The sequence below is a fragment of the Chitinophaga nivalis genome, assembly GCF_025989125.1.
Classification (GTDB): domain Bacteria; phylum Bacteroidota; class Bacteroidia; order Chitinophagales; family Chitinophagaceae; genus Chitinophaga; species Chitinophaga nivalis.
Genome location: NZ_JAPDNR010000001.1, coordinates 974,301 through 1,089,643, shown reverse-complemented (window position 1 = coordinate 1,089,643; position 115,343 = coordinate 974,301). Strand labels below are relative to the sequence as shown.

Below are 115,343 nucleotides of genomic sequence, written 5' to 3'. Positions count from 1 at the left end.
ACCAAAGGTTTTGGATCATTATGGCATTGCCACTCGGTACCGCCCCATCATAAATTTCCTTCTTACGCACAATCACATCATCCTGCCCATCGATGGTATAATAAAAATATTGACCGCTGTCGTCTCCGAAATAATCATTGACAAACGCCGTAATATCGTGTGCCTTATACAGATAGGTCATATCACCGGTGATTTCCTGCAGGGCAATCAGCGCGCGGATCAAGTAGGCATAATCATCCAGGAAAGCGGGATACTTGGCGATGCCGTTTTTCCAGGTATGGTAAAACTCCTGCCCATGGGCATCCTCGCGGAATACAGCCAGGCAAAAATCCATATTGCGCACTGCCAGTTCCCGGTAGGTTTCGTCTCCCAATGCCGCAAATGCTTTGCAACAGGCATGTACCATGAGGGCATTCCATCCCAGCAGAATTTTATCGTCCAGACCAGGTCTGATTCTGCCTTCCCTTACTGCCAGTAGTTTCCCCCGGCATTGCTGCAGGGTAGTAGCCAGTTCCGCCGGATCATATCCTTTGGCTACTGCAAATTGCTGTAAGGGTTGCCGTACCCACAATATATTTTGTTCCTCCCAGTTGCCGTGTTCCTGTACATCATAAAAATCACAGAAAACAGGCGCCTGTTCTCCCAATATCTGGTCTATTTCTTCCCGGCTCCATACGTAGAACTTTCCTTCCACACCTTCAGAATCTGCATCCAGCGCTGCATAGAAGCCACCTTCCGGCGACGTCATTTCCCGGGTAATAAACGTCAGGGTATCCTTTACCGTTTGCGCATATACGTTGTTACCGGTTATTTGGTAGGCATCACACAACACATCAATGAGCAGTGCATTATCATACAGCATCTTCTCAAAATGTGGCGCCAGCCATTTCTCATCTGTAGAATACCGGGCGAAACCTCCGCCCAGCTGGTCATACAACCCACCCTGCAACATTTTATCCAGGGATAACACCGCCTGTTGCAAAGCTTCCGGATGCTGATAGAAATGATGATACCGTAACAGGTAAGCAATCGTAAATGTTTGCGGAAACTTGGGCGCACGGCCGAATCCACCCCAAACGGTATCTGCCTGTTTCAGTATATTCTCACAGATAGTATCACATTGGGCTTTGGTAAACAGTTCTTCCCGGGGAATATTTAAGTCAGCACCTGCCTGTATTCCAAACTGGCTGGACTGATGAATATGCTGTGTCAGATTATCTGCCTGGGTATTGATTTCTTCGCGCTTGTTATGGAAAGCGTCTGCCAGGGAAAGCAGCACATCTGTCCACGACGGACGGTTATATGCTTTCGTAGGTGGGAAATAGGTGCCACCATAAAAAGGCTTTTTATCCGGCGTCAGAAAAACATTGAGCGGCCATCCGCCGGCGCCCGTCATGGCCTGTAAGGCATCCATGTAAATATGATCCAGATCCGGCCGTTCTTCCCGGTCGATCTTGATATTGATGAAATGTTCGTTCATGATGGCGGCGGTAGCTTCGTTTTCAAAGCTCTCCCGTTCCATTACATGGCACCAGTGGCAGGCAGCGTAACCGATGCTGACCAGTATAGGCTTATCTTCCTGCAATGCCCGTTGCAGCGCCTCCTCACCCCAGGGGTACCAGTTAACAGGATTATGTGCATGCTGCAGTAAATAAGGGCTTGTTTCTCCGATCAGTTTATTCATGGACTCCGCTTTGCAAAAGTTTGACAGCTCAGTTGCGCAACACAAAGAAATTTATTTTTCAGGATTTAACAGCAATAATTTTTGTGTGATGTTGATCATACACTGCGCAAGGGATGCAGCAACAAAAACAGGGATGGCATAATGCCATCCCTGTCAACATTTTTATATGCGAAACAGATCGCTTATTTTTTGTTCAGTGTGGTCAGGTACTGCTCCAGGGCAGCTACCATAGAAGGCGCCTGAGGAGCAGGAGCTTTCACATCCAGTCTTAATCCTGCTTCTTCCACCGCAGCAGAAGTAGTAGGTCCGAATGCGCCGATACGGGTACCGTTTTGTTCAAACAAAGGCACATTTTCAAACAGAGATTTCACACCGGAAGGACTGAAAAACACAATCATATCATAATTGGTTGCAGCCAGTACTTCCTTGACATCTGTAGAAACGGTTTTGTAGAGGGTAGCGGTGGCGTATTCGCACTTGTTGGCCTTTAACCATTCTTCAATATCCTTTTTCTGACTATCCGAGCTGGGGAAAAGGAATTTTTCATTATCCCGGTGCTTGTTCATCACCTCCAGTACCCCTTTGGTTGAACCATCAGCTCCATAGAACACCTTCCGCTTGCGATAAAGAATAAATTTCTGCAGATACAATGCAACTGCTTCTGTAATACAAAAGTACTTGCAATCCTGAGACACTTTAATCTTCATTTCTTCACAGATACGGAAAAAGTGATCTACCGAATTACGGCTGGTAAAAATTACAGCCGTAAAACTCAGGATATCAATTTTCTGTTTCCTGAATTCCTTTGCCGGCAACCCTTCTACCCTAATAAACGGAAAAAAATCCAGTTTGATGTTGAACTTTTTTGCAAGATCAAAATAAGGAGACTTTTCTGTTTCTGGCTTAGGTTGAGAAATTAGGATTGACTGAATTTGTTTACCTTGCAAATCTTTTTTTGGCCCGCCTTTTATCATACTTTTTTATGCTCTTGTGTTAACAATAGGCGGTAATCAGGGATTACCAGTTAACCAGATATTCAGCAGCACCTTTGTCAATATTAAAACAGGCGCTACTTCGAATGCGCAAAGGTAAAGAAAAAAATGCAATTTACTGAAAGACAGGTACTGTTTAACCAGTGAATAAGACCTAATATACCTATATACAACTAATAATACTATAAAAAATATTGATATATAGAGGGCTCCAATCGCAATATTAGGCCTGCAGAATGCCATCACAATCAGAAAAGGCACCAATAATACCCCCAGAATCTTGTTGATCAGGTAAAGGATGAATATATAGGCATCTGCCAGCTCCACATTACCAAACAACCAGCCACAGAAACGCAGCATGACATATTTGGTACCATACACCACCGCTACCAGGGCCACCAGTCCGGGAATCAGCAACCAGGGTTCTGCCTGCGGAAACACCTGATTCCGGTACAATACCAGGTACAGATATACTCCCAGCGATAAGGCAAAGAAAATATTCAACAGCATATTCGGGAAAGGCGACTGCGACAACTGATCCTTTAACTGGCGCTGGCTGAGGGTAGGATTCAGGAAGGCCCGGAAGAGATCTGAAAAATATTTCAGGTAGGATAACCGGATCACACTCAATACCAACAGTACGCCACCTATCAGATAAGCCAGCCAGTCCATGTCGCGGCGTGTCCGAAGCGGATTATTATCATAAAAGGTTGGCCGGCCCGGCTTCAGGAACATATTTTCTGCCGCCAGTTTTTTCATGTATACATCGTAGGCAGACACCGGCTTTACCTTAGGCACCGCCACACTGTCTTTCCGAAGCAGACTGGTATCAGCACCTGCTACCGCTGCCGGCGTTGTGGCAACAGCCGCTTTCAGCGTATCCTTTTTCACCGGCTGCACCCGCACCTTCGGACGCAAAGAATCAGCCACCGTACGGGTTATCACGGGCTTTTTCTTCACTACCGGCGGTGGTACTGCCCCCGAATCCGGCGTTTGCGCCATCAACGGCAAATAACTTAATATAAACAGAAGCAACAACCAGTTTCGCACCAGGAAAATATTTTGCAATGACTTTATAATCGGCTTTTCAATGATTAACGTTTCCGGGAATCAACGCGGTAAACAAAGGCAATTAACACTGTCCTGTTCACATAACAAAACTGAAACGTAATTTTGACGATTGCAAAGATATTAAAATAGTCCATAGTTGACCGGTTAACGGCAACCACGACCACCATAAAAAGCATGTCCGGCATTTATATACATATTCCTTTTTGTAAACAAGCCTGCTATTATTGCAACTTTCACTTTTCCACCTCGCGGGCGCAGCAGGCCTCCCTGGTAAACGGTATCCTGCAGGAAATAACCCTGCAGCAGCATTACCTGGGCACCGATACGGTGCATACGATTTACTTTGGTGGCGGCACTCCCAGCTTGCTGGAACCGGCGGAGCTGACGGCCCTGCTGGAAAAAATACGGAGCGTATTCTCCGTGGCGCCAGATGCAGAAATCACCCTGGAAGCTAATCCGGATGACCTGAGCCGGCCTAAACTGGAAATGCTGAAAGCAGCGGGTATCAACCGGCTGAGCATTGGAGTACAGTCATTCCATGAAACAGACCTCACCTGGATGAACCGGGCGCACAACAGCGGACAGGCACTGGCATGTATACAACTGGCACAGGAACTGGGCTTTCAGAATATTACCATCGATCTGATCTACGGCGGTCCTACACTGAGTGATGAAGGCTGGGAAGAAAATGTAAAACAGGCGATTGCGCTGGGCATCCCCCATCTGTCGTGCTACGCCCTCACGGTAGAACCAGGTACCGCACTGGATCATTTCATCCGGAAAAAGAAAATGGCGCCGACTGATGCAGATAAAGCAGCCCGACATTTTGAACTGCTGATGCAGTGGCTCAAAGCTGCCGGATATGAACATTATGAGATTTCCAATTTTGCGTTGCCCGGCTGGCACTCCCGGCACAACAGCAGCTATTGGCAGGGGAAACCCTACCTGGGACTGGGACCATCGGCACATTCCTTCAACGGTCATTCCCGCCAGTGGAATATTGCCAACAACGCACAATACATCAAAAGCATTACGGCAGGTGCAGTACCTTTTGAAATAGAATCACTCACCAGCATCATGGTGTTCAACGAATATATCATGACTTCCCTGCGTACCGCTGCCGGCTGTAATCTGGAGTGGGTAGCTGAAAAGTTTGATACCGCACATGTAACGCATCTCCTGCAAAACAGTACGGCTTTTATCAACGACGGAAAAATGGAGCGGGTAGGAGAAACCCTGCGGTTGACCCCTGCAGGAAGATTATTTGCGGATGGTATTGCGGCAGCACTCTTTTTATAAACAGCCTGAAATATTTACGGCAGCTATTGGATACACCAACAGCTGCCGTAAAAAAAACAATGCGTTTATTACCAGCCCAGGATATACGCAAAAATCAGTGGCGCCACGATGGTCGCATCTGATTCTACGATGAACTTAGGCGTGTGGATGTCCAGTTTACCCCAGGTAATTTTTTCATTCGGTACGGCACCGGAATAGGAACCGTAAGAAGTAGTAGAGTCAGAGATCTGGCAGAAATAGCTCCAGAAAGGAACGTCTGTCCACTCCAGATCCTGGTACATCATCGGTACTACGCAAATCGGGAAGTCACCGGCAATACCACCACCGATCTGGAAGAAACCAACTCCCTTACCGGCAGAATTATTACGATACCACTCAGACAGGTAGATCATATACTCGATACCGCTCTTCATGGTGGATGTTTTCAATTCACCCTTGATGCAGTAGGAAGCAAAGATGTTACCCATGGTGCTGTCTTCCCATCCCGGAACGATGATAGGAATATTTCTTTCAGCCGCAGCGATCATCCAGCTGTTTTTCGGATCGATCTCGTAGTGTTCTTTCATTACACCACTCAGCAGCAGCTTGTACATATATTCATGCGGGAAATAACGCTCTCCTTTATCTTCTGCTTCTTTCCAGATTTTGTGGATATGTTGCTGGATACGGCGGAAAGCTTCTTCTTCCGGAATACAGGTATCTGTAACACGGTTAAAGCCTTGTTCCAGCAGATCCCATTCTTCCTGCGGGCTCAGATCACGGTAGTTAGGAACACGTTTGTAGTGTGTATGTGCTACCAGGTTCATGATATCCTCTTCGAGGTTAGCACCTGTACAGGAAATAATATCAACTTTACCCTGACGGATCATTTCTGCGAAAGAAATGCCCAGTTCAGCCGTACTCATCGCACCGGCCAATGTCACCATCATTTTGCCACCTTCCAGCAAATGTGTTTCATATCCTTTGGCAGCATCCACCAATGCAGCTGCATTAAAGTGGCGGTAATGGTGCTGGATAAATTGAGAAACGGGTCCCTTGTTCATGTCGTTTAATCGTTTATACATTAACAGTCTGGCTCATAAAGCCTTAACAGGTGGCAAAGTTAAGATAATTTTTTATGGGGTAACGGCCTGATAACAATAAAACAAAACGGCCCGTGGTGTTCCCACGGGCCGTGTACTTACAACACAACTAAAAACTAAGCTTTCTTCATGCGGTTCTGTAATTTCATCGTACCATCGGGAGCCGCTTTTACAGTGGTCCAATGATCTTTCCCTTCCAGGGTAATAATATATGCGGTATTGGCTTCTGCCGTATATTCCACCACACAGAAAATACTGTTGCCGGCATACTTCTTATTCAATTTATTGGTTACTTCCAACGGCAGCTGCTCTGGTTGCAGGTAACGGGAGGTAGCCAGTAAGTTACCATTGTCGTCAAAGAAAGCACTTACTTTCGTATTGCTCATGGTGAATTTGGCCGTGAACGTTTTATTATCTTCCGTATACCATTTCACTTCTTTAGCGCCGGTAAAAGACTCATTAAAAGTAGATGCAATTTTACTGTTTACAGCAGTTTCGTATGCATGGGCGAAAATTGTTTGTGCGCTCAGCAAAAAGGCGGCACTTAATAACAGGATAAGCTTTTTCATGATAAAAAATTTATTTGTGCTTGACAGTTTTAAATGTTGAATGGATTCATTTTCATTTCGATGAGACAAAGCTACATCCGGAATGGGTGAGTGGTCAAGCCATACTTTACCTGCGGGGCTACTTGATAATTTCAACTATCCGAAAACGGACGTTCGCCTGTACAGATGCGGACAAGAAGTGATTGAGACCAGCCACGGAAAGCGTGTTGGTGCCAACTTGCCAATGTTGCACGGGGCACAGTTAAGCTTTTGTTAAACTGGATAAAATTTTTCCGACCTTCAAGTATATTTTGTTTTCACCCTCAAGACCGCCTCTATGCATCGTATCTCTTTACTGGTAATGATTTCCTGTCTTTGCAGCTGTCTTCTTTTTACAAACCAGGGGTACGCCCAGCAGCTGGCCGGCGACTGGCATGGTAATGTGGCTTTCCTCCCTATCCAGCTGCACATTACCTGGGACAGTACCGCCCATCGTTACAAAACCACGATGGACAGCCCCAAACAACAGGCCTTCGGACTGCCTTTTAATAGCTTTCAGGTGACGGACGATAGTATTACCGCCGGTATATCAACGATTCAGGCCACCCTGAGTGCACGTATTATTTCACCGGATAGTATCAGCGGCAAATGGCAACAAGGTAATAACCGTGTACTACTCTCCCTTCGCAGGAGCACACTTTCCATTACGCTTCCGCCACGCCCCCAGGAACCATTACTGCCATTGCCTTACCGGTCTGAAGATGTTACCTACACCAATACCGATAAAAGCATCACCTATAGCGGTACCCTGACCACGCCATTAAAAGGAGGACCATTTCCGGCAGTTTTGCTGATCAGCGGTTCCGGTCCTCAAAACCGGAACAGTGAATTTTATGGACATAAACCTTTCCTCGTATTATCGGATTACCTGACCCGGCAAGGCATTGCAGTATTGCGGGTAGATGACCGCGGCACCGCTCAGACAACCGGCATATATGCTACCGCTACGGTGACCGATTTTGCCGTAGATGCGCGCACCAATATTGCTTATCTGCGATCCCGGAAGGACCTTATTAATCCTTCTTCCATTGGCATCATAGGCCACAGCGAAGGAGGGATCATTGGCCCCATGGTGGCTGCCGGTAATAAAGACATTGCCTTTCTGGTAATGCTGGCCGGGCCGGGGGCCAAAGGGAAAGACGTACTGATAGCACAGAACAAGGCATTGTTTCAGCAAAGCGGCGCAGATACCTCCGCACTTAAAACCTACCTGACCCTATATGGGAAGCTGGTGGATTTATGCCTGGAACAAGATACCACAGGGCTGTATGTAAAAGCCAACAAACTGGTACAGCAGTGGGAAACCGCACAATCATCTGCCGTGAAAGCACAATTTGGTATTACACCGGCAAACGTGGGCCAGCAAACACAAACCTTTATCAGATTTATGTGTAAACCGGAGTTCAAATCCATACTGGCCTATGATCCGCAACCTTTTCTCCGCAACATTCAATGCCCGGTGCTGGCCCTCAACGGGAGCAAGGATCTGCAGGTAGTTCCTGACTTTAACCTGGCGGGCATCGCAAAAATTTGCCGGGATAACGGCAATAAAAAGGTGACGACCCGGGAGTTGCCAGGCTTAAATCACCTGTTCCAGACAGCATCCACCGGCGCACCGGCGGAATACAGTCAGATCAGTGAAACGTTTTCTCCTATAGCTATGGAGCTGATTGGCAGCTGGATCAAACAACAGGTTAGCCGGTAACCCTTTGTATAGCAGGGGACTCCGGGGCATTCTGATGTAAATCCGTAACTTACAGCATGAATTATCTGGCCCATGCTTATCTTTCTTTCCGGCAACCGGAACTGATTACCGGTAACCTGATTGCTGATTTTGTGAAAGGCAGCGCAAAACTCATTACCTATTCACCGGGCATTCAACAAGGTATCCGTATACACAGAGCAATTGATAGTTATACCGATCAGCATCCGGTAACGAGTATGGCCAAACGTTTTTTCCTACCCTCCTGCGGGCACTACAGCGGCGTGTTTACCGACCTGGTCTATGATCATTTCCTGGCAACAGACACCGGTCGTTTTTCGCCCGATAGCCTGCTTTCGTTCTCCCGTTACGTTTATGATGAAATTACTTCCCGCGAAGCGCAGCTACCGGCCACCTTTTTACAGATGTTCCAGTATATGCAGCAGCACAACTGGTTATATAATTATCGAACCATAGACGGTATCTCCAGTTCTTTCCGGGGTATCTCCCGCAGAACAAAATACCTGCAAACAGACCCGGCCCTGATTATTGCCGTTTTTCTCGAACACTACCAGGAGTTGCAATCCTGCTACCATTCCTTTTTTCCTCAGCTGGAAACATATGTGGAAAATTTGTTACTAACTGAAAACCGCTAACAGCTTGTTAAATAGAGATACAGCCCTTTTCGGATTCCCTAAAATTGGGTAGGTTTGCCATCTATTCTATTTAACAGCAATAAAGCTTTCCAGGATGATGAGAAAAATGCTCTTATGGGCCTTCATATCAGGTATATTCAGTTTAACCGCAGGTGCCCAGGATAAAAAATTACCCCCATTGGATGCCAGCCCGATGGATATGGCTTACTACCCCGTTATGTATCCTTACATAGTAAAAGTAAAAGGTGAACCAGGCGCACTGGTAGCCAGAGTAGTATACAGCCGGCCACAAACAAAAGGCAGAAACATCTTTGGCAACCTGGAAGAGTATGGTAAAATATGGCGACTGGGAGCCAACGAAGCAACAGAAATAGAATTTTTCAGACCTGTAGTGATCGCCGGTAAAAACATTCCTAAGGGCCGTTATACCCTGTATGCGATTCCTACCGAGAAAATATGGACCCTGATCCTGAATAAGGAAACCGATATCTGGGGCTCCTTCAAATATGATCAGCGTAAAGATGTGGTAAGAACAGCCCTGCCGGTTGTACCGCTGTCTGCCCCGGTAGATGCCTTTACCATGGTATTTGAAAAAGGGGATCCGGGCGCCAACCTCGTGATTGCCTGGGACAAGGTAAGTGTGAGCCTGCCTATCAAATGGTCTGAAGCCATTACCAGCAATGTAAAAAGAAGTAAATAAACAAGTTATATAAAAGCATAAGGTCCGGCAATGCCGGACCTTATGCTTTTATATAAAGGGGTATATTATACCAAATGGAAAAGGCGGTAAGAATACCGCCTTAAGAATTTTAACCATATCCTATGAAAAACCTGAACGAATTTAATCCGATTATCCCTATCCGTTGGTGGTAAATTGGTGAACGATATAAAAATGTTCGTAAGCGTAATAAATAATACGATAATATCTTAATATTAGTTAAAACAGACAGGCAAGCTGTGTTCGCTAACAAATCCTTAACTTAAACTCCCTGACCGCTCAATCGCAAAATCTGGAGTATCTTTGGAAACCACCAGAAATTATTCATTATAAAATATTTAAGACATGAAGCTGGGTACTAAACTCATACACGCAGGTGTAGCTCCCGATCCATCCACAGGCGCCATTATGACGCCAATCTTTCAAACGTCCACCTATGTACAAAGTGCACCAGGTGAACACAAAGGCTACGAATATGCCCGGACCCAGAACCCAACCCGGGATGCCTTACAGAACGCCCTGGCAGCGATAGAAAATGGTACACATGGTATTTCTTTCGGCAGCGGCCTGGCTGCTACTGATGGCGTTATCAAGCTGCTGCAACCCGGAGACGAGGTAATTGCGACCAACGACTTGTATGGTGGCACCTATCGCATCTTCACCAAAGTATTTGAGCGTTACGGTATTAAGTTCACTTTTGTGGACATGCAGGACGCCGCCAACATCGAACCCCATATCACCGCTAAAACAAAGATGATCTGGGTAGAAACGCCAACCAATCCGCTGCTGAAGATTATAGACCTGGCTGCCTGTGCACAGATTGCCCGTAAACATGAGGTGCTGCTGTGTGTAGACAATACCTTTGCGTCTCCTTATCTCCAGAATCCCCTGGACCTGGGCGCCGACATCGTATTGCATTCTGCCACCAAATACCTGGGCGGCCACAGCGACGTGGTACATGGTGCTGTAATTGTGAAAAATGAAGCGCTGGCACAACAGCTCTATTTCATACAAAACAGCTGTGGTGCTGTTCCCGGCCCGCAGGACTGTTTCCTGGTATTGCGCGGTATCAAAACCCTGCATGTAAGAATGCAGCGTCATTGTGAGAATGGTGCGGCCATTGCCCATTTCCTGCGTAATCACAGTAAAGTGGCTAAAGTTTACTGGCCTGGCTTTACCGACCATCCTAATCATGAAGTGGCGAAGCAACAGATGCGTGGCTTCGGAGGAATGATTTCCTTTACCCTGAAAGATGACAATATCGAAGCTGCCAACCGGGTACTCAGCAATACCCACCTGTTTTCACTGGCAGAATCACTGGGTGGTGTGGAATCCCTGATCGGACATCCGGCCTCCATGACTCATGCCTCTATCCCACGGGAAGAAAGAATCAAAAACGGGCTGGCCGACTCCCTGATCCGCCTGAGTGTAGGTATTGAAGATGTAGACGATTTAATAGAAGATCTGAATAATGCCATAGGATAAGTATTTGATTTTAATTCTTCTCCGGTAAAAATTATCTTTACGAGGAGTAACCTTTTACCCATACCATATCCACAGCCTTTTTATACCAGCCTACCTGGTATAAAAAGGCTTGCGGTGATTATGTGATTAACTAATATGAAGATCCAACAATTAAAGGATTTCCTGGATGCAAAAGCCGCGTATTACAATCACCCGGACTTTATCACCAATGATCCTATCTGTATCCCACACCGGTTCAGCGTACTACAGGATATTGAAATTGCCGGCTTCTTTGCAGCCGTATTAGCCTGGGGTAACCGCACCAGTATTATTAAAAAGTGTACGGAGCTCATGAAGATGATGGATAATTCGCCCTACGACTATATCCGGCATCACCAGCCACGAGAGCGGATGAAACTGATGTCTTTCTGCCACCGTACCTTTAATGGACTGGACCTGCTCTATTTCGTAGAATTTCTCCAGCACTACTACACCAACGTTACTTCCCTGGAATTTGCCTTCAGCGGGCATCTGACGGAAAAGGATGAAAACGTGGAAAAGGCCCTGCTGGGATTTCACAAAGTATTCTTTGCACTGGAACATCCGGAAAGAACCCGTAAGCACATATCTACGCCTGCCAGGAATTCTGCCTGCAAACGATTGAACATGTATTTACGCTGGATGGTCAGAAAAGATGAAAATGGCGTGGATTTTGGGCTGTGGCAACACATCTCCCCCTCGCAGCTTATTTGTCCGGTAGATGTACATGTTAGCAGGGTAGCCGCCAGACTGGGGTTGATTCCGGAAGCCAAAGCCGACTGGAAAACAGCCACAGCACTCACGCACCAGTTAAAAAAACTGGATCCGGACGATCCTGCCAAATATGACTTTGCCTTATTCGGCCTGGGGGTGATCGAAAAATACGTTTGATCTAATAAACATAGTAATGAAAAAATTTCTGGGACTGATCACCATCGCCATCACCCTGACCTTTACGGCTATCGGGCAGGAATATGTAGGACTCAACTACAATTTCAGCAAAGGACAACTGTTTGAACTGGAGCAAAAGAGCCGCAGCGAAACCTACATGACTGTGAACGAAGTCACCCAACGTACCACCCGTGACTATAATAATATTATCAGCATAGATGTCACCGATATTATTCCGGGAAAATCAATTCTAACCTTCCGTTATAAAGAACTTAAATTCAATTTCAACGCCAAGAACCAGAACATTTTTGTGGATGCAAAAGTGGCCAACGATAAGGAACCTTTTCAGGCAGGCCTGAAAAACATGCTGGACAAACCTTTCACCGTTGAGATTCAGGTAACCGGTATTATCAATAAAATAGCAGGGCTGGACGAAATCCTGGAAGATGCCGCCAGCGCTTTCAGTCAACTGAAACCCAACGAACAGGAAGCGTACAAAAAACTGATGAAAGATCAGTTTGGCGCCGAAGCTTTCCGGAGCTGGCTCGAACAGCTGCTCATCATGTATCCGCCACATGGTATCAAAACCGGTACGCAGTGGGAAGAAAATGTACCAATGCGGGGCGGACTTGTAGGTCGCGTGGACTTATACTGGAACCTGCAAACCTGGGATACCCAGACGGCTAAAATAGGCGGTACCGCTAAAATAAAAACCGATAAGGTACAACTGCTGACACTGGAAGACGATATCAAAGCTACGGCAGAAATAAGCGGCACGACCTCTTCCAACTATCTCGTCAACCGCAGCAGCGGATTGCCCAGTATATGTGTACAGAATACAGAGATGAACGGTGATTACACCTATAAAGCCAATAAGGCCAAAAGGTTAAAACGGGACCTGAAAGTACCGGTGAAAATCGTCACCAACGCTTCCTATAAAATAAAACAAATGAAATAATGGCTGCTGTTCCTGCACTTTATCTACAGGAAGCTGCTGGCTGGACGCAGCAGGAGTTTTCGGTACGTGTACCTGACAACGTTAGTTATGAACAGTTGCAGGAACTGCTCGCGCAACGGCTGGCGACCTTAATTAACCAGGATTTCGGGCAATTTGTACAGCTGCTGTACCGGATAGATGTAGCCGAAAATAAAGTGCGGCTGATCCTGCAGGATGCCGCCATCTCCGGCGAAGAGCCCTATAAAGCGGTGGCCGCGCTGATCATTGACAGACAATTACAAAAAATAGCCTCCCGCGCAGCGTTCAAACAACAGGACCTGCCGGATGATGAGGAAAGATGGTAAAACAAAACGGCCGTAAAATCAGATTTTACGGCCGTTTTGTTTTGTATAGCTTTATTAAAACATCAGTTCCTTTACCTTCTCTTTATCCTCTTTTTCTTTATCCAGATCGAAGCCGGTTCCAAATACCCGGTCCCACACGGAAGAACTTACGCCAAAGCCTTTTTCGTCACTTTTGTAATGGTGCAGGTGATGATTGCGCCATACCGGTTTCATAAACCTAAAAGGAGGATTCCAGGCATGAATAGCGTAGTGCATACTACCGTAAATCAGGTAACCCAATATAAATCCGGGGAAAAACATAAATGTAATCTCCCGCAGGAAAATGTATTGTGAACCAAATATAGCAGACGCCAGTATCAGGCTTGGAACAGGCGGCATAAACAACCGTTGTTTATCCCGCGGATACTCATGGTGGTTACCATGCATTACATAAATAAATCGTTGAACTTTGGGCTTGTCACTGGTAAAGTGAAACATAAACCGGTGCATGATATACTCAAAAAATGACCAGAATAACATAGCACCAAAAAATATCAGTGCAACTGTACTTACTTTATACCCCAGTGTATCATGACTATAATACAACATGTAACTGATAATGGGTATATACATGCCCCAGATCACCAATGGATGCGTTTTAGTCAGCATCTCGAGGTATCTGCTTTCAAATAACCTTGCCTGCCCTTTGTTCTTAATCTTTTCAAACTTCATAGCTCCCAAATTTTTTTAACCAGTAGGGGAAATGAATAAAACCTTCCTTCTTATAACCCGATAGGACACATCAAAAATTGTGCATATTTATGGATACACCCTATCATGACAGCTGCAAAAATACAACCTTCAAATCGATTGCCCTTCGTTTACTCTCCTATAAGGCTATAAATAATTTTTATAGCCGGACGGTCATTTCCCGTAGTCGATTTTAAATGTGTTCAAATCAGGCTGGTGGGCCTTTTTACGCTGTTGTTCATACCGGTAAATAATATCTCCGATTTCCCGGAAATAAGGATACCCGGTTTCCTCATATTCGTATTTATTATCATTCAAAACACCGTCCCGGTTTACATACAGCGTACCGGTCAGCATAAACTCGATGCCCCGCTTAAAATCAACGATGTAGGCCGCGTCTGTCAGGAAGCCGTATGACCAGCCTGTTTTGTTAAACACCCGCATGTGCGGCGGTATATCGTGGCCGGCGCCCTTAAACAGAAAAAACTTCGTATAGCTGTTAAAGTATTCCGTTGTATCGTACTTCGGAGAGGATGTTTCTGATGGATACTGCGACATGTACTGATACAGGAACCGGTAATCTGCCGCCGTCAGATTAAACCGCTGTCCCGCCGGCACCGATGCCGGAAACAGCACCGATTGCAGGAGTTGCTGCAGGTCTTCCACGGGCAGGTTATTATGCCGGGTAAAGTCCATGGGTTGTAATACCAGTCGTTCGTTTTTGTCGAGATAGGCATTGCCGATGTAGTGTGGTTTACTGAAGTCAAACGTCAGGGTATCATAAGCCGCCGGCTGGCTGTAAATGACTTTACCACCTGTTGCGAATCTGATAGGATTGGTATGCCGGTTTTCCTCTTCTGTGAGGGGCATAAAACGTCTTACAATCCGGGTGCGACGATATCCTTTCTGCCATAGTTTTTCATGGATGGTCTGTTGTCCCACAAACTCATAGAGCCGGTTATAGGCATCGTTATCACTAACCAGGAATATTTTTTTGATATACTGATGAACAGAAGGCAGGTAATTCCGGGCACTGCTATCGGTATGTACGGTTACCTGCCCACTCCATGCACTGTCTGTAAACATAGGCGTATCGCCATTCAGACCGGGGATCTGTAACTCCCTGAGTTTTTCCAGCGCCAGTAATGCAACCGGCATTTTTACCGTGCTGGCCGGATTAAAATATTTATCGGCATCTACAGCCAGGTAATGGTTTTTAAAGTGCGGCGTATTGTCCGCATCGCGGTCTATTTGCGTGTAAATAAGCTGATAACGAAACGAATCGGGATGTTGCAGGATATGTTGCAGCGCCGGCGAAGCTGCGCGGTAAATCAGGCGTTTCAGGAGGCTGTCTGTACGTGGCTGTGCCTGTGCGATGCACAGATGGCTACACAGTAGGAATAACAACAAATTACGCATGGTGGTTGATAACATCTGATCCTAAATATAAAATATATTCATCTGCCAGACCGGATTTTCTATAGATCTATACAAAATTCTATCCCGCTGCAGAAAAAAAGTATCCCGGCTATCTGTACCCAAACGATCAAAACAGCTAGAGTGGCCAATAAGCGCAAAATGAGGCGGAACAAGGCATACAGGGAAAAATGTTTTATCTGAAAAATAAATACTGCATGCTTATATTTGATTATTCATACACCCAGAACAAGACCAAAACATGAAACTTGTAAGTTATTTAAGAGAAGAAACAGACCAGCTGGCAATCCTGGTTGACGGATTATTATACAATACCCAGGAGCTTCATCCTGATTTACCCAACAATATGGGCATGTTTCTGATGATGTGGGAAGATGTGATTACCATTGCCCAACAGGCAGATGCCCTGTTAAAATCCGGCAAAAACCCAGGATCTGCCCATGGCATCCCTGTAACCGATGTACAACTGTTATCCCCTGTACCATTCCCTACTTCCTGCCGTGATGGTTATGCTTTCCGCCAACATGTGGCCGCAGCACGCCGCAACCGGAAAGTAGACATGATTCCCGAATTCGATCAGTATCCCATTTTCTATTTCACCAACCACAATGCTATTCAGGGCCCTGGCGACATTCACTGCATGCCCGATCATTTTGATAAACTGGACTTCGAACTGGAGGTAGCCATCGTTATCTGTAAAGCCGGCAGAAATATTACGGCAGCAGCAGCAGATGATTATATCGGCGGCTACATGATCATGAACGACATGAGTGCCCGCACCCTGCAGATGGAAGAAATGAAATTAAACCTGGGACCTGCCAAAGGCAAGGATTTCAGCACGGTAATAGGCCCTATGCTGGTAACACCAGATGAACTGGAACCTTATAAAGTAGCAGCCAAACCAGGCCATACCGGCAACAACTATCAGTTGAAAATGACGTGTAAAGTAAATGGCATTCAGGTAAGTGAAGGCAACATGGGCGATATGGACTGGACATTCGCTGAAATTGTAGAACGCTGCGCCTATGGCGTCAATATACTTCCCGGCGATGTAATAGGCAGTGGTACGGTAGGTACCGGCTGTTTTCTGGAGCTGAACGGCACCGGTAAATTAAATGATCCCAACTATACGGAACAATGGCTGCAACCCGGCGACGTAGTGGAAATGGAAATAGCAGGACTGGGTGTTTTATCCAATACCATTGTGAAAGAAGATACTGATTTCTCCATCCTTGCCCTGAAAAAAAACGTATAACCATGCAGGTTGATCCATCTCAGGTAAAAACCAGCGAGCTGCATGCCTATCTGCTGGGAGCAGTATCTCCCCGGCCTATTTGTTTTGCCAGCACCCTGGATAAAGACGGCAGACCTAATCTGTCGCCCTTCAGCTTTTTCAACGTATTTGGCGCCAATCCGCCCACCCTCATCTTTTCACCGGCCCGCCGGGTACGCGACAATACGGTCAAGCATACACTGGAAAACATTTATGCCACCCAGGAAGTAGTCATCAATGTTGTCAGCTATGCCATGGTACAACAAACCTCACTGGCCAGCTGCGAATATCCGGAAGGAGTGAATGAATTTGAAAAGGCCGGATTTACGGCTTTACCATCTGAAAAGATCAAACCTTTCCGGGTAAAGGAAAGTCCGGTGCAAATAGAATGTGTGGTGAAACAGGTGATTGAAACAGGCCCCAATGGCGGTGCCGGCAATCTCGTGATATGTGAAGCCGTTATGCTGCACGTTAACGACGAAGTACTGGATGCCAAAGGAAAAATAGACCCACATAAAATAGACCTGGTAGCCCGCATGGGTGGAGACTATTACTGCCGGGCTTCCGGCAGTGCGGTATTTGAAGTACCCAAACCCAACACGCAGCTGGGTATTGGCGTAGATGCCTTACCGTTAGCCATCCGAACCAGTTCCATACTCACCGGCAACAACCTGGGGCTACTGGGCAATGTGCATGAAGTACCTTTTGTAGATGCCACTTTCAGTGATGATCATCTTAAAAATATTATTCAGTATTACAGCATCACGCCGGAAGAAATGGAGAAAGAGTTGCACCGGTATGCCCAGCAACTGCTGGACAGGGGAGAAGTAGGCGCTGCGTGGCAGATATTGCTGGCAGGCACCGTGTAGATAAACATCCGGGCAACGATATTTTCAGGATTAAAAAAAGAGCGCGAAGATCAACTCTTCGCGCTCTTTTTTATATAGCAAAGTCAGGCAACAACATTACCTGACTGTATGCTGCTTGTGATTACTTTGAACCAAATACTTTCTTCAGCAAATCGGTTGTTCTGGCTGCGGGATTAGCGCGGATAGCCGCTTCTTCTTTCCCGATCTGATCAAACAGGGCATTTACCGCCATGGTGGTTACATAGTCCTGTAAATCCGGATTTACTTTATTGAAGGTAGTAGGCAGCTTGTTGTAAGTGGTTACAATATCTGTATAATACCGGGTGGCGCTGGTGCTATCCAGCGAGCCTTTTACTACCGGCGAAAAAGCCGCTTTCAGGTCGTTGGAGGTTTTGCTTTTGAAAAATTCCGTGGCAGAATTATTACCACCTCTCACCAGGTTCAAGGCATCGGTAAGTGTCATTTGTTTAATGGCATTCACGAAGATCGGCGCAGCATAACCTACTGCTTTTTCCGCAGCGCGGTTAATCTGCAGAATCGCCTGATCCACCTGACTGCCCAGTCCTACGGCGCGCAGGGTATTACCTATTTTCACGGCATCTGGTGGCAGCAATACTTTGTATACTTCACTTCCAAAAAATCCATCTGTTTTATTGAGTTTGGCGATACCGGCAGCTAATCCTTTAGCCAATGCTTCCTTAATACCGGAACCAGCTTCGGATTCCGTCAGGCTACCAGCGGAAACGGTGCCTTTATTTTTGGTGCCGGTAGCACTGGTATCACCGGTAGTGATACCCGCTTTTTTCAGTTCTTTACTAAGCTTGTTCAGGAATTGCGCCTGACTGGCCTGCAGGCAAAAAAAGCCCAGCAGTACTAAAAGTGATCTTTTCAACATGTTGTGTAGATAAAATTGATGTATTTCAAATGTAAAAATTATTCATGTATCGTCAGCAAAGGTAGATGCGTTTTATAAGCCAGCCGGGAAGTACTGCTGCGTTTGAAAATACTTTCAAACAATCCGTGTTTTTTGGGGATTGTAAGAATCAGATCGGCATTATTTTCCTCGGCAAATTCCACAATTCCCTGTACCACATTTGGATTATCAATAAAATGATATACGGGTTGATAATCTTCCAGTAATGTTTCCAGCATGAGGGTTTCAAAAGGTGTATCTGTGGTAAAATGCCTGCTTTCGTGATCGATATTGATCACATGCAGTTCTGCCTTAAATACATTCAGGAGTTTTTTCAGCGGCCCTATAGGAGTGGAATCCACCACTTTACGCAGGTCGCAGGCAAAAACAATCTTTTGAATAGGCGCATATTTTGCCTCAGCAGGAATCACCATCACGGGGCAGACTGTATGTTTCACCACATCAATGGTATTGGAACCCACGAGGATTTCCTCCATTTTACTGCCTCCGGTAATCCCCATTACAATCAGATCGGCGCCTTCCGCTTTGCACACCTCGTCAATGGTAGCAGCCAGCAGGGTATTATCGGCTCTTATCAACAGGGTAGTATTCAGTGGCAACAAGGCTTCCAGTTCTTTTTTCATTTTCTCCAGGCCTTCCAGGCTGGCGCTCCTCAGATCATCCGGATTCACCATGGGTACGGAAGTAGGGATATCCGGAATGGGTACAATCAGCTCATATGCATGATACAATATGATACGGGTAGTACCCAGTTGAGCAGCCAGTTCCAATGCGTAGGTAGCGGCATTATAGGCAGTATCAGAAAAATCAGTAGGAACTAAAATTGTTTTCATGTGGCTAATTTTAAGATACGAGGTGAACATTCTAAAGTTAAGAATGTGGCACCGTAAATGAACGCTTCCATCGCGATTAAAGAAAATTTAATGCCATTTTCCTGTTTTCAGGCTGCAGGACTGTATAAAAAAGAATTACGGATTAAACATTACTGCTTTAACTGTAATGCCTAATCCGTAATTCTTATTATTTATCAGCAGTTGCTTATTGTTTCTCCTGTTTCATCTGCGGGAAAAACAGTACATCCTGGATAGATGGCTGATTGGTCATCAGCATGGTTAAACGATCTATACCAATACCGATACCAGAGGTAGGCGGCATACCGTATTCCAGCGCACGCAGAAAATCATAGTCAATATACATCGCCTCATCATCTCCACGCTCCATCAGCTGTACCTGTTCTTCAAAACGGGCGCGCTGATCCAGCGGGTCGTTCAGCTCACTGTAGGCATTGGCAATTTCCTTACCGTTGGCCATCAGTTCAAAACGCTCTACCAGTCCGGGTTTGCTGCGGTGTTTTTTAGTCAGCGGGCTCATTTCCACCGGATAATCGGTAATGAAAGTAGGCTGAATGTAGTGTCCTTCGCATTTCTCACCAAAGATCTCATCAATCAGTTTGCCTTTACCAAATTTCGGATCTACGTGGATATTCAGCTGTTTGCACACGTCGCGCAGCTGGGCTTCATCCATGGCGCTGATATCGAAGCCGGTATGTTCCTGAATAGCTTCAAACATGGTTACACGACGGAAAGGTGCTTTAAAGTCGATCACTTTATCACCTACCGGCACGGCAGTAGTGCCATGCAGGGTGATGGCAATCTTTTCCAGCAGGGTTTCTGTCGTATGCATCATCCACTCATAATCCTTGTAGGCAGCATACATTTCCATTACGGTAAACTCCGGATTGTGGGTACGGTCCATCCCTTCATTCCGGAAATCCTTTGCAAACTCATATACCCCTTCAAAACCGCCTACGATCAGGCGTTTGAGGTATAATTCGTTGGCAATACGCATATACAGCGGCATATCCAGCGCGTTGTGATGTGTCACAAACGGGCGGGCAGTAGCGCCACCGGGAATAGGCTGCAGGATGGGCGTTTCCACTTCCAGGTAACCCAGGTTATTATAGAAATCACGGATGGTTTGCATAATGCGGGTGCGTTTTACAAACACTTCCTTTACTTCCGGATTAATCACGAGGTCAACGTAACGCTGACGGTATTTGAACTCAGGGTCTGTTACTTCGTCAAACACCTGGCCTTCCACAGATTTTACCACGGGCAGCGGGCGCAGCGCCTTGGCCAGCATGGTAACGGAAGTGGCATGTATTGAGGTTTCGCCGGTTTTGGTAATAAAGGCATATCCTTTTATACCGATGAAGTCACCGATGTCTACCAGTTTCTTGAACACGGTATCATAACCGGTTTTATCTTCACCAGGGCAAATATCATCTCTGCGGATATATACCTGGATACGTCCGGCCTTATCCTGGATAACAGCAAACGCAGCCTTTCCCATATCGCGAATGCTCATGATACGGCCAGCCAGGCAAACATCCTGGAATTGTTCCTTTGTTGCTTCCGAATAATTGGTTTTTATATTCACGGAAGTATCATTAACCGGATACTCAGCCGCAGGGTAGGGGTCTATGCCCAGGTTATGCAGCTCCTGTAATTTTTCCCGGCGTATAATCTCTTGCTCAGATAATTGTGTCATGTAATAAGTTGTAATTGCCAATTGGAGTGCAAAAATAGGAAATTGGCGTGCAAACGTGGGAAATTGATATGCAAAAAAAGGAAAAAGGGCTGTAAGACTACAGCCCTCTCATTTTTTGACCATATCCTATGAAAACCGTTTTAAAATTAACGGCTTCCACTGCTATTTCCGGCCTTAATTGCCAAATGCACGAAATTCCTGCATAAGTGGAGGGTTTCTGCGTGTCTTTGGTAATATTCCCGCCGGGCTATCTCCATTCGTCAGTTATGCTTATTTTCGCCCGCCAACATCTTCTAAACCAAACCATCTGATACACGACAGATTATGAGAAGTATACCATGGTTAAAGCCAACCGGCATCAGTAGCGCTGCTTTGCTGCTGATGATGATTCCACGCCTGCAGGCGCAACAAAAACAGGACCTGACCTTCGATCAGGCCTTCAACAACCAGCCCGCCGATATCAGCAAACCGCTGCCCGCTATCCGGGAGTGGGCAGATGCCGACCATTACCTGGAAATGCGTACCGACGCGGCCAATGGTAAAAACCAGGCCTGGAAAGTAGACGCCCGCACCGGCGCCGCTGTTATTTATACGGCTCCGGTAGACGGCCCCAGTGTGGAAGTAAAGGAGAAGGATGTTTTTTACCGCACCGCGGAAGGTAACAGCATCCGGCTGACCAACGATGCTGCAGAAGAAAAAAATCCCACCCTTTCGCCTGATGGAAAATATGTGGCCTTCACCCGCGGCAATGACCTGTACAGTGTGGAAATAGCCACTAAAAAAGAGATACGCTATACACAGGACGGCTCCGACGTTATTTATAATGGCTGGTCTTCCTGGGTGTATTTTGAAGAAATCCTGGGCCGTGCTACCCGCTACCGGGCTTTCTGGTGGAGTCCTGACAGCCGGAAAATAGCCTACATGCACTTCAACGATACCAAAGTACCGGTGTTTCCGATCTATAGTGAAAAAGGCCAACATGGCTACCTGGAAAACACCCGTTATCCGAAAGCCGGTGACCCTAACCCGTCCGTAAAGGTAGGCGTAGTACCGGTTACCGGTGGTAATACCGTGTGGGCAGACTTCAACGAAAATGATGACCAGTATTTCGGAACGCCTTTCTGGACTGCAGATAGCCGTCAATTGTGGATGCAATGGATGAACCGCGGCCAGGACAACCTGAAGATATTCAGCATCAGTCCTGAGAACGGCACCAAAAAAGAAATTTATCATGAACAGCAGGCTACCTGGATCGATTGGTTCCGTGCCGTACCTTTCCTCCGCAATAATGAAGGCTTCCTGTTACAAAGCGATAAAACCGGCTGGTCGCACCTTTACCTGTACAACATGGATGGTTCGCTGAAAAAACAGCTCACTTCCGGCAACTGGACCGTGAAGGAAGTACTGGAAATGGATGAAAAGAATCAGCTGATCTATTTTACCGCCCGTAAGGAAGCATCTTCCCGCTTTGACCTGTACAAGGTAAGTATGAAATCCGGCGCCATTACCCGTTTAACCAATGGCAACTACAACAACATCATTAAAATGGCTCCTGGCGGTAAATATTTCATTACCACCTATTCCAACCTGCAAACACCATCCAGAATGGCGTTGATAGACAACAATGGGAAGGTGGTACGGGAACTGGGAGATAGTAAAGGACAGCAATTCGACCAGTACAATGTGGCCAAAGCGGAATTAAAAACCTATAAAACCCGCGATGGGCTGGAGTTACCGATGACGATTATTATGCCGCTGCATATGGAAGCCGGTAAAAAATATCCGATACTGATCAGTGTCTATGGCGGCCCTAATTCCGGTACCGTGTACGATACCTGGAAATTCACCCCTGTACAGCAGTGGTGGGCGCAGGAAGGCGTAATACAGGTAGCTATAGACAACCGCAGCAGCGGCCATCTGGGTAAAAAAGGGATGAACTACATCCACCGTCAGATGGGTAAATATGAAATTGAAGATTATATGGATGCAGCCAGCTGGCTCCGTTCTCAGCCATGGGCAGACAGTAACAAAATAAGCATCACAGGAGGCAGTTTTGGCGGCTATATGACCTGTATGGCACTTACCTATGGCGCATCTGTATTTAACTACGGTATCGCCAATTTTGCGGTTACTGACTGGCAATTGTATGATAGCCACTATACAGAAAGATACATGGATACCCCGGCAGAAAATCCGGAAGGCTACAAAGCCACTTCCGTTATGACGTATGCCGATCAGTATAAAGGTTTAATCCGTATTGTACATGGTACCATGGATGATAATGTGCACCTGCAGAACAGCATTCAGCTGATCGATAAACTGGAGAACCTGAATAAACATTTTGAGTTCATGCTCTATCCGGGCGAGCGTCATGGATGGGGAGGATCGAAAAACGTACATTCTTCCGGTGAAATCTACCGTTTCATTTACAATCACCTGCTGGACAAGCCTTATCCGACAGCTTTTACCAAATAAGGTAGCAAGACATGATATTTCCGGCGGCCCGCTTTTACATAAAAGCGGGCCGCTTTATGTTTATATCATTTATATCAGTAAGGTGATTTGTTATCAGTAGTAAGCAGAGTGAGCAGATACAGTTGGGAGGTATAAAAAAAGAAACAGGGCTGCAAGACTACAGCCCCGAAAAATTTTAACCATATCTTTATTGAAAAACCTATACCAAAGGTGATTGTTTTTAGTTAACCGCGGTTGTCCATTTTAGTGAACGATGCATTTTATTCGGGGAACGTAGCGATTAGGAGGGTAAACGCATATCAGTGAAATACCCCTCTCATCGCAGTCTGCACCGCGAATTCCAACTTAAGTAATTGATTGTAAGCGAGTAACCACTGAAACGTGGACAACAGGCAATAATAGCGGACACATGAGGATATATAAATAAAAAAGGGTGGTAAGAATACCGCCCTTGTAATAATTTTAACCATATCCTATGAAAAACCTAGAACAAAGATATATCGCTAAATTTTGTTCCGGCTTCCATTTCCGTGAACGATGTATTATTGTTCGTGAAAACAGGATAATAGATAATATCTTATTATATTAAATAAAATATAATATTATTAATATAAAGAATCTAAATAATTATCTATTTATATTAAAATGATAAACAGATAATTACAAGCCTCTCTTTTCCGTTAAAATAAAATTATCATGCTATACGCCAACCATTCTCTACCGGCTTATCGGGTTTGAGCAACACTATATCCTTGTTTTCTCCTACCACACCGAGTACCAGGCACTCTGACATGAAAGTGGCGATTTGTTTTTTAGGGAAGTTGACCACCGCTACGACCTGTTTTCCAATTAATTCATCCGGTTGGTATAAACGGGTAATCTGTGCGGAAGATTTTTTAATGCCTAATTCCGGTCCGAAATCGATCTGCAGTTGATAGGCCGGATTACGTGCTCCTGGAAAATCATTGGCCTGAATGATTGTTCCTACTCTCATTTCTACTTTTTCGAAATCCTGCCAGGTAATTTGCTCCATCTGCGCCTCTCTTTTTTTAAATATAAAAAAATTTATCAATAATGAAAATATCATTTTGATCAAGACAAAAAAATATCCGTTGATCGGGAACAGGCATATCATCCTCCGCCCCGGATTACCGGTAACGGGTATACGTAAGTTGATAACCTCTTTCTAACCAGGCACTTTTCAAGTATACATCCATAAAGGATCAGCGCCGTTCATACCTGATTTTATCCAGCTTTAAATAACCCAGGCAAATCCGGTCATATGTGAACAAACTGGCATAGTTATTGGTTTTATCTGTACAAATTTTAGGTTAAAAAATAGGTTAAAGCGAAAGAACCCCACCTGCATAAGGTGGGGTTCTTTCGTTTATACATAAACGTTAAGTTATCAGTTCATCACAGCGGTGCTGTCTTCCACAGTAATAGGACCGCTTACCTTGAGAATTTTCTTCTCACTGAAGTCTTCATTGGCTTCCAGTCCCCAGCCATGCAGCGAGTCGGTAGGTGTTTTGATAAATACTTCCTTGGTGGAATAGAAGATTTTTCTTTTTGGGTCCCAGTTCAGTTCATTACAATCGAGGCGTTCGCCTTTTTTATTAATGACAATCACACTGTCAGATAAATACACATTGCCTTCATCTTCCAGGTATCTGCCTTTTTTGGCAGATAAGGTACTTTCCAGCCCCAGGGTATCGTTGTACATGAAAACTTTCAGCCCGTTCTTGAAAGCCACATAAGAGGGCTTATCCAGGCTCCGTTCCATGGTAGGCGCAGTCAGCTTAGCATTCACCTTCCCGTTCTGGCTGAAGATGGTCACAATATCCACTCCGTTTTCTGTAGCAGCTTTCTTTGAATCAAACTCCATGACGGCGTTGATATCATTTTCGCAGCTACAAACGGCTACAGTCATCAGCGTATATAAGAGTGCTCTTTTAATCATCAGTTATACTCCCGGAGGAGCGCTATTAAAATATTTTTCAAATATACGATGGCGGACTAAAACGTAAAAGTGGAATGCTTTTTTTATCGCATTCCACTTTCACTACTATTTTCCGTATGTCGAAAACATTAATCGTATTTGCGCTTGATAAACCATTTGTCGCTGAGGGTAAAGCCGAGGGATACCCGGTAAAGATTTTCCTTCAACGCTGTCTGGTTGGTACCACGGCGGGAAACTTCAAACGCCAGGTTTACCATGCTATACTGGTTGGAGTAAGCCATACGGCGTACCGGTAATCCGGCGCCTATAGTGAATCCCATAATAGGCATATCCTTTCCGCCCAGTTTCAGGTAATCCATACCGTAATAGCCACCCAGGCGATAGGTAACCCGGTTCCAATAACCGCTCAAAGCAGCGGCGTTAGGTACAAACTGTCCGCCGATAGCCAGTTTCCAGGCATTCTGGAAGGAAGAGTCCTTAGCGCCGAAATTGGAGTACTCGCTCCATTTACTGGTATTAAAATCCACACCTACCAGCCATTTATCGTATTTACGCAGCATAATACCACCGGCAAACTCCTGTGGATATACAATCGTTCCTTTTGTTCCGGTAGAGTAGTGGGTAGTATCTACTGCAGTAAAGTCATTGCTGCCGGCATTGTAGGTCAATGTTTCCTGCAACTTCTCTACTTTGGCATTCATATCCTGTTTCAGGCTTCCGGAAGCACCCAATGTGAGGTCCATATCCTTATTCAGTTTAGCTCTGTATTGCAACCCAAGTTTATAGAAGAAACTGTTGTAGCTGGTACGGGTCATGTTCCGGGAAGAGAAGATGTCGCCTGCCGGATAAATAACACGGGTGTTATTTTCCAGACTACCGAACAAATAACCTACGTTTACCCCAATGCTGAAGTTACCAATCCCCACACCGGTACCGGCATAGAGCTGATAAAGTCCGCCGCTGCCCTGGTATCTGTTGGCCAGTGGCAAGGTGGTGGTATCTCCCCAGAAGTTTTTATTTACTCCTTCCTGGATATTGTAGGATACCCGGGTAACCGGGCGTAAGCCCAGGTTCAGCCCCCATTTTTTCCGGAGCGGAATACCGATCTGCAGGTAAGAGAGGGTACCAAATCCGGAACTGAAACGGTTCCCTTTATCTGTAATTGTTCTGGCACCGGCTTCAACGCCGATATCCAGCGTTGTGAGTAATAAGCTGGAATAGCTGGCCGGATTAATAAAATTGACAGATTGCGGATCACTATACCCCTGAGAAACACCTCCCATTCCACGGTTTACCGTGTTTTGGTTGTTGTTCAGATCTCCTAATCCATAGCGAGAATACGGTGAGTTGTCCTGTGCCCTAGCTTTATTTGCCAGCAGGAAAGAACCTCCCAACAAGCAAAGAATACTGACTTTTGTCCAATGCATTTAGAATCAGATATTGAGTTTAAGCCCTTATCCAGTGAAAATATGGGTCTGCAAATATCTATTTTTTACGGCGGGAAGCAAAAAAAACCAAATTACGCCCTGTTAAAAGCGCGTTAAAGTTCCTGTATTTATTCGCTAAAACTATTGCCTGTCAAGCATTTGCATAGATTACAGGTCATCTGCAGAAAGATTTCTGAAATGGCCATTCAGTTTCACTCTTTCTTTCAGTTTTTCCATTTCTGCCATCATGGGAATCACCTTGTGCAGATGGCGTTTCAGGTATTCCAGCCGTTGAGATTCGAAAAACAGGTGCAACAGCTCATACTCTTCTTCCAGCGACAGTCCTGCGTGATGGGCCAGATCGTAGGCAGTGAGCCGGGTATCTTCTTTTTTAAATGTTTTGTGCACCTGCAGAATGGCATGCAGTTCCCGTACCCCATGCAGCACCTCTTTCAACAGCCTGGCATTACCCGATTCATTATTTTCCGGGTAGTTGACAATAGCTCCGCCATACAACTTATCAGGTATGTCGCCTACATACTCCAGAACCCTGAAAACACTGAGGCCACGCGTCACTATATCCATTTCTTTATTGTCATAAATTTTTTCTACTTTTTCAATCTGTACCAGGGTGCCATATTCCATTAATTTTTTTTCTACCACGGCGGGAATGCCAAAAGGCTTATTTTCCGCGATGCATTCCATAATTAACTGCTTGTATCGTGGTTCAAAAACGTGTAGATTCAGCTGCTCTCCGGGATAAACAACTACGCTGAGCGGAAATATGGAAATGAAATTGGTCATCTTAATGAGTACTATTTTGCTAAAGTTAAAAAATCGCCCGTCATATAGGCCGCTTAATCTGCTTATTGGGGCAATCATACCTATATATTAAATAAAAGAAATACCTTTATAGATAACATTACTACTTACTCGCGAACATGCTAACAGCCACATCTACAATATCGTTGTTGATTTCTACATACAATTGGCCTGCAGCCTTAGCTTTATGTCTTAACAGTATTAGAACACAAACTATCCTGCCGGATGAAGTAATTATAGCGGATGATGGTTCCAAAGATGAAACCAGGGAATTAATTCTTAATATGAAGAAGAATTTCCCCGTACCCATTATTCATGTTTGGCAGGAAGATAACGGTTTCCGGCTGGCAAAGATCAGGAATAAGGGCATTGCCCGGTCGTCTTCGGATTATATTATCCAGATCGACGGGGATCTTATTCTTGATAAACATTTTATTGAAGATCATATGTCTATAGCGGAAGAAGGTTATTTCATCACCGGTAGCCGGGCCCTGCTTTCGTCTAATACCACCTCCAAATTATTCCGCGATCCAAATATTCCTATCAGTTATACTTCTACTCCTTTCAGTCATTTTTTCAATGCGGTCCGCTTTGCACCGCTCACCCGTTATTTATCAACGCGGTATAAAGTAGGCGGCAAATACAAATATTATGTAAAAGGCTGCAATATGTCTTTCTGGAAAAAAGACCTGATCACTGTCAACGGATATGATGAGAACTTTATTGGCTGGGGCATGGAAGACAATGATATTGCGGTACGGCTGCTGAATGCAGGCGTTCGCAAAAAATTTATCAAAATGGGCGGCGTAGCTTTCCATTTGTACCACCGGGAAAATTCCAGGGGTAAACATCAGGCCAACAGTATATTGGTGAAGGCCGCTGTGAGCAGCAAAAAAATAAAAGCAGAAAAAGGAATATTGGAATACTTGGTTCATTAAAGTGAGCATACATGTACCAGCCATTAGCAGCAGGATTGTTGAAAGGAGATATTAAATCACTGGCACGGTGTATTTCTCTGGTTGAAAATGAAGCAGCCGGCTATGAGCAGCTGCTGGAACAGTTACCCGCTACCAGCCATACCAAGGTGGTAGGCATCACGGGCCCTCCCGGCGCTGGCAAAAGCACCCTGGTAAATGCGCTGATTACCCATCTGCTGGAGCAACAGAAAAAAATTGCCATCATTGCCGTAGATCCTTCTTCTCCTTTTAATTTCGGCGCCCTGCTGGGCGACCGCATCCGGATGTCGCAACACTTCAACCACCCACAGGTATTTATCCGCTCTATGGCCAGCAGAGGCGCATTGGGCGGGTTAAGCCCGAAAATCATTGAAGTCAGCGATATCATCAAAGCTGCCGGCTTTGACTATCTTTTCATTGAAACAGTAGGCGTAGGACAAAGTGAAGTGGAAATTGCCGGTATTGCCGATACCACCATTGTAGTGGTAGTACCCGAAGCCGGCGATGAAATACAAACCATGAAAGCCGGACTGATGGAGATTGCAGACATCTTTGTTGTCAACAAATCTGACCGGGATCATGCGGACATTTTTGTTAAAAACCTGCGGTTACTGGCCCACAGCAAGCATAACGGCGGCTGGGAAATTCCGGTTATCAAATCTATTGCTACACAACGGGAAGGGATACACGAAATCACTACTGCCATACAGCAACATCACCAGGAAACCATACATCAACACCAGCGACATACGCTACTGCTCACCGAAAAAGCATACCAGCTTATTCAGTACCGTCGTATGAAAGACCTCAGCAAACAGCAACTGCAGTCAGAAATTCAAGCCCTGCTGGAGGAAAAATCGTTTAACCTTTATCGTTATATCAATACTAAAAGCTGAATGGTATGGATTACCTCCGGTACATCAGGGAAGCCTACACCAACGCGGCCAATCCTGACCAGGCTGTCGCCATGAAACAATACATGCGGAATCAGTTTGAGCATCTCGGCATTGCTACTCCCGTACGCCGTCAGCTGAATAAGGAACTAAAAGCCCTGCATGGCCTGCCGCCCATTGAACAGATGCCGGCACTCATCAAAGCATTGTGGGCACTTCCCGAAAGAGAATATCATCACGCAGCGATCGACTTCATGCAGCTATCGCATAAACAGTGGACGGACGCACATATTCATCTCTTTGAGTACATGATTACCCATCAGTCGTGGTGGGATACAGTAGACGGTATCGTTTCCTGTCTGGCCGGCCCGTGGCTCAAAAGATTTGCCAGCCACCAACCTGGCATTACCGACCGTTGGATCAACAGTGAAAATATCTGGCTACAGCGGTCGGCCCTCATTTTCCAGCATGGTTATAAGCAGGATACCGACGAACAGTTATTATATCGTTACATTCTGCAATGCGCCGGATCAAAGGAATTTTTCCTTCAGAAAGCGATCGGGTGGTCATTGCGGGAATATGGTAAAGTAAATCCGGCCAGTGTCATTCGTTTTGTCAACAGTCATGACCTGGCGCCACTCAGCAGGAGAGAGGCATTGCGGCGCATTACCTGACAGCTTCCACGTTTCTTTTTCTTCCCACCAGTACTGCCAAACTATATGCAGCCACACATGCCACCACTAACGGCAGCGATGCCTGCCACTGGTGCGTCGTTTCCAGGCCCAGCGCTATCGCCGCCAGCAACGCCCGGGAAGTACCGGCAAACAAAGCGAACATACCGATCAATGCTGCCATGACCGGGTTAATGATAATAGCCGGAAATATCAATTGTATTACCACAGCCAGTAACAGTCCTACTGCCCCGCCAGTAATCAGTACCGGGGTAATGCTGCTGCCGGTTTTTGCCACACCTGCAAAAAACAACCAGGCCACCAGTTTCAGGACACTCCATACAAACAATAATTGCAAGGTGACACGTGCCCTTAAGAGGTTGCTGATATAATCATCTCCTGCTCCCAATGTTTCCGGCGCCAGATAGCCTATCAGGCCTGTCAGCAAGGCCGCTGCCAATATCCACCCTTTATTGCGGGAGCTGCTGCCGGCTGTCAGCCGTTGTATAACATGATATAACCGGGTAATACCTCCCGCCAATAACCCGGCGAGCAATCCTATAAAAAAATATACACCGAGTGCCGGCAGGTTGAATGCGGGACCATCCCCGAAATGAAATACGGGATTCCCATGGTGTATTACATAATTCCCAGCGCCTCCCACTGCGGCCCCTATCACTGCCGGTAACACCTGTTGCCATTTCCACTGAGGCAACCATATCTCCAGCGCCAGCAGCAAAGCGGCTACTGGTGCTCCAAACAACATCGCCAGCCCACTGCAGGCGCCGGCTACAAATAACGTATACTGTTCCGTTTCCAGGAAGTGGTCTTTTTTTCCGGACAGGATGCCAAACATCCCGCCCATCAGCATGGCCGGGGCTTCTTTTCCCAACGAGCCACCCGTAGCCGTAGCCAGGATCATACCCGGTATTTTCAGCCAGTTACTGTTGCGTACAGCCGCCCAAAGCAATAGCAGGGAACCAGCCACCGGCAACAGGATCACGGCTGCCCCCAGGTTATGATAAGCGGGGCTCTCTGCCCCCGTTTCCCACTGGCCGTAGAAGGCAAACCTCATCAACCTGTCTGTCAGTCCGCTGATACCTATCGCTATGATGGCCGTTAAGATCGCTGTCAGCAAAGCCCGCAGATATAACTGCAGCAAGCGGCCTATGCCCATCTTTGTATTGGTGACTGTGGCCGCAGGTACTGGTGCAGCTGGTATCAGGGGTAAACCTTGTTGATTAACAGGGTAGATAATATTCTTCATGCAGGATTGTTAAGTTGCTATAAACCAAAGCTATAGTGTTCCTATCATAATCTCAAATGAAATTTAAATAATATGTAGCAGGCCTACGCATAATCGTATACGTTATCTCACACTTTTTTTAGTTAGGAAGCCTCATTATATTTGCATAATACCAGATCCTGCAACATGAAAACCAAAATAAGTATGTATGAGTAACCCTGGGCCAAAAACTGTGTTACCGGATACTTCCTCTGCTGTCATTGATGCGCTTACGTTGGTAAAACTTAAACGCATGCTGCTTTTTACCCAGGAGGATGAGCAATACCTGGTTATGGCCGGTAATATATTGGCAGACCATACGGATGACATCCTGCATAAATGGTATGAGCAGATACTGCACAACAATTACCTGGCGCATTATTTCACCAGAAACGGAGAACCGGATCTGGAATATCTCCAGCGTTTAAGACCGCGTTTCCAGGAATGGCTGCACAGTCTTTGCACGAGAACAGAAAACCAGCAATGGTGGCAGTTTGAAGAAAGAATAGCGGCGCAGCTACAGTTAAAAAATGTGCCCGACAATATGGAGCCATTGCCATTGGTATACCTGCGTTATCTGTCTACTTTTATTTATCCGGTTGCCGAGGCCGGACGTTTTTTTCTGCAGCACCATAGCGGATATGCGCCGCATGAAACAGAACGGATGCATCAGGCATGGTTTAAAGCAGTCAGTTTCAGCGTATTGTTGTGGATCTACCCCGAGGGGAAATCTTTGCCATTTTAATATAACCGTTTCCGTTAGCATCCAAAATGTATCCTTTATGGAAGTTGCCGTTTTTGACACTTATGTAAAGAAAAGAGCCGGAGGCTATATGCATTTTGATATCATTGTAACAAAAGAGACTTCTTTTGAAAAGGTGTTGTTTTTTGGTAACGCCTGGCTGCAGTCTAAATGGCCCGGAGCACCGGCAGTACTGCCGAAGGATTGTCGTTTTTGTCATCTTACAGCAGTCATTCCCCGCTGGGAAAAACAAATACAACAACTTGGATACTTTATTCATGAACTGGAAGGTTGTCATTAATTATTTTACGCGGAAACAACAGGATATTACTAATATGCTATTTACACGCCCATAATTATATTGTACCTTGCCGTCCTAATTTATAAGGACAGCAAGAAAAATATGGGGAAAGTTTCCACATTCAGCCCCGCGCAGCAGGCAGAAAACACAACAAGTAAAGTAGTGGCAGCGCTGGAACGCTTATCTGAAGCGTTTCGCGTATTATTATGGCAAGAAGCCACGAGGTATGGGTTAAGTCCCATCCAAATTCAGGTACTTACATTTTTACTACACTACCCGGAAGAAAAACGTACAGTCACCTCTTTGGCATCGTATTTCAACATGACCAAAGCGACGATCAGCGACGCGGTAAAATCGTTGGAACAAAAAAATTATCTGACCCGTAAACCAAGTGCTACAGACACCCGCAGTCACACCTTACATCTCGTAAAAGAGGGCAAGGCAATCGCGAGGAAGGTAGAGAAATTTGCTCAACCTTTAGAGGAAACATTAGCCACTGTATCTGAAAAAGAACAGGGCGGATTACTGGAGCAGCTGATGCAACTGATTTATCAGCTCAACCAACAGGAGGTAATTAACACACAGCCCATGTGTTTTAATTGTCAATTCTACACTGTTAAAAGAGGTCACTATTGCAACCTGATAAAAACGTCGCTCAAACCGGCAGATTTACGGGTGGATTGTTCTCAGTTTGAATTGAGAGAAGAAGAAGCATAATTTTTTATACAATGCTTGTATAACGGTCACGTTATGTTTCGTTCCGAAGCATAACGTGGTTGTATGTCTGTATGTGAAGAACTGATTATATCTGTGTCAGTCTGAAAGTCATTTCATTATCTCCGGCTACAAAGCCAAATTGTTCGTATAGGGCTCTTCCGTCTTCGCTGGCATGTAAACTTACTTTTCCGGTGTTACGTTCGCGGGCTTCTTCCAGTATTTTACCGAATAATACTTTTGCAATGCCTTTGCGGCGATAGTCGGGCAGGGTGTATACATTGAGGATGTAGCCAACTTTACCTTCCAGGTTGTGGTATAGCGGGGGTTGATTATAAAACACAATACCTGCACTGGCTACCGGTTTACCTTCATATTCAGCAAACCAGTTTACGAAATTGCCTTTGGGCAGATGTTCCTGCAGGTACACTGTTAACTGATCAAATAACACGGGGTCCTGGGATAGATCAGCTTTGGGGTATACCTCTTTCAGAAATTGCAGCCTTAAATGAGTCAGCTGCGTGATATCACCGATATCCGCTTTTCTGTAGGTAATCATTGTTATTAAGGGTTATGCCGGATCAGGCTTCCTGATTACTTTTCCACCAGCGAAAAGCCAGAAAGCCTATAATTGCAAGCGGCGTTAATGCCAACATTAAAATACCATTGTTCAATCCTTTAGCAGGGCCTTCACCTAATTGTTGTGCTGTTTTGGTACACAGGGAACACTGCGCCATTAAAGGCCCGCTGATCACCGTTAAAATTCCTGCCAGCAATAACAAATACCACTTCTTCATAGCATCGTAATTTGATCCAACAAAATTAGTTCATCTACCTTAAAAAATCTCCCTAATTATATCAATGGTAGTAGGGAGAAATCATAATATAAACAATCACACCCGTCACTGCCACATAGAACCAGATCGGCCAGGTAATACGGGCTATTTTACGATGACGGGGAATATCATTCTGGAAACCACGCAACAGGGTGAATAATACCAGTGGCACGATAACGGCCGCCAGTACAATGTGTGTGAGCAACAGGAAATAATACAGATAACGAATACCACCCAGGGTTGCTTTTTCTGCCGCATCCAATACACCATTGTGATCCAGATCGCCAAAACGCGTTTCCGGCGCCAGGGAATGATAAGTCACATAGGAGAGGAGGAATACTACGGATAAGGCCACTGCGATGAGGTTAGCTATTTTATGGGCTTTCACCTGACCGTTTTTAACAAAGTACAGGCTGGCCGCCAGCAACACTGCTGTAGCTGAATTCAGAATCGCATGAAACAAGGGAAGTATTCTGATATCAAATCCAGGATGGAAATCTGGTTTGGGCAAAATAAACAACAACGCTACCAGTACCGGAATAACAATGGATACGATGGTAATAGGCGTGTTGAGATTTTTATTCTTCAATTCCATGATGCACTAAATGCTGAAAGGTGAATAAAGAAAGGTGAACACCCTTTCCTTATTCACCTTTCACTATAAATATTTTATCAGTTTCCGGAGAACAGTTTTTTCAGGAACTGCACAAATCCGGGCCGGTGTCTGTCTTTCGCCAGGTGCAGGGTAGCGATATCTCTGGCGCATCTTACCACTGCATTGGAATCAAGTCCATCATAATAACCTCTGATGTTCTTGTTTTTATCGATCAGTACCAGTTTTTCGGTATGTACAAAATCATCCGGTCCACCATCTCCTTCTGTTACAGAAACGAAAAATTCGTGTCTGGCCAGATCATAAATCTCTTTCTTATCGCCGGTCAGCAACCACCAGTTGTCGGGATTTATCTGGTAGTCGTATGCGTATTTGCGCAACTTATCTACCGAATCCCTTACCGGGTCTACTGAAAAGGAGAGTATCTGTAATAAAGAATCATTCTTTACGTAGGCACTCTGTATTTTCCGCAGGTTTTTTGTCAGCGTAGGACAGATACTGGGACAGGAGGTGAAAAAGAAATCAACGAGGAGTACTTTTCCTTCCATGTCTTTCAGACTTACCTTCTGACCAAGCTGGTTGGTCATTTCGAAGTCTTTGATCTGATGGAAAACCGTATCGTAGGTTACCTGGCCATTTTTCGTAATGGTGTCTACCCTTTCCGGAATGAAGTAGGCGGGTACAGGTACTACGTTTTTACCATAGTAATCTACAATCAGATAACCAGCCAGCGGCACCAGTATTGCCAATAAAACTCCTAATAAAGCCCTGCGAGAAATGATCCTGATAATTTAAAAATGAGATAAAATTAGTGTCCGTGTCCAGCTTCTTTCGGAGTGGCTTTAGGTGTTTCAATCGGCGTACCTGGTCTCAGGTCGTTTCTCATGTTTTTCCAGGAATCACCTTCGTAGAGGAAAGCGATGATAAACCATACGAACAGGAGGAGCGGCATTAATATCGTCATGATCAGGTTCTTGATTTCATGCCCGAGGTGCATAAACTCCGCCACGATAAAGAAGGCTTTGAAAATGGTGAGGATGATAAAGATACCATTCAGCACCAGTCTGCTCGGGAAACCTGTTTCCAGGTGTAAGAATGCCAAACCAACTTCCACTACTGTGATACCCAGGAGGATCCAGAACGTTTTCCAGATACCTTTGGTAGATGAATCAGCATGCGCATTTTCGTGACCTGCTGCAGTATGTGTATGCTCCATTACTATTTAAATTAAATAAATTCCAAAAATCAGATTCCAAATAATCAATAACAAACCTTGTGTTTGATCAAAGCAGGTAGAAGCAGGTGAATACGAATACCCATACCAGGTCTACAAAGTGCCAGTACAGTCCTACTTTTTCTACCATTTCGTAGTGACCTCTCTGCTCGTAGGTACCTTTCAGTACGTTGGCAAGGATCACGATATTCAGTACCACGCCGGAAGTTACGTGTAAACCGTGGAAACCGGTGATGGTAAAGAAGAAGTTGGTGAAGTTAGTAGAAGCCTGTGTACCATCCACATTCAGGAATGGATTACGACCCCACCAGGCGCCTTCATGGAACAGGTGTGTCCATTCCCATGCCTGACAGGCGAGGAACGCAGCACCACCAACGATGGTCCATGTTAACCATTTAACCACAGCCTTTTTATCTCTCATGTGACCGGCATGTACTGCCAGTACCATGGTTACAGAACTCATGATGAGGATGAAGGTCATTAAGCTCACAAATACCAGCGGTAAGTTGGCATGTCCCATACCAGGGAAAGAGCGGAACACTTCATTCGGATCAGGCCAGGATGTGCTGGAAAACCGGATGGTACCATATGCTATCAATAATGCGCCGAAAGTGAACGCATCTGACATCAGAAAGTACCACATCATCAACTTGCCATAGCTCACATTAAAGGGAGAATATCCTCCGGCCCACCATTTTTTCTTCGCTGTAACTGCTGTATCCATTGTTAGTTTTATAAAATTTTACAAAGTTTATCTGGCGATACTTAAAAAAATTAACAGGTAAATCCACAATATGTCCACGAAATGCCAGTATGTGGCGGCCACTTCGATGGGTACTGCGCTGTAGGTACGTACGCGGGTTCTGTAAGCCCTGCCAAACATAATGAGTAGTGCTACTACACCACCCAACACGTGTAACATATGTACACCTACGATTACATAAATAAAGGAAGCCGAAACCGGTCCACTCAACGGTAATCCGCTGTTTTTCAACTGCACAAAGCCGATCCATTGACAGGCTGCAAAAACTACTCCCAGTATAGCCGTAATGGTTATTAACTGTTTATAGCGCTGCATATTCCTTTCTTTAAACTGTTTTAAAGCCAGGTGAACGGTTAAGCTACTCAATAAAATAATAGCGGTAGATAACCAGAAAATATGCGGCAGTTCAAATGCCAGCCAGTTTGCCTGAGATCTTTTTACAATGTATGCACTGGTAAACCCGATGAACATCATGGTAATGCTACCCATAGCAATCCATAGGGAATATTTGTGCGGATGTATTTTTTTTCGTTCTATGCCCATTGTATGCATCACTCCTCCGATTTCAATTTAAGCTTTGTCCAACAATTGCGAGAGCTGAATCACTGTCAGATAAATATAAGATCCGAACATCAGCTTCCGCGCTGCAGGAACATCGTTCTTTCTATACAGGTTAATAGCTCTGTAAAGGAAAAAAACACCACCCAGAATAGCAATAATGGCAGAAATGCCACCTGTGATCTTCAGCAGGTAAGGTGCTACACCAGCCGGGATCAGCAATAAAGTATATAAAGCCGCCTGAATAGCGGTAAGCTTATTAGGCTCGCCGTTAGCTGGCAATAATTTAAAGCCTGCTGTTGTATAATCCTTGTGTGCAATCCAGGCGATAGCCCAGAAATGCGGGAACTGCCACAGGAATTGAATAGCAAATAAAGACCAGCCGCCTTCATCCAGGTTATTGGCGCCGGCTACCCATCCGATCAACGGTGGCAGTGCGCCAGGAATAGCACCTACCAGTACGGCCAGTGAATTCCATTTTTTCCAGGGGGTGTATACGAAACCGTACATCACCAATGAAAACAGGCTAAGTGCTGCAGCCAACCAGTTGAAGCAATATCCCATAATCAGGATACCTGCCACACCGGTAATTACTGCTACCACGATCGCTTCTCCTTCTGTCATACGACCGGAAGGTAAAGGGCGTGGCGCGGTACGTGCCATCAGCTTATCTGTATTTTTTTCCCATATCTGGTTGATGGTATTAGCTGATCCGGAAACCAGTAAACCACCAGCAAATAATAAAAGAACTTTGATCAGATTAAACTCCACCCCCGGCACCAGCAAATAACCCACAACAGAGGAAAACACGACCATGAAAGTGAGATTAAATTTCATTAGCTGAGAATAATCCTTCACTTTGCTGGCTACTGCATACGATGACGACAACTTTATGGAGTTTTCTTGCAACATATTTTTTCTATCCACATCCTGGTTTTAAATCCAGGACAAATTTACAAACATCACAGGGAAGAAGATCCCGGAAGGCAGATTTTTCGGATAAACATCCTCGGTACTACCTGCCGGAATCTTTTACCAATATGCTAGTGTACTACTTCATTAGGTCCTATTGGCTCAGTCTGCGGAATGAAATCTCTTCCATCCTTGCTGTAGTCATAAGCCCAGCGGTGTACTACCGGAATTTCACCAGGCCAGTTACCGTGACCAGCGTGAATCGGAGTAGTCCATTCCAGGGAAGTTGCCTTCCATGGGTTCTCGGTAGTCATTTTTCTACCTTTGAAAATGCTATAGAAGAAGTTGAAAACGAACAACAATTGTACAGCAAATACCAGGATTACCACGATCGTGATGAATTCGTTCAGACCACCAAACTGTTTGAAGGAAGCCCATTGAGATACATCATAATATCTTCTTGGCATACCGGCCATACCTTCATAGTGCATAGGCCAGAAAATCAGGTAAGCGCCTACCATTGTTACCCAGAAGTGGATGTAACCGATCGTGTTGTTCATGAAACGGCCATACATTTTAGGGAACCAGTGGTAGATACCGGCAAACATACCGAAGAATGCAGATACACCCATTACAATGTGGAAGTGGGCAATCACAAACATGGTATCATGCAGGTGAATATCGATAGAAGAGTTACCTAACCAGATACCTGTTAAACCACCGGAGATGAAAGTACTTACGAAACCGATAGAGAACAGGGCAGCCGGAGAGAAGTTGATATTACCCTTCCAGATAGTAGTGAGCCAGTTGAACACCTTGATGGCAGATGGTACCGCGATCAATAATGTTAACAGTACGAAGAATGCACCGAGGAATGGATTCAGACCAGTTACGAACATGTGGTGTGCCCAAACCAGGAAGGCCAGGATACAGATCGCAAACAGGGAACCGATCATCGCCAGGTAACCGAAGATAGGCTTGCGGGAACTTACCGCCAGTACTTCAGAAACCATACCCATTGCAGGGAGGATGATGATATATACTTCCGGGTGACCTAAGAACCAGAATAAGTGCTGATACAGGATAGCGCTACCACCTTCGTTAGCCAGTGCTTTACCGGCGATGAAGATATCGGAGAGGTAGAAGCTGGTACCTGCGTGGCGATCCATGAGTAACAGGATGAAGCCGGACAGCAATACAGGGAAAGACAATACGCCCAGTACAGCGGTAAAGAAGAATGACCAGATGGTTAAAGGCATTTTGGTCATTGCCATACCCTGGGTACGCATGTTCAGGATAGTGGAAATATAGTTCAGACCACCCAGCAGCTGAGAAACAACAAACAGCGCCATGCTGGTCAACCAAAGATCCACACCTATTTTAGAACCGATAGAAGCGTCTCCCAGTGCACTCAGTGGCGGATACATTGTCCAACCTCCGGAAGCAGGACCTGTTTGTACAAACAGGGAAGCCATCATTACCAGACTGGCCAGGAAAAAGAACCAGTAGCTGAGGCAGTTCATGAAAGGGGAGGCCATATCACGCGCACCTACCTGCAGTGGAATCAGCAGGTTTGAGAAGGTACCGCTTAAACCGGCAGTTAATACAAAGAATACGAGAATAGTTCCGTGCATAGTAACCAATGCATAATAAGCTTCGGCAGTAATGCGGCCACCTTTAGCCCAATGGCCCAGGATACTTTCCAGCCAAGGGAATGTAGCATCGGGAAAACCCAGTTGCAAACGGAACAGTACAGAGAAGAAAGCACCTATGATGGCCCAAACGATACCAGTGATCAGGAATTGTTTGGCAATCATTTTGTGATCCATGGAGAACACATATTTCGAAATGAAACTGTCTTCATGGTGGTGATCATGATCATGATGATCATGCGCGCCGTGCATAACCTCCTGTTGACTGTGCAATGTTGCTTCGTTACTCATAATCGGTTCGGTTTATTATTAAACTAACAGTCGGGAAGTATTGTCGTTTGTCAGTTTATCTTTATTGTTTTTAATTGTACTCCGTCAATAAAATCTTCTAACACAAAAATACGGCTTACTTGGTATTGGCAGCAATCGCTTTTTGAGTGCTGTCAGCCTTCGGTGCATCAGCCGGAGCTGCTGCAGGGTGAGCCAAAGAATACTGGGTAGGTTGTTTGGCAATCCACGCATCGTATTCTGCCTGTGTTTCTACCACAATCACACCTCTCATAGAGTAGTGACCGCTACCGCACATCTGATCGCAGGAGATTTCATAAGTGAAATCGGGGTCGCCGGTTTTTTCCTTCATTTGTTTAGTGGTAAACTTAGGCGTAAACCAGAGGGTAGTAGGGATACCAGGTACCGCATCCATTTTCATACGGAAGTGAGGTAAACCAACATCATGGATAACGTCGCGGGAACCGATAACGAATTTCACGGGTTTGCCCACCACCAGGTGAACTTCCGTTGCCATGAAGTCATCTTTGCTCAGCTGATCATCCCAATCCATACCCAGTGGGTTGCTGGCAGCTTCGTCGATTCTTTTGAAATCGCGGCGGCCCAGCTGACCATCTTTACCCGGGTAGCGGATCAACCAGTTAAACTGTTTACCGGTGATTTCTACTACTGCAGCATCTTTAGGTGCGTCAGAAGTGAGTTGGAACCAGTGTTTCAGACCAAATGCTACCAGCACTGTCAGTGCAATAGCAGGGATAACGGTCCAGATAACTTCCAGTTTATTATTATGCGGGAAATAAAATGCTTTACGGCCTTCTTTTTCCTGGTATTTAAATGCGAACCAGAAGAGGAGGATCTGTGTAATGACAAATACGATACCGGTGATAGCCAGTGTTACATAGATCAGGGTATCTACACCTTCACCTTGTACAGAAGCAGACTCGCCCAGGATCTTGCCTTTCAGCAGATCGTTACAGTAGTACACTCCTATAAGCCCCAGCACCAGGAATGCAATCAGCAGGAAACCATTTATGCGGTTACTTTGCTGGCGCGCTTTCTTTTCTCCCTTCAATATGGACACATATTCGCTCGCCTTCGCAATCTGGAAGATGACTATGAATATGAGAACAACAACTAAGACTGCTAAAAATCCTGACATTGCTATATGAAATAATTAAGTTATCTAATGCTTTTCTATTGCCTAATCTCCGTACTCACCCTACTATTAGGTGTGGTGAACGATACTTTCTTTCAGATAAGGATGATTTTTCGGAACCAGCGCAGCTTTAGTAAGTTGGTTGGTAACCAGGAAAATGATCAGTCCCACAAAACCAAGTCCGAGTCCAAGTTCATACCAAGGGAAAACCAGGTGCTTTGAAGTGCCTGGAGCTACCATCTGCCAGAAATCCAGCCAGTGACCACAGATGATCACGATAGCGATGAAAACAACAGCAGTATAATTACGTTTAGTGTCCCGTTTCATCAGGAACAATAACGGAGTAACAAAGTTAATGAGGAGGTTCAGGAAGAAGATTGGTCTCCATTCGCCCCAAACACGTGGCTGGAAGTAAACGGTTTCTTCCGGCATGTTGGCGTACCAGATCAGCATATACTGAGAGAACCACAGGTAAGTCCAGAAGATGCTGAAAGCAAACATGAATTTACCTAAGTCGTGCAGGTGTTCTTCTGTTACGTAAGAGAGGTAACCGTGTTTTTTCAGGTATACTACAAACAGGGCGATCAGGGATAAGCCGGAAACCCAGGTGCTTGCGAATGTATACCAGCTGTACATGGTAGAGAACCAGTGAGCATCTATGCTCATCAGCCAGATCCAAGGGGTGGTAGAACCAACGCTCAGGGTAAATACTACCAGGAATCCACCGCACCAAACGGTGTTTCTCCAGATCAGTTTTTTACCGGTTTCAGGACGCAGATCCCATCCATCTTCTTCGATAGACATTTTACGGAGTCTCAGGGTAAAGAATATCCAGAGCGCCAGTGTGATGATAGTAGCAGTGGTGAAGAATCCTTTGTTCAGGAAAGCAGATTTCCAGGTCAGGATTTTGTCTTCCGCAACATGATGTGCGTTGATCCAGTGGTAGATGTGTTCCTGGCCACCGAAAACAATTAACATCACTACTACAAATAAAATGGCTGCCAATACCGGCACGGCCATGGAAATAGCTTCAGGAACGCGACGGAAGGCAATCTGCCAACCACCATGAGCCAGGGTAGTAGCTGCGATAAAGAACGTGCTGGCCAATGTAATCAGCAAAAAGAAGCTGCTGTTTTGCAACAGACCGGCCCAAAACCGTGTAGCGTTTTCACCTTTAAACGCAATTAATCCGATCAATAAAGTCAGCAAGCCCACGCCCATTAACACGAAGCTGGTCTTTTTTAATCTTGCCGGTACTACAAATTGGTCTTTCATTACTGTATATTAAAATACTTGTTTGAAATTCAGTTTAACTCTCTCTTATTTAGCTGCAACGCTGTCTTTAGCAGGAGCGGCTTCAGTTGCAACAGCTAATGCTTTTGCACCCGGTTGTTTGCTTCTGATATAAGCAGCCACTTCCCAGCGTTGTTCTCTGTTCAGCTGGCTGGCATAGCTACCCATCATGTTAAAACCGTAGGTCATTACATGGAACAGGCGGCCTTCTGTATAACCAGCTTTTGCGCCGGCTACCAGATCAGCAGGTTTTGCAGGGTAAGGACCATTACCGTCTTTGTACAGCGGACCATTACCATCCAGTGAGGTACCATGGCAGATACCGCAGTAGATATTAAATAAACGCTCACCCTCTTTCAATCTTGCAGGAGTAATGTCCAACGGATTTTTTACCAGATTAGCCAAAGCCGTATCTGATTCTTTCAGATGGTATGGCAGCAGTTCACCTCTTTTTACTGTTCCTTCCACTGGTTTCAGGCCTGACAAACGAGCACTATAGAATTCATACGCACGGGATTCATACATGTCTGGCATATAAATCCTGCCGGGCTTTCTGTTATGCTCCCCTCTGTTACAGGCTGCCAGGAAAGCTCCAGTTGCCAATGCGGCTACAATCAATATGTTGGAAGTCCTTTTCATCAGAAATTATTTATCTAGCTTTCATTAGTTCTTGCTTGCTCAAATCCTAATGTTGCAACTGTATATTTTAGCTGTTATTATAATTAAGCGTTTGCGGTTTGAATCTGACGGGTATAAAACTCGTCTTCTTTATCATACCTACCGAACCACCAACCTGCTTCAGCTTTTTGTTCATTGATATCCTTTGCACCGGCTGCAGCCAGGAAGTTTTTCACTTCTTCTGCATTGGTTTTTTCTGTCAGCTCTATTACCATTACAAACTTATCATCTGTCTGTCTGGGGTGGAAGATGTGTTTCTTCACACCTGGCATGAGCTGGCACAGGTAACAGAAAGTCATCACCATTCCTACCGCTGCGAACAGTACTGTCAGCTCAAACGTGATAGGAATAAATGCTGGTAAAGGAAAATGTGGTTTACCACCAATGTTCAGCGGCCAGTCTACATTAAATACCCAACTCATGAAGGATAATGCTGTAGTGGTACCGGTGATACCATATATGAAACCGGCTGTGTGGAGGCTGGTTTCTCTTAAACCCATTGCATGATCGAGGCCGTGAACAGGAAAAGGAGTGTATACATCGTGCAACTTGTAGCCTGCAGTACGAACTTTCTTTACTGCCGGAAACAATACTGCCTCATCGTCAAACAAGCCTACAACAAAATTTTTAACAGCCATATATTTAAAAATTCAAATTCCAAGTAATTAATTCTGTCAATTCGTCTATTAGTGTGCGTGTGCAACGTCGTGAGCAAATTTCTCAGCGCTTTCTTCTTCGTACACTTCCATTTTCTCTTTATAGTTCTGACCGGAAGTTTTCAGGATAGACTTGATCTCAGCTACCGCGATTACCGGGAAGTATTTAGCGAACAGGAAGAAGCAGGTAAAGAACAGTCCGAAAGTACCCATGTAGAAACCTACTTCAGGCCAGGACGGACGGTAGTAAGACCAGCTGGATGGCAGGTAATCACGATACAGGGAAGTACAGATGATTACGAAACGCTCAAACCACATACCGATGTTTACGATGATAGACATTACGAAAGTCACCATTACATTTCTTCTCATTTTGCGGAACCAGAACACCTGCGGAGTGATTACGTTACAGGTCATCATGATCCAGTAAGACCAACCCAGCGGACCGGCAGCACGGTATTTGAAGAAGGTATCGAACTCGTAAGGGTTAGCACCGTACCATGCCATGAATAACTCAGTCAGGTAAGCGCAACCTACTACGGAACCGGTTAATACAATTACCTTGTTCATGGCTTCCATGTGACCCAGGGTAATGTATTCTTCGAGGTGTAATATTTTACGTGTAATGATCAGCAGGGTTTGTACCATCGCAAATCCGGAGAAGATCGCACCCGCTACGAAGTAGGGAGGGAAGATGGTAGTGTGCCAACCAGGAATAACAGAAGTCGCAAAGTCAAAAGATACGATGGTGTGTACAGACAATACCAGCGGAGTGGATAAACCTGCCAGTACCAGTGACAATGCTTCGTGACGTTGCCAGTGTTTGGTGGAACCTGTCCAACCGAAAGCAGCTACACCATATAACAGCTTACGCAGTTTGGTTTTAGCTCTGTCGCGGATAGTTGCGAAATCCGGTAACAGACCGGAATACCAGAACAACAGGGAAACGGTAAAGTAAGTAGAGATCGCGAATACGTCCCACAGCAGGGGAGAGTTAAAGTTAACCCATACCGGACCGCGGGTGTTAGGATAAGGCAGGATAAAGAATGCCATCCATACACGACCCATGTGAATAATCGGGAACTGACCGGCGCACATTACCGCGAAGATGGTCATCGCTTCTGCCGCACGGTTTACCCCTGTACGCCAACCCTGGCGGAACAGGAGGAGGATCGCGGAGATCAGGGTACCGGCGTGACCGATACCTACCCACCATACGAAGTTGGTAATATCCCAACCCCAACCGATGGTCTTATTCAGATTCCACACCCCAACACCGAAGTAGATCTGCCAAAACACTGAAAATGCGCCGAAGCCCAACAGTGCCAGGGATATAAAAAAGCCTACATACCACAATTTACCAGGCTTCCCTTCGATGGGACTAATGATATCTTCCGTTACCTGGTGATAATCCTTAACCCCGTCTACTAAAGGTTCTCTCAGTGTGGATTCGTATTTTAAATGCATATTCTATAAGCTTTTAGCTGCTAGCTTCTAGCTACTAGCCCTTGTCTTTTGTTATGATCTCAGATTCTGTAACTCTTTCTGTCTTTTTCCTTTAACGATTACCGGTTAAAGATCTTATGCGTGATGTCCTTCTTCCTTGTGAGCAGGAGCTTTCTCTGCTTTAGGAGCGGCATCTTTGTTTCTGATCTTAGCCAGGTAGCTGATAGAAGGCAGTACGTGGGTTTCTTCCAGTACATAGTACATTCTATCTGTTTGTGCTTCGTTGCGGACCTTATAGATTTCGCTGTTCTTATCGTTGATGTTACCAAATACGATCGCATCAGCTCCACATGCTTGCTGGCAGGCAGTTTTAGCAGCTCCATCTTTCAACGGATGACCAGCTTTCTTCGCATCCAGTTTCGCTTCCTGCAGACGTTGTACGCAGAAGGAACATTTTTCCATCACACCACGGCTACGAACCACTACATCCGGGTTCAGTACCATACGGGTCAGGTTATCGTTCATATCTGCCACATCGTACAGGTTGTTTTCGAAACTATCTGCTCCGTTCCAGTCTCTCCAGTTCAGGCGACGTACTTTATAAGGGCAGTTGTTTGCGCAGTAACGGGTACCGATACAACGGTTGTAAGCCATCTGGTTGATACCTTCAGAGCTGTGGTTGGTAGCACCAACCGGACAAACGTTTTCGCATGGTGCGTTATCGCAATGCTGACACAGCATTGGTTGGAACACTACTTCCGGATTGTTTTCATCACCGCTGAAATAACGGTCGATACGAATCCAGTGCATTTCGTGTGCTTTCGCTACTTCTTCTTTACCTACAACGGATACGTTGTTTTCTGCCTGACAGGCAATGGTACATGCACCACAACCGAAACAGGTGTTCAGGTCGATAGACATACCCCATTTGATACCTGGGTAGCTGAAGTTAGGATAGAGGGTAGCGTCTTTACGGAAGTCAGCACCGAACTTCTTCAGTTCGTGTCTGTCTTCGTTTACTTCTCTGGGGTTCTTGATGAACTCTTCCAGGGTAGTTTCTTTTACGATAGGACGACCTTCGTAGCTATTGTGCGTTTGTGTTAAAGCAACAGGATATTTCTCACCGGTAGCTTCTACTGTAGCGTCTACAGCGAAGTAATCGAAAGTCTGACCATTGTTGCTAACGAAAGGATAAACATTCTGACCGACACCGGCAGCAGCTCTACCTACGTTTTTACCACGGCCGTAACCTACTGCGATAGCGATTACATCCGGGTGCATACCTGGAACAATCAGCAAAGGCAGAATTACTTCTTTACCGTTGGCTTTAATTTTCAGTACTTTCTTTTCGGTGTTGATTTCGTAGTCATCGCCCAGCTGGGTAGCGAATGTCTTAGCCAGGGTATTGGATACACAGGCGTAGTTATCCCAGGTAGCGCGGGTGATTGGATCCGGCATTTCCTGCAACCATGGGTTGTTGGAGAGTTTACCGTTACCGATAGCTACTTTTTCGTACAGTACCAGTTCGTATTTACCACCTTTCTTCGCGCTGTTGATTTTAGCAGCAGCACCGGCGATGTCACCGGAGAAAGCAGCACCACCTAAAGCTGGTGCAGTAGCTGGTTCAACCACACCATCCTGCAGTGCTTTATCCCATGCTTCCAGTCCACCCAGTTTGCTTACCCATTCGTTTTTCAGGTAATCAGCCCAGATAGTGGTATTGCCAGCCCAGGACAGTAAAGTATCCTGTACTGCACGGGTTTTGAACAGCGGGGTGATAGTTGGCTGTGCGAAGCTGTAGTAGCCAGGCTTACCTTCAGCATCATTCCAGTTTTCCAGGAAGTGATGATCAGGCGCCACATATTTACATAATTCAGTAGTCTCGTCGTTTCTGTCGTTGAAGGATACTGCCAGTTTTACTTTCTTCAGTACTTCTGCAAATTTCGCTGCTTCGAAGTAATCGTAAGCAGGGTTAGCACCGTATACCAGTACTGCACCAACACTACCAGCGTTCATATCTGCTACCAGTTTAGCGATATCGCTATCGATACCCTGACGGTAGTTAGAAGGAGCAGCCAGGTCAATCGTAGTACCGTTGGCACCTACGATATTGTTGATGGCATTTACGATCAGTTGAATGTTCACATCGTTGGAACCGCTTACTACCAGTGCTTTACCAGCGTTGGCTTTCAGTTCTTTCGCGGCTTTGGCGATACCTTCTTTTACGCGGGCATCAGCGATAGCAGGAGCAGTAACGCTACCACCAACAGCTGCCAGCAGGGCCAGTGCAATCGCACCGGTTTCAGAAGGCTTGTGGGTATATCTTTCGTCAGCGTTGGCACCGGTAAGGCTCATGTGGCTTTCGAACTGGAAGTGTTTGGACATTTCCGGTTTCTTAGCGTCGATCTTACGGGTTTGCGCAAACTGGCGGGAGTATTCAACCGGGTTTAACCAGGTTCCCAGGAAATCAGCACCCAGACTCACGATTGCTTTCGCATTTTCGAAGTGGTAGGATGGGATGATTCTTTTACCGTAGGAAGCTTCGTTTGCCAGCAGCATACCGGAGAAAGATACCGGATCGTATACTACGTGGCGGGAGTTTGGATATTTAGCCAGGAACTCGCCGATCACTTTTTTAGTGGATGGGCTGAGTAAAGTGGTACTTACTAAAACAACAGGAGCACCGCCTAATCCGGCCAGTGCTGCAGTTACTTGTTTATCCAGTTCGGCCCAGGTAGTTTCCGTACCGCCGATAGACGGGAAACGGAGGCGGGCTACATCATACAGGCTCAATACAGCGCCTTGTACTTTTGCCGAGGTAGCACCCTGGGTGATCGATGATAAGGTATTTCCTTCTATTTTAATAGGACGACCTTCGCGGTTTTTCACCACTAAAGGCACATATTCACCATCAATTGAGTAGGAAGAAGCATAATAGTTGGCTACACCCGGAGTAATATCTTCCGGTTTGTTTACGTAGGGAATTGCTTTCTTGATAGGTGTTTCACAGCTGGCAGCGATTGTAGCAGCAGCCGTAGTGAAACCCAGGTATTTCAGAAAATCCCTGCGCGGGGTAGTAGCATTCAACAGACCTTCACTCTCAAACGGTAATTCTTCACTGAATTCGTTCTTCACAATTTCCTGATGCGCAGCTGTATTGTGCAACTCCTCCAAGCCTTTCCAATACTTTTTTTGCTCCATGTTATATTAACGAGTTACGTTTATAAATTTTGATATCTTCTGAGAGATACAGGAAATGTCCGGTCATTGATCCGGTCAGTTCCTGTAGTCCTAAATCCTTCCTAGTAGTGGCATTTTTGACATTCAGTACCACCTACCATTTCAACAGTTACGCTATCGATCTTCTTATCTTTAATATCCTGATGAAGTTTCTCGAAGATGCTGTAATAGTTGTTGTCAGCGAACTGCACTTTAGTAGTACGGTGACAGTTGATACACCAGCCCATAGACAGGTCTGAGAACTGATGCACTTCGTCCATTTCAGTGATAGCACCGTGGCAGGTCTGACATTGTACCTGACCGGCAACTACGTGCTGGGAGTGGTTGAAGTATACGTGGTCAGGCAGGTTGTGGATTTTTGTCCATTCGATCGGGCGTCCTGGTTTGGTATATTTACCAGCTTCAGGATCCCATCCTACGTAATCGTATAATTTTGCGATCTCTGCAGTACCGTCAATTTTCTTTCCTTCTGCGTTGAACAGTTCAGGGCCGGAGTAATCCTTAATGGCCTTGTGACAGTTCATACAGATGTTTTCGGAAGGAATCATGGCAGTCTTGCTCTTCTCTGCACCAGCGTGGCAATACAAACAGTTGATCTGGTTGATGCCGGCGTGTACTTTATGGCTGTAGAAGATAGGCTGCTCAGGCATGTAGTCTTTCTGACGACCCAGCCCGATGGCACCATTGATAGTGAAGTAACCGCCTACCATGAACAACACCAGGATACCCAGTGCGATGTAAGCTTTGTTTTTGTAGAAAGGAACTGGTTCGGGAGTAGCAACGCCTTCTTTGTCACCTGCAAGTTTGTTCAGGTTACTGTTGATCTGCATGAGGATCAGTGCCACCACTGCCAGTATCAGGGTTACGATACCAAACAGTAAACTGTTGTCACTGCCTTTGTCTGCTCCTTCAGCAGCTGCACCGGCAGCTGGCGAAGCAGGACCAGTAGGTCCTTTCTGAGTTTCCACTTTAACATACTCCAGGATGTCGTCGATTTCCTCATTGGTTAATGCAGGAAACGCGGTCATCGCGGTTTTGTTGTACTGGTTAAAGAGGTCGTTGGCATACTTGTCCCCTGAGGCGAGTACAGATGCGGAGTTATGAATCCACTGGTGCAATAATTTCTTATCGGGCCACCTGTCTTCAACTCCGGCAAGTGCAGGACCTGTCAGTTTTTTATGGACACTATGACATGAAGCGCAATTTTGTTGAAATATTGCCTTCCCTTTCGCAGGATCCGCTGCCTTAACAGAAGAAAACGGAATTACTATACTAGCGCATAGAATAAGCACACTCACAAAATGCTTGCGCAAAAGAATGGAAACACGACGATACACAGCCTATATAGTTTAGATTTGACCTAAAGTTTCTTAAATCTTAAAAGTGCCAGCAAAAATAAGACAGAATGTTGACAATTTACCAACAATTGAAAAAAATTATTGGCGTATAACATGCCCTTTTTCTCCTTCTGCTGGAATATAATTTGAGTTGTAATTCTTTCTGGTGGCCGTTTTTCAGCGATAGTGACTAAATCCTTTCAGAACTTATTATTTTGATTGAAAGTTTAACTCTACCTCTATATATAATATGGCGTGCTGTTTCAGAGGATATAATAATATTATATGAAGATAAAAATCAGATAGCGCTCCCCTATATCCTTCCTTATACTATCTGTTCTGCTCACCTATATTATATTATATATGGGCACGATTAATTTCGGTGAGAGTGTTATTTTTACATAATAACCTGCTACCGGTCCAGAATGTTCACTCTAATACTAAAAAACATTCCCATGCGAAATTTATTATATTTATCTAGTTTACTGCTGGCTACCCTGGCAGCCTGCAACAATAATACGCCTGATAATACCAGCGGCACCGACAGTACCACCCAGGTGACCCACCCGGTTCCGACCCTCGCCATCAACGGTACCTATCAGGGCACACTGCCCTGTGCCGACTGCCCGGGTATGGACTACCAGGTAAGCCTGTACGACGATCACACCTTTAGTGAACTCACCGCCTACCAGGGCAGGGGAAAAGGGGGGGCCAGTGTGGAAAAAGGCACCTGGAAGCAGCTGAACGACTCCACGGTCGTGCTGATAAAATCTACCGACAGCAGCACTACCTTCCTGGCATCGGAAGGCAACCTGTTGTTGCTGGACGCCAAAGGCCACCGGGTAGAAGGGGTGCTGGCCAGTAACTATGTACTGAAACCTGTGGAAGGGGGTGACCTCCGGACCCAGCAGGCAGAAAAACTGCAGGCGGGTATCCGCTTCACTGCCCATGGCAACGAACCCGGCTGGAGCCTGGACCTCGAACAGCAGCAACTCTTTTTCAGCACCATCAACGGCGACAGTATCCGTACCCGTTTGCCGGCACCCAATCCCAATACCGATAGCTTAAAAGTATATACCACGCCGGAAATCACCATCAGCATCCGCAATACCGTATGTGCCGATGATATGAGCGGTTTTATGCAACCCAACAGTGTAGAACTGAAAACCAGGCAACAAACCTACCACGGCTGCGGACAATACCTGAAATAATTAATTACCGGAACAGCCTTTCCCGTAAACAACTCCGGAGAAGGGCTGTTTCCTAATGGGTAATTCTCTATTTTTGCATCCCACAATACATTAAATAAACGCAAGCTTTGAAAAATATTGCCATATTCGCATCCGGAGCAGGTAGCAACGCACAGAAGATTATAGATCATTTCAGGAATTCAGATCAAGCACGGGTAGCGCTGATTATATGTAACAAACCCGGTGCGGGCGTTTTTCAGATTGCTGAACGGGAAGGTATTCCAGGCATCTTACTGGAAAAGGAGCAATTTCTGCACACCGACACCTACATTCAATTATTACAGGAATACAAAACCGACCTCGTTGTACTCGCCGGCTTTTTGTGGAAAGTACCAGCCAATCTGGTACAGGCTTTTCCTGAACGTATCATTAACATACATCCGGCACTGTTACCTAAATTTGGAGGTAAAGGCATGTATGGTCACTTTGTACATGAAGCAGTCATTGCTGCCGGTGAAAAGGAGAGTGGTATCACCATTCATTATGTGAATGAAAAATATGATGACGGTGCGCCTATATTGCAGGAGCGCTGTGCTATCACTTCAGACGATACGCCCGAATCAGTAGCAAAGAAAGTGCAGGCGTTGGAACATCAATGGTTCCCAATAATTGTGGAACGATTATTGTCAAAAATTTAGTAATCTGCAATTACTTTCAGGATTGCGCTATTGCCAGTTTTAACTAACCACTGAAAGCTGCACTAACCCTTACAACTGTATGAAAAAGACATTGCTGCTCACATGGCTGTTTTGTGCTGTTACCTTCGCATCCTTTGCACAGGACCCTCCTAAATCAAAGGGTAGAAATACGTATCTCAAAGTAAATCCTACTACCCTGATTAATGAACTGGATATATACCTGGAACAGGAGATCACGGATAAGATCAGTATTGAACTGGGAGTAAGCGGCATCTATACAGATTACCCTGATTATGTGCTGGCAAAAAAAATAGACATCGGTCAGAAAAAACCGGATATCAGTACAGAACAATTTGTAAATGCCCGCGGCCTGGGATTTCGTGCAGGTCTCCGCTGGTATCTGATATCCAGGGAAACGGGGCCCTCCAGTGCCGCAGGTACTTACTTTGAACCGGTGCTGTTTTACAAGCGGGTTTTCTATCCCAATGAAGATATTGTTAACAACAACACTACCTACACCAGCAGCGCCGATAAAAATGTATTCGGCTTTCAGCTGTTACTGGGACGACAATTCCGGAAAGATAAATTCATTCTGGATCCCTTCATCGGTCTTGGTTTGCGTAGTAAAATCTATCAATACAAAACATACCATCAGGAAGTCAATGGCGTAAGCGTCAACGACGGCCGGATGGTAAGTGTATTGCCCAGCCTGCACATTGGTATCAAGCTGGGACTTAAACTCCGCTGATGGTTAAAAAGGTACGATTACCTTGGCACTGAAATTCCTTCCCATGTTATAGATACCGAAACGCCCGTTGGGTGAAGCGCTGTAATATTCAAAATATTTCAGCCGGTTCATATTAGCCTGATAGGCGACATCAAATACATTGTCCAGCTGCAGGAAGATTTCACAAATGGTTTTACCACGTTTGCTGCGGATGCCTGATCCGGCGCCCAGGTTAATCAATGTATAGCCCGGGGTATAGGTTTCCGTATCATCTACACCATAGAACCGGGATTGTGCACCATATATATCTGCCTCCGCACGTACATAGGCTTTGGTAAATATTCCATAATCCCTGCGTGCAGTAGCTTTCAGCTCAGACCGTACATGCATGGGCGGTATAAACGGCAGGTACCGGGCTGCATCTCCATGTTTACTGATCAGTTCCTCATTTCTGTTTAAGCCCTGCGTATAGGCGGCACTGTTATAAAACGTCAGCCAGGGAATGATACGCGGATGTAAATTCACACTTACCTCTGCTCCAAACAACCGCGCGCTGGATTGCTGATATTTGTAAGTGGCATTACCGGGTACAATTACCACCGGATTACCTTCATTGTCGTATAGCCGTGACTGATAGATATAGTTGTCGATATTATTATTAAACAATTCTACGCTGATATCCACATCCGGCAGATAGGCGAGGAATCCGATATCTTCCTGCAAACTAAATTCCGGTTTGAAGCCACGATTACCCAGGTATACAATGTGTGCGCCGGGATCCAGACCATTGGAACCTATTTCCGTAATATTCGGCGCACGGTATCCTCTGGCAATATTGGCTTTCAGTAATACACGCTCACTCAGGTTATAGGTGGCGCCCACACTACCGGATATACCGGTATAATTATGGCTGAATGCCGGGAATTGTAAATGACCACCAGCGGTATCCGGTAATTCCATGTGCTTTTCAAATCCGTTGGCTTTGTTGGGTCCTACATAAAAATCGTTCCAGCGGATTTTCCTGCTGTCATAACGAAGCCCTCCGGATATATCCAGTTTGCCGAAAGATTTTTTAGCGAAGAAAAAACCGCCGATGTCGAACAGGTTATAATTAGGTATAGGGAAATCGGTACCGTTTTTACTTTTGTTTACCTGGTACATTCCATTCACTCCTACGGTGGTTTCCACGCCATTCCAGGTGGGCAGGTTATAGCGGACATCGTAGTTCAGGGTATTCAGCACTACATATAATCCGGGCTGGGCTACCATTTCCGGGTGGTTGTATTCCCGCCGGATGCTTTGCTGTAATCCGATAGTTGTATTCAGATCACCGTTGCCGATTTTCCATTTAGTGGTATTGTATAACCGGTAATGTTGAATGCGCTGGTGGAGTGGATTTAACCGGTAGGTACGCAGTTCGTTATCCGGTACTATCGGCCGGTTTCTGATATCATCGTCTTCATCTTTTACCTGACGGGTAAACTTACGGGTCAGTGAATCCCTGCTGCCATCGGGTATTTCCTGGGTATTATCATACAAGGTAGCGCCCCACTGAGAGCTGCCCCATACTTTATCCACCCGGGCAATAGCAGAAAGGTTGTACTCCCGGAAAGCAGTACCATATACAAATCCATCTATTTTATTCTGATAATTATGTGCTGCCTTAGCGGTACCTCTGATGGTGTACTTCCAGTCGTTTTTCCGGAAAGCCAGTCCCAGGGAAGATCCTATCATCCCGTTGTTGCTGTGGTAGTCTGCCAGAAAGCTACCTTTCAGTTTTCCTTCTTCCACTTCCGGGATGTCGGGAATCATGTTAATCACACCTGCCAGCGCATCGGAGCCATAGGTAAGACTGGCGGGGCCTTTTACCACTTCTGCCCGGGAAACACCGTATTGATCTATCTCTATACCATGTTCATCTCCCCATTGCTGGCCTTCCTGCCGGATGCCATCATACAAGGTGAGCACCCTGTTATAGCCCAGGCCACGGATGAAGGGTTTGGAAATATTGGGACCGGTGGTCACTGCACTTACACCAGGTACTCCTTTAATAATAGCATCGATGATGTTATTATTCACGTTCATGTTCATTTCCCTTTTACCGATTACAGCAATGGGAATAGGATTCTTGCGTACTGCCGTAGCGCGGGATACCCCGGTAACCACTACCTCATTCAGCTTCGACAGGTCTTCTTCCAGTTTGATGTCCAGTGTAATGGTTTGACCGGCGCCTATATTTTTCTTCAGTTTCACAGACTGATAACCCAACATGGTAATCAGGATTTCATGTGTACCGGGCGTAATATTTTTTATCTGGAAAAGACCTTGCTGGTCGGCAGTTGCGCCGGTATGCATGGCAGGAATCGCTACGTTGGCAAATTGTACAGGTTTCCCTTCGGCATTCACCACTTTACCCTTTACCGCGCATTGCTGCGCGTGTACGGATAACGCAAGGGACAGTGAAAATAGTAGTGTAAAGAAATGTTTCATCAGCATTGATAGATATAAATATGAACAGTCGGGTATTCAGGATAGTAACAAGCGGCATACTTCCGATCTGTGCCAAAAAATATTTTTACAAAACTATATTCATTTTTTATACATGCCTTAATTATTTTTTAGACAAGGCTAAATATCAGGAAAGAGATCCTTAAACGGATAGCCCTGCTGGTACAGCTTTATTTCCGGCTCCGTACACAGGCAGCTGTCCAGTTGCTGCCGTATTTCCGGTTCATTCATGGCTTGTCCGATGATAACCAGTTCATTATACCTGTCTGCAAAGCGCTCGTCCCAACGTTGGCTGATGAGGTCGTGGGTTTCTTCATCCATCTGCCATTGGTGGCGGGGTATGGCACACCACCAGTAGCCCGCCCTTTCGGCCCGCAATGAACCACCGGCCTGGCTCCAGTTGACCGCCAGTTTGGGCCGGGAAGCCAGCCAGAAAAGACCTTTGCTGCGGATAACTCCAGCCGGCCACCGGTCGTTGATATATTGCCAGAAACGTTCCGGATGAAAGGGTTTACGGCTACGGTATACAAAAGAAGAGATCCCGTATGCTTCCGTTTCCGGCGTGTGTTCCTGCTCCAGCTCCGCCTGCCAGCCAGCACTTTGTGCGGTTGTTTCAAAATCAAACAAGCCGGTGTGCAGTATTTCCCGGAGCGGTACGCGGCCATTGGTTGTTGCTATAATCCTGGCGGTGGCATTGAGTTTTTTCAATATTGCTTTCAGGACACCGATCTCCTCCGGGGTTACCAGGTCGCATTTATTCAGCAGAATTACATTGGCAAATTCTATCTGGTCTGTCAGCAGATTTACAATGGTACGCTGATCCTGATAGTCTGCTGTAAGGTCCCGGTCCAGCAGGCGGGCATCACTCCCATAGTCCTGCAGGAAGTTAAAGGCATCTACCACGGTGACCATCGTATCCAGGCGGCTCACCGCACTCAGGTCGATGCCGTTGTCTTCATCCTGGTAACAAAAGGTCTGTGCCACCGGCACTGGTTCCGAAATACCGGAAGACTCGATCAACAGATAATCAAAACGGCGGGCTGCTGCCAGTTCTGCGACTTCTTTCAACAGGTCTTCCCGCAATGTGCAACAAATACAACCGTTGCTCATTTCTACCAGTTTCTCCTCCGTTTTGTGCAGGGTATTTTCATTTCGTACCAACTGTGCATCAATGTTCACTTCACTCATGTCATTCACGATAACGGCTACACGTAAATTTTCGCGGTTATGCAGTACATGATTGAGCAAAGAAGTCTTACCCGCGCCGAGAAAGCCACTCAGCACCGTAACAGGCAATTTTTCCATATGTAATTTTTTATTTTGCGACAGGCGCTCCCTTATGCACAGCGCATTGCTTGCAGCCGCGCAGGTTGAGCAGGTGTGCTGCGATGATCATAAGGGCCCCAATGGCAATGGGCAATGGTTCCCAGCCATCTGCGGGCGCTATAAAATGACCGCATACCAATAAAACAAATCCTGCCGAAAACAGGAGTAATGGTCGTATACGCCGGTGATGGCGAAAGTATCCTCTTCCCAGTGCCAGGCAACCTATTACAAAAGACCCTGATAACAAGGCATACTCCAGCCATTCATTTTCCGGCAGCGCTGCCCCCAGTAAGGGCAACATCGTTAGTACCAAGGGCAATAAAGCACAGTGTACCGCACACAACAATGATGCACCAATCCCTAATGTGTCGAGATTCATCTTCCGTAAAAAATTCTCCTCCATATCCTTTGATTCAATCTTCACAAAAATAAAATAATTTGCAACAATGTTGCAAATTATTTTATCCATAACAGGCATAGTTTATTTCATCACTTATAATATGTTGTGAACGTGTTAAAAATGAAGAAGGAAGGGTACACCGATGGGCATCTGTCAACTAAGTGCTACCTTTGTATATTATAGTATCAAAACAGCGGGGATCTAACCTATGTCTAAGAAAGCGATCATATTGATTTCATTTTTTGCGGTGCTGAGCGCAGGGTTTCTGGGCTATGCAGGCTATGTTATAAAAGGCGAAAGAGGTACTTTCCTGGGGAAAGAGAAGTTACCGATACTGGGGGCACCGGGCCATACTGTACCGGGTTTTTCCTTTACCGACCAGGATGGTAATACCAAAGCCAAAGCAGATGTAAACAATAAGATCTATGTAGCGGAGTTTTTCTTTACCACCTGCACGGGTATTTGTCCGAAGATGAATGCCAATCTGGATAAAGTGTATGCGAAATACAAAAACAAACCGGATTTTCTCATCCTGTCGCACACGGTAGATCCGGAGCACGACAGCGTACCAGTATTGAAAGCTTATGCCGCAAAGCATCAGGCAGATCCTAAAAACTGGTGGTTCCTCACCGGCGATAAAAAGCAGCTCTATCGCCTGGCCCGTCAGGGATATATGGTAGATGACGGCACCTATACAGGAGATGAAGATTTTGTGCACACCCAATGGTTTGCACTGGTAGATAAAACAGGACAGATTCGTGGCCTGTATGAAGGTACCAAACAAAAAGACATAGATAAACTGATCGAAGATATTGACCGTTTAATGGAAGAATAAAGTTTTTCATCATGGGTATCAAACAACAAGTAGCAGAACGGATAGCCAATTTATTACGTGATAGCAAGTTAAGCGTAACGGACACCAGGATCAAGATTTTGGAGCTGTTCATGAAAAGTAATGGTGCGCTGGAGCACAGTGACTTTGAAAAACTGGCGGGAAAATCCTTTGACCGTGTAACGGTATACCGCACCCTGCAAACATTCATGGATAAAGGCATTATCCATAAAATACCAACTACAGATACGTCTGTACGTTATGCCTTATGCAAATCGGATTGCTCAGAACACCATCACCACGACCACCATATTCATTTCAAATGTGAGGCATGTGGCAATACGATCTGTCTGGACGAAACCGATGTACCACAAATCCAGTTACCCAAAGGTTATGCTGCGCATAACGTAGAGGTAGTTGTAAGTGGTGTATGCAAAACCTGTAAGTAATCACTACGTTTAAAACGAGGCCGCCGGCGGGTTATACAAAACCTGCCGGCGGCCTTTTCTTTTCTGTTAAATATTATAATGCAGAGATAGCTGCTTTCACAAAATCAGCCAGTTCTTTTACGTAAGCCGGTGAGAAATCAAACCGGATACCGGCAGCTTTGTACAGTTCCGGCAACGTTTTGGTATTACCTAAACTCAATGCCTGTACGTAGTTGTCCAGGGCCTGTGTTTTGTTTTCCCGGTATTGTTTCCACATGGCAATAGCGCCCAGTTGTGCAATACCATATTCTATATAGTAGAAAGGTACTTCAAACAGGTGCAGTTGCTTCTGCCAGCCAATTGCTTTATAATCTTCGTGGCCAGACCAGTCCAGCACACCCGGAGAAAATTCGTTGAGGATTTCTACCCATTTTTCGGTGCGGGCTGCTGCAGTATGCTGCGGATTTTCATATATCCAGTGCTGGAATTTATCGATGGTGGCAATCCAGGGGAAAATCACAATGGCACGTTCCAGCTGTTGCAATCGGGCGCGGCGCAGCTGCTCTGCATCGTCAAAGAAAATATCCCAGTGGTCCATGGTAAACAGCTCCATACTCATACTGGCAACTTCTGCAATCTCCATCGGATATTCCTTGAATGCACTGAGTGCCAGGTGATGGCTCAGGAAAGAGTGTACCGCATGGCCTCCTTCATGTACCATGGTAGTGAGGTCTTTCATCTGACCGGCAGCATTCATGAAAATAAAGGGCACGCCGGTTTCCGGCAGCGGGCAATTATAACCACCCGGCGCTTTGCCTTTGCGGCTTTCCAGATCGAGGTGTCCCATTTGTTTCATTACCCGCAGGCAGTTGCCAAAGAAGGGGCCCAGCTCATCAAAAGTAGCAATGGCTTTAGTTACCAGTTCTTCTCCGGTGTGGAAAGGTTCCAGGGGTTTTATCCCTGCTGGTTCTGCATCGGTATCCCATGGTTTCAGGGTATCCAGCTGCAGTTTATTTTTTTGTTTTTCGTAGATCTCTTTTACCAGTGGCAGGATATGTTCCTTGATGGCATCATGGAACTGGAAGCTGTCTTCTTTGGTGTAATCGAAGCGGCCCAGTTCTTCAAATTTATAATCCCGGTAGTTGGCAAATCCTGCGTTCTTCGCTATCTGATCACGTTTCACAATGAGGTTGCTGTACAATTCATCCAGGGCAGTGCGGTCTTCCAAACGACGGGCAGCGGTTTTGGCAAACACTTCTTCCCGCAGGGCGCGGTCGCTGTTCTCCAGAAACTTCGCCGCCTGTTGCAGGGTATATTCCTGATCCTTTACCGTAATGGTCATTTTACCGGCAATAGCGCCATATTGCTGCGCCATTACACTCAGTTCTGCCTGGATCGGAATGTTTTCTTCGCGGAACAGTTTTACCTGTTTCTCTACATTGCGGAGATAGGTTTTATACAGCTCCTGGTCCAGCTCTTTCAGGTATGGACTTTCCAGCAGTTTTTTATTAAGGGCATCTGCATATGGCTGTAACTGCGGCTGTATTTCCATACAGTAGTAGGCAAATGCTTCCTCCAGTTTTTTATCGGTTGTATCGCAGGTCATGCGGATCTGGCGCCAGCAGGCATCTTCATTAGTTACTGCTTCCAGTTCACTCATATCTTTCAGCCATTGCTCCAGGTCTGCCACACTATGAAGAGGTCTTTGCTGTAATGCTTCGAAATAAGGCTGTAACGCCTCCCAGGTAGTCACTGAAAAATCTTCCGGAAGAAAATGGCGGGGAAGTTTTTTTATATCTGCATTAAGTTGGGTCATAAAACTATTTTGAGATTTTCTGATTTTTGAATTTAGGGAATTTTTGATGTAATCAGCAGATTCTTTTCTGCTGTATCCGATATCCCTGAAATTACTCAGGCTTCTGCATTACCGGAGATATCGGGTAATACAGAAGCCTGAGCATATTTAACATTGCAGAATGTAACCGGTGTGATACCGTTACCTGTTTCTACAACTACTCTTCGGTTTTCTTCTTGCGTGGCTTAGCTACTTTCTTTGGTTCTTCACCTTCAGCGGCAGGAGCGTCTTCTTTTTTAGCTCTTGCTTTTTTAGGTGCCTTCTCTTCTGTGCCTTCTTCACCTGCTGCTTTTTTAGCACGTGCTTTCTTAGGTTTTTCTTCACCTGCTTCAGCAGCTACTGCTGGTTCAGCGGGTTCAGCTTTTTTCTTTTTTTCAGGAGCAGCTGTTTCAGCTACTACTTCTTCTACGGTTTCTTCTTCACCTTCGGCCAGGATTTCGTCAAACTTCAACAGATCGTTTGCTTTGAGGATACCAAACCATTTCACCATCTTCTTCATATCACTCACATATACCCTTTCTTCGTCGAATTCAGGGAATACGTTTTTGAAATAAGCTTTGATCGCATTGTTATCAGCTTTACCCTCGGCAACAGGAAAAGCAGCTGCTTTTTCGTCCATAGCTTTGAATACCTCAGCCAGGTTTACGTTTTCGCCGGTAGTGAATACTTCGATACTTTCCAGTGGAGTAAAATTATGCACGCGGGAAGACACAAACCTTGTGCTCTTATCTTCCAGTGACCTTACGATAGCGCCATCTTGTTTACTGGCCATTAACTGAAACAAACCGCCCAATCCGGTTACTGCAACAATTTCTCTGTACTGCATGTTCAAATTTTTAGGAAGCGCAAATATAAATAATTATAATAGATTGCCCGCTGACAAATTTTCATCCAAAGTTTGTCAGAAGCCGGGGCTGCTTCAACTCAACTTTCGTGCCACTACCACTGTGTGTTTCCAGCGTCTGACCTCACCCTGCCGGTTAAATATCTCTATAAAAAATATGTAAATACCTGATGGTAAAACTACTGCATTTTCACCTGTTCCATCCCAAGGTAAAAAAGCCGTATTTCCCAGCAATATATTGCGGGCCAGAAAACGCACCGGCACTCCCTTCGCGTCATAAACTGTCACATTGCCAACCCAACCAGGGCCCGGCAACCGGAAAGAAAGCACCGTCTGATCCGCAATTCCGTCGGCATCTGGTGAAAACACTTCCGGTGTTAGCACAGTGGTAGCGGCTATTGCCTCATCAGCCCGCTGTTGCGAATTTATGGCACCCGGTGTGGCATAACCGGCAGTAGCTGCGGCCGTGTGCCAGTTACCTGCTGCCAATGAAGGAGCTTCCGCATCTATCCGCTCCAGGGATGCACCCTGCCAGCTGTTCCCTAACTGAAAATGCTGCTTATCCGTATAATGCACTTCATCCAGGATCAGACTATCGGCAGTCAGCAATACCACCTGACCAGCTGCCATCGGCATCACCGGCAGGCTGCCGACTTCCTCTACCTGCCCCCGTGCGCGGCAATGATAATAGCGACACAGTAAAGTAGCATCTGTGGTAATGGCCAGCCATTGCCCTGGCATCAGCAAACGCGCACCGGCACTGATCCTTTTCAATGGTTCCAACCGGCCCGCTGCCTTTCTGGCGCAAATACGCAGCGAATCCAGGGCAATGACTTTTGTACTGCGGTTATACAGCTCAATGAATTCCGGCCGGCCCGGGAGTGGATAAAACAACAGTTCATTGATAATAACATCTGCCGCCACCGGCGCCTGCGGCCTTCCCAGGGTAGCAGTAGTCATCCATCCGCTCACGGCACCGGCACAGTCAGCGATACCATTTACCGTTACGGTATACAGCAGCTGTTGCTGCAGTGGTTGCGATAACTGCAGCGATACCGCATTAAACAAGGGTGGCAATACGGTAGCAGACAATATCCGGATATCACCCGTCAACTGATACCTGCCCACATTGCCCGCCAGTGCACTATCCAGCGTTTTGCTGAACTGTAAGGTAATATGCAGACTATCTGTGATACCTGCATATAACAGATCCGGGCGCGATTCATCCTGCACGGGAGCCGCCGTTGCATTGTATTTACCGGGTGTACCGCCGGCAGACGCACTGCTGGCCTGCCAGTTTATTTTACCGCTGCAGGGGAGCGCTGCATTCCCCATCTCCAGGCTATAGCCTCCTTTGGCCAAACGCGTGTTACCATACCAGCTATCGTCGTACGCCACTGCATGAACAACCTGCTTATGCCGGTTATACAATACCACTAGCCCGCTATCATCTGCCAATGCAGGCATACGGTCTACTCCCGCAATATTGGCAATACTAAAACTATTTACCGCGGCAGGGGAGCATAATACCAACATGCTATCCGGCTGCAGCCAATATGCAGGTAGTCTTGTTTCCCGTTTATTGACGGCCAGCCACCAGTCTTTTAGTTGTATGGCAGTATCACTGATGTTGCGCAACTCAACGTATTCAAAGGGAGGCAAACCAGCGACGGGTGAGGGTTTACACATGATTTCATGAATAACGGCACTATACCTGAGAGGTGTTTGTGCACAAATGGTATACACCTGTATTAATAACAGGCAGGTACAAACAATGGGGATCCGCATAAAACAGGCTTTTAATATACACAAACATACCCGTAATCCTTTTTTCAAATGTTAATTCTATATAAACAGAATAAATACCGCCCACTGCTATGAAAACCGCACCCGAAATATTAATTTTGTGCATCGAAATTTTAACATGTAAAACAATAGCAAAATGAAAGTCGCCGTAGTAGGAGCTACCGGACTGGTAGGCTCAAAAATGTTACAGGTATTAACGGAGAGGAATTTTCCGGTTACTGAACTGATACCAGTCGCTTCTGAGAAGTCCGTAGGTAAGGAAGTAACATTTAAGGGCAAGACCTGGAAGGTGGTAAGTGCTACAACTGCCATAGAAATGAAGCCTAATGTGGCTATTTTTTCTGCCGGTGGCAGTACTTCCCTGGAATGGGCGCCTAAATTTGCGGCAGCCGGTATTACAGTTATCGACAACTCCAGCGCCTGGAGAATGGACCCGTCTAAAAAACTGGTTGTTCCGGAAGTAAACGGAGATGCCCTCCGCGTGGAAGATAAAATCATTGCCAATCCTAACTGTTCCACGATACAGATGGTGTTGGTAATGAAACCATTACACGACAAATACAAAATTAAAAGAGTAGTAGTATCCACTTATCAGTCTGTAACCGGTACCGGTGTGAAAGCGGTTACGCAGCTGATGAATGAAAGACAAGGTATCAGCGGCGAAATGGCTTATGCTTACCCGATTGATATGAATGCTATTCCGCAGATCGATGTATTTCTCGACAACGGCTATACGAAGGAAGAGATGAAGATGGTGAATGAAACCAAAAAAATTATGCAGGATGACCAGATCCGGGTAACGGCTACGACTGTACGTATTCCGGTAATGGGTGGTCATAGTGAGTCTGTAAACATCGAGTTTGAAAATGACTTTGATGTACAGGAACTCCGCGACCTGTTGGCTCAAACACCGGGTGTGATTGTAGTAGATGATCCTTCCAAGGCACAATACCCGATGCCGAAAGATGCGCATGATAAAGATGAAGTATTTGTAGGTCGTATCCGCAGAGATGAAACACAGCCTAACACTGTGAATATGTGGATTGTAGCAGACAATCTCCGCAAAGGAGCCGCAACAAATGCGGTGCAGATTGCAGAATATTTGCAAGAAAAAAACTGGTTATAATCATACTGTTGTGCTATGTAATTTGACCGCATTTTACCCGGTAAACGTAGCTCTCGCATATGACTATACGAAAATATATCTATAACTCATTAAAAGCAAGCGTTTTATCGCTTGCTTTTTTTTGTGCTTTTCATATAAGGATAACATTGGAAGTGCAAAAATTACACGGAAGTAGTATTGATTTGTGGTGGATAAAATTCAATTTTGGTAATAATAATCCTATGCCAACTAATCTCTTTTGCAAAAAAGAGGAGTCCAATTTTAGAGAGATGCCGGTATTTTTCGTTATTTTCTAATCAGAAAACACCCATAAGTCCTATGAAAACCAACACCAATCGCGAGCTTCTGTTAATGCACAAGTTTACCGAAGAGTGGAGCACCAATTTCTCCTCCCAGGTATCCCGTATTATGAACATCGTTGATCAGCAGGATACGCTGGATGGAATTATTCCGATTATTGAAGTAGCAAACGTCTATAATCAACGTTTTGCACATGCGCGCACTGACAAAGAGAATCTGTTGAAGAACCGTAAGGCGCGTCCGTTCGAGTTTTTAATTCATAAGAATTAATCCGGCAGGCCGGATGTGGTTTATTAGTTTATATGGTGAAGCGGAGCTATTTCACCCATAAACTAATAAACCATCATAACTCAATCCATAGCCCGGTTAATAAATTTCACCAGTGGCTGCAGGAGCGCAAATGTTTTTAAAATCTCCCTGACCAGTTCTGGTTGTGTACAGGTAGCATCAGACACGGGGTGAGATACGACCAGGCTTTTCAATTTCAGATAAGCGATAGCCGGGTTATCGGGCTGATAACCTTGCGGTGCAGTCTTTAAAGATTCGCCTTCTATCTTTCCGAAGTGTTTAATAAATTCCTTGTTCGCAATCAGCTGTTCGAATTCTTCGAAATTATAATCAATTTCCTGTCGTACTTTTTTCAGATCAGGGGCAGCAGGCATCCATATTCCACCACCGGCATAACTATTACCGCCGGGCTCCAGGTGAAAATAATATCCTGCAAGCGTAGACTTTTTACCGCCTGCCTGGAAAGAAGCCGCCAGGTTTACCTTATAAGGTGTTTTATCTTTCGAGAACCTAACATCCTTATATATACGAAAAACACAGTCTTTCAACTGTAATCCTTCCAACGTGGTATCCAAACGAACGATACCATCTATCAGTTGCTGCACCATACTCTCAAAATCGGCTTTGGCAGCCTGATAGGCATCCCTGTTTTCATCGAACCAAACTTTATTGTTATGCTGCTTCAGCAGTTTCAGGAATTTTAGCGTGGATGGTTGCAACATAGCTCTTTTTTTATGCCAAGATAATACACTGTTATTGATTGAGGACATATTACACATTAAAAAATGCCATCTCCGGAGAGATGGCTTTGCGGGGTTATTGCCTGTATTCCCGTTTACAACATGCCTTCACCTTAAAAATGATAAGTAGCACCCAGCAGCACATTGGCGGTAAGATTCACCGGCTCCCCGTCTGCCTTACTGAATGCCGTTGCAGATGCTTTATCCATTCTGAATTCCGGTACAATAGTGAGGTTACCTACCTTATAGTTAAAGGAGAGGGTACCCGCCAGCACATTTCCTCCTTCCGGTAACGTACTGAACATCTTCAACCCATCCTTATCATCAAAATATTCTCCCCGTAAGGTCATTCCCAGCTGATCGGAGAAATCAAGATTTACATACAGTACATTACCCCACCATTTCACATTTTTAACACCCGGTTCTTTTTCTCCCTTTTTTGCATACGTGCTGTAGGTAGCGTTGTATCCCAGGCCCAGCACTTTATTCACCTGATAAGTGGCGACAAAATCTACTTGGTGATTTTGTACGTTGAAGGTATCTTTTCCTTCCAGGTAATTCAGATAGAGCTTCAGTGGCGTGCCGGCAGGCGTAAAGCCCAGCTGCGCGCCTATATATTTATGACTGTTTATGGTGACTGATTTAAGATCGGTAGGATTAAACACGCCTACCATCGCGCTCAGATAAGGGGCCAGCACAATATCCGCCTTGATACCAGTATTAAAAAAGGGGCCATAGCTAAACAGGTAACTCATGCTGTAATTTCTGTTCAGGTAAGCATCTACCAGCTCGTAGCCTACATGTGTTGCAAAACTTCCCAAGCTGAGTTTTACTTTCTCTACCAGCTGATAGGAAACATACAATTGTTTGATGGCAATAGACAAATCATTGGTTTTGGCAGGGATGTCGTTATAGGAAAACTCTCCTGCTCTTTTTCCAAATCCCAGATCTGCCACAATACTACCTTTTTTGAATCCATGCTCCACTTTCAGTGATACCATACCCAATTCAAATGAATTATGCGTATTGGTAAAGCTGGTTTTATTATCCGTGTAGCTGCCGTTCAGATTATATTTATAATACACATCGGCGGAACCGGATAGTTTAAATGCAGGGGCCGGCAAGGTGTCTGCTGACTGGGAAAACGCGGCCATAGCGTTCCCTACAACGAATAAGGTCGTTAACATTCGTTTCATGTACAATATAGTTTGGTTGATAAAATGGTACGTAACGATGCGTCTTATTCTTGCGTAATTGTTGTGCGGTGCGTGCTTACAGGTAAGATAGAAGGAATGGATAATTAATAACCGGTGAATAAAGTGCGTTTCATCTATTTACAGCAGGTAAATAAATTATTATTAATTATCCATTCCAGGCTTTTCTAACGTTATTGTATATACGTTTTAATACAATTGATAAAGATCGGTATCCGGCAATGCCCTATTGTATACTTTTCAGTGTACCAGTTCATCTTCTTCTTTCAGTGCACCGTTGTCGGCCACACTTAATAAAGCAGGGTGGTAGTTTTCATTATGCTGGGTCAGATCCAGGCCGAGTGATTCTTCATCTTCGGAGACCCGCAACGGATGGATCAGGTTAATCAGTTTGAAGATGCCATAGGATACGCTGAAACTATAACCTACCACCAGTAATAATCCCAGTACCTGATTTTTAAACAGTTCAAAGTTGCCATAGAACCAACCATTATTACCGGCTTCATTAACGGCCTTGGTTGCAAAAATGCCGGTGAGCAGCATGCCTACCATTCCACCCAAACCATGACAGGGGAATACATCCAGCGTATCATCGATACTTGTTTTGGATTTCCAGTGTACGGCCAGGTTAGAAACAATTGCTGCTATAAAGCCAATGAATATACTTTGCGGAATGGCTACATATCCGGCGGCGGGTGTAATAGCCACCAGGCCTACAACGGCGCCTATACAGAAACCCAGTGCAGATGGTTTCCTGCCGCGTACCACATCAAAAAATACCCAGGAGAGGCCGGCAGCCGCGGTGGCCGTATTGGTGGTAGCAAAAGCGGTAGCCGCCAGCGCATTGGCGCCCAGGGCAGAACCGGCATTAAATCCGAACCAGCCAAACCATAACAGCCCGGTACCTAACAGTACAAAAGGAATATTGGCGGGTTGCAGTTCTTTTTTCTCAATATGATCTTTCCGGCGTTTCAGTACCAGTGCGCCTGCCAGCGCTGCGCAGCCGGCAGAAATATGCACCACCGTACCACCGGCAAAGTCCAATACCCCCAGTTTAAAAAGGATGCCGTCGGGATGCCAGGTCCAGTGGGCAATAGGTGCATACACCAATATGCTGAACAGCACCATGAACAATACATAGGAAGTAAAACGGATTCTTTCCGCTACGGCCCCAACTACCAGGGCAGGGGTGATGATGGCAAACTTCATCTGGAAGAGCGCAAACAACAGCAACGGAATAGTGGGGGCCAGGCTCCACGGGGCTCCTGACCCTACTTGTTGAAACATAAAAAAGGTGGTGGGATTACCTATAATACCATGGAAAGAGGTACCAAACGCCAGGCTGAAACCAACTACTACCCATACTACACTGATCAACCCTGTAGCAATAAAGCTTTGCATCATGGTAGAAATCACATTTTTCCGGTTGACCATGCCGCCGTAAAAGAACGACAAACCAGGGGTCATTAAAAATACCAGGGAAGATGCTACCAGTATCCAGCCAATATCTGCCGCACTATATTTTCCGGTGTCGGAAAAACCGGGGAGTGCAGGAATAAAAACTCCTATAATAGCAACTACCGCCAAAAATAAAAAGGGGAGATAGTCCTGAAAAGCGTTTTTCTTCATAGCGTTTGAATTTTAAATTTCTTAAATAAAAGTAGTTTTGAAATTTAAAACATCAAACAGAAGGCGTTAAAAATAGAAATATTTGAATTTACTGGCGTATTTCAGGGGTTAAAATCAAACAAATAATAATTAATAATAATATTAATTATTATTTCTGCTTCTTATGGAGAATTAATTGGCGTAATTATATGATCTAATCATATAGAAATCAATATATTATATACAATTTTATAGCAGGCTTAACTTTTTTCAAAACTATCAAGTAAAACCGTTACTATACTTGGGAAAAATACCGGACAAATACCTGATAGTTATCTATTTACATATATACTATAAAAAATAGTGTGGTCAGAAAATCAATAAACAAATTATAAATAATTCTATATGATGTTATTTTCCAACGCGGCTGATTTATTGTTTCATTTCCTGCAACTCGCGTTCCATGGCAAACATCTGATCACGTAAACGGGCCGCTTCCATAAAGTCGAGGTCGCGGGCTGCCTTTTCCATATCTTTCTTCACTTTGGCAATGGCTTTTTCCATCTGCGGGATCGTTTTTACTGCTACAGCAGAGCTCTTCGCCAACGCCATGGCATCTTCTGCAACCAACGATACTTCATCATGTACCGCATAAGGCGATGATTCATCAAAATGCTTGATTTCCAATACCGAAGTTTGCCCCAGGATCTGCTCCTTGCTCTTCCGCACGGTCTTAGGCGTAATATGATGCGCAATATTATAAGACGCCTGCTTTTCCCTGCGACGGTCCGTTTCATCAATCGTTCGCTGCATACTGTCGGTCATCTTATCTGCATAAAAGATCACCAGCCCATCTACGTTACGTGCCGCACGGCCGGCTGTCTGGGTCAAAGAACGCTCATCCCGCAGGAAGCCTTCCTTATCAGCATCCAGGATAGCCACCAAAGACACCTCCGGTAAATCCAGCCCTTCTCTCAGCAGGTTTACGCCCACCAATACATCAATATTACCTAACCGCAGGTCGCGTAATATTTCAATACGTTCCAGGGTATCTACTTCGGAGTGGATATAACGTGATTTAATATTAATACGTCCCAGGTACTTATCCATTTCTTCGGCCATCCGTTTGGTCAAAGTAGTTACCAGCACCCGATCGCCTTTTTGTACACGCTTGTCAATTTCTTCCAGCAGGTCATCTACCTGATTAATACTGGGCCTTACTTCAATAGGTGGTTCCAGCAAACCGGTAGGACGTACTACCTGCTCTACTACCACTCCCTCTGTTTTCTTTAACTCATATTCCCCCGGTGTAGCACTCACAAAAATCACCTGGTTGATCATATTCTCAAACTCGTAAAAGTTCAGTGGCCGGTTGTCCAGGGCCGACGGCAGCCGGAAACCAAATTCCACCAGGTTCAGCTTACGGGAACGGTCGCCACCATACATACCGCCGATCTGCGGAATGGTTACGTGGCTCTCATCCACTACCAGCAGAAAGTCTTCCGGGAAGAAATCCAGCAAACAGAAAGGACGATCCCCCGGATTACGCCGGTCCAGGAAGCGGGAATAGTTCTCAATACCGCTGCAGTAGCCCAACTCCCGGATCATCTCCACATCATAGTTTACTCTTTCCGCTACGCGCTGTGCCTCAATCAGTTTACCGTTTGCCTTGAAATAATCCACCTGTGCCTTCAGCTCATCCTGGATTTCATAGATGATCTGTTGCATCATATCCTTGGGCGCCAGGTAAATATTGGCCGGGAAGATAGCCGCGCTTTCCATCGTCATGATACGTTTACCATTCTGCACATCAAAACTTTCTATCTCCTCTATTTCATCTCCCATAAAAGTGATCCGGTAACCATAGTCTACATAAGGCAGGTTAATATCGACGGTATCTCCTTTAACCCGGAAGTTACCCCGGTTAAAATCGCCGGTAGTACGGCTATACAGGGAATTTACCAGGCCATGCAACAACGCATTGCGGCTCATGGTTTGTCCCTGCTGAATACGGATAATCCCATTCTGGTAATCCTTGGGGTTACCAATACCATAAATACAGGATACGCTGGCCACCACAATAATGTCCCTACGGCCAGACAGCAGGTTGGCCGTGGCTTTCAGGCGCAGCTTATCCAACTCCTCATTGATGGCGAGGTCTTTTTCTATATAGGTGTCACTCACCGGCATATACGCTTCCGGCTGATAATAATCGTAGTACGATACAAAATATTCCACGGCATTATCCGGGAAAAACTGGCGTAACTCGCCATACAGCTGGGCCACCAACGTTTTATTATGGGTGAGTACCAGGGTAGGGCGTTGTACTTTTTCGATCACATTGGCTACGGTAAATGTTTTACCGGAACCGGTTACTCCCAGTAGGGTCTGAAAGGGTTCTCCTCTTTCCAGGCCCTGGGTCAATTGTTTAATCGCTTCCGGCTGGTCGCCGGCTGGCGCATATGGCGCTTGTATCTTAAAAGGCATATTGGTCAGGTATATGTGAGCAGTACATGTAAAAATACTAAAGAACCGGGAAGTATAAGTGTTAAAAAAGAAGCTTTAATTTCGTGCCCGTAATCAAGGACACACTTATGAGAAAGACAATCTTTTTGGGCCTCCTGCTGGCCTTCTTTATGCCCCTTGCCAGCTTTGCCTGGGGGCCCACCGGACATCGCGTAGTAGCTGAAATTGCCTACCAGCATCTCACACCACAGGCGCGTAAAGCCATTGGTGGTATACTGGGCCGGCAAAGCCTGGCCATGATTGCCAACTGGCCTGATTTCATCAAATCAGATACCACCAAACAGTACAATCATACCAGCACCTGGCATTACCTGGATTTCCCGGGTCATATCAACCGGCAGGTGTTCGATAGTCTTCTGCAGGCCGCTACCGGCGAAAACCTGTATACAGAAATCCATGCCATGATGAAAGACCTGAAAAACCGTTCGCTTGCAAAAGATAAACAACGTTTTGCGCTTTCCTTTCTGGTACATATGGTCGGCGACCTGCATATGCCATTACATGCCGGCAGAGACGAAGATATGGGTGGCAACAAAATCAATGTCATGTGGTTCGATAAGGCCAGCAACCTGCACCGGGTATGGGACGAACACCTCATCGATTTCCAGCAGCTGAGCTATACCGAATATACCAAAGCAATCGACATTGCCTCTCCGGCAGAAGTGAAAACACTCCAAAGCGGCACCATTGCCGATTGGTTATTCGACGCACACCAGTTATCCGATAAAATATATGATTATACCAAACCGGATGCAAAGCTGAGCTATCGTTATAACTATGTTTTCGTAGATGACCTGAATCAACAACTGCTCAAAGGAGGCCTCCGCCTGGCTGCCTTACTGAATAGCATCTATAAATAAAAAAAGCTGACCAGTAAGCGTAATCCGGTATATCCGGCTTTACCCTTACTGGTCAGCTTTCTGTTAGTATTGCTTTACCTATACCAGGTCTATATCAAAATTCACCAGCTGTACAAACTGGTCCAGCCGCGCAGTAATATCTTCATGCGTAATCTCTCTCAGCTTTTCAGTACCAAACTTCTCCACGCAGAAAGAAGCCATTGCAGAACCTACAATAATGGCTGTTTTCATGTTCTCGAAAGAAATATCCTTTGTTTTAGCCAGATGTCCGATAAAACCACCGGCAAAGGTATCACCGGCACCGGTTGGATCATATACATCATCCAGTGGCATAGCAGGCGCAAAGAACACATGGTTTTCATGGAACAACAGGGCGCCATGCTCTCCTTTCTTGATGATCAGGTAGCGAGGTCCCATGGTCAGGATCTTACGGGCTGCTTTTACCAGTGAGTATTCACCACTCAGCTGACGTGCTTCACCATCATTCACCATCAATACATCTACTCTTTTCAGCACTTTCAACAGATCGTCCAATGCTACTTCCATCCAGAAGTTCATGGTGTCCATTACAATCAGCTTAGGACGTTCCTTCAACTGATCGAGTACGCTCATCTGTACCTGCGGTGTGAGGTTACCCAGAATCAGGAATTCACTACCCTGGTAGCTCTCTGGTATTGCAGGCTGAAAATCGGCCAGTACATTCAGATCTGTAACCAGTGAATCACGGGTATTCATATCCATATGATACTTTCCGGACCAATAGAATGATTTCTCTCCCTTCTTTATCTGTACTCCCTCTAAAGCAACGCCTTTGGCAGACAATGCATCCAGTTCAGACTGCGGGAAATCTTCACCAATAACAGATACCTGATTAATAGGCTTTACAAAATTGGCGGCAGCCCAGGCAATGTAAGTGGCAGAACCACCAATAATCCGTCCTGATTTCCCGAAGGGCGTTTCAATTTCATCGAACGCCATAGTACCTACAACAGTGAGTGACATATTGCTTAGTTAAGAGTTTATTAGGTTAAAGTTTAATGCAAAACCTGGCAAAGTTAATCTAAGAATCAAGATTTTCAAATTAAGAATTCAATGGCCCACAGCGGCTATTTAACCTGTATTTATACTTGTAGTCTCACTGCATGCTGTTGTTTACTTTTTATCCTGTAAATCTTCCCGGGAAAAAGATAATAAACTAAAAATCTATTATGTCCTGTAACATTTGATTTTACACTGCGTTTAATATCACAGTAAGCGCGCCGAAAAACTTTAGAGAATCAAGAACACAAACATCAACAACTGGTACACTCAACCTTAAACTTTTCATAACAATCATTTATGCTTATGTTCAACAAACATGCTCTCAAAACGGGAGTAGTGGCTGCTATTGCTGTAGGTATCACTTTCACTGCCTGTAAAAAAGACGATAACAACACACCAGAGCCCACTCCTGCACGCAGTACCTCCTTCGACTTACTGGGTACCGGCGCAGATGCAGCGAAGAAAGTAGGAGCTATCACGGTTACCGAAAACAAAGACAGTTCCGTAAACGTAGTACTCAAGCTTACCAAAAATGTAAAAGACACCGTACATCATGTATTCTTTATTGGTGGCACTTTCACGGCTCCTACAAAAGATACATTACTTTCCACTACTGTAAAAGGTACGGGGTCGGAATTAACCACCAACCTGTTTAAAGATATCAAGAAAATCACTTTACGTCGTGCAAACGGTGCTACCAAAGACACTTCCTTTAAATACGACGACGCCGTGAAATTCAGTGCCAACCTGAAAGTATTACACAGCGCTTTCAAAGCGGATAAAGATACCATTGCCATTGGCAACTTCGGTAAAAGCAAATAATTCATCCCGGATATTTCATTAAAACTGTAGAACGGCGTTCTTTCCATTCAGTTTTGCATGGAAAGAAGCCGTTGAAATAACCTATTGCTGTAAAATATTTTTTTACAACAGGGGAGAGGTATGTGCTGTTGTCACCGGCTGATCAGGGGTTTTCATGCCTGCCGGCCCGGATATCCATAGCTGACAGCCGGTGATTTTTCACATATCATACTATATAACAGTAAAGCATATACGAATATAATAAACCACCTGCACCGTTTTTATTACGGGCGCTTGTATTGTTATGCAAAGACGATATCCGTATATCATTTTATAACAGTAACGGATATACGATTAAATAATATCCGTTGTAAAAATATATTTCCAATAAGATTAACGGGCATAAGAATAATACATAAGACAACACCCGGGCGGCATCTCTTATATATAAGCCGTGTATGATCACCTTGGCTGTTACAGGCAAAAAAATAGCCGGTACAGGACCGGCTACTCAATCGTAATTATAGGATATGGAGGCTTCCGGATTGGATACCGGATACTGAAAATCATTGTCAACTACCGGAGTCATTATCTCCATGGTTGGTCACCTGCACTTGCTTCTTCAACACTTTGAACTCTGTTCTTCTGTTGAGCTGACGGCCTTCCGGATTATCACTATGGTCTGGCAGGGAGTTAGGTGCAATAGGCCTTGACTTACCATATCCTCTTGCACTGAGCCTTTCAGGAGATACTCCTTTACTGATCAGGTAATCCACGCAGGACTGCGCACGCGCCTGTGATAACCTGTCATTGAATTTCACGGAGCCTACACTATCCGTATGCGCGCTCATCTCAATGGTGAGTCTTGGATTATCATTCAATATACCCACCACCGTATCCAATACTACTTTAGACTCTTCCCGCAGAGTAGCTTTACCGAAATCATAATAGATGTTATTCAATACGATCGGCTTCTCGATTTCATAATGTTTCAGACAAAGGGTAGGATTATCCATGGAATCAATTCTCTCCAGGGAATCTGTACGGAAATAGAGACTTTTGGTAAAGTAGGTAGCTTTTTCCGCCACAATCTTATAATACCGCTGAATATCCACATCAAAGGTATATCTGCCGGTAGCGTCGAGCGTTACTTTCTGGATGGTTTTCTGCCGGATCGTATCCAATAGAGTTACCGTAGCTCCCTGCAGCGGCAGGCGGGTATCGCAATCGATAATCAGCCCGCTGGCGATTTTACGGATACGTTTACTGCCAAATACTTCCAGACAGCAGATAGACTCCCGGTCGGAGCTGATAAATCCAGCTGCCAGCGGATGTGCATTATCTAAAGCCGCATAATAGATATCATCTTTGGGAGAGTTCAAAGGTTTACCCATATTCACGGGCTGCGACCAGGTACCGAAATCGCCTTCACTCTGGAAGAAATCCATACCGCCCAGGCCTACACGACCATCTGAGCTGAATACCAACAGGTTCTTTTCTGCATCATAAAAAGGAGCCTGGTCTTCATCTTTGGTATTGATAGCCGTTCCCATATTGCGGGCGCCTCCGGGCGTACCATTACTCATGATACAATACCAAAGGTCATTCTTCCCCATTCCACCGGGTCTGTCGGAAGCAAACAGCAGGTATTTCCCATCTGTTGTAATATATGGCTGCATGGAACTATACCCGGCTACGTTCACGTTTGCGCCCAGTATCTTTGGTTCAGACCAACCCGCATTCTCACGGGCACTCACATAAATAGCCGATTGTTTTGTTCCTTCTTTGATGGTCCAGCGGGTCAGGAATAACAGCTTCCCGTCTGGCGTAAGCGCAGCAACACCTTGTTCTATACCTTTGGAAAGAGGGACTTTAATTTTCTGGCTGTTATCATATGAATTATTTCCACCAGTAGCGGTGTAGAGGTCATTTACATAAGGACTCCCTTTTCTGGATGGTTTCTTTCTATCCCCTTTTTTTTCGTTAACAGGTAAAGGAGGTGTTTCGGACCGGGAAGAAGTAAACAACAGGGTTTGCGGATTCAATACGATGGGGGCATAGTTGGCGCCGCCTTCATTTACATTACCAGCAGTTTTCACCAGCGTAAATCTTGGCTGGCGGGTAGCTTCCGCAATAGCAAATTCACAGCAGGCAATTTCCAGTGGTGCCCTGGCTGAGATTTCATCGGTAGCTGTATAGTTTTGTTTGAACTGGTTAAACTGTTCCAGCGCCTGGTCATATTTACCATTCGCCCTTAAACAGATAGCGTACCAGTAACGGGCCTGTGGATAAGCCACATTATTGAAACCCACCAGCTGAGAGTACCAGGTTTCTGCATTCCCATAGTCGGCATACAGCCGGTATGATTCTGCCAAACGGGCTACTATCTGCTGATAGTCTTTGAATTTACCGGTAGGAGGAGCGGCGTTTCCTACAGAATAGGGGCGAATGTGTTCCGGTTTAATCTTAAAGGTACCGAGCGCCTTATTATAATACTGTGCAGCAGAATAATAATCTCTCGCATTATAATACGTATCACCGGTATGTTTATAGTCATAAACATATTGCGCGTGTACGGTACTAAGTATTCCCAGTAAAATTATCAGGTAACAGCATGCAGTTTTTTTCATGAGGGTTCCATTTCTTTTTTCTGTGTATATTTTGCCTCCATTCTGATCTGCTTCTTTCATATTATTATAATCGCGGACAGATAAAATATTCTTCATTCAGTACTCTTCTTTTACGACTGATAAAGGAGAGGGAGATTTCAAAGCTCTGACTACCATTCACCAAACGACGCATGTTCGACGTGCTGGCATCATAGCTCAGCCCCAGCACAAAGCTTTTGAAGTGAAACCCGGCGAAAGGAATCACGGCATCATTAAAGCGGTAATTGCTACCCAGCAACAAATCAAATTCGGGATTCACCAATAGTTTGGCATACATACCCACTACTATTTCATGCGCATTTCCCTGATGCAGATAGAGCCCTGTTGGCGTTAAACTCAATGATTCATTCAGTTTAATTCTGCTACCTCCATGTACCAGGTAACGAATGGGTAATTTTCTTTCTATTCCATCTGCTGAAAACGGATCTTTTGGTTGTGTAAGATGCGCCGCTGAAAATCCAATAAAAGGATTGAGTGTGTGGTTAGGATTGCCATCGAAGAAAACAGCACCGGCGCCGGCATCAAAAGCAGTAGAAGAAGTGGTATTCACATTTTCGCCACTGGCAATACTGGGATCATACCCGATAACCGGCTGATATTGGCTACCAGTTTGAAATTTGGCAGGATCTACTCTTCTGTTGATCAATCCGGCCTGGATACCAAATACCAGCTGACTGGTTTTGGTACGGCCAAATTTCACCCCACTATAGGATACACTGGCCATAGCATTGAAGTAGTTATATCCGGCATCACCAGCCGACATATTCAGTACATTCAATCCTACGCCGATATTCTTATCTGTAGCTGCATCCAGTGATACACCTGCGGTAGAAAAGGGTTTTCCATAATTTGCCCACTGGTTACGATAGTTACCACTGATGCGGTAGTCCCCGTCGATCACACCTGTTAAGGCCGGATTAAGCCATAACGGATAGGCGTAATACTGTGAGAAGTGAGGGTCTACCTGTGCAAAAGACATTCGGGGCAACAAACTGCTCCCTAAAAGTATTGCAATTATAAAGATCCTTTTCATAGGAACATTTTTTACTTGTTCAAGATTAACCGGGATGCCGTGGCATCCCGGTTATTATTACCAATGATTGCTAAATTTTGTGGTGGCTTCCTAACGCAGGAGCGTTACGTTACCTTTCTTCGTGACTACAGTACCATCTTGCATAGTAGCCTTCACGATGTATACATATACACCTACCGGCTGTTTCTGGCCTCCCATTGTACCATCCCAGCCCTGACGGATGTCTTTGGAAGTAAATACCAGCTGACCCCACTGATTGTAAATCCTGAATTCGAGTTGTGCGATAGCAGTGCTGTATACATAGTGGATATCATTCACCCCATCACCATTCGGACTGAAGAGGTTTGGCACGAAGACATTGTTACCCTGCGGATTTGCGGAGGTGCCGGTTACGGCGTTAGACAATCCACTGGTAGCACAATCTGCGGTACCGATAGCTCTTACCCTGATAGATACCTGCTGATTTGGTTGTAAGCCGGTTATCGTATGTGTGGTACCGTTAGGTCCGGAACTTGGCGGAATGAAGGATACACCGTTGTTGAGGGTAACTTCATAACGTATTGCTCCGGCTACCGGCGCCCAGCGGAAGGTAACAGAAGTAGCGGTGGTATTGTCTACCGTTACTACCGGTGTAGCCAGTATCTGCTGCAGGTTCACCTGTACTGCTGTTCTGGCAGTACTGATACAACCGCCCGTTGTAGCTGCTTCCACATAGAAAGTAGTATTGAGATTTATTGGCGGTGTTACAAACACGGCCCCGGTGAACAATGGTGTGGTAGCCGTAGCACTGCTGTACCAGCGGAATATTACACCAGCTGTTGAAGAAGACGCTGTGAGTGTAGCTGTTTTACCAGGGCATACACCCGCATCATTACCGGTTACAACAGGTGCTTCTGGTGCCGGCGTAACCCTTACACTCACTGCCGTACGGGTATTGCTGGAGCAGCCATTGTTATTGGACGCTTCTACATAATACATCTGATTGGCAGTAATAGCGCCTGTTGTATAGGTAGCACCGGTAGCGATAGCCGTACCACCCTGTGGTGAAGTATACCATTTATACGTTAAGGTAGCATCCGGATTCTGTACCTGGAGGGTAGCAGTTTGGCCAGGACATACATCGAGTGTAGCGGCGGCTACTGCCGGTGCAGTTGGTGCAGGATTAACTGTTACGTTCACCTGCGTTCTGCTGGCGCTTACACAACCACCACTGGTAGATGCTTCTACATAGTAAACAGCACTTGTTGTCGGAGTGATGGTGAAGTCTGCACCTTTGAATACCGCGGTACCACCCTGTGGAGTTGTGTACCAGCTGTAGATCACACCTGTTTGTCTGTTCTTCACAGACAATACGCCTGTTTTACCACTGCATATCGTCAGCGGATCGGCCAACGGTGCGTCGATGGTAGTTACCACAGTTGCTTTGATGCCTTTGCGGGCGCTGCTGCAACCTGCGCTGTTAACAGCTTCCAGGTAATAAGTCGTAGTTTTCGCCAGTACTGCAGTCGTGTATGCGGTACCGGTAGCCAGCAATGTACCATTGGATGGTGCATCATACCAGCGATAAGTAAATGTCGGATCCGGATTCTGTATCGTAAAGGTAGCAGTACCACCGATACAGGTCACCACATCGTCTGCCACTACAGCCGGGATTGGCGGAGCCGGATCTACAGTTACACTCACGCCGGTTCTGGTAGCGCTGGTACAACCTGCACCTACCGTAGCCTGCACATAATAAGTAGTATTGCGGGTTACCACCGGTACATTGTATACCGCACCGGTAAACAGCAGATTACCTCCGGTTGCCTGATCGTACCATTCGTAGGTAATACCAGCCTGCGGTGCTTTCACCGCTACCGTGATACCTGTGCCTGCACATGTTTTCAGTGCTGTTGCCACCACCTGTGGTGCAGCCGGAGCTGATACTACGGTAGCAGATGCTTTCACTCTTGCAGACGGATCACCACACTGACCGCTGTTACCCACTGCTTCTACATAGAAGTCGGTGCTGGCTGTAAGCGGATCAGAAGTAAATACAGGTCCGGTGAATATTGGTGTACCGCCTGTTGGGGTATTATACCATTTATAGGTAACGCCATTCGTAGCAGATGTTACCCGGAAGGTAGCTTTTGTACCGTTACAGATAGTCAGTGCATTGGCTTCCAGTGTTGGCGTAGGCGCCTGACCTACTCCGATGGATACTTTCGCTCTGGCTGTACTGCTACAGTTACCATTGCTGGCTTCTGCATAGAAGTCGGTGCTGGTGTTCAGCGGTCCGGTTGTGTAGCTCGCGCCGGTAGCCAGTAAGGTGCCACCGGTAGCTGCATTGTACCAGCGATAAGTGGTACCTGGTACCGGATTTACAATATTGAGCGTTACGGTACCGCCCTGGCAAACAAATGCAGCAGATGCAGCCACCACCGGTGTTGCCGGTATACTGATCACATTAACGGTTGCTTTCGTCCTGCTGGCGCTTGGGCAACCACCATTAATCAGGGCCTGTACATAGTAGCTTACGGTGCTATCCGGAGCTACCACTTCATAAACAGGACCGGTGAATAACAAGGTGCCGCCTGTTGCAGTATTGTACCATTGGTAAGTAGCACCTGCCTGTGGACTACTGACAGCCAATGTCGCATTCTGGCCTTTACAAACCTGTACGGTTGCACTCACCAGTACCGGTGCCGGTGGAACCGGTACTACATTTACTTTGGCTGCAGCGCGGGCAGATGGTTTACCACAATTGGCACTATCACCTGTTGCATCTACATAATAAGTAGTATTTGCATTCAGTGCCGGCGTAGTAAAGATTGGTCCGGTGAAAATAGGCGTACCACCTGTTGGGGTAGTATACCATCTGTAGGTGATACCATTAGTACTGGAGATAACTTTCAGTACTGCAGTTCCGCCCTGACAAACGGTTACATTATTAGCTTCCAGGATTGGAACCGGTGCGGTGCCAACGCCGATGGACACTTTCGCTCTGGTAGCACTGCTGCAGTTAGCGGCCGTTGCTTCTACATAGAAGTCTGCGGAAGCCGTGAGGCCTTTCACTACATAGGTAGTACCGGTGAAGATCGGTGTACCACCTGTTGGTACATTGTACCAGCGGTAAGTATACTGGTTATCTGCATTCTGCACGGTTAATACCGCAGAATCACCTACGCAGATACTGATGGCAGATGCTTTGATAATCGGTACCGGTACATTGAGTACGGTTACAGTTACCACTTTCGCATTACCAGCTATATTGGCGCATCTGTTATCGCCTTCTACAGTTACATAGTAGGAAGTTTTTGCCGTGATAACCGGAGTAGTATAAGTGGCGCCGGTAAACAGCAGGGTTTGCAGGCTAGCCTCTTTATACCATTTGAATACCGGATTGGTAACAGTGGTACTGGTGGCGGTCAGCTTCACGGTACCCTGCGCACAGATAGTAGTATCTGCGAGCACAATATCAGGCGCCGTAGCCGGATTATTCACCGTTACTTTCACTGCTTTCAGTGAGCCGGCCGCATTTTCACATCTGCCGCTGTTGCTTACGCTTACATAGTAAGTATAAGTACCGGCAGCCAATCCAGGAATGGTCAATACGCCTGTTGCGCTCACGCCTTTCGTGATAGGTCCTGTTCTGTCAGGATTAGCATACCACTTGAATACCGGGTTCGGTATGGTTGTAGTGGTTGGTGTCAACACTACCGTGCCGCCCACACATACTGACTGATCTGCTGCGTTGATATCTGCTGCAGTAGCTGCACTATCTACTCTCAGGCCAACCTTCGTACGTGCGCTGTCGCTTGCGCAGTTATTAGCATTTACGGCTTCTACATAGAATGTGTAGGAACCTACCGGCAGGTTGGCCGGCGTGGTATAACTATTTGTATTGCCTGCCAGCAATGCACCACCGGTAGCTGTGGTATACCAGTTGAAGGTTACACCTGGTACCGCGTTTACGCTGAGGGTTACTGGTGTATTCAGACAAGTGGAGGTACTGTTGCCACTGGCTGGTATCGGTGCTTTTGGTAAGCCCAGAACGGTAACCTGTGCTGCAGCGGATGCCGCGCCTACGCAATTGTTTCTGCTGGCTCTTACAGTATAGTTGTAAATACCTGAATCGAGGGTTGCCGGTGTCTGGTAAGCGATGCTATCCAGCAAGTGAATGCCTTTGCTGTCGTACCAGCTGTAAACAACGCCTGCAACAGGGTTTGTTACACTGAGGGTGGCACGTTTGCCTTTACATACAGACACATTGCTGGTTTGTACTTTCGGCTGTGCAATCACACGTTGTGCATAATTGAAGTCTACTTCATTGAGGGCACCCAGTACACCTGATTTCAGTTTCAGTTCTACCGCATTAAACTGTTTGGTTGGAACGAAAGAGAGCAGGGCACGTCTGCTACCCGGGAACAGGCTCAGATGCAGCAACGGATTAGATACCAGGATAGAATCGCCCGGTGTGTTGCCGTTGTACGTAGTCAGCTGGATGCTGGCCAGTACTGCTGCAGAAAGTACCTGTGCAGGAGCAGAGAGTAATACCCTTACGGTATCACCTGGTGTGGATATACCATTGAAGGTTACTTTTTGCCATACACTGGCATTTAATACACCCAGGTTGATCACCAGGGAAGATGCCGTGTTGACGTTATTATCTACCGCCAGCTGTGGATTAAACACATTACCCAGTATCAGCAGGCCTGATCCACCGATCGTTTGTCCGGTAGCGCCTTCACAAGGAACAGGATCCTGACCAGGGATGATGGTAATAGCGGTAGCAGGTACTCTCGGTGATTTACAGATAGTAGCACCTGGCAGTACTGCTTCCACCCAGTAGGTAACGGTACCCGGAGCCGGGGAAGCCGGAGCGGCAAACAATGCTCCTTTGAATAAAGTATCTGTACTTGTCTGAGAAGCAAACCAGTAGAATACCGCATTGGCAGAAGCAGCAGTGGCTTTGAACACCGGTTGCTGATTCACGGCTACGGTATCTACAGCCGGTGTAACGGTTGGCGGCGCCAGTGCGGCGGCCGGTTTCACGGTTACGGCTGTTCTGGTAGCAGAAATAGTATTACAGCTGTCGTTCACGGCTTCTACATAGTAGATCGCCTGTGCGGTCACATTCACTACTTTGAATGTAAATCCACTGTCGGTATTCAGTTTGGTACCACCTGTAGCTACGTTGTACCAGTTATAGCTGTATCCTTTTACAGGATTTGCTACGGCCAGTACGGCATCCGAGCCGGTACAAACTTCCACACTTGCTGCCTGTACGGTTGGTGCTGCAGGTTTGGCAGCTACTTTCACATCTACTTTTGTTCTGCCTTTGCTTGCACAACCATTTCTGAATGCTTCTACAAAGAAGCTGGTATCACTATTCAGTGCACCTGTTGTAAAGCTGCTGCCATCTTTACCTGCGAGGTAAATACCATTAGCGGTATACCAGCGGTAAGTAACACCAGCCACCGGATCCTGTACGTTGAGCGTAGCAGTACCACCGGCACATGCAGTCACCTGCGCGGCCTGTACTTTAGGTTGTACGAGGGCACGCTGCGCATAGTTGAAGTCGATTTCTGTCAATGCACCCAGTATACCTGATTTCAGTTTCAGTTCTACGGCATCAAATGCTTTGGTAGGTACAAATTCCAGTAATGCTTGTTTCTGACTGCTCAGCAAGGTGATTTTGAGCAGCGGGTTATTGATCAATACGGAGTCACCCGGTGTATTACCATTATAGGTAGTTAACTGAATACCTCCCAGTACGCCTACAGACAGTACCTGACTTGGGTTAGATACCAGTACTCTCACGGTGTCGCCCGGTAAGGATACGCCATTGAATTTAGCACGTTGCCATACCTGTGCATTCAGGGCTCCCAGGTTAATCACCAGGGAAGAGGCTGTGCTGGCGTCATTATCTACTGCCAGGGCAGGGTTGTAAACATTGCCCAGTATCAGCAGGCCACCACCACCAATCGTTTGTGAAGAAGCGCCTTCACATGGTACCGCCTGCGGACCGCCAAATGGAATGTATACCACTGTTGCAGGTACCCGGATGGATTTACAGGTTCCTCCGCTTGCCAGGGTAGCTTCCACCCAATAGGTAGCGGTACCTGGGGTATTGCTGGTTGGCGGAATGAAGGTTGGTCCGGTAAACAGACTATCAGTTCCGTTCTGGCTGCCAAACCATTTGAAGGTCACATTGGCAACCGGAGAAGTGGCTGTCAGTCTGGCCTGCACGCCTATATATACCGTATCCGGATTAGGTGTTACGGTAGGTGCGGTGAGGGCCGCAGACATTACAAGACGGAAGGATTGTCTTGGTGAAACGGCACCACAACTGCTGACAGCTTCCACATAGAAAGTAGTATCCTTACTTACGGCAGGTACTTTGTAAGTGAAGCCACTGTCGGAATTCAGTTTGGTACCACCTGTAGCCACATTGTACCAGTTGTAGCGATAGCCTTTTACAGGATTAGCTACGGCCAGTACCGCATCGGTGCCCGGACATACATTCACTGTCTGCGGTGCACCCGGTACAGCAGGAGCAGGCGTTACAGTAACGCTTACCGGTACACGTGCAGGGTTCGGACAATTAGCCGGACCACCTACAGCAGCTACATAGTAAGTTACTTTACCCGCTGTTTTCAGGGTATCGGTTACATAAGTTGTTTGTGTGCTTAATACAATGTTGCTGGTAGAATCTGCGTACCAGCGAACGGTTGTACCAGGCGCCGGTGTTACGCGCAGCGTAGCCCTGTTATTGATACATACTGTGGTATCTTTTGTATTGATCGCAGGGTGTGCGTAGAACACTCTTGCACCATAAATATCTATTGAATTGAGCAGGTTCAATACACCTGTGAGTCTCACTTCCACCCGGTCATAAGCAGCGGTGGCAGGGATCGTAGCTGCAAACTGCTGACCGCTCAATAAGCGGAGTGTCAGTAAGGAAGCCAGCGTATCTACTTTTACGAGCGTATTATTGTTGTATACAGATAACAATACCCCACCCAGTAAACTTACATCTGCCAAACCACCTGGTGCTGCAAAACTGATACGGATGCTATCACCCGCTGCGCCACGGTTCGGGAAGATCAGTCTTTGGTATACGGAACCTCCGAGTATACCTACCGGGATGTTTAACCGGGTAAAGTTTGTTTTGATACTGTCGATACTATTATTCGGATTGGTTACACTACACAGGATACAACCCAGTGTGGTACCGGATTCCTGGCTGGTAGGCACGTTACATTCCTGAGACGGAATTACCGGCCCATTCACCACTACCCGTACAGCTACCCGCGGAGATTCGCAGGCGCCTGCAATACTGGCGGCAGCATAGTAAGTATAGGTACCCGGATTGTTGAACGGACCTACTACATATGGACTACCAGTAGCCAGCGGCGTAGTTGCATTGATATCATTATACCAAACGATGGTGGCACCTGGAACCGTCGTAGCCGTTAAGGTTGCCTGCTGACCTGTATTTACAATCACATCGCCTGTTACAATTGGTGCAGCCGGAGTGGTGACTACCTTTACATGCGCCGCTTTCAGGGCGCCGGCAGCATTTTCACAACGGTTGGTACCGGATACGCTTACATAATATGTATAATTACCTGCTGTTAATCCGGTAACGGTGAGTACACCGGTACTATCCAGTGTATATTTCACATTACCTTCTGTCAGGCCATTGGTAATCGCCACTGTTTTGCTGGCATCTTTATACCATTTGAATACCGGAGCGGTTACGCCGGTTGCTTTTGGCGCCAGTACTGCGTCTTTGCTTGCACAGGCAACAGTGGTATCCGCCAGGTTAATATCCGCTGCGGTAGCAGTAGGTGTTACAAACACCGTGAATGGTATACGATCAGGGTTGGCGCAACCATTGGCTGCTACCACCTGTGCGTAATATTTATAGGTACCTGCAATTTTCAGGGTATCTGTCGTGTAGGTACTGTTTGTACTCAGGATCACTGTCGTAGTGGAATCGGCATACCAGCGGATGGAAGTACCAGCGGCAGGTGTGGTGGTTAATACCGCACGCTGACCAGCACATATGGTTACTTCTTTACTGGCTATAGCCGGATTCGGTCCTACGGCTCTTACACCATAGATATCCAGAGAAGTGAGCAGGTTGGCCAAACCGGTCATTCTTACTTCCACGCGGTCGTAAGGTGCACCGGTAGGTACCGTTGCCGTGAAGCGGTTGCCGGTTAATAAGCGTAAGGTCAGCAGATCGGCAATCGTATCTCTGCTTACCAGAATGCTATCATTATATACAGATATCACAGCACCACCCAGCAGGCTTACATCTGCCAATCCTACCGGAGAAGCCAGATCCAGCCGGATACTGTCGGTAGCCGCGCCTTTTACAGGGAAAATCAACTGCTGATAAACAGAACCTCCCAGTAAACCTACCGGAATATTCAGGCGGGTGAAGTTGGTTGGATCATTATCGATGTCGTTGGTTGGGTTGGTAACACTACATAAGATACAACCCAGGGTAGTACCGGTTAACTGGCTGGTAGGCACATTACAGTTGGTAGGTATTACCGGACCGGTAACAGTGATCACCACTGGTACGCGGGTAGATACACAACCGCCTGCACCTCTCACACCTGCGTAATAAGTATATACACCAGGACTGTTGAAAGGAGGCAGGGTAATGGAATTACCGGTAGCTATCGGTGCCAGCAGGGTATCGGTATACCATTCGATGGTAGCACCCGGTACTGGTGTAGCCAGTAACGTCAACGGCTGACCGGTAGTAACAGCGTAGGTTTGGGTCAGTACCGGCGGATTTGGTGCTGCCGTTACTTTTACATGAGCCGCTTTCAGAGCGCCAGGTCCGTTTTCACAACGGTTGGTACCGGATACGCTCACATAATAGGTGTAGTTACCTGCAGACAATCCGGTAATGGTAAGATTACCTGTGCTGTCCAGCGCATATTTTACATTGCCTTCTGTCAGGCCATTTGTGATCGGAATTGTTTTGTTGGCGTTTTTATACCATCTGAATTTCGGATCTGTTACACCAGTTGCAGTAGGCGCCAGGATGGTAGTAGTACCCAGGCAGGACAAAGTAGTATCCGCCAGCGTAATATCTGCTGCGGTAGCTCCTGCTGTTACGTTAACGATCACTGGTACCCGGTCAGGATTGGCGCAACCATTGGCTGCTACTGCCTGCACGTAGTATTTAACTATGCCGGCTGTTTTCAGTGTGTCGGTGGTATAGGTGTTGTTGGTGCTCAATACTGTGGTAGCAGTAGAATCTGCATACCAGCGAACCGTAGTACCAGCAGCAGGCGTAGCTGTTAACACCGCACGCTGACCAATACAAACCGTCGTACCGCCGGCAGCTACTGCAGGACTTGGTGCCACCGCTCTTACGCCGTAGATATCCAGAGAAGTGAGCAGATTAGCCACACCGGTCATTCTTACTTCCACTCGGTCGTAAGGTGCACCGGTAGGTACCGTTGCCGTGAAGCGGTTGCCGGTTAATAAGCGTAAGGTCAGCAGATCGGCAATCGTATCTCTGCTTACCAAAGTGGTATTATTATATACAGATATCACCGCACCACCGAGGAGACTTACATCAGCCAGTCCTACCGGAGAAGCCAGATCCAGCCGGATACTGTCGGTAGCGGCGCCTGGTGCAGGGAAAATCAACTGCTGATAAACAGAACCTCCCAGTAAACCTACCGGAATATTAAGGCGGGTAAAGTTGGTGGGATCATTATCGATGTCGTTGGTAGGGTTGGTAACACTACATAAGATACAACCTAAGGTAGTACCGGTTAACTGGCTGGTAGGTACATTACAGCTGGTAGGCACTACCGGACCGGTAACAGTGATCACCACCGGTACACGGGCAGATACGCAACCACCCGGCAATCTTACACCTGCATAATAGGTATAGATGCCCGGCGTACTGAATGGAGCCAGTGTCAGGGAATTACCGGTAGCTATCGGTGCCTGCAGGGTATCAATGTACCACTCGATAGTAGCACCTGGTACCGGCGTAGCCAGCAACGTTAATGGCAAACCGGTTGTAACTGCATAGGCCTGGTTGAGTACCGGTGGATTTGGTGCTGCCGTAATTTTCACATGGGCAGCTTTCAGAGCGCCCGCTACATTTTCACAACGGTTGCTGCCGGATACACTTACATAATAAGTATAGTTGCCCGTAGTTAATCCGGTAATGGTCAGTTTACCTGTGCTATCCACCGCGTATTTCACAGCGCCTTCTATCAGGCCATTGGTAATGGCTACCGTTTTATTGGCGTCTTTATACCATTTAAATACCGGAGCAGTTACACCGGTAGCTGTCGGCGCCAATACTGTATTCGTATTGATACAGGAGTTGGTGGTGTCAGCCAGGGTAATATCTGCAGCAGTAGCGGTGGCGGTTACGGTAACAATCACGGGTACACGTTCCGGATTGGCGCAACCATTAGCGCCTACTACCTGTACATAATATTTAAAGGTACCCGCTGTGCGCAGGGTATCGGTAGTATAGGTAGGCTGGTTGCTGAGGATGCTGGTAGAAGTGGAGTCTGCATACCAGCGCACCGAAGTACCGGATACCGGTGTAGCAGTTAATACCGCACGTTGTCCCACGCAAACCGTAGTACCGCCAACACTGAGCGCCGGATTCGGACTGACTGCTCTCACCCCGTAGATATCGAGGGAGGTAAGCAGGTTAGCCACACCGGTCATTCTTATTTCCACCTTGTTATAAGGTGCGCCGGTAGGTACGGTTACGGTGTAACGGGTACCGGATAAGAGACGCAGTGTAAGTACATCCGCAATCGTATCTCTTCTGATCAGGGTTGTATTATTATATACAGAGATAACGGTTCCTGCCAGCAGGCCTACATCTGCCAAACCACCCGGAGAAGCCAGGTCCAGCCGGAGGCTGTCGGTAGCTGCCCCCAGTACGGGGAAGATCAGTTCCTGATAAACAGAACCACCCAGTAAGCCTACCGGAATATTCAGGCGGGTAAAGTTATTGGGGTCGTTATCAATATCATTTGTCGGATCCATTACATTACACAGGATACAACCTAAAGTAGTACCGGTTGCCTGACTGGTAGGTACGTTACAGGAAGTAGGTATTACCGGTCCGGTAACTGTAACGGTAACGGGTACACGGAATGATTCACATCCGCCGGATAATTTTACACTGGCGAAATAGATATTCACACCCGGTACGGTAAAGGGCCCTACCACGAAGCTCGGACCAGTACCGATAGGCGCCTGCGTAGTATCGCTGTACCAGAAGATATTAGCACCGGGTACATCAGCAGCGGTTAAGGTAACGGTTTGACCGGTTGTGGTAGACAGTACAGGTACCACTACCGGTGCTGCCGGTTTCGCACCTACAGTAACCGAAGCAGTGGCCAGTGTACCGGCTACGTTAGCACAATGGAGGCTATCTTCCACACTCACAAAATAATTATAGGTACCGGAGGCCAGTCCTGTTACACTTAATCTGCCATTGGCGGCCACAAAATATTTCACCGCGCCTTCTGTGAGACCATCGGTGATAGCGGTTGTTTTATTATTATCCTTATACCATCGGAATACCGGATGATGTATGAAGGTAGTAGTTGGGGTAATCTTCACAGTATCACCGGTACAGGATACCGTAGTCGGTGGTACAGTAACATCTGTAGCAATGGACGGGTTATTTACCAATACATTGACCAGTGCTTTTGCTGATTCGGTTGTACAGTTGGTTCTGGTAGCAGAAACATAGTAACGGAAACTGCCGGCAACATTTACCGGTGGACTGTAACTGGTACCTGTTTGTACAACTGTTGTCTGTGTGGAGTCATACCATTTATAAGTAAGTGTAGCATCCGGATTACTTACGTTTAAAGTAATCGGAGTTCCTACGCAGGTAGTACGGAGAGCCGGATTGGCAGCAGGTGCCGGCGGGTATCGCAGGATCTCATGTACATTAAGCGACGAAAGCGCATTTACCAGTGCGCCGAATCTTAATTGTATATGATCAAAAGGAGCGGTAGGTTTAAACCGGACCGTTTGCGGCCCGCTTCCTCCCGAAAGCAGTGCCAAGTAGAGGAGGCCACTGGAGCCGGTGATACTGTCTACTTTTGTTTGACCATTATAGGTAATAATGGTTAGTGCATTTAATAATTGTATTGTTAATATGGAGGCGGGGTTAGATAATATGAGGGCTACTGAGTCACCATTTTTTGAAAGACCGGGAAAGATAGCCGTTACCTGTGCATAACCGGTGGCGCTCAATACGGTATTCAAGGAAGCAGAAGTAGCGGGGTTGTTATCTATCGCCAAAGGTGCATTGACTACGCTACCGAGGGCGCCTACATTTCCGCTGAGGCCAGATAAAACATCTATAGGCCGGTCGCAGGCGAGTGTGCCGGTTGCCGGTTTATTATAATAGGCAGCAAATACATTAATGTTGACAGCAGCGCCGAGCAAGCCGGCATCGATGGTTACCCTTACCCTGTCGTAAGGAACATTGGGAGGGGCCAGATAAACTTCTGCCTGATTGCCGGCAGCCAGGAGCCCGAGCAGCGCATCATTGGCTGTTTCGCGGTTACCAACAGCTGTATTACCATTATAGGCCTGTACGTAGATACCTCCCAGCAACTGGGCAGTGAGTATACCACCAGTACCTATTTTTACAATGGCGCCGTCTGAGCCATTAGGTAGTTGTCCTGACGGAAATATCAGGTCCTGATATTGTGTAGCTGATAACAGGGATACACCAGCAGTAATGGTAGAATAGGTATTCAGGAAACTGCCAGTAACATCAGTGGCATTGGTGGGATTGAGTACATCGCATAGTACACACAGACCAGTATTACCTTTTGCCTGCGTATTAGCGTATACCCGTTGCGTATAGGACTGGGACCAACCCACTTTGATGCCTGTTCCGAAAAGTAAGAGCAGTAACAGGAGGCTTTTCCAGGCCATACCTGTAACTCCCTTACGGGTAGTCCATCCACTGCGTAACACAGTGTTTTTTCTCCCTTTTGATTCCGGGACTGAAGTGCGTACAATAAGAGGGCAATAAGGAGTAGCGTTTGAATGCATAGCATCAAATATTTGAATATAAGGTGTTCAGTTTCATTGAGATACAATAAAACTCTTTAAGGAGGCCAGGTTAAGAAGTGATTTTTTGGGGAAGGGATACTGGTTGATAAATAAGTATACTTCCTTAAAAATGTTAATGGAATGTTATAAAACAGCTACGAAAGTAGAATGATGGGGCCGTAAATGAAAAGGTCTTTTTATTCATTACAAAGGGGCATTGTTCAACCTATTCAATTTGCTGAAACATTATTCATTTTGTTCAAATTGAACAATTTTCTAATGAGGGGAAACGTGTATAAAAGACAGTTTATATCATAAAAGATAAAAAAAATTATGCATTTTTTTATCCGACGATTTATTTTTTCAGATCTGGTAAATATTTTTCTCTTGCTGCCAACAAGCCCGACAAATGTGGCACACTGATAAACAGGGAATTGATAATTTAATTATTATACATAGATGATATTTTTTATTTCAAAAGTAGCCAGAATCTTATTATCAATAATAATATATATAATTCAACTTAATGCCTTCTGTTCATTTTGTTCATTTGCCTCCCCCGAAATCTAAACCCCTGATCCATACGTAATTAAAAACAGTACCGAGATTCAAAAATTCCATTATTGTCCCCTATGATTGATCTATCCTATGACTTTATCATCACACTGCAAAATGAAGTATTACGCAGGTTTGGTGTTGAAGTCATGCTACCTGGAGATTGCAAACATCTCTCTCAGTCCATACTGGATGACACCACAAAGTTGGTAAGCGAAACTACGCTCAAGCGTGTGTTCGGATTTGCTGTAGCGCAACACAGCTTCTCCAGATATACCTTGAATACCCTTTCGCAGTATTGTCAGTATAAAGACTGGGAAGATTTTCAGCAACATCATTACAGACAGCTGAACGCTGCTACCAAAAGCAATTCAGCAACTGCCGAGCCATTGGATAATAGTAAATGGGCCGACCTGAAAACCAAAGCAGACGCCGTTTCCCATTACACGATGCTCACTCTCAAAAACCGGTCGGGTATTACTTTCTCCCATACCGTACACCGTTCTTCCTGCAATGCACATATAGAACGCTTCCTGGAAAGTGATTATGCGGCCACCGCATTAATTGCGCCATCAGGGTGGGGAAAGTCACTGGCACTCGTACACCTCGCAGAATATTTCTGGTTTGGTAAAGAAGCCCGCTATAAAGAAGATATCTGCTGGTTCATACATGCACATGCCGCCGGCAGCCTCCTGTTGAAAGGCTTCTCCCTCTCTACCTGGCTCGATAACCAAATGAACCTGGGCAACGGAGAAAACTTCCGGGAATACTTTGCCAGTCATTTCGATAAAAAGGGAGGACGCCTTATATTAATAGTAGATGGCTTCGATGAAATTGCCGTAGCAGGAGAGAAGCTCCGCATGCTCTACTCCAAACTGGAAGATTTCGTTTATTCCAACGATCTGTATCCGTGGGTAAAAGTCATCCTCTCTATCCGCAGCAGTACCTGGTCTGAAATATTCCAGCAATCGCAGCAATACCCTGCCTTCCGGCGTTACTGGTACCTGGGTGCAGAAATGGACGAAGAAACAAACATCAACATACCACAACTCACGGAACAGGAAGTCAAGTCCATTCTGTATAACCAACAGTTTGACCCGGCTACTGTACGGCTCTTCTCCGAAAGCTTCCTGCAAAAACTGCGGCATCCTTATTATCTGCAGCTATTCTGTCAGCTCAACAGCGGACCGGATCAGACTTTTGTGGATGAACACCTCAGTCTCTTCGAAATTGTATCCCGCTTTATTCAAAACCGGGTATTCAATTCTCCCAGCAATGCCTTCAAAATAAAAATCATAGAAAAATTACTGGCATTACTGGATATGGGTAGAACCGGTATCTATACCGACAAAAAACTACTGCTCAATCAGAACGCTGAACTTTTTCCGGCCTATAAAGAGTTACTGGCAGATAATATCCTGGTAGAAGAAAATCTCAGCCAGGAAATCATGTTCCATGTAAAAGTGCGCTTTGCCCACACGTTCCTGCTGGAATACTTTGTGGCTATGCACTACCTCAATAGCAGCAACCAGGAAATCACAGAACAGGTGCTCCTGGATATACTCACCCATCTGCCGCAATCCCCTTACCGGATCGGCGTATTCAGATGGCTGTTGCGCTATGCTATCACCCACGCACAAACGGAAAGCATCATTAAAATGCTGCATCTGCCGTTGGCCAATATCGAAAAATCACATCTCCTGGAATACCTCGTATTGCACTATCAACACGAAGGCAACAACAAAGGAGAACTGAAATCCATCTTCCCGCCAGGCTTCTTCCGGAAAAACCTGATCAGCAGTATTATTAATGATGAATTCATTCAGTTCCGGAAACGGAAAGTGCTCACCGCCCTCCTCGGATTGGCGGAAGCGACACACGACAAGCTCAAAATACGCAGCATGCTCTTCACCATGGCGCTGCTACAGCTGGATGCGGAACAATGTGAACTGGAACTGAACAACATCAAAAAGCTATATCCGGCAGATGAAACGGTTACAGATCTGTGGGTATCTCCCTATGAAATCCTGTTATTCATTTATGAATTCCTCAAATTTGGTATCATCAATGAAAACATCCGGGAGAAAATATATAGCTATCCTTACTACTGGAATACCACCGGCAACAAAAATATATCGGTGCCACAGGAAATTGTATTCCGGAATATGGGTACTGTATTTATACTGCTGGGAGATAATAACCATCTGCTCCACTTCACCCAACGTCTCTTTGAAACCTATCCTTCGCTGCCACACAGGAAAACCGATTCCTTCCGGCTGATGTTACTCTGCTGGCAGGCGCAGGCCTTCCTCGGATTGGGCAACACCAAATCGGCGGAACGGATTTGCCGGCATACAGACCAGATCCTCAAAAAATATTCTTCGGATTATTTCGGCGGGAAATACCTGGAATCATTACAAAAAATGCTGTATGCCAGCGTATACTTTAATGAACACGAGTTCAATAAAGCGATCCGTATTGCCGAAACAGCCGTAGAAGCCGCTCAGAAGCTGGATTTCAAGATACTGGCTCTTATGAATTTCGGTTTGCTGCAAAAAATTTACCAGCAACTGCAAATGGAGAAACAGAAAAATGATACCCTCCAGCAAATTGAGCTGATCAGAAAAAGTACCTCTTTTAAACAGGCTGTTTCTAATTTTGCGCGGTAATTATGGCATAATTTTGCTTTATTGCATAGCATAATGGCCATCGATGAAAGCAGGTATACTGCAACACAGAAATTACTGCTCAATATACTGAGCCTCCTGACACTCTTGCCACTGGCGCCTTATATCAACCGCTTTGTACCACCTCTGGTAGCAAACGGCTGGCATATAGACCTGGTGTTGTCGGTTGTTGTCAGCTGTCTGCTTGTATTTATACTCCGCTGGGTATTCCGGCCCCTCATCATTCCGGCCTTCCTCCTGGTATGTGGCCTGTTGCTGATTAACCGGTATACCCATCGCTATACCTTCTCCAACGTTATCAACGACTATAAAGGAATGGTGCAGGGCAACTGGGGCGCGAAAGACAGCAAACAACTGGACATCCTCAGCTTGTACCCCAAAAGGGTGGAAAGCTATCGCGATAAAACCGTGAGAGGCATGCGGGAAAAAATCAACTACCGGGATTCGGTGGTACGCAACTTTTCCGTTAAACATTCGCTGGACTACTACGATGAATACTTTTATAAATATGGTAAGGTAACGCGCTTCCTCTCGCTCTTCCGTTTTATCAACAGTCGTTTTAAATATGTGCTGGATTCCCGCAGGGATGAATACTTTGCCACACCACAGGAAACCATCCAAAACGGTTTGGGCGGCGACTGCGACGACCATTCCATTTTAATGACTTCCTGCCTGCAATCTATTGGCGCACGCTGCCGCATCGTACTGATCAAAGGACACGCGTATCCCGAACTATATTGTGGCAACGAAGATGAATTTGAAGTCATGAAACAGGCCATCATCACACTTTTCCCCAGGCCTGTGGTGAGAGAAATATACTATCACGAGCTGAAAGGCGAGTACTGGATTAACCTCGATTATACGGCCCGTCACCCCGGCGGCCCCTATATGAATGATAAAGTTTATGCACTGATTGAGCTCTGATCCCTAAATTTGCGGCATGAGCCAATTTAACCGCATCCGGAAATATCATAGCTTTTTCAGATTCAAACGTGACTTTGAGCAATACAGCATGAAGAAGGTCAGGAGCTATGAACTGGTTATTCATTGGCTCCACAGCAAAATGAACAGGAATCAGTTCCTGTTGCTGTCTGGTATTATTGTAGGCTGCGCCGCAGGTATTGCCGGTGTTGTCCTGAAAATGCTGGTCCACTACATCCACTATTTTATTACCTACAAAGTACACTTCAGCACCCAGGTTGTTTTTTATCTGGTATTCCCTTTTCTGGGTATTGTGTTAACTACGCTCATGGTAGTATGGTTTTTCAAAGGCCAGGCCCGTAAAGGCATACCTGCCATTCTGCATGAAATTGCGCTCAACTCCAGCCTGATACCTCCTGTAAAAATGTATTCGCAGGTGCTGCAAAGCGCCATTACCGTGGGGTTAGGTGGTTCTGCCGGACTGGAAAGCCCTATTGCTGTTACCGGTGCTGCACTCGGGTCTAACTATGCCCGTACCTACCACCTGGGCTATAAAGAAAGAACCTTGCTACTGGCCGCCGGCGCCACTGCCGGTATTGCGGCAGCCTTCAATGCGCCCATCGCCGGGATGATGTTTGCCTTTGAAATACTACTGACCGGCGTCGTGTTTTCCGACTTCATGCCCCTGATTGTAGCAGCGGTTTGCGGCAGTCTCTTATCTAAAATCATCTTGCAGGAAGAAGTATTGTTTCACTTTGAATCCCGTACTGCCTTCAACTATCATAACCTGCCTTTTTACCTGGTGCTGGGCCTTCTGAGCGGACTTTATGCCCGTTATTATGTGGTGATCTCACAAAAGGTGGAACACTTTTTCCACCGCCTGAAATGGAGCGCCCTGCGTAGAGCCATGCTGGGGGGTTTACTGGTATCTGCGCTTTGTGTGGCTTTACCGCCGTTGTTCGGAGAAGGTTATACCAGTGTAAAGTCGCTGGCTAACGGTCAGGGTGAAACGATTTTACAGAACAGCTTTTTCCGGTACCTGCCCATCCAAAGCTGGATGATATTGATATTTACGGGATGCGTTTGTTTACTGAAAGCCTTTGCGGCTTCCATTACCATACAAAGCGGTGGTAATGGCGGGAACTTTGCGCCTTCTTTATTCTCCGGTGGGTTCCTCGGCTTCTTTTTTGCCATGCTCTGTCAGCAGCTGGGCATCACGGATATTCCGGTCACCAATCTGGTAATCGTAGGCATGGCGGGCGTAATGGCCGGTGTCATGTATGCTCCGCTCACGGCCATCTTCCTGATAGCAGAATCCAGCTCCGGCTACGATCTGTTTATTCCGCTGATGATTGTGTCTACCATTTCTTTCCTGCTGGCTAAATGGTTCTCACCCATCTCTCCCGAAATCAAACAGCTGGCGAAAGAGGGAAAAGTATTTACACGGGAGCACGACAAAAATATTCTGCTGCTCCTCAAAATGGATGAACTCGTGGAAAAAGATGTACAGCTGATTACAATCGATGCTACCCTCCGCGACCTGATTGAACTGGTGAAAGCCGGCAACCGGAATATCATTGCAGTAGTGAATCAGCAGCAGGTATTTGAAGGGATCATTACCCTGGATGAAATCAGGCCTATCATGTTTAATCCGGATGTATACGATACCGTTACCGTGAAACAACTCATGAAAGCGCCACCAGCTATTGTTTCACCAAAAGATAACATCAACCAGGTGATTAAGAAGTTTGACGCCGCCAATGCCTGGAACCTGCCGGTAGTGCAGGATAAAAGACTCGTGGGCTTCATCTCCAAGTCGAGCATTCTCAATAAATACAGATTATTATTACAGGAATATTCAGAAGGATGATTTAAATTAATTCCGGATTCGTAATCAATCAACCTCATGGCCCGCATATTGATCAATTTTGCCCATCCCGATCTGGAGCAATCCAGGTTGCATGTGCAGCTGTTACGCACGATTAAAAGTATACCCGGCATCACTTTTAATGATTTGTATGAGCAATATCCCGATCTGGATATCAATGTAGCCCGTGAACAACAGCTACTGGAACAACATGATATTATACTGATGCAACATCCTTTTTACTGGTACAGTGCACCGGCTATTGTAAAGCAGTGGCAGGACCTGGTGCTGGAGCATGGATGGGCTTATGGTCATACCGGCAAAGCGCTGCAGGGAAAATATTTCACCAATATCATTTCTACCGGCGCCGGCGAAAGTGCCTATACACCGGCAGGTATCCACCAGCATGATCTTCGCCAGTTCCTGTTACCCTATCAGCAAACCGCCCGGCTGTGCAACATGCAATATGCCGCCCCTTATGTTATTTATGGATTGCACCGGATGGAGCTGACAGAAATCAGGGAACAGGCGCAGCTGTTTCGCGATACGCTGACGTTACTGCGCCAGGATCATTTTGATCTGGCTGTATTACCCGGCCTGCAGTACCTGCAGGATATTCTTCACCTTCCCGCTCAACTTCAATAATATGGATCAACACTCATTACTTTTTCAGTCCATGGTATACCTGGCAGCAGCCATTGTATTTGTACCCATCGCCAAAAAACTGGGACTGGGCGCTGTATTGGGCTACCTGCTGGCAGGCGTTATTATTGGCCCTTCGCTACTGGGTTTTATCGGGAAGGAGGGAGAAGATATCATGCACTTCGCTGAATTTGGCGTGGTGATGATGTTATTTTTAATTGGTATTGAGCTGGAACCAGCCTTGTTATGGCGGTTGCGGGCTTCTATTCTTGGGCTGGGAGGGCTGCAGGTTACGCTCAGTGCGGCCGCCATTGCAGCCATTGCCCTCTGGCTGGGACAGCCCCTGAATACTGCACTGGCACTGGGTATGATCCTTTCTCTTTCCTCTACGGCCATTGTATTGCAAACGCTGAATGAAAAAGGGTGGATGGAAACTTCAGCCGGACAAAGCGCTTTTTCCGTATTGCTCTTCCAGGATATTGCCGTTATTCCCATGCTGGCGATCTTTCCATTGCTGGCAGGTACGGCCGCAGCAGATGCGGCACCACATGCCCCTTCTCTGCGGGATCATTTACCGGGATGGGGACAAACCCTGGTTGTATTGGGTGCTGTGGCCGTGATCATTGTGGCCGGCAGGTATCTGGTACGGCCGTTGATGCGGGTTATTGCGCGCACCCGGGTAAGAGAGTTGTTTACCGCCACCGCCCTGCTGATGGTGGTAGCCATTGCGGTACTGATGAACCTCGTAGGGCTCAGTTCCGCACTGGGCGCCTTTCTGGGCGGAGTTGTGCTGGCCAACAGTGAGTACCGGCATGAGCTGGAAAGTGATATTGAACCATTTAAAGGATTATTGCTGGGCTTATTTTTCATCGCTGTTGGCGCCTCTATCGACTTCAAACTGATTATGCAGCAACCCTGGCTGATCATGGGGCTGGTTGTTGGTATTATGACCATCAAAGGCATTGTATTGCTGGGATTGGGAAAGATATTCAAACTCAGTACCGATCAAAACCTGTTGTTTGCCTTTGCGTTGGCAGATATCGGTGAATTTGCGTTTGTGTTGCTTTCTTTTACCAATCAAACGCACCTGATGAGTGAATCCATGACCAGTATGATGACGGCCGTGGTAGCCATCAGTATGGCGCTTACTCCGTTGATTATGTTGTTGTATGAAAAAGTCATCCAGCCACACTTTACGATGTCGGAGTTAAAAGAAGAACGGGATGCCGATGAAATCAACGAAAAGAATCCCGTTATCATTGCCGGCTTTGGCCGGTTTGGCAGCATGACCGGGCGATTCCTCCGTGCCAACGGGATCCATGCCACCATCCTGGATATGGACTCCGACCGGGTGGATGCCCTGCATAACCTGGGTATCAAAGTATATTACGGTGATGCCTCCCGCTATGATCTGCTGGCAGCTGCCGGCGCGAAAGATGCCAAAATACTCATCATTGCTACCGATAACACAGAACAAACGCGGGAGATAGTCGTGATGGCACAACGTTACTTTCCACACCTCCAATTATTGGTGCGCTCCAAACAGGTAGAAGATACCTTTGAGCTGATGGATCTGGGTGTGCTGCATATTTACCGGGAAACCGTGGATACCTCCCTGCGGCTGGGCGTAGATGCCTTGCGTATGCTGGGCCAGCGAGCCTATCACAGCGAACGTGCAGCCCGTACTTTTTTCCGGCAGGATGAACGTTCGCTGAAAGGGTTATCGGCGCTGCGCGATGATAAAAAACAGTATGTCAACTCCATGAAAGAACGGATTGAAGAAATGGAAAAACTCATTTCTTCCGATCGGATCAAATCCTGGCTGGATGAGGGGAAAGGCTGGGATGCCAGCCCTATCCGTGATGAGGTAAGGGGAGAAGAGAATAAAGATACACCGCAGTAAACCGCCGGCGATTTATTGGATATGCTGAATAATCAATTCCGCCACATGATGTAGTAATGCCACATCCACATCCCGTTGCTGATCGTGCATTGGCTTGCTGGATACCGCCCGTACGTAGCCTTCTTCGTCTGGCTCATATACGATTTCATGTTCGGCAATATTTACTTTGTACACGGTTTTAAACTGCTGATGTGCCGTATGTACTTCCAGTATATGTGGCTGGCCTTTATATTCAAACTTAAGGGTAAATGTATCTGTTGACATGATGCAAGCGCTGTTGTATACCGGGTTTGCCTATCTTTTCTTTGAAGGTCCTGTTTGATCCTCTTTTTCATGTTGATGCATTCACTATGATAAAAGACAATCCAGGACACCCTTCATTGGTATATACCCGGTAGTATGAAAAATATTAACATCACCATCCCTGTTTGAGGGTGATATCCTGCGCTAAGATAGCTAAAATCGCTCCCGGTAACGTTTATACCCACTCTCTTTTTTTCCTGAGGCCCCTGTTATGCCGGTTTAAACCGGCATAACAGGGGCCTCAGAAGTATGATATCGTATTCAATTGTTTTTTATAACTGCAACCGGATACCAATACGGTTTAATCCTTTTACCAGCACCAACATGATCACGGCATAAAAGATACACCAAAGTATGCCTGGCGTGCCTTGCGACAATACCTCCGGCAGACTGATATGACAGGCCAGCAGCAGGTACAACACGATATCCGGCAACATATACGTCAACAGTGGATTGGAGGCTGCCGGGCGGAAGAAAGCGGTCCAGCGGCTTACCTGTTTCAGTGTAATCAGAAAATATAAAAAGGAAAAGATGGCCACACAGATGGCTGCGCAGTACAGGCACCAGGTTGGTGTTGCCCAGATTTTAGAGATTTTGTAAGCGGGTCGCAACAGGGCACCGGTAATCATTAATATGGCAAAGTATCCGGTAACACGGGATACTAACCGGCTGCCTTTTAATCCCAGTTCTTCATCAAAATAAAATAAAGACAACAACATACCACATAATACAATGGCCGTGTGTGCAGCATTACCAGCCTGTGCACCCAGCCAGCTAAAGCTACCTTGTTGTATAAATGGTTGCTGACACAAAATGTAATATCCGATAGCTGCTGCTATCATCAGGAAGATTCCGCCTGCCACGCCTTTGAACAGCTGATAAATAATACAGGCGTACAGGTAGGCCCAACCAATGAGTCCGAGGATGCCCCACCACTGTGGTGTCAGCCGGTCGGTACCTGCTTCGCCACCTCTGTAAATCCAACCCAGTATAATCAGCCCGGCAATGCCAGCTCCTTTGAAACACCAGGAAATCCAGGGTTGCTGAAAGGTATAAACATTCCACACCAGGATTACGCTACCATAAAACAATAAGGCCCATAATGCCATAGGAATACCCGTGGCGGCTTCATTCAGGCCGGATGTATTTACCATGAAAACACCGAGTACCAGCAGCCCCAGGGTACGCCAGATAATGTGTTGCTGTAGTTGCCACCAGGTATCGCCTTTGGCCAGGCGGCTATTGATCGCAAAAGGAATGGACATTCCCACAATAAACAGGAAAGCAGGAAACACCACGTCTACAAAAGTCATGGCATCGGCATCTGCCGGCATATGTTTCATCCAGATGGGGATACCGCTTACCCCCGCCACGCTGTTAACGAAAATCATTACCAGGATAGTAATTCCGCGAAAAGCATCTATCGGCAAAATGCGGCCGGACGTTAATTTGTTGATCATAAGTGGAATGGTTTTCAAATTGACATTTTTACAAAATACATTAAAAAAAGATTTTCTTCATCTATTTATCAAGATTACGCTCATCCCATTTCCGGAATAGCTATGATGAAAAATAATTACCTTCCCGCCGACTAAATAATTGCTTAATACATATGATAAAAAGTATGCTCCATGGCGTTGGTATCGCCAGCATTGCTTGTTTTATGGCCTGCAACGAAGGCGGTAAAACGGCAGATACCGCGTCTTCCCAAGCCGACGCCCTTGCCTCCCTGGTAGACAGTACCGTTAACCCGGCCCAGGATTTCTTTGATTATGCCAATGGTGGCTGGATCAAAAACAATCCGATTCCACCGGAATACAGCGCGTGGGGTATTGGCAATCTGGTAAAGGAAGAGTTGTATAAACGCCTACGTACCATCAATGAAAAAGCGGTGGAAAATCCCAACGATCCTACCTCCCGTAAAATAGCTGCCTTCTGGAAAAGTGGTATGGATTCCGTACGCATTAACGCAGATGGTATCAAACCTATTGAAGCACAGTTAAAAGCCATCGATGCTGCCACTACTCCGGCAGAACTGCTAAAACTCGCTGCTGTACAGAATATTGGCACGAGCGTAATGTGTGGCATCTACATCGGACAGGACGCCAAAAACAGTGAAGTGATATCCGTGCAACTGATGCAGGGCGGTTTGGGTTTACCCAACCGGGACTACTATTTTAATACCGACCCACGTACCACTAAAATCAGAGAAGCCTATCCTGCACACGTAGCTGCTATGCTACAGTTTACAGGTCTGGATAGCGAAGCCGCCAAAGCCGCAGCAGCCAATGTTATACAGCTGGAAACCCTGCTGGCAAAATCCAGTCGCAAGCTGGAAGCCCTGCGCGATCCGGAGGCCAACTATCATAAAATGCCGGTAAAGCAGCTGAATAAATTATCGCCCAATATCGACTGGGATGCCTTTATCAAACAGCAGGGCATCACCCAGTTTGCAGATACCGTTATCGTAGGACAACCGGAATTCTTTACAGCATTGAGCAATGCGATTACGTCACAACCACTGGCCACCTGGAAAAATTACCTGAAATGGAGCCTGATGAACAGCAATGCAGCGATGCTCAGCGATACCATCGCCAACACGGATTTTGCCTTTTACGGTAAACTCCTGAAAGGACAGGAAAAACAAAAGCCACGCTGGAAACGCGTATTGGATACCGAAGAAGCTGCCATGGGAGAAGCCTTGGGACAACTCTTTGTAAAAGAGTTCTTCAATGCTACTGCCAAAAAAAGATATGAAAACATGGTGGAAGAAATCCGTGGCGCTTTAAAAACACGTATAGAGCACCTGACCTGGATGAGCGACAGCACCAAACAGAAAGCGCTGTATAAATTATCCAAAATCAGCAAGAAAGTAGGTTATCCTGATAAGTGGAAAGACTTCTCTGCAATGGATATCAAAGAACAATCCTACGCAGCCAACATACAGGCAGCCCAACTGTGGTGGCACCAGTATTCCGTGAATAAACTGGGTAAACCGGTAGACCGCACAGAATGGGATATGACGCCACAAACCTATAATGCCTACTATAACCCCAGCAACAATGAAATTGTGTTACCTGCCGGTATCTTTACCGTTCCGGGCAAACGCGACGAAGAGCTGGACGACGCCCTCGTATACGGTTATGCCGGCGCTTCTACCATTGGTCATGAAATCACCCATGGCTTTGACGATGAAGGCCGTCAGTTTGATGCCGTAGGTAACCTGAAAAGCTGGTGGACCAAAGAAGATGAAAAGAAATTCAATGAGCGTGCTGCTGTCATGATAAAACAGTTTGATAATTATGTAGTGGTAGACAGCCTGCGTATCAATGGTAAAGCAACGCTTGGTGAAAACATTGCCGATCTGGGCGGTATACTGCTGGGCTGGGATGCCTTCCAGAAAACCGAACAGTTCAAAAAAGGAGAGAAAATTGCCGGCTACAGCCCTGCACAACGTTATTTCATGGGCTATTCCCTGGGCTGGCTGAGTCATACCAAAAAAGAAGACCTGGCCAGAAAAGTAATGACGGATGTGCATTCTCCGGCCAAATTCCGCGTGAACGGACCATTCAGCGACGTAGATGCTTTCTACGAGGTGTATGGCGTGAAACCGGGAGATGGTATGTACCGCGCTGATAGCGTTCGGGTACGTATCTGGTAAGCTATTATATTATTCATTTCGTATTACGCATTATACAACAGCACACAGCGGATTCCTATCCCTGCCAACTGTTGTATAATGCGTAATTTTTTATTTGTATTTTGTATTTTTCAGCTCATGATACCGACAGGCATGATACGATCGCAAACTTTCTTCAAAGGCTTCATCTGCCTGGCTTTCAGCACCTTCCTGTTTGCAGGAACGGACACCTATGCACAAACATTCTCTGAATCTTTTCGCCCGTTCCGCGATACGCCCCGGCACTATGTCTGCTACCAGACGGCAGACAGCATGCAGATAGATGGCCAGCTTACGGAAGCCGCGTGGCAAAAGACAAACTGGAGTGAAGATTTCAAAGATATTGAAGGCGACAGCAAACCCGCGCCCGCTCTGCGTACCCGGGTAAAAATGCTGTGGGACCAGCATTACCTGTACATCGCTGCTACCTTACAGGAACCACATATATGGGGTACCCTCCGGGAACATGATACCATTATTTTTCAGGACAACGACTTTGAAGTATTTATAGATCCTGACGGAGATACCCACCAATACTACGAGATAGAAATCAACGCTTTAAATACCGTAATGGACCTGTTCATGGGCAAACCCTACCGCAACGGGGGCGCAGCCATGCTGAACTGGGATACCAAAGGAATACGTACAGCCGTTCACGTGAATGGCACCCTGAACAATCCGACAGATACCGATCAGGAATGGACCGTTGAAATGGCCATTCCTTTCAGCGCCCTGCGTTTCTTTACCGACGATACCAGACCTGCTGACAACAGCATCTGGCGGATTAACTTCTCCCGCGTAGAGTGGGATACCCACATCCGGAATGGCCGCTATGTTAAAAAGCAACAACCAGAGCACAACTGGGTATGGTCGCCACAGGGTATTATCAACATGCATGCACCGGAACGCTGGGGCTACCTGCAATTTTCGGAAAAGCCCGCAGGCAGCAACACCGTTGTATTTCAGGTACCTGCTGCCGCTGCCGCCCAGCAACACCTCTGGCAAATTTATCATGCCCAACAGCAATACCGGCGGCAACACGGCCGGTATGCCGGTAATCTGCAGCTGTTACAAATGACTGCCAAACAAAACGGCACTAACGGAGAAGTATATACGCTTGAAACAGAAGGCACTTCTTCCCAGTTTAATGCCCGGATAAAAAGCAACCGGCAGCCGGGAGTATGGTACATTAATCACGAAGGAAAAATTTATAGTGACCGAAAATAACACTTATGGACAAACGTCATTTTATCAAATCATTGGGTATTGGCGGGTTAGCACTCGCCAATCCGCTGCAGCCACTGAAAGCAGCCGCCAGTCCTGCCCCCTCAGATAGCCGGAAACCAAAGGCCCAACACCGGGTATGGATTAATCCGGATCATGCGGATACCGCCGCTACCTTGCAGCAACGATATGCTGCCTACCGGAAAGCCGGTATTACGGATATCTTTTTTGAAGATGACAGCCCTCTGCATTTCAAAACCGCCAAAGCCAATGGCATCAAAGCACACCGCTGGATGTGGACCATGAATCGCGGCGAAAAAGATTTACTGGCCAGCCATCCTGAATGGTATGCAAAAAACCGGAAAGGGGAATCCTGCGCCAATCATCCACCTTATGTAGACTATTACCGGTGGCTGTGTCCCAGCAAACCGGAAGTCGTAAAATACCTGGAACAGCAGGTAGAAAAACACCTGTCGCTGGACTACGTAGACGGCATCCACCTGGATTATGTGCGTTTCTGCGATGTGATACTTCCAGTGAACCTGTGGAGTCAATATGGAATTGATCAATCCAAAGAATTACCGGAATACGATTTCTGTTATTGCGAACAATGCCGCAGCGCCTATAAGGCTAAAAACGGTATCGATCCGCTGGAGATCGAACATCCCGACCAAAGTCCTTCCTGGCGGAAGTTCCGCTACGACCGGATTACCAATGTCGTGAATCATCTGGCCGCCGTAGCCCGCCAGCATAAAAAACCGATTTCCGCAGCGGTATTCCCGACACCGGAAATAGCCAAACGTATTGTACGGCAAGACTGGACCAACTGGCCGTTGAATGCCGTATGCCCGATGATTTACCACGGATTTTACCGGGAAAACATCAGCTGGATAGGCGATGCGGTAGCAGAAGGGGTGAAGGCATTACATGGAGCGTTTCCTTTGTATGCCGGTTTATTCCTGCCCGATTTTAAAGGCAATTATACCGACCTCGGCACAGCGGTAAAACTGGCGTTGCAGAACGGCGCTGCCGGCGTATCTATTTTCGGAGATGTAAATCCGGATGTATTGCGGGTACTGTCAGAAAATATATAACAGCTGTAAAATAAAGCGGGGTATATACAGTCAGCTGTATATACCCCATATTTTTTTCCGGAGGATTGTTATCCGGATTATAATTCATTTTTAGGCCGGTCTGCATCCTGCTTACCGAAATTGTAATTGGGTTTATCGCCCATACGGATGACCATCGTACCACCTTTTACCAGCTCTTCATGGGTAATGAAGCTTTTCGTATAGGGTTTACCGTTAAAGGTCACGTCCTGGATATAAATATTTTTGGCACTATTCCGTAACGCCTGTACCGTAAAGGTTTTTCCTTCAGCCAATTTAATGGTGGCTTTATCAAACAGCGGGCTGCCCAATACATACACGCCATTGGCAGGATTTACCGGGTAGAAGCCCAGGGAAGAGAATATATACCAGGATGACATAGCGCCGCAATCTTCATTACCCGCCAGTCCTTCCGGTTTGTCGAAGTAAAACTCCTTCATCACCTGTCTTACCTTCTCCGCAGTTTTCCACTGTTTTCCGGCAAATGTATACATATACGTCACGTGATGGCTAGGCTCATTGCCGTGTGCATACATGCCTATCAATCCGGAGATATCATTGGATGCTTCCTCACCCATATATCCTTTGGCAGTAAACAGGCTGTCGAGCTTGCGGGTAAACGGTTCGTCACCACCCATCAGGCGGATCAGTCCTTCTACATCCTGCGGCACCAGCCAGGTATATTGCCAGCCATTTCCTTCTGTGAAATCACCTTTTTCGTGTTTGGAGAAGAAAGGATCATAAGGTGTTTTAAAGCTGCCATCGCTCATACGCGGGCGTACAAAACCGATGGTGCTGTCGAAATAATTTTTATAGTAGCCAGCGCGTTTTTTATAGTATTCGTAGTCTTCCTGATGGCCCATTTTCTTAGCCATGGCAGCAATACTCCAATCATCGATCGCATATTCCAGCGCTTTGGAAACAGATTCATATTCCTTGTCTGCCGGAATATATCCTCGTTCCTTTACGTATTTCACACCCAGATCATCGCGGGTAGAAGAGGCTTTCATCGCTGCCAGCGCTTCTTCCGCATTGAAACCGGTGAACCCTTTCAGGTAAGCGTCTGCAATGGTAGGTACCGCATGATATCCCACCATACAGTTGGTTTCACTACCTACCAGCGGCCATACCGGCAGTTTGCCCTGCTGTTTGTGGATGGTGAGCATAGAGTTGACAAAACTGTTTACCTTTTCCGGATGCAGGATAGTGCTCAGCGGTGCGCAGGAGCGGTAGATATCCCACAGCGAGAAAATGGTATAGTTGTCGAAACCTGGATTGGCATATACTTTTTTATCGGTACCGCGGTAGCTGCCGTCATGGTCGTTGAAGAGGGCAGGCGCCACCATGGTATGATACAGCGCTGTATAGAATACCCGGCGGGCTGTTTCATCTTTTGTGGAGATCTGTACTTTCGCCAGTTCTTTATCCCATTTTACATTCGCGCTATTTACGGTTTTAGTAAAGTCCCATCCTGGAATTTCGGCCTGGATGTTGGCCAACGCATTTTCGCTGCTCACCGGAGAGATCCCTACTTTCAGCATCACCTGGCCGGGAGATTTATCAAATGAAATAACGCCTTTGGCCACAGTTGATTTCACCGATTTGCCGGTTTGCTGTGTATCTCCGTCAAATACCATAAACTGCTTTACCGGCACTGAAGAGCGGATCGCAAACCATACACGCTGGTCTTCTGCCCAACCTTTGGAATAACGGTAACCTTCCAGGGTATATTCATCTACCTGGCGGATAAATGTTTCTACCGGCGCATCCCATCCGATCCCTTCTTTCAGGTCGATGATAATATTTGCCGGTTTATCTTTCGGAAAAGTATATCTGTGAAAACCTACTCTTTCAGAGGCGGTGAGTTCTACCTGAATACCGTAATCATCCAGGTGTACAGCATAATATCCCGGACGGGATTTTTCGCGTGCATGTGAATAACGGGAAGCATATCCGGAAGTAGGATCTTCCTGCGTACCCCTGTTTGTTCTTACTTTACCGGTATAAGGCATGATGAGCACATCACCGAGGTCGCCGATACCGGTACCGCTGAGATGCATCTGGGAAAAACCAATCACCACACTGTCGGAGTAGTGGTATCCGGAGCACCAGTCCCACCCTTTTACAATATTGTTAGGCCCTACCTGCACAGCGCCGTAAGGCACGCTGGCGCCCACAAATACGTGTCCATGTCCACCGGAACCAATATACGGATTAACCGCAGCTACTGTTTTACTTTCAACAAAGCCTGCAACGGGAGGTTGCTTATACAGGTTGATTGCGTTAGCTGTTTTACCTTCCGCATAACCTGAAGTCGTAGGCTGATTTACCTGTGCTGTAGCTGCCATGCTGTTAAATAGCAGTGCAGACAGCGCAAAGGCGCCACCAATCTTGAATCGCGAATTCATAACCAAAAACCTTTAATCCAGCAATTTACGGCCTGATTCTCAATTTTTTCTGCCTATTTTTTATGAATGGTTGACGGGCAGCCTGCTCACCTGTACCGGTACCGGCACGGGTTTGTACACCAGGAATTTCTTCATCCAGATTTCATATACGATTCGCAGCCACAATATCAGGCATGGCAAGGCTTTCAGCGCATATGGCACCGCCAGGTTTTTTCTTACCCAGGGAGTTACCACATCGGAATGAGAGAAACTCACCAGCAATATGGAGAAAAACAGAAATATATCATACCATTTACCAGCGGGTTGCATCACATACCAGATACAGATAGCCGGAATAGCAATGATATAGGTGGGGGATTCGGAACTACTGCTAACCAGTACGGGAAACATCAGTACAGAACATAGGAGATATAAACGGTACCGGGAGTTATACCGGTATTTCAGCATCAGGTACTGGGATAAAAACAGCAGTATCCCCGGAATGATAATAACCTTATTACTCAGCTCCGGTATCCGGAATATTCTTCTGATCAACCCTCCTGCAGAGATATCCTGAAACGTGGAAACCATTACATTCAGGTCATTTTTATAGACCAGTTCTGCATACCACTCGTAATAGGAATTAATAATATACTGTGGAGAAGAGATGGCCATTGGCAGTACAAACAATACGGCTCCCCATAACAGCAATCCGCCGATAAACCGCCGGGGATTGGGGCTGAAAAAGAAAAAGGCCAGGCCTACAATGCCGTATAATTTGGTGAAAGTACCCAGTACAATAAAGAAAGTGGCCCACAGCTCTTTCCCCTTGAGGGTGTTGGTAAATGATAAAATAATAAACGCCCCGATGAACTGATTCAGCTGGAACCAGCCGCTGGCACCCATTAACTCCTGTGCACACAACAACAGGATGATGTTTTGCTGCAGATAGGTGAGGGGGAGCTGCCGGATGGCATAATACAGGGCAGCAGCGCCGGACAAGGCCCATAACATAGCGCCGATATTAATATCCAATCCGGCAAATGGCGCTATCATCAAACTAAAAACAGGACCATAGTGATTCACATCATAGTATTCTGCCGGATAGGCCGCATATAGCGGCAACTGGTGCAATACATGAAAGAATACATTCCTGAATATGAGAAAGTTATTATAGTTCTCCCGGGATATTTCCAGGATGGCTCCCAGAAAAGCAAGCCCAAACCACAAACTCATGACCAGCCACTCCTTTTCAGCCAGGTACGTCAGCACATTCCTTTTTTCGCGCATATCAATAACAAATTCTAAAATAATTACGGCATCTGATATGATAACGCGGCGCGAATACAGGTCCCCCTATGCTGCTTCAAATTATAGGATGAACGGCCGGTATAGCAGTAAAGATGGCGGATAACCCGTTAAAGTGGTGGGCTACTGATTAGTCTTCCCGCGAAGACCATTGTCTGGACTGCTTATTAATAGCGATGACGCCTCCAATAATGACAAGTATGGCTAACATGACCAATCCTATTATAACTACTAACATATGATCTGCTGTTTTTTATGCACTATCAACAAATATAATTTAATTACGGGCACTTATAGAACATTGGCCATCGCCTTACCATCAACATTCCGTTAACCCGCAACAGCGTATAACAAAACTTTGTAAATTACCATATGAGCTCATTTGTGAACCCTAAGAAAAAACGTTCCGGGATAGAAGACCCGTTAACCTTTAAAGAGCGGCTGGCAGCCCTTCGTAACCTTCCTGCCTTTTTCAGGATGGTATGGCAAACGAGTCCTGGTTATACCCTTACCAATGCCTTGCTACGCACTGCCCAATCCGCGATGCCTTTGCTGCTGCTGTATATAGCTAAACTGATTATAGACGAGGTCGTATTACTCAGCAAAGGTGGCCCGCAGGTATCTGCCAATCATTTGTGGGAACTGGTAGCCCTGGAGTTTGGCCTGGCCATTATTTCGGATGCCCTGAGCCGGGGGATTTCCATGCTGGATAGCCTGCTGGGAGATCTTTTCGCCAACCATACCTCTATAAAGATCATGCAGCACGCCGCTGCGCTGGATCTCGATCAGTTTGAAGATTCTGAATTCTATGATAAACTGGAACGTGCCCGCCAGCAAACCGTAGGCAGAACCATCTTATTATCACAGGCACTCAGCCAGGTACAGGACCTTATCACCATGGGATTTCTGGCTGCCGGCCTGTTGTTATTCAATCCGTGGCTGATATTACTGTTACTGCTGGCCGTTATTCCGGCTTTCCTGAACGAATCGCGGTTTAATGACCTGTATTATAAACTGGCCTGGGGGCAGACGTCAGACCGGCGGGAACTGGATTATATCCGTTATCTCGGCGCCAGTGACGAAACCGCCAAGGAAGTAAAGCTATTTGACCTTTCGCACTTTCTGATCAGTCGTTTTAAGGTGATTGCCGATAAGTTTTATACAGACAAAAAGCAGCTGGAAGTCCGGCATGCCATGTGGGGGAGTGTTTTTGCCATGCTGGGGAGTGCCGGTTATTATGCGGCCTATATTATCATCATCCTGGAGACGGTTCATGGTAAACTGTCTATCGGTGACCTGGCTTTCCTGGCAGGTTCCTTCCGGCAGCTACGGGCCACCTTCCAGGGTATCCTGATCCGCTTTTCCAGTGTTACCCAGGGAGCGATGTACCTGCGCGATCTGTTTGACTTTTTCGAAATCAAACCACGGATGAAGGCCACCCTACATCCCCGGCCATTTCCGCGGCCTATGCGGGAGGGTTTTGTTTTCGAAAATGTTGGATTCAAATATCTCAATTCCGACAAATGGGCCATCCGTCATCTCAGTTTTACCTTACATGCCGGCGAAAAGCTGGCGCTGGTAGGGGAGAACGGCGCCGGCAAAACGACCCTGGTGAAGTTGCTGACACGCCTGTATGATCCGGTAGAAGGCCGTATTCTGCTGGATGGTGTGGACTTAAGGGAATACGACATACAGGAAGTACGTACCCAGGTAGGCGTTATATTCCAGGATTATCAGCGCTACCAGATGACGGTAAGCCAGAATATAGCGGTAGGTAATATCCGGGAAAACAATAACCTGCCGCTCATAGAAAATGCTGCACGGCAAAGTCTGGCCGCGCCATTGATCGAAAAAATGACGGATGGCTATGAACAGATGCTGGGACGGCGTTTTAACCAGGGTATAGAACTGAGTGGAGGCGAATGGCAGAAGATTGCCCTGGCAAGGGCTTATATGAAAGAAGCCCAGTTACTGATCCTCGACGAGCCTACTTCTGCGCTGGATGCCCGTGCCGAGTATAATGTATTCCTCCGTTTTGCAGATCTGACAAAGGATAAAACAGCGGTATTGATTTCGCATCGTTTTTCCACCGTACGGATGGCAAACCGGATACTGGTATTGGAGAGAGGGCAGCTGGCTGAAATTGGCAGCCACGAAGAATTGCTGGCCCAAAAAGGCCGCTATGCAGAGCTGTTTGAACTACAGGCAGCAGGGTACAAGTAAGGGTTGCTGTAAAACAAAATTCTGTGCATGATTGTAGTATGATAACACGATAAATTTATCTGTCTGGCAGCTGCTATAAAAATAATTATTAAAAGTACCAGATCTTATAGCGGGTACGCTTATAAGATCTGGTGCTGTTGTGGGTAGGTGCAACACCGTTATTCCTTTACCAGCGTTATTTTGCGATGGCCGACCTTCTTATCTCCAGTCTTCTCCCTATTTTTCAGCCATTTTGTTCATTTAATCAAGTAATATCCATTCTATCCATTGCTCCTGCATGTCCGCTGATAGCCTTATTTTAACCGTTTCCTTCATTTCAAGACATGTACTATCCCTGATTATTACAACAAATCACTTACCAATGGATTTCAAAGATCTTATCAAACAACTGGCGGAGAGAATCCTCAAACACAAAGAGCTGGTACAAACAGAAGAAGCCACCAAACATTCTTTTGTGATGCCTTTTTTGCAAACCCTGGGCTATGATGTATTTAATCCCCTGGAAGTAGTGCCGGAGTTCATCGCCGACCTGGGCATTAAAAAGGGGGAGAAAGTTGACTATGCCATTATGAAAGATGGTCAGCCACTCATATTGATTGAATGTAAACACTGGTCGGCCAACCTGGATCCGCACAATTCTCAGCTATTCCGGTACTTCCATACCACCAAAGCGAAATTCTCCATCCTGACAAATGGCTTCGAATCCCGCTTCTATACCGATCTGGATGAACCCAACAAAATGGATGAAAAGCCATTTTTTGTCTTTGACCTGAATGACATCAAAGACAATCAACTGGAAGAATTAAAAAAATTCCACAAAAATTATTTTGATACAGACACGATTGTTTCCACAGCAAGTGAATTAAAGTACCTGAATCAGTTGAAAAGTTTGTTCAGTAATGAGTTGAATAATCCGGGTATTGAATTCGTGAAACACTTTGCCCGGCAGGTGTATACCTCCGGCATACTCACCCAGAAAGTACTGGAACAATTTACCCAATTGAGTAAAAAGGCTTTTCAGATACATATCAATGACCTGATTACCGAACGACTCAAAACAGCGCTGAAAACGGAGGAAGCAGAACAACAAAGTACGGCTGTGGCAGTAGAAATTGCCCCCGAAGAACCGAAGGTAGTGACTACCCAGGAGGAATTAGACGGCTATCACATTGTCAGATCTATTCTGCGGAAAATAGTACCTGTGCATAAAATACATTACCGGGATGCCCAATCCTATTTTGCGATACTTTTTGAAGACAATAACCGGAAACCTATTTGCAGGCTTTACTTCAATACGAATCGTAAACAAATCGGGTTGTTTGATGCCAATAAAGCAGAAACCAAAAAAGACCTGCAGTCGTTGGATAGCTTATTTGAATTTACCGATGAATTGATTGGTACCCTGCAAAATTATGTTTCCAATAAGGTGGCTTCAGCTACGGAGTAGTGCTGTATGGCTGTTCTACAGACCAGATCAGGCCACCGACACATTAAAACAGGCAAATACGGTTTAAAAACCGGGCCGCTATTACCACCAGGAGGTAGGGGATCTGCCTTGTTCCGGATCTTCTTTCTTCCTATTGAAAATAACCGGGAAAAGCCTTATCTTAAGGACTTTCCCGGCTTTTATGAAAAAAAGAATATTCGAACTGCTGATTGTTTATTTCGTATATCTTACTGCGATACTGATTTATGCGCACTATAAACAAGGCAGCGTCCTGCGGGCATTATCCTCTTTTTATATCTGGCTCATGCCACTGATTGTGGTACTACCCACGCATTTCATTGCGTTTATCATCAGTGTAGCCTGGCCACAGGACAGCCCTGAAACAGATACCAGGATATACCGCTTTACACACCTGGGGGTTCTCCTGCTGATTGTTATATGGATTGCCGTAGCTTCCAGGTAAACACATCTTCTTCTTTACGTACACACGTTGCTGTTATTATTGTATCAGCAGGATTACTAACTATATAATTTATCGGATCTGATACCAGGGGAGCGGCTGCCAGCCATCCGGATGATGAGGTGTATGCCTGATTACATTACCTGTTATTTCAAACCAATGAAAAGAACTGCTGCCCTGCGGATGGGAGCGGACAGGATACATGCGGTGCCGGCTGATTTCGAACCACGGCAGCGAACCGGTACCTTGCGGATGATGAATGGTAGTATATACTTTATCTCCTCTTATTTCAAAATCGGCGAATGTGCCCCATCCATCCGGATGATGCCATGTTCTGTGGATTCTCATGCTACTCATTTTTAGCGTGGGTTAACAATACGGTGTTACAAACAAGGAAATAAATATAAAACAGCTATCCGATACTATTATATTCATTTTATTCACGCTGGTTATCGGTAGCTGTTACTGCATCAGGTCTTAATTACGGTCAGGCATCCACAAACTATATCCTTCATTCTTCCTGGACTGAATAATCACCCGCGGATCTTTGTTCAGGCGGTTACGCAACCGGGCGATGTGTACATCCAGTACACGGCCTACATCACGGCCCCATACTTCCTGCATAATACTTTCCCGGCTGATGGTGCTGCCGGCGTGTTCAATCAGCATCCGCAGGATACGTGATTCCGTATGTGAAATACCGGAGGGAATCCCATCAATTTTCAGCGTTAGTTTATCACGGTCAAAAGTGTAATTCCCAATCTTGTAAACGATTCTATGGTATTCATTTTTCTGGGATACCCGGTTGATACAACCTTTCAGTTTTAATACCAGTTCTTCTTTGGGAAATGGTTTGATATAATAATCATCCGCTCCTCCTTTTTCCATCATGTCTTTCTTTACAGCCATAGAATTTAATCCGGTGAGATAACAGATATATACTAATTTATCCATGGTTCTGATGCGGTGTCCCAGTTCAATGCCATCCAGTTTAGGCATGGCTATATCCAGTAAACAAATATCAAACTCCTGCTTTTTAAATAGCTCCCACGCGCTTTCCCCATCATAAACGCTATGCACTTCAAACCCTCCGTCTGATTCCAGATGCTGGGCGGTCAGACGGGAAAAGAACAAATCATCCTCTGCAAAAAGTACTTTATATTTTCTCTTTTGTGTAGATGTCATTTGGCTGCTTAATTATTTACATTGAGTTACTCAAAGGAATTCGTCGCTGTTAACGCTGTGTCCTAGGATCACAGAAGCCGGTAAACAGTAATGGCGGATAGATTCGGTTTCCATATGGCCATACTCAATCGGCGTGCGTTGGTTTAGATAGTATAATTTTCATGTTTCAAAATAACTGACTTTCGCTCATACAAAAATGAATATTAAAAAAGATTAACAAGAACGATCTATCAGTTATCCGGACTATCAATATGAACAATAAAATTTAAAGCTATTGCAGTTAAATCGTTAATCGTTTGTTATGCAATTTTTTATTAGAAATGAACAGAAAGCTTCATTCATAACCCATTATTATCTCTCTTTTGCAAATTTTTGATGCGCAAAAAAACAGGATGTCCAGATCGTTTTTTACGACCGGATTTTTATCAGGTTAAAAATATTTTTCATAAAAATTTGGAGATTACAAAAAATTATTTCCATCTTTGCATCGTTAAAAATAAAAACACATGTATCTCCGTCAAACACATAAACACACAACAAATCCATTTAGTCCGATACAGGACTTCCTGGGTTGCGGGGCATGTTATGCTACAGAATAAGTTGAAACAACGAACTTCCTATAACATAAGCCCCGCAAGAGATTGCGGGGCTTTTTTATTGTTATTTCATCAAATAAAAAAAACAATGCAAAAACGCATACATCATATACGGTTTAGTCAGGAGCATGATACGCTGCTATCATTTTCCAGTTGGCTGCCCGCAAAAAAATTTGTACGACTTTGGTATAAACGAACATAAGGTTACTTATGTGCTGTTAAAAACCGGTCGTTCATTTCGGCCGGTTTTTTTTGTGCCCTGTTTGAATGGCTGGTAGCATAACGGTGAATGCAATTGCCTTATACGCAGTGGATTACCGGTTCAAATCCGGTCCAGCCAACCCCTATACCGGATGCAGGTAGTTTAAAAGCAGAACAGCCGGGTGTAATCCGGCAGGTCAGGAATCAAATCCTGTCTGCATCTTTCAGCCAGTAGAATTAGTACTGCTGCTGTAAACAGGAACAAACAGCATCTCTATTCGATGTTCAATTTGTTCATCAGGTAAATGAAAAGCATTTACCCAAAAGCTTCCTTTACCGGAAGCACTATATCGTGTATGCCTGGTATCACAATACCAGTAAAGATTTCAGACCATACCAGCTTTATTCGTTGCGGGGTATTGTCAGGAATGCCATGTATCACGACACTGTTGTTTATGTTAGCCCCGGTTTGTTTAACCCTATACCTGGTGCTGGTAGTTTAAAGGCAGAACATCCGGTTGTGACCCGGAAG

Annotated in this window: 88 protein-coding genes and 1 tRNA gene (1 of these 89 only partly in view); 38 read left to right on the top strand and 51 right to left on the bottom strand. The window is 46.0% G+C overall.

All coding sequences use genetic code 11. The features are described from left to right. The 3 genes from OL444_RS04505 to OL444_RS04495 form a co-directional block, all read right to left on the bottom strand. A protein-coding gene (locus OL444_RS04505; protein ID WP_264734427.1) for a thioredoxin domain-containing protein crosses the window boundary here: on the bottom strand, positions 1-1,684 show its 5' portion. It extends 362 nt beyond the left edge of the window; 1,684 of the gene's 2,046 nt are visible here — the first part of the coding sequence; its start codon is at positions 1,682-1,684; the stop codon falls past the left edge of the window. A 182-nt stretch (positions 1,685-1,866) separates the two neighbouring features. Next, positions 1,867-2,658 (bottom strand): uroporphyrinogen-III synthase, encoded by a 792-nt coding sequence (locus OL444_RS04500; RefSeq protein WP_264734428.1) that lies wholly within the window; start codon positions 2,656-2,658, stop codon positions 1,867-1,869. A gap of 36 nt (positions 2,659-2,694) precedes the next feature. Continuing rightward, positions 2,695-3,678, bottom strand: coding sequence for a DUF4271 domain-containing protein (locus OL444_RS04495; protein ID WP_264734429.1), 984 nt, complete (start codon positions 3,676-3,678; stop codon positions 2,695-2,697). A 243-nt stretch (positions 3,679-3,921) separates the two neighbouring features. Here OL444_RS04495 and hemW point away from each other — a divergent pair, with 243 nt between their 5' ends. Beyond that, positions 3,922-5,046, top strand: coding sequence for a radical SAM family heme chaperone HemW (hemW, locus tag OL444_RS04490; RefSeq protein ID WP_264734430.1), 1,125 nt, complete (start codon positions 3,922-3,924; stop codon positions 5,044-5,046). Positions 5,047-5,114: 68 nt separating this feature from the next. Here hemW and OL444_RS04485 read toward each other — a convergent pair whose 3' ends face one another. Both OL444_RS04485 and OL444_RS04480 read right to left on the bottom strand, forming a co-directional pair. Further along, positions 5,115-6,089: a deoxyhypusine synthase family protein gene (locus tag OL444_RS04485; RefSeq protein WP_264734431.1), complete on the bottom strand. Its 975-nt coding sequence runs from the start codon at positions 6,087-6,089 to the stop codon at positions 5,115-5,117. A gap of 155 nt (positions 6,090-6,244) precedes the next feature. Continuing rightward, positions 6,245-6,697, bottom strand: coding sequence for a hypothetical protein (locus OL444_RS04480; protein ID WP_264734432.1), 453 nt, complete (start codon positions 6,695-6,697; stop codon positions 6,245-6,247). Between the two features lie 316 nt (positions 6,698-7,013). On the opposite strand from OL444_RS04480, the gene OL444_RS04475 reads away from it, so the two are divergent. The 7 genes from OL444_RS04475 (at position 7,014) to OL444_RS04445 (ending at position 13,508) form a co-directional block, all read left to right on the top strand. Then, positions 7,014-8,441, top strand: coding sequence for an alpha/beta hydrolase family protein (locus OL444_RS04475; protein WP_264734433.1), 1,428 nt, complete (start codon positions 7,014-7,016; stop codon positions 8,439-8,441). A gap of 56 nt (positions 8,442-8,497) precedes the next feature. Continuing rightward, positions 8,498-9,094: an acyl carrier protein phosphodiesterase gene (locus OL444_RS04470; RefSeq protein ID WP_264734434.1), complete on the top strand. Its 597-nt coding sequence runs from the start codon at positions 8,498-8,500 to the stop codon at positions 9,092-9,094. Positions 9,095-9,188: 94 nt separating this feature from the next. Next, a complete protein-coding gene (locus OL444_RS04465; RefSeq protein ID WP_264734435.1) occupies positions 9,189-9,794 on the top strand; it encodes a DUF2911 domain-containing protein in 606 nt (201 codons plus the stop codon). Positions 9,795-10,157: 363 nt separating this feature from the next. Next, complete coding sequence (locus OL444_RS04460) at positions 10,158-11,297, top strand: cystathionine gamma-synthase (RefSeq protein ID WP_264734436.1); 1,140 nt, start codon at positions 10,158-10,160, stop codon at positions 11,295-11,297. Positions 11,298-11,432: 135 nt separating this feature from the next. Beyond that, positions 11,433-12,206 (top strand): TIGR02757 family protein, encoded by a 774-nt coding sequence (locus tag OL444_RS04455; RefSeq protein WP_264734437.1) that lies wholly within the window; start codon positions 11,433-11,435, stop codon positions 12,204-12,206. 16 nt (positions 12,207-12,222) lie between these two features. Further along, positions 12,223-13,164, top strand: coding sequence for a DUF6263 family protein (locus OL444_RS04450; RefSeq protein ID WP_264734438.1), 942 nt, complete (start codon positions 12,223-12,225; stop codon positions 13,162-13,164). Continuing rightward, positions 13,164-13,508 (top strand): hypothetical protein, encoded by a 345-nt coding sequence (locus OL444_RS04445; protein WP_264734439.1) that lies wholly within the window; start codon positions 13,164-13,166, stop codon positions 13,506-13,508. Before OL444_RS04450 ends, OL444_RS04445 begins: the two co-directional genes overlap by 1 nt. Before the next feature lie 54 nt (positions 13,509-13,562). Here OL444_RS04445 and OL444_RS04440 read toward each other — a convergent pair whose 3' ends face one another. Together OL444_RS04440 and OL444_RS04435 are read right to left on the bottom strand one after the other, a co-directional pair. Next, complete coding sequence (locus OL444_RS04440) at positions 13,563-14,219, bottom strand: sterol desaturase family protein (protein ID WP_264734440.1); 657 nt, start codon at positions 14,217-14,219, stop codon at positions 13,563-13,565. 192 nt (positions 14,220-14,411) lie between these two features. Next, positions 14,412-15,671, bottom strand: a complete 1,260-nt coding sequence (locus OL444_RS04435; RefSeq protein ID WP_264734441.1) for a serine hydrolase — start codon at positions 15,669-15,671, stop codon at positions 14,412-14,414. Positions 15,672-15,915: 244 nt separating this feature from the next. Between OL444_RS04435 and OL444_RS04430 the strand changes: the two genes are divergently transcribed. Then, positions 15,916-16,929 (top strand): fumarylacetoacetate hydrolase family protein, encoded by a 1,014-nt coding sequence (locus OL444_RS04430; RefSeq protein ID WP_264734442.1) that lies wholly within the window; start codon positions 15,916-15,918, stop codon positions 16,927-16,929. A gap of 2 nt (positions 16,930-16,931) precedes the next feature. After that, positions 16,932-17,816 (top strand): flavin reductase family protein, encoded by an 885-nt coding sequence (locus OL444_RS04425; RefSeq protein WP_264734443.1) that lies wholly within the window; start codon positions 16,932-16,934, stop codon positions 17,814-17,816. Positions 17,817-17,937: 121 nt separating this feature from the next. On the opposite strand, the gene OL444_RS04420 is transcribed toward OL444_RS04425, so the two are convergent. The 3 genes from OL444_RS04420 to lysS all read right to left on the bottom strand — a co-directional run bounded on the left by OL444_RS04420 (position 17,938) and on the right by lysS (position 21,300). Continuing rightward, a complete protein-coding gene (locus tag OL444_RS04420) occupies positions 17,938-18,711 on the bottom strand; it encodes a DUF4197 domain-containing protein (RefSeq protein WP_264734444.1) in 774 nt (257 codons plus the stop codon). A gap of 38 nt (positions 18,712-18,749) precedes the next feature. Beyond that, the gene (locus tag OL444_RS04415; protein WP_264734445.1) at positions 18,750-19,583 is read right to left on the bottom strand and encodes a universal stress protein; all 834 of its coding nucleotides are present in this window, start codon (positions 19,581-19,583) and stop codon (positions 18,750-18,752) included. A 205-nt stretch (positions 19,584-19,788) separates the two neighbouring features. Further along, positions 19,789-21,300: a lysine--tRNA ligase gene (lysS, locus tag OL444_RS04410; RefSeq protein ID WP_264734446.1), complete on the bottom strand. Its 1,512-nt coding sequence runs from the start codon at positions 21,298-21,300 to the stop codon at positions 19,789-19,791. 324 nt (positions 21,301-21,624) lie between these two features. On the opposite strand from lysS, the gene OL444_RS04405 reads away from it, so the two are divergent. Then, positions 21,625-23,775, top strand: coding sequence for a S9 family peptidase (locus tag OL444_RS04405; RefSeq protein WP_264734447.1), 2,151 nt, complete (start codon positions 21,625-21,627; stop codon positions 23,773-23,775). Positions 23,776-24,469: 694 nt separating this feature from the next. Here the strand turns inward: OL444_RS04405 and OL444_RS04400 are convergent. From OL444_RS04400 to OL444_RS04385, 4 genes are all read right to left on the bottom strand, one after another. Next, positions 24,470-24,808 (bottom strand): tRNA-binding protein, encoded by a 339-nt coding sequence (locus OL444_RS04400; protein ID WP_264734448.1) that lies wholly within the window; start codon positions 24,806-24,808, stop codon positions 24,470-24,472. Positions 24,809-25,183: 375 nt separating this feature from the next. Further along, the gene (gene lptC / locus OL444_RS04395) at positions 25,184-25,735 is read right to left on the bottom strand and encodes an LPS export ABC transporter periplasmic protein LptC (RefSeq protein WP_264734449.1); all 552 of its coding nucleotides are present in this window, start codon (positions 25,733-25,735) and stop codon (positions 25,184-25,186) included. A gap of 128 nt (positions 25,736-25,863) precedes the next feature. Further along, positions 25,864-27,162 (bottom strand): BamG family beta-barrel-assembly machinery protein, encoded by a 1,299-nt coding sequence (gene bamG / locus OL444_RS04390; RefSeq protein WP_264734450.1) that lies wholly within the window; start codon positions 27,160-27,162, stop codon positions 25,864-25,866. Between the two features lie 168 nt (positions 27,163-27,330). After that, a complete protein-coding gene (locus OL444_RS04385; protein ID WP_264734451.1) occupies positions 27,331-27,966 on the bottom strand; it encodes an LON peptidase substrate-binding domain-containing protein in 636 nt (211 codons plus the stop codon). 137 nt (positions 27,967-28,103) lie between these two features. Between OL444_RS04385 and OL444_RS04380 the strand changes: the two genes are divergently transcribed. The 3 genes from OL444_RS04380 to OL444_RS04370 are packed head-to-tail and all read left to right on the top strand — an operon-like array spanning position 28,104 to position 30,507. Beyond that, positions 28,104-28,922: a glycosyltransferase family 2 protein gene (locus OL444_RS04380; protein WP_264734452.1), complete on the top strand. Its 819-nt coding sequence runs from the start codon at positions 28,104-28,106 to the stop codon at positions 28,920-28,922. Between the two features lie 11 nt (positions 28,923-28,933). Beyond that, complete coding sequence (gene meaB, locus OL444_RS04375) at positions 28,934-29,836, top strand: methylmalonyl Co-A mutase-associated GTPase MeaB (protein WP_264734453.1); 903 nt, start codon at positions 28,934-28,936, stop codon at positions 29,834-29,836. A gap of 5 nt (positions 29,837-29,841) precedes the next feature. Next, on the top strand, positions 29,842-30,507 hold the full coding sequence (locus tag OL444_RS04370; RefSeq protein WP_264734454.1) for a DNA alkylation repair protein: 666 nt from the start codon (positions 29,842-29,844) through the stop codon (positions 30,505-30,507). Here the strand turns inward: OL444_RS04370 and OL444_RS04365 are convergent. Beyond that, entirely contained in the window at positions 30,500-31,771 is a 1,272-nt protein-coding gene (locus tag OL444_RS04365) for a chloride channel protein (protein ID WP_264734455.1), read from the bottom strand. The genes OL444_RS04370 and OL444_RS04365 overlap by 8 nt on opposite strands. Positions 31,772-31,958: 187 nt before the next feature. On the opposite strand from OL444_RS04365, the gene OL444_RS04360 reads away from it, so the two are divergent. The 3 genes from OL444_RS04360 (at position 31,959) to OL444_RS04350 (ending at position 33,549) form a co-directional block, all read left to right on the top strand. Next, entirely contained in the window at positions 31,959-32,534 is a 576-nt protein-coding gene (locus tag OL444_RS04360) for a protoglobin domain-containing protein (RefSeq protein ID WP_264734456.1), read from the top strand. Between the two features lie 37 nt (positions 32,535-32,571). Further along, positions 32,572-32,832 (top strand): DUF2024 family protein, encoded by a 261-nt coding sequence (locus tag OL444_RS04355; protein ID WP_264734457.1) that lies wholly within the window; start codon positions 32,572-32,574, stop codon positions 32,830-32,832. A 102-nt stretch (positions 32,833-32,934) separates the two neighbouring features. After that, the gene (locus tag OL444_RS04350; protein ID WP_264734458.1) at positions 32,935-33,549 is read left to right on the top strand and encodes a MarR family winged helix-turn-helix transcriptional regulator; all 615 of its coding nucleotides are present in this window, start codon (positions 32,935-32,937) and stop codon (positions 33,547-33,549) included. 85 nt (positions 33,550-33,634) lie between these two features. Here OL444_RS04350 and OL444_RS04345 read toward each other — a convergent pair whose 3' ends face one another. From OL444_RS04345 to OL444_RS04270, 16 genes are all read right to left on the bottom strand, one after another. Further along, positions 33,635-34,105 (bottom strand): GNAT family N-acetyltransferase, encoded by a 471-nt coding sequence (locus OL444_RS04345; RefSeq protein WP_264734459.1) that lies wholly within the window; start codon positions 34,103-34,105, stop codon positions 33,635-33,637. A gap of 22 nt (positions 34,106-34,127) precedes the next feature. Beyond that, positions 34,128-34,343, bottom strand: coding sequence for a CAMCR motif-containing small membrane protein (locus OL444_RS04340; RefSeq protein WP_264734460.1), 216 nt, complete (start codon positions 34,341-34,343; stop codon positions 34,128-34,130). Positions 34,344-34,404: 61 nt separating this feature from the next. Beyond that, positions 34,405-34,977 carry a DUF420 domain-containing protein gene (locus OL444_RS04335; protein ID WP_264734461.1) on the bottom strand — a complete coding sequence of 191 codons (573 nt, stop codon included), beginning with the start codon at positions 34,975-34,977 and terminating at the stop codon, positions 34,405-34,407. A gap of 77 nt (positions 34,978-35,054) precedes the next feature. Continuing rightward, the gene (locus tag OL444_RS04330) at positions 35,055-35,744 is read right to left on the bottom strand and encodes an SCO family protein (protein ID WP_264734462.1); all 690 of its coding nucleotides are present in this window, start codon (positions 35,742-35,744) and stop codon (positions 35,055-35,057) included. Positions 35,745-35,803: 59 nt separating this feature from the next. Next, positions 35,804-36,211 carry a cytochrome C oxidase subunit IV family protein gene (locus tag OL444_RS04325; protein WP_264734463.1) on the bottom strand — a complete coding sequence of 136 codons (408 nt, stop codon included), beginning with the start codon at positions 36,209-36,211 and terminating at the stop codon, positions 35,804-35,806. A 67-nt stretch (positions 36,212-36,278) separates the two neighbouring features. After that, a complete protein-coding gene (locus OL444_RS04320; protein WP_264734464.1) occupies positions 36,279-36,953 on the bottom strand; it encodes a cytochrome c oxidase subunit 3 in 675 nt (224 codons plus the stop codon). A gap of 27 nt (positions 36,954-36,980) precedes the next feature. Then, positions 36,981-37,544: a cytochrome c oxidase subunit 3 gene (locus tag OL444_RS04315; RefSeq protein WP_264734465.1), complete on the bottom strand. Its 564-nt coding sequence runs from the start codon at positions 37,542-37,544 to the stop codon at positions 36,981-36,983. Between the two features lie 18 nt (positions 37,545-37,562). After that, positions 37,563-38,462, bottom strand: coding sequence for a heme o synthase (gene cyoE / locus OL444_RS04310; protein ID WP_264734466.1), 900 nt, complete (start codon positions 38,460-38,462; stop codon positions 37,563-37,565). Between the two features lie 131 nt (positions 38,463-38,593). Further along, positions 38,594-40,405 (bottom strand): cytochrome c oxidase subunit I, encoded by a 1,812-nt coding sequence (locus OL444_RS04305; RefSeq protein ID WP_264734467.1) that lies wholly within the window; start codon positions 40,403-40,405, stop codon positions 38,594-38,596. A 115-nt stretch (positions 40,406-40,520) separates the two neighbouring features. Further along, positions 40,521-41,561: a cytochrome c oxidase subunit II gene (locus OL444_RS04300; protein ID WP_264734468.1), complete on the bottom strand. Its 1,041-nt coding sequence runs from the start codon at positions 41,559-41,561 to the stop codon at positions 40,521-40,523. A gap of 66 nt (positions 41,562-41,627) precedes the next feature. After that, positions 41,628-42,833: a quinol:cytochrome C oxidoreductase gene (locus tag OL444_RS04295; protein ID WP_264734469.1), complete on the bottom strand. Its 1,206-nt coding sequence runs from the start codon at positions 42,831-42,833 to the stop codon at positions 41,628-41,630. 45 nt (positions 42,834-42,878) lie between these two features. Further along, the gene (locus OL444_RS04290) at positions 42,879-43,490 is read right to left on the bottom strand and encodes a c-type cytochrome (protein WP_264734470.1); all 612 of its coding nucleotides are present in this window, start codon (positions 43,488-43,490) and stop codon (positions 42,879-42,881) included. An 83-nt stretch (positions 43,491-43,573) separates the two neighbouring features. Continuing rightward, the gene (locus OL444_RS04285; RefSeq protein WP_264734471.1) at positions 43,574-44,167 is read right to left on the bottom strand and encodes a DUF3341 domain-containing protein; all 594 of its coding nucleotides are present in this window, start codon (positions 44,165-44,167) and stop codon (positions 43,574-43,576) included. Between the two features lie 48 nt (positions 44,168-44,215). Further along, a complete protein-coding gene (gene nrfD / locus OL444_RS04280) occupies positions 44,216-45,652 on the bottom strand; it encodes an NrfD/PsrC family molybdoenzyme membrane anchor subunit (RefSeq protein WP_264734472.1) in 1,437 nt (478 codons plus the stop codon). 114 nt (positions 45,653-45,766) lie between these two features. Next, entirely contained in the window at positions 45,767-48,832 is a 3,066-nt protein-coding gene (locus OL444_RS04275) for a TAT-variant-translocated molybdopterin oxidoreductase (RefSeq protein ID WP_264734473.1), read from the bottom strand. 101 nt (positions 48,833-48,933) lie between these two features. Beyond that, positions 48,934-50,163, bottom strand: a complete 1,230-nt coding sequence (locus OL444_RS04270) for a c-type cytochrome (RefSeq protein WP_264735319.1) — start codon at positions 50,161-50,163, stop codon at positions 48,934-48,936. 500 nt (positions 50,164-50,663) lie between these two features. Between OL444_RS04270 and OL444_RS04265 the strand changes: the two genes are divergently transcribed. From OL444_RS04265 to OL444_RS04255, 3 genes are all read left to right on the top strand, one after another. After that, complete coding sequence (locus tag OL444_RS04265) at positions 50,664-51,419, top strand: copper resistance protein NlpE N-terminal domain-containing protein (RefSeq protein WP_264734474.1); 756 nt, start codon at positions 50,664-50,666, stop codon at positions 51,417-51,419. Between the two features lie 107 nt (positions 51,420-51,526). Next, entirely contained in the window at positions 51,527-52,096 is a 570-nt protein-coding gene (purN, locus tag OL444_RS04260) for a phosphoribosylglycinamide formyltransferase (protein ID WP_264734475.1), read from the top strand. Between the two features lie 79 nt (positions 52,097-52,175). Then, positions 52,176-52,844, top strand: a complete 669-nt coding sequence (locus OL444_RS04255) for a hypothetical protein (RefSeq protein WP_264734476.1) — start codon at positions 52,176-52,178, stop codon at positions 52,842-52,844. Positions 52,845-52,847: 3 nt separating this feature from the next. Here OL444_RS04255 and OL444_RS04250 read toward each other — a convergent pair whose 3' ends face one another. From OL444_RS04250 to OL444_RS04240, 3 genes are all read right to left on the bottom strand, one after another. Continuing rightward, on the bottom strand, positions 52,848-55,313 hold the full coding sequence (locus tag OL444_RS04250) for a TonB-dependent receptor (RefSeq protein WP_264734477.1): 2,466 nt from the start codon (positions 55,311-55,313) through the stop codon (positions 52,848-52,850). 138 nt (positions 55,314-55,451) lie between these two features. Then, complete coding sequence (locus tag OL444_RS04245; RefSeq protein ID WP_264734478.1) at positions 55,452-56,636, bottom strand: GTP-binding protein; 1,185 nt, start codon at positions 56,634-56,636, stop codon at positions 55,452-55,454. Positions 56,637-56,646: 10 nt separating this feature from the next. Further along, positions 56,647-57,126, bottom strand: coding sequence for a MerC domain-containing protein (locus OL444_RS04240; RefSeq protein WP_264752004.1), 480 nt, complete (start codon positions 57,124-57,126; stop codon positions 56,647-56,649). A gap of 139 nt (positions 57,127-57,265) precedes the next feature. Between OL444_RS04240 and OL444_RS04235 the strand changes: the two genes are divergently transcribed. After that, the gene (locus OL444_RS04235) at positions 57,266-57,892 is read left to right on the top strand and encodes an SCO family protein (RefSeq protein WP_264734480.1); all 627 of its coding nucleotides are present in this window, start codon (positions 57,266-57,268) and stop codon (positions 57,890-57,892) included. A gap of 11 nt (positions 57,893-57,903) precedes the next feature. Next, positions 57,904-58,338, top strand: coding sequence for a Fur family transcriptional regulator (locus OL444_RS04230; RefSeq protein WP_264734481.1), 435 nt, complete (start codon positions 57,904-57,906; stop codon positions 58,336-58,338). 73 nt (positions 58,339-58,411) lie between these two features. Here the strand turns inward: OL444_RS04230 and OL444_RS04225 are convergent, their stop codons facing one another. From OL444_RS04225 to OL444_RS04215, 3 genes are all read right to left on the bottom strand, one after another. Further along, complete coding sequence (locus tag OL444_RS04225; protein ID WP_264734482.1) at positions 58,412-60,133, bottom strand: M3 family oligoendopeptidase; 1,722 nt, start codon at positions 60,131-60,133, stop codon at positions 58,412-58,414. A gap of 196 nt (positions 60,134-60,329) precedes the next feature. Beyond that, positions 60,330-60,998: a DUF5606 family protein gene (locus tag OL444_RS04220; protein WP_264734483.1), complete on the bottom strand. Its 669-nt coding sequence runs from the start codon at positions 60,996-60,998 to the stop codon at positions 60,330-60,332. A 93-nt stretch (positions 60,999-61,091) separates the two neighbouring features. Beyond that, complete coding sequence (locus OL444_RS04215; protein WP_264734484.1) at positions 61,092-62,804, bottom strand: lamin tail domain-containing protein; 1,713 nt, start codon at positions 62,802-62,804, stop codon at positions 61,092-61,094. Between the two features lie 154 nt (positions 62,805-62,958). Between OL444_RS04215 and OL444_RS04210 the strand changes: the two genes are divergently transcribed. After that, positions 62,959-63,948, top strand: coding sequence for an aspartate-semialdehyde dehydrogenase (locus OL444_RS04210; RefSeq protein WP_264734485.1), 990 nt, complete (start codon positions 62,959-62,961; stop codon positions 63,946-63,948). A gap of 318 nt (positions 63,949-64,266) precedes the next feature. Next, complete coding sequence (locus tag OL444_RS04205) at positions 64,267-64,518, top strand: hypothetical protein (protein ID WP_079471700.1); 252 nt, start codon at positions 64,267-64,269, stop codon at positions 64,516-64,518. An 80-nt stretch (positions 64,519-64,598) separates the two neighbouring features. On the opposite strand, the gene OL444_RS04200 is transcribed toward OL444_RS04205, so the two are convergent. The 4 genes from OL444_RS04200 to uvrB form a co-directional block, all read right to left on the bottom strand. Next, entirely contained in the window at positions 64,599-65,258 is a 660-nt protein-coding gene (locus tag OL444_RS04200) for a DUF2461 domain-containing protein (RefSeq protein ID WP_264734486.1), read from the bottom strand. A gap of 131 nt (positions 65,259-65,389) precedes the next feature. Next, a complete protein-coding gene (locus tag OL444_RS04195) occupies positions 65,390-66,472 on the bottom strand; it encodes a porin (RefSeq protein ID WP_264734487.1) in 1,083 nt (360 codons plus the stop codon). Positions 66,473-66,730: 258 nt separating this feature from the next. After that, positions 66,731-68,119 (bottom strand): ammonium transporter, encoded by a 1,389-nt coding sequence (locus tag OL444_RS04190; protein WP_264734488.1) that lies wholly within the window; start codon positions 68,117-68,119, stop codon positions 66,731-66,733. Between the two features lie 411 nt (positions 68,120-68,530). Then, positions 68,531-70,585 carry an excinuclease ABC subunit UvrB gene (uvrB, locus tag OL444_RS04185; protein WP_264734489.1) on the bottom strand — a complete coding sequence of 685 codons (2,055 nt, stop codon included), beginning with the start codon at positions 70,583-70,585 and terminating at the stop codon, positions 68,531-68,533. Positions 70,586-70,692: 107 nt separating this feature from the next. On the opposite strand from uvrB, the gene OL444_RS04180 reads away from it, so the two are divergent. Next, positions 70,693-71,484, top strand: a complete 792-nt coding sequence (locus OL444_RS04180) for a S1/P1 nuclease (RefSeq protein WP_264734490.1) — start codon at positions 70,693-70,695, stop codon at positions 71,482-71,484. Positions 71,485-71,562: 78 nt separating this feature from the next. On the opposite strand, the gene OL444_RS04175 is transcribed toward OL444_RS04180, so the two are convergent. Beyond that, positions 71,563-72,486, bottom strand: a complete 924-nt coding sequence (locus OL444_RS04175) for a PfkB family carbohydrate kinase (protein WP_264734491.1) — start codon at positions 72,484-72,486, stop codon at positions 71,563-71,565. A 342-nt stretch (positions 72,487-72,828) separates the two neighbouring features. On the opposite strand from OL444_RS04175, the gene OL444_RS04170 reads away from it, so the two are divergent. After that, on the top strand, positions 72,829-73,347 hold the full coding sequence (locus tag OL444_RS04170) for a hypothetical protein (RefSeq protein WP_264734492.1): 519 nt from the start codon (positions 72,829-72,831) through the stop codon (positions 73,345-73,347). Between the two features lie 551 nt (positions 73,348-73,898). Here OL444_RS04170 and OL444_RS04165 read toward each other — a convergent pair. From OL444_RS04165 to OL444_RS04155, 3 genes are all read right to left on the bottom strand, one after another. Continuing rightward, the gene (locus OL444_RS04165; RefSeq protein ID WP_264734493.1) at positions 73,899-75,956 is read right to left on the bottom strand and encodes an OmpA family protein; all 2,058 of its coding nucleotides are present in this window, start codon (positions 75,954-75,956) and stop codon (positions 73,899-73,901) included. Positions 75,957-76,020: 64 nt separating this feature from the next. After that, on the bottom strand, positions 76,021-77,028 hold the full coding sequence (locus tag OL444_RS04160) for a PorP/SprF family type IX secretion system membrane protein (protein WP_264734494.1): 1,008 nt from the start codon (positions 77,026-77,028) through the stop codon (positions 76,021-76,023). 90 nt (positions 77,029-77,118) lie between these two features. Further along, on the bottom strand, positions 77,119-90,033 hold the full coding sequence (locus OL444_RS04155; RefSeq protein WP_264734495.1) for an Ig-like domain-containing protein: 12,915 nt from the start codon (positions 90,031-90,033) through the stop codon (positions 77,119-77,121). A 710-nt stretch (positions 90,034-90,743) separates the two neighbouring features. On the opposite strand from OL444_RS04155, the gene OL444_RS04150 reads away from it, so the two are divergent. Genes OL444_RS04150 through OL444_RS04130 form a run of 5 tightly spaced genes read left to right on the top strand, consistent with a single transcriptional unit; the run spans position 90,744 to position 98,686 of the window. Beyond that, positions 90,744-93,335: an NACHT domain-containing protein gene (locus tag OL444_RS04150; protein ID WP_264734496.1), complete on the top strand. Its 2,592-nt coding sequence runs from the start codon at positions 90,744-90,746 to the stop codon at positions 93,333-93,335. A gap of 21 nt (positions 93,336-93,356) precedes the next feature. Beyond that, positions 93,357-94,277 (top strand): transglutaminase domain-containing protein, encoded by a 921-nt coding sequence (locus OL444_RS04145; protein WP_264734497.1) that lies wholly within the window; start codon positions 93,357-93,359, stop codon positions 94,275-94,277. A gap of 16 nt (positions 94,278-94,293) precedes the next feature. Further along, on the top strand, positions 94,294-96,144 hold the full coding sequence (locus OL444_RS04140; protein ID WP_264734498.1) for a chloride channel protein: 1,851 nt from the start codon (positions 94,294-94,296) through the stop codon (positions 96,142-96,144). 36 nt (positions 96,145-96,180) lie between these two features. Continuing rightward, entirely contained in the window at positions 96,181-96,786 is a 606-nt protein-coding gene (locus OL444_RS04135) for an NAD(P)H-dependent oxidoreductase (protein WP_264734499.1), read from the top strand. 1 nt (position 96,787) lies between these two features. Next, complete coding sequence (locus OL444_RS04130; RefSeq protein WP_264734500.1) at positions 96,788-98,686, top strand: monovalent cation:proton antiporter-2 (CPA2) family protein; 1,899 nt, start codon at positions 96,788-96,790, stop codon at positions 98,684-98,686. Between the two features lie 12 nt (positions 98,687-98,698). On the opposite strand, the gene OL444_RS04125 is transcribed toward OL444_RS04130, so the two are convergent. Together OL444_RS04125 and OL444_RS04120 are read right to left on the bottom strand one after the other, a co-directional pair. After that, positions 98,699-98,950, bottom strand: a complete 252-nt coding sequence (locus OL444_RS04125) for a hypothetical protein (RefSeq protein WP_264734501.1) — start codon at positions 98,948-98,950, stop codon at positions 98,699-98,701. 311 nt (positions 98,951-99,261) lie between these two features. After that, positions 99,262-100,449, bottom strand: coding sequence for a DUF5009 domain-containing protein (locus OL444_RS04120; RefSeq protein ID WP_264734502.1), 1,188 nt, complete (start codon positions 100,447-100,449; stop codon positions 99,262-99,264). Between the two features lie 152 nt (positions 100,450-100,601). Here OL444_RS04120 and OL444_RS04115 point away from each other — a divergent pair, with 152 nt between their 5' ends. From OL444_RS04115 to OL444_RS04105, 3 genes are all read left to right on the top strand, one after another. Continuing rightward, the gene (locus OL444_RS04115; protein WP_264734503.1) at positions 100,602-102,650 is read left to right on the top strand and encodes a M13 family metallopeptidase; all 2,049 of its coding nucleotides are present in this window, start codon (positions 100,602-100,604) and stop codon (positions 102,648-102,650) included. Between the two features lie 132 nt (positions 102,651-102,782). Then, a complete protein-coding gene (locus OL444_RS04110) occupies positions 102,783-103,895 on the top strand; it encodes a carbohydrate-binding family 9-like protein (RefSeq protein ID WP_264734504.1) in 1,113 nt (370 codons plus the stop codon). 5 nt (positions 103,896-103,900) lie between these two features. Further along, complete coding sequence (locus tag OL444_RS04105; protein ID WP_264734505.1) at positions 103,901-104,986, top strand: family 10 glycosylhydrolase; 1,086 nt, start codon at positions 103,901-103,903, stop codon at positions 104,984-104,986. 77 nt (positions 104,987-105,063) lie between these two features. Here the strand turns inward: OL444_RS04105 and OL444_RS04100 are convergent, their stop codons facing one another. Continuing rightward, positions 105,064-107,412 (bottom strand): GH92 family glycosyl hydrolase, encoded by a 2,349-nt coding sequence (locus OL444_RS04100; RefSeq protein ID WP_264734506.1) that lies wholly within the window; start codon positions 107,410-107,412, stop codon positions 105,064-105,066. Between the two features lie 60 nt (positions 107,413-107,472). After that, on the bottom strand, positions 107,473-108,681 hold the full coding sequence (locus OL444_RS04095; protein WP_264734507.1) for a glycosyltransferase family 87 protein: 1,209 nt from the start codon (positions 108,679-108,681) through the stop codon (positions 107,473-107,475). A gap of 390 nt (positions 108,682-109,071) precedes the next feature. On the opposite strand from OL444_RS04095, the gene OL444_RS04090 reads away from it, so the two are divergent. The 3 genes from OL444_RS04090 to OL444_RS04080 all read left to right on the top strand — a co-directional run bounded on the left by OL444_RS04090 (position 109,072) and on the right by OL444_RS04080 (position 112,832). Continuing rightward, complete coding sequence (locus OL444_RS04090; protein WP_264734508.1) at positions 109,072-110,922, top strand: ABC transporter ATP-binding protein; 1,851 nt, start codon at positions 109,072-109,074, stop codon at positions 110,920-110,922. Positions 110,923-111,283: 361 nt separating this feature from the next. Beyond that, the gene (locus OL444_RS04085; protein WP_264734509.1) at positions 111,284-112,369 is read left to right on the top strand and encodes a type I restriction endonuclease; all 1,086 of its coding nucleotides are present in this window, start codon (positions 111,284-111,286) and stop codon (positions 112,367-112,369) included. Between the two features lie 181 nt (positions 112,370-112,550). Beyond that, positions 112,551-112,832 (top strand): hypothetical protein, encoded by a 282-nt coding sequence (locus tag OL444_RS04080; protein ID WP_264734510.1) that lies wholly within the window; start codon positions 112,551-112,553, stop codon positions 112,830-112,832. A 69-nt stretch (positions 112,833-112,901) separates the two neighbouring features. Here the strand turns inward: OL444_RS04080 and OL444_RS04075 are convergent, their stop codons facing one another. Both OL444_RS04075 and OL444_RS04070 read right to left on the bottom strand, forming a co-directional pair. Beyond that, positions 112,902-113,177: a hypothetical protein gene (locus tag OL444_RS04075; protein ID WP_264734511.1), complete on the bottom strand. Its 276-nt coding sequence runs from the start codon at positions 113,175-113,177 to the stop codon at positions 112,902-112,904. A gap of 129 nt (positions 113,178-113,306) precedes the next feature. Further along, positions 113,307-114,014 (bottom strand): response regulator transcription factor, encoded by a 708-nt coding sequence (locus OL444_RS04070; protein ID WP_264734512.1) that lies wholly within the window; start codon positions 114,012-114,014, stop codon positions 113,307-113,309. Positions 114,015-114,878: 864 nt separating this feature from the next. Between OL444_RS04070 and OL444_RS04065 the strand changes: the two genes are divergently transcribed. Beyond that, positions 114,879-114,951 (top strand) — tRNA-Ile (locus OL444_RS04065). Positions 114,952-115,343: the final 392 nt, after the last annotated feature.

Coding starts and splice junctions, on each gene's coding strand:
- OL444_RS04360 (WP_264734456.1), top strand. CDS start 31,959: ATGAGTAACCCTGGGCCAAAAACTGTGTTACCGGATACTTCCTCTGCT.
- OL444_RS04080 (WP_264734510.1), top strand. CDS start 112,551: ATGAAAAAAAGAATATTCGAACTGCTGATTGTTTATTTCGTATATCTT.
- OL444_RS04420 (WP_264734444.1), bottom strand. CDS start 18,711: ATGTTGAAAAGATCACTTTTAGTACTGCTGGGCTTTTTTTGCCTGCAG.
- OL444_RS04425 (WP_264734443.1), top strand. CDS start 16,932: ATGCAGGTTGATCCATCTCAGGTAAAAACCAGCGAGCTGCATGCCTAT.
- bamG (WP_264734450.1), bottom strand. CDS start 27,162: ATGCATTGGACAAAAGTCAGTATTCTTTGCTTGTTGGGAGGTTCTTTC.
- OL444_RS04465 (WP_264734435.1), top strand. CDS start 9,189: ATGATGAGAAAAATGCTCTTATGGGCCTTCATATCAGGTATATTCAGT.
- OL444_RS04215 (WP_264734484.1), bottom strand. CDS start 62,804: ATGCGGATCCCCATTGTTTGTACCTGCCTGTTATTAATACAGGTGTAT.
- OL444_RS04325 (WP_264734463.1), bottom strand. CDS start 36,211: ATGGAGCATACACATACTGCAGCAGGTCACGAAAATGCGCATGCTGAT.
- OL444_RS04315 (WP_264734465.1), bottom strand. CDS start 37,544: ATGCATACAATGGGCATAGAACGAAAAAAAATACATCCGCACAAATAT.
- OL444_RS04075 (WP_264734511.1), bottom strand. CDS start 113,177: ATGAGAATCCACAGAACATGGCATCATCCGGATGGATGGGGCACATTC.
- OL444_RS04095 (WP_264734507.1), bottom strand. CDS start 108,681: ATGCGCGAAAAAAGGAATGTGCTGACGTACCTGGCTGAAAAGGAGTGG.
- OL444_RS04160 (WP_264734494.1), bottom strand. CDS start 77,028: ATGAAAAGGATCTTTATAATTGCAATACTTTTAGGGAGCAGTTTGTTG.
- OL444_RS04220 (WP_264734483.1), bottom strand. CDS start 60,998: ATGCAGTACAGAGAAATTGTTGCAGTAACCGGATTGGGCGGTTTGTTT.
- OL444_RS04365 (WP_264734455.1), bottom strand. CDS start 31,771: ATGAAGAATATTATCTACCCTGTTAATCAACAAGGTTTACCCCTGATA.
- OL444_RS04305 (WP_264734467.1), bottom strand. CDS start 40,405: ATGAGTAACGAAGCAACATTGCACAGTCAACAGGAGGTTATGCACGGC.
- OL444_RS04495 (WP_264734429.1), bottom strand. CDS start 3,678: ATGGCGCAAACGCCGGATTCGGGGGCAGTACCACCGCCGGTAGTGAAG.
- OL444_RS04265 (WP_264734474.1), top strand. CDS start 50,664: ATGCGAAATTTATTATATTTATCTAGTTTACTGCTGGCTACCCTGGCA.
- cyoE (WP_264734466.1), bottom strand. CDS start 38,462: ATGTTGCAAGAAAACTCCATAAAGTTGTCGTCATCGTATGCAGTAGCC.
- OL444_RS04235 (WP_264734480.1), top strand. CDS start 57,266: ATGTCTAAGAAAGCGATCATATTGATTTCATTTTTTGCGGTGCTGAGC.
- OL444_RS04200 (WP_264734486.1), bottom strand. CDS start 65,258: ATGTTGCAACCATCCACGCTAAAATTCCTGAAACTGCTGAAGCAGCAT.
- OL444_RS04400 (WP_264734448.1), bottom strand. CDS start 24,808: ATGGAGCAAATTACCTGGCAGGATTTCGAAAAAGTAGAAATGAGAGTA.
- OL444_RS04070 (WP_264734512.1), bottom strand. CDS start 114,014: ATGACATCTACACAAAAGAGAAAATATAAAGTACTTTTTGCAGAGGAT.
- OL444_RS04355 (WP_264734457.1), top strand. CDS start 32,572: ATGGAAGTTGCCGTTTTTGACACTTATGTAAAGAAAAGAGCCGGAGGC.
- OL444_RS04475 (WP_264734433.1), top strand. CDS start 7,014: ATGCATCGTATCTCTTTACTGGTAATGATTTCCTGTCTTTGCAGCTGT.
- OL444_RS04190 (WP_264734488.1), bottom strand. CDS start 68,119: ATGAAGAAAAACGCTTTTCAGGACTATCTCCCCTTTTTATTTTTGGCG.
- OL444_RS04350 (WP_264734458.1), top strand. CDS start 32,935: ATGGGGAAAGTTTCCACATTCAGCCCCGCGCAGCAGGCAGAAAACACA.
- OL444_RS04460 (WP_264734436.1), top strand. CDS start 10,158: ATGAAGCTGGGTACTAAACTCATACACGCAGGTGTAGCTCCCGATCCA.
- OL444_RS04450 (WP_264734438.1), top strand. CDS start 12,223: ATGAAAAAATTTCTGGGACTGATCACCATCGCCATCACCCTGACCTTT.
- OL444_RS04240 (WP_264752004.1), bottom strand. CDS start 57,126: ATGGATAAAATAATTTGCAACATTGTTGCAAATTATTTTATTTTTGTG.
- OL444_RS04290 (WP_264734470.1), bottom strand. CDS start 43,490: ATGAAAAGGACTTCCAACATATTGATTGTAGCCGCATTGGCAACTGGA.
- nrfD (WP_264734472.1), bottom strand. CDS start 45,652: ATGCATTTAAAATACGAATCCACACTGAGAGAACCTTTAGTAGACGGG.
- OL444_RS04415 (WP_264734445.1), bottom strand. CDS start 19,583: ATGAAAACAATTTTAGTTCCTACTGATTTTTCTGATACTGCCTATAAT.
- OL444_RS04130 (WP_264734500.1), top strand. CDS start 96,788: ATGGATCAACACTCATTACTTTTTCAGTCCATGGTATACCTGGCAGCA.
- OL444_RS04085 (WP_264734509.1), top strand. CDS start 111,284: ATGGATTTCAAAGATCTTATCAAACAACTGGCGGAGAGAATCCTCAAA.
- OL444_RS04100 (WP_264734506.1), bottom strand. CDS start 107,412: ATGAATTCGCGATTCAAGATTGGTGGCGCCTTTGCGCTGTCTGCACTG.
- OL444_RS04485 (WP_264734431.1), bottom strand. CDS start 6,089: ATGAACAAGGGACCCGTTTCTCAATTTATCCAGCACCATTACCGCCAC.
- OL444_RS04300 (WP_264734468.1), bottom strand. CDS start 41,561: ATGTCAGGATTTTTAGCAGTCTTAGTTGTTGTTCTCATATTCATAGTC.
- OL444_RS04295 (WP_264734469.1), bottom strand. CDS start 42,833: ATGAAAGACCAATTTGTAGTACCGGCAAGATTAAAAAAGACCAGCTTC.
- OL444_RS04170 (WP_264734492.1), top strand. CDS start 72,829: ATGTTCAACAAACATGCTCTCAAAACGGGAGTAGTGGCTGCTATTGCT.
- OL444_RS04430 (WP_264734442.1), top strand. CDS start 15,916: ATGAAACTTGTAAGTTATTTAAGAGAAGAAACAGACCAGCTGGCAATC.
- OL444_RS04335 (WP_264734461.1), bottom strand. CDS start 34,977: ATGGAATTGAAGAATAAAAATCTCAACACGCCTATTACCATCGTATCC.
- OL444_RS04445 (WP_264734439.1), top strand. CDS start 13,164: ATGGCTGCTGTTCCTGCACTTTATCTACAGGAAGCTGCTGGCTGGACG.
- OL444_RS04195 (WP_264734487.1), bottom strand. CDS start 66,472: ATGAAACGAATGTTAACGACCTTATTCGTTGTAGGGAACGCTATGGCC.
- OL444_RS04090 (WP_264734508.1), top strand. CDS start 109,072: ATGAGCTCATTTGTGAACCCTAAGAAAAAACGTTCCGGGATAGAAGAC.
- OL444_RS04455 (WP_264734437.1), top strand. CDS start 11,433: ATGAAGATCCAACAATTAAAGGATTTCCTGGATGCAAAAGCCGCGTAT.
- OL444_RS04140 (WP_264734498.1), top strand. CDS start 94,294: ATGAGCCAATTTAACCGCATCCGGAAATATCATAGCTTTTTCAGATTC.
- OL444_RS04250 (WP_264734477.1), bottom strand. CDS start 55,313: ATGAAACATTTCTTTACACTACTATTTTCACTGTCCCTTGCGTTATCC.
- OL444_RS04135 (WP_264734499.1), top strand. CDS start 96,181: ATGGCCCGCATATTGATCAATTTTGCCCATCCCGATCTGGAGCAATCC.
- OL444_RS04255 (WP_264734476.1), top strand. CDS start 52,176: ATGAAAAAGACATTGCTGCTCACATGGCTGTTTTGTGCTGTTACCTTC.
- OL444_RS04245 (WP_264734478.1), bottom strand. CDS start 56,636: ATGGAAAAATTGCCTGTTACGGTGCTGAGTGGCTTTCTCGGCGCGGGT.
- OL444_RS04175 (WP_264734491.1), bottom strand. CDS start 72,486: ATGTCACTCACTGTTGTAGGTACTATGGCGTTCGATGAAATTGAAACG.
- OL444_RS04470 (WP_264734434.1), top strand. CDS start 8,498: ATGAATTATCTGGCCCATGCTTATCTTTCTTTCCGGCAACCGGAACTG.
- lptC (WP_264734449.1), bottom strand. CDS start 25,735: ATGATTAAAAGAGCACTCTTATATACGCTGATGACTGTAGCCGTTTGT.
- OL444_RS04380 (WP_264734452.1), top strand. CDS start 28,104: ATGCTAACAGCCACATCTACAATATCGTTGTTGATTTCTACATACAAT.
- meaB (WP_264734453.1), top strand. CDS start 28,934: ATGTACCAGCCATTAGCAGCAGGATTGTTGAAAGGAGATATTAAATCA.
- OL444_RS04480 (WP_264734432.1), bottom strand. CDS start 6,697: ATGAAAAAGCTTATCCTGTTATTAAGTGCCGCCTTTTTGCTGAGCGCA.
- OL444_RS04370 (WP_264734454.1), top strand. CDS start 29,842: ATGGATTACCTCCGGTACATCAGGGAAGCCTACACCAACGCGGCCAAT.
- OL444_RS04180 (WP_264734490.1), top strand. CDS start 70,693: ATGAGAAAGACAATCTTTTTGGGCCTCCTGCTGGCCTTCTTTATGCCC.
- OL444_RS04105 (WP_264734505.1), top strand. CDS start 103,901: ATGGACAAACGTCATTTTATCAAATCATTGGGTATTGGCGGGTTAGCA.
- OL444_RS04500 (WP_264734428.1), bottom strand. CDS start 2,658: ATGATAAAAGGCGGGCCAAAAAAAGATTTGCAAGGTAAACAAATTCAG.
- OL444_RS04165 (WP_264734493.1), bottom strand. CDS start 75,956: ATGAAAAAAACTGCATGCTGTTACCTGATAATTTTACTGGGAATACTT.
- OL444_RS04125 (WP_264734501.1), bottom strand. CDS start 98,950: ATGTCAACAGATACATTTACCCTTAAGTTTGAATATAAAGGCCAGCCA.
- OL444_RS04120 (WP_264734502.1), bottom strand. CDS start 100,449: ATGATCAACAAATTAACGTCCGGCCGCATTTTGCCGATAGATGCTTTT.
- OL444_RS04275 (WP_264734473.1), bottom strand. CDS start 48,832: ATGGAGCAAAAAAAGTATTGGAAAGGCTTGGAGGAGTTGCACAATACA.
- OL444_RS04230 (WP_264734481.1), top strand. CDS start 57,904: ATGGGTATCAAACAACAAGTAGCAGAACGGATAGCCAATTTATTACGT.
- OL444_RS04385 (WP_264734451.1), bottom strand. CDS start 27,966: ATGACCAATTTCATTTCCATATTTCCGCTCAGCGTAGTTGTTTATCCC.
- OL444_RS04345 (WP_264734459.1), bottom strand. CDS start 34,105: ATGATTACCTACAGAAAAGCGGATATCGGTGATATCACGCAGCTGACT.
- OL444_RS04440 (WP_264734440.1), bottom strand. CDS start 14,219: ATGAAGTTTGAAAAGATTAAGAACAAAGGGCAGGCAAGGTTATTTGAA.
- OL444_RS04210 (WP_264734485.1), top strand. CDS start 62,959: ATGAAAGTCGCCGTAGTAGGAGCTACCGGACTGGTAGGCTCAAAAATG.
- OL444_RS04150 (WP_264734496.1), top strand. CDS start 90,744: ATGATTGATCTATCCTATGACTTTATCATCACACTGCAAAATGAAGTA.
- OL444_RS04405 (WP_264734447.1), top strand. CDS start 21,625: ATGAGAAGTATACCATGGTTAAAGCCAACCGGCATCAGTAGCGCTGCT.
- uvrB (WP_264734489.1), bottom strand. CDS start 70,585: ATGCCTTTTAAGATACAAGCGCCATATGCGCCAGCCGGCGACCAGCCG.
- OL444_RS04435 (WP_264734441.1), bottom strand. CDS start 15,671: ATGTTATCAACCACCATGCGTAATTTGTTGTTATTCCTACTGTGTAGC.
- OL444_RS04285 (WP_264734471.1), bottom strand. CDS start 44,167: ATGGCTGTTAAAAATTTTGTTGTAGGCTTGTTTGACGATGAGGCAGTA.
- OL444_RS04115 (WP_264734503.1), top strand. CDS start 100,602: ATGATAAAAAGTATGCTCCATGGCGTTGGTATCGCCAGCATTGCTTGT.
- OL444_RS04225 (WP_264734482.1), bottom strand. CDS start 60,133: ATGACCCAACTTAATGCAGATATAAAAAAACTTCCCCGCCATTTTCTT.
- OL444_RS04110 (WP_264734504.1), top strand. CDS start 102,783: ATGATACGATCGCAAACTTTCTTCAAAGGCTTCATCTGCCTGGCTTTC.
- OL444_RS04340 (WP_264734460.1), bottom strand. CDS start 34,343: ATGAAGAAGTGGTATTTGTTATTGCTGGCAGGAATTTTAACGGTGATC.
- OL444_RS04205 (WP_079471700.1), top strand. CDS start 64,267: ATGAAAACCAACACCAATCGCGAGCTTCTGTTAATGCACAAGTTTACC.
- lysS (WP_264734446.1), bottom strand. CDS start 21,300: ATGACACAATTATCTGAGCAAGAGATTATACGCCGGGAAAAATTACAG.
- OL444_RS04320 (WP_264734464.1), bottom strand. CDS start 36,953: ATGGATACAGCAGTTACAGCGAAGAAAAAATGGTGGGCCGGAGGATAT.
- hemW (WP_264734430.1), top strand. CDS start 3,922: ATGTCCGGCATTTATATACATATTCCTTTTTGTAAACAAGCCTGCTAT.